The sequence below is a fragment of the Micromonospora sp. AP08 genome, from assembly GCF_008085935.1.
In the GTDB taxonomy this organism is placed as follows: Bacteria; Actinomycetota; Actinomycetes; order Mycobacteriales; family Micromonosporaceae; genus Micromonospora; species Micromonospora chersina.
This window is the reverse complement of record NZ_VSEZ01000002.1, coordinates 1-108,919: the sequence shown is the minus strand read 5'-3', so window position 1 is coordinate 108,919 and position 108,919 is coordinate 1. Positions and strand designations below refer to the sequence as shown.

General features: G+C 74.5%; 121 protein-coding genes, 2 pseudogenes and 2 riboswitches (1 of these 125 cut by a window edge). Of the genes and pseudogenes, 58 read left to right on the top strand and 65 right to left on the bottom strand.

Annotated features, from left to right (window positions below; genetic code table 11):
- On the bottom strand, positions 1-27 hold the 5' end (the start) of the coding sequence (locus FXF50_RS03815; protein WP_148425819.1) for a KamA family radical SAM protein. 1,380 nt of this gene lie to the left of the window's left edge; the window shows 27 of its 1,407 coding nt (coding positions 1-27); it begins with the start codon at positions 25-27; the stop codon falls past the left edge of the window.
- 155 nt (positions 28-182) lie between these two features.
- On the opposite strand from FXF50_RS03815, the gene FXF50_RS03810 reads away from it, so the two are divergent.
- Genes FXF50_RS03810 through FXF50_RS03785 form a run of 6 tightly spaced genes read left to right on the top strand, consistent with a single transcriptional unit; the run spans position 183 to position 6,894 of the window.
- A complete protein-coding gene (locus tag FXF50_RS03810; RefSeq protein WP_187399552.1) occupies positions 183-1,232 on the top strand; it encodes a zinc-binding alcohol dehydrogenase in 1,050 nt (349 codons plus the stop codon).
- A gap of 5 nt (positions 1,233-1,237) precedes the next feature.
- On the top strand, positions 1,238-2,812 hold the full coding sequence (locus FXF50_RS03805) for an amidohydrolase (RefSeq protein WP_148425817.1): 1,575 nt from the start codon (positions 1,238-1,240) through the stop codon (positions 2,810-2,812).
- A complete protein-coding gene (locus FXF50_RS03800; protein WP_148425816.1) occupies positions 2,809-4,368 on the top strand; it encodes a lysine 5,6-aminomutase subunit alpha in 1,560 nt (519 codons plus the stop codon). The genes FXF50_RS03805 and FXF50_RS03800 overlap by 4 nt, the downstream gene beginning before the upstream one ends.
- A gap of 53 nt (positions 4,369-4,421) precedes the next feature.
- Positions 4,422-5,174, top strand: coding sequence for an OAM dimerization domain-containing protein (locus FXF50_RS03795; protein ID WP_148426260.1), 753 nt, complete (start codon positions 4,422-4,424; stop codon positions 5,172-5,174).
- Complete coding sequence (locus tag FXF50_RS03790) at positions 5,171-5,563, top strand: hotdog domain-containing protein (RefSeq protein ID WP_148425815.1); 393 nt, start codon at positions 5,171-5,173, stop codon at positions 5,561-5,563. Before FXF50_RS03795 ends, FXF50_RS03790 begins: the two co-directional genes overlap by 4 nt.
- The gene (locus FXF50_RS03785) at positions 5,560-6,894 is read left to right on the top strand and encodes a glutamate mutase L (protein WP_148425814.1); all 1,335 of its coding nucleotides are present in this window, start codon (positions 5,560-5,562) and stop codon (positions 6,892-6,894) included. The genes FXF50_RS03790 and FXF50_RS03785 overlap by 4 nt, the downstream gene beginning before the upstream one ends.
- A 433-nt stretch (positions 6,895-7,327) precedes the next feature.
- On the opposite strand, the gene FXF50_RS03780 is transcribed toward FXF50_RS03785, so the two are convergent.
- Entirely contained in the window at positions 7,328-8,095 is a 768-nt protein-coding gene (locus FXF50_RS03780; protein ID WP_148425813.1) for a hypothetical protein, read from the bottom strand.
- 131 nt (positions 8,096-8,226) lie between these two features.
- Here FXF50_RS03780 and FXF50_RS03775 point away from each other — a divergent pair, with 131 nt between their 5' ends.
- The 5 genes from FXF50_RS03775 to FXF50_RS03755 all read left to right on the top strand — a co-directional run bounded on the left by FXF50_RS03775 (position 8,227) and on the right by FXF50_RS03755 (position 11,990).
- Entirely contained in the window at positions 8,227-8,535 is a 309-nt protein-coding gene (locus FXF50_RS03775) for a hypothetical protein (protein ID WP_148425812.1), read from the top strand.
- Positions 8,532-8,930 carry a hypothetical protein gene (locus FXF50_RS03770; protein ID WP_148425811.1) on the top strand — a complete coding sequence of 133 codons (399 nt, stop codon included), beginning with the start codon at positions 8,532-8,534 and terminating at the stop codon, positions 8,928-8,930. Before FXF50_RS03775 ends, FXF50_RS03770 begins: the two co-directional genes overlap by 4 nt.
- Before the next feature lie 78 nt (positions 8,931-9,008).
- Entirely contained in the window at positions 9,009-10,604 is a 1,596-nt protein-coding gene (gene lnt, locus FXF50_RS03765; RefSeq protein ID WP_370464083.1) for an apolipoprotein N-acyltransferase, read from the top strand.
- A 26-nt stretch (positions 10,605-10,630) separates the two neighbouring features.
- Entirely contained in the window at positions 10,631-11,419 is a 789-nt protein-coding gene (locus FXF50_RS03760; protein ID WP_148425810.1) for a polyprenol monophosphomannose synthase, read from the top strand.
- Between the two features lie 55 nt (positions 11,420-11,474).
- Positions 11,475-11,990, top strand: coding sequence for an FxsA family protein (locus FXF50_RS03755; RefSeq protein ID WP_148425809.1), 516 nt, complete (start codon positions 11,475-11,477; stop codon positions 11,988-11,990).
- Positions 11,991-12,053: 63 nt separating this feature from the next.
- Here FXF50_RS03755 and FXF50_RS03750 read toward each other — a convergent pair whose 3' ends face one another.
- Entirely contained in the window at positions 12,054-12,395 is a 342-nt protein-coding gene (locus FXF50_RS03750) for an RNA polymerase-binding protein RbpA (protein ID WP_046564157.1), read from the bottom strand.
- A 220-nt stretch (positions 12,396-12,615) separates the two neighbouring features.
- Between FXF50_RS03750 and FXF50_RS03745 the strand changes: the two genes are divergently transcribed.
- Positions 12,616-14,097 (top strand): peptide MFS transporter, encoded by a 1,482-nt coding sequence (locus FXF50_RS03745; protein ID WP_148425808.1) that lies wholly within the window; start codon positions 12,616-12,618, stop codon positions 14,095-14,097.
- Positions 14,098-14,108: 11 nt separating this feature from the next.
- Here the strand turns inward: FXF50_RS03745 and FXF50_RS03740 are convergent, their stop codons facing one another.
- The 3 genes from FXF50_RS03740 to FXF50_RS03730 all read right to left on the bottom strand — a co-directional run bounded on the left by FXF50_RS03740 (position 14,109) and on the right by FXF50_RS03730 (position 16,528).
- Positions 14,109-14,699, bottom strand: a complete 591-nt coding sequence (locus tag FXF50_RS03740; protein WP_148425807.1) for a pyridoxamine 5'-phosphate oxidase family protein — start codon at positions 14,697-14,699, stop codon at positions 14,109-14,111.
- 84 nt (positions 14,700-14,783) lie between these two features.
- On the bottom strand, positions 14,784-15,923 hold the full coding sequence (locus tag FXF50_RS03735) for a hypothetical protein (RefSeq protein WP_148425806.1): 1,140 nt from the start codon (positions 15,921-15,923) through the stop codon (positions 14,784-14,786).
- 26 nt (positions 15,924-15,949) lie between these two features.
- Complete coding sequence (locus FXF50_RS03730) at positions 15,950-16,528, bottom strand: XRE family transcriptional regulator (protein ID WP_148425805.1); 579 nt, start codon at positions 16,526-16,528, stop codon at positions 15,950-15,952.
- A 94-nt stretch (positions 16,529-16,622) separates the two neighbouring features.
- Between FXF50_RS03730 and FXF50_RS03725 the strand changes: the two genes are divergently transcribed.
- Positions 16,623-18,047, top strand: coding sequence for an MFS transporter (locus tag FXF50_RS03725; RefSeq protein ID WP_255509871.1), 1,425 nt, complete (start codon positions 16,623-16,625; stop codon positions 18,045-18,047).
- A 70-nt stretch (positions 18,048-18,117) separates the two neighbouring features.
- Positions 18,118-18,627: an NUDIX domain-containing protein gene (locus FXF50_RS03720; RefSeq protein ID WP_148425803.1), complete on the top strand. Its 510-nt coding sequence runs from the start codon at positions 18,118-18,120 to the stop codon at positions 18,625-18,627.
- An 18-nt stretch (positions 18,628-18,645) separates the two neighbouring features.
- On the opposite strand, the gene FXF50_RS03715 is transcribed toward FXF50_RS03720, so the two are convergent.
- The gene (locus FXF50_RS03715; RefSeq protein WP_148425802.1) at positions 18,646-19,296 is read right to left on the bottom strand and encodes a LysE family translocator; all 651 of its coding nucleotides are present in this window, start codon (positions 19,294-19,296) and stop codon (positions 18,646-18,648) included.
- A gap of 102 nt (positions 19,297-19,398) precedes the next feature.
- Between FXF50_RS03715 and FXF50_RS03710 the strand changes: the two genes are divergently transcribed.
- Complete coding sequence (locus FXF50_RS03710; protein WP_148425801.1) at positions 19,399-19,947, top strand: GNAT family N-acetyltransferase; 549 nt, start codon at positions 19,399-19,401, stop codon at positions 19,945-19,947.
- A gap of 11 nt (positions 19,948-19,958) precedes the next feature.
- Here FXF50_RS03710 and FXF50_RS03705 read toward each other — a convergent pair whose 3' ends face one another.
- Entirely contained in the window at positions 19,959-20,663 is a 705-nt protein-coding gene (locus FXF50_RS03705) for a sulfite exporter TauE/SafE family protein (protein ID WP_255509918.1), read from the bottom strand.
- A gap of 8 nt (positions 20,664-20,671) precedes the next feature.
- Positions 20,672-21,097, bottom strand: coding sequence for a YkvA family protein (locus tag FXF50_RS03700; protein ID WP_148425799.1), 426 nt, complete (start codon positions 21,095-21,097; stop codon positions 20,672-20,674).
- Positions 21,098-21,255: 158 nt separating this feature from the next.
- Between FXF50_RS03700 and FXF50_RS03695 the strand changes: the two genes are divergently transcribed.
- Positions 21,256-21,732, top strand: coding sequence for a DUF1992 domain-containing protein (locus FXF50_RS03695; RefSeq protein ID WP_148425798.1), 477 nt, complete (start codon positions 21,256-21,258; stop codon positions 21,730-21,732).
- Between the two features lie 90 nt (positions 21,733-21,822).
- On the opposite strand, the pseudogene FXF50_RS30205 reads toward FXF50_RS03695, so the two are convergent.
- Both FXF50_RS30205 and FXF50_RS03685 read right to left on the bottom strand, forming a co-directional pair.
- A pseudogene (locus tag FXF50_RS30205) lies at positions 21,823-21,897 on the bottom strand (helix-turn-helix domain-containing protein); the annotation flags it as partial.
- 122 nt (positions 21,898-22,019) lie between these two features.
- Entirely contained in the window at positions 22,020-22,754 is a 735-nt protein-coding gene (locus tag FXF50_RS03685; protein WP_148425797.1) for a TioE family transcriptional regulator, read from the bottom strand.
- A 59-nt stretch (positions 22,755-22,813) separates the two neighbouring features.
- Here FXF50_RS03685 and FXF50_RS03680 point away from each other — a divergent pair, with 59 nt between their 5' ends.
- Entirely contained in the window at positions 22,814-24,016 is a 1,203-nt protein-coding gene (locus tag FXF50_RS03680; RefSeq protein ID WP_148425796.1) for an erythromycin esterase family protein, read from the top strand.
- An 89-nt stretch (positions 24,017-24,105) separates the two neighbouring features.
- Here FXF50_RS03680 and rox read toward each other — a convergent pair whose 3' ends face one another.
- From rox to FXF50_RS03650, 6 genes are all read right to left on the bottom strand, one after another.
- Entirely contained in the window at positions 24,106-25,542 is a 1,437-nt protein-coding gene (rox, locus tag FXF50_RS03675; protein ID WP_255509870.1) for a rifampin monooxygenase, read from the bottom strand.
- Between the two features lie 317 nt (positions 25,543-25,859).
- Positions 25,860-26,318: an HNH endonuclease gene (locus tag FXF50_RS03670; protein WP_148425794.1), complete on the bottom strand. Its 459-nt coding sequence runs from the start codon at positions 26,316-26,318 to the stop codon at positions 25,860-25,862.
- 31 nt (positions 26,319-26,349) lie between these two features.
- The gene (locus FXF50_RS03665; RefSeq protein WP_148425793.1) at positions 26,350-26,835 is read right to left on the bottom strand and encodes a hypothetical protein; all 486 of its coding nucleotides are present in this window, start codon (positions 26,833-26,835) and stop codon (positions 26,350-26,352) included.
- Between the two features lie 263 nt (positions 26,836-27,098).
- Positions 27,099-30,314, bottom strand: coding sequence for a glycosyltransferase (locus FXF50_RS03660; RefSeq protein ID WP_148425792.1), 3,216 nt, complete (start codon positions 30,312-30,314; stop codon positions 27,099-27,101).
- A gap of 759 nt (positions 30,315-31,073) precedes the next feature.
- Complete coding sequence (locus FXF50_RS30200; RefSeq protein WP_370464084.1) at positions 31,074-31,670, bottom strand: hypothetical protein; 597 nt, start codon at positions 31,668-31,670, stop codon at positions 31,074-31,076.
- Positions 31,671-31,710: 40 nt separating this feature from the next.
- Positions 31,711-33,177: a hypothetical protein gene (locus FXF50_RS03650; protein WP_148425791.1), complete on the bottom strand. Its 1,467-nt coding sequence runs from the start codon at positions 33,175-33,177 to the stop codon at positions 31,711-31,713.
- A gap of 229 nt (positions 33,178-33,406) precedes the next feature.
- Between FXF50_RS03650 and FXF50_RS03645 the strand changes: the two genes are divergently transcribed.
- Positions 33,407-34,885, top strand: a complete 1,479-nt coding sequence (locus tag FXF50_RS03645) for a von Willebrand factor type A domain-containing protein (protein WP_148425790.1) — start codon at positions 33,407-33,409, stop codon at positions 34,883-34,885.
- A 39-nt stretch (positions 34,886-34,924) separates the two neighbouring features.
- Here the strand turns inward: FXF50_RS03645 and FXF50_RS03640 are convergent, their stop codons facing one another.
- Positions 34,925-35,743, bottom strand: a complete 819-nt coding sequence (locus FXF50_RS03640) for a TIGR04222 domain-containing membrane protein (RefSeq protein ID WP_148425789.1) — start codon at positions 35,741-35,743, stop codon at positions 34,925-34,927.
- A gap of 54 nt (positions 35,744-35,797) precedes the next feature.
- Positions 35,798-37,345: a glycosyltransferase family 39 protein gene (locus FXF50_RS03635; protein WP_148425788.1), complete on the bottom strand. Its 1,548-nt coding sequence runs from the start codon at positions 37,343-37,345 to the stop codon at positions 35,798-35,800.
- A gap of 98 nt (positions 37,346-37,443) precedes the next feature.
- Between FXF50_RS03635 and FXF50_RS03630 the strand changes: the two genes are divergently transcribed.
- On the top strand, positions 37,444-37,929 hold the full coding sequence (locus FXF50_RS03630; protein ID WP_148425787.1) for a GNAT family N-acetyltransferase: 486 nt from the start codon (positions 37,444-37,446) through the stop codon (positions 37,927-37,929).
- An 86-nt stretch (positions 37,930-38,015) separates the two neighbouring features.
- On the opposite strand, the pseudogene FXF50_RS30195 reads toward FXF50_RS03630, so the two are convergent.
- A pseudogene (locus FXF50_RS30195) lies at positions 38,016-38,090 on the bottom strand (IS200/IS605 family transposase); the annotation flags it as partial.
- A gap of 58 nt (positions 38,091-38,148) precedes the next feature.
- Between FXF50_RS30195 and FXF50_RS03625 the strand changes: the two are divergent.
- Genes FXF50_RS03625 through FXF50_RS03615 form a run of 3 tightly spaced genes read left to right on the top strand, consistent with a single transcriptional unit; the run spans position 38,149 to position 39,975 of the window.
- Positions 38,149-38,451: a DUF5997 family protein gene (locus FXF50_RS03625; protein ID WP_222865986.1), complete on the top strand. Its 303-nt coding sequence runs from the start codon at positions 38,149-38,151 to the stop codon at positions 38,449-38,451.
- Positions 38,448-39,596 (top strand): RNA-guided endonuclease TnpB family protein, encoded by a 1,149-nt coding sequence (locus FXF50_RS03620; protein WP_148425785.1) that lies wholly within the window; start codon positions 38,448-38,450, stop codon positions 39,594-39,596. The genes FXF50_RS03625 and FXF50_RS03620 overlap by 4 nt, the downstream gene beginning before the upstream one ends.
- Before the next feature lie 4 nt (positions 39,597-39,600).
- Positions 39,601-39,975 (top strand): cupin domain-containing protein, encoded by a 375-nt coding sequence (locus tag FXF50_RS03615; protein WP_148425784.1) that lies wholly within the window; start codon positions 39,601-39,603, stop codon positions 39,973-39,975.
- 11 nt (positions 39,976-39,986) lie between these two features.
- Here FXF50_RS03615 and FXF50_RS03610 read toward each other — a convergent pair whose 3' ends face one another.
- Positions 39,987-41,222 carry an MFS transporter gene (locus FXF50_RS03610; protein ID WP_148425783.1) on the bottom strand — a complete coding sequence of 412 codons (1,236 nt, stop codon included), beginning with the start codon at positions 41,220-41,222 and terminating at the stop codon, positions 39,987-39,989.
- A 68-nt stretch (positions 41,223-41,290) separates the two neighbouring features.
- On the opposite strand from FXF50_RS03610, the gene FXF50_RS03605 reads away from it, so the two are divergent.
- The 5 genes from FXF50_RS03605 to FXF50_RS03585 all read left to right on the top strand — a co-directional run bounded on the left by FXF50_RS03605 (position 41,291) and on the right by FXF50_RS03585 (position 44,080).
- Complete coding sequence (locus tag FXF50_RS03605) at positions 41,291-41,794, top strand: MarR family winged helix-turn-helix transcriptional regulator (protein WP_148425782.1); 504 nt, start codon at positions 41,291-41,293, stop codon at positions 41,792-41,794.
- A gap of 71 nt (positions 41,795-41,865) precedes the next feature.
- Positions 41,866-42,432: an isochorismatase family protein gene (locus FXF50_RS03600; protein ID WP_148425781.1), complete on the top strand. Its 567-nt coding sequence runs from the start codon at positions 41,866-41,868 to the stop codon at positions 42,430-42,432.
- A 77-nt stretch (positions 42,433-42,509) separates the two neighbouring features.
- Positions 42,510-43,031, top strand: coding sequence for a DUF2087 domain-containing protein (locus FXF50_RS03595; protein WP_148425780.1), 522 nt, complete (start codon positions 42,510-42,512; stop codon positions 43,029-43,031).
- A 39-nt stretch (positions 43,032-43,070) separates the two neighbouring features.
- On the top strand, positions 43,071-43,580 hold the full coding sequence (locus FXF50_RS03590; RefSeq protein WP_148425779.1) for a GNAT family N-acetyltransferase: 510 nt from the start codon (positions 43,071-43,073) through the stop codon (positions 43,578-43,580).
- A 74-nt stretch (positions 43,581-43,654) separates the two neighbouring features.
- Complete coding sequence (locus tag FXF50_RS03585; RefSeq protein WP_148425778.1) at positions 43,655-44,080, top strand: Hsp20/alpha crystallin family protein; 426 nt, start codon at positions 43,655-43,657, stop codon at positions 44,078-44,080.
- Between the two features lie 6 nt (positions 44,081-44,086).
- Here FXF50_RS03585 and FXF50_RS03580 read toward each other — a convergent pair whose 3' ends face one another.
- Complete coding sequence (locus tag FXF50_RS03580) at positions 44,087-45,121, bottom strand: YafY family protein (protein WP_148425777.1); 1,035 nt, start codon at positions 45,119-45,121, stop codon at positions 44,087-44,089.
- A gap of 61 nt (positions 45,122-45,182) precedes the next feature.
- On the opposite strand from FXF50_RS03580, the gene FXF50_RS03575 reads away from it, so the two are divergent.
- From FXF50_RS03575 to FXF50_RS03565, 3 genes are read left to right on the top strand one after another with little or no spacing between them, the layout of a single operon-like run.
- The gene (locus FXF50_RS03575; RefSeq protein WP_148425776.1) at positions 45,183-45,380 is read left to right on the top strand and encodes a hypothetical protein; all 198 of its coding nucleotides are present in this window, start codon (positions 45,183-45,185) and stop codon (positions 45,378-45,380) included.
- Positions 45,381-45,437: 57 nt separating this feature from the next.
- Positions 45,438-46,430, top strand: a complete 993-nt coding sequence (locus FXF50_RS03570) for a tyrosine-type recombinase/integrase (protein ID WP_148425775.1) — start codon at positions 45,438-45,440, stop codon at positions 46,428-46,430.
- A 35-nt stretch (positions 46,431-46,465) separates the two neighbouring features.
- A complete protein-coding gene (locus FXF50_RS03565) occupies positions 46,466-47,311 on the top strand; it encodes an LLM class flavin-dependent oxidoreductase (RefSeq protein ID WP_148425774.1) in 846 nt (281 codons plus the stop codon).
- A gap of 4 nt (positions 47,312-47,315) precedes the next feature.
- Here the strand turns inward: FXF50_RS03565 and FXF50_RS03560 are convergent, their stop codons facing one another.
- Entirely contained in the window at positions 47,316-47,717 is a 402-nt protein-coding gene (locus FXF50_RS03560) for a helix-turn-helix domain-containing protein (RefSeq protein ID WP_148425773.1), read from the bottom strand.
- Between the two features lie 96 nt (positions 47,718-47,813).
- Here FXF50_RS03560 and FXF50_RS03555 point away from each other — a divergent pair, with 96 nt between their 5' ends.
- Entirely contained in the window at positions 47,814-48,641 is an 828-nt protein-coding gene (locus FXF50_RS03555; RefSeq protein WP_148425772.1) for an SDR family oxidoreductase, read from the top strand.
- 49 nt (positions 48,642-48,690) lie between these two features.
- On the opposite strand, the gene FXF50_RS03550 is transcribed toward FXF50_RS03555, so the two are convergent.
- Entirely contained in the window at positions 48,691-49,062 is a 372-nt protein-coding gene (locus FXF50_RS03550; RefSeq protein WP_148425771.1) for a VOC family protein, read from the bottom strand.
- 109 nt (positions 49,063-49,171) lie between these two features.
- On the opposite strand from FXF50_RS03550, the gene FXF50_RS03545 reads away from it, so the two are divergent.
- The gene (locus FXF50_RS03545; RefSeq protein ID WP_148425770.1) at positions 49,172-49,633 is read left to right on the top strand and encodes a hypothetical protein; all 462 of its coding nucleotides are present in this window, start codon (positions 49,172-49,174) and stop codon (positions 49,631-49,633) included.
- A 16-nt stretch (positions 49,634-49,649) separates the two neighbouring features.
- On the opposite strand, the gene FXF50_RS03540 is transcribed toward FXF50_RS03545, so the two are convergent.
- From FXF50_RS03540 to FXF50_RS03530, 3 genes are all read right to left on the bottom strand, one after another.
- Positions 49,650-50,369, bottom strand: a complete 720-nt coding sequence (locus FXF50_RS03540; protein WP_148425769.1) for a thymidine kinase — start codon at positions 50,367-50,369, stop codon at positions 49,650-49,652.
- Between the two features lie 65 nt (positions 50,370-50,434).
- Complete coding sequence (locus tag FXF50_RS03535; protein WP_148425768.1) at positions 50,435-51,826, bottom strand: MFS transporter; 1,392 nt, start codon at positions 51,824-51,826, stop codon at positions 50,435-50,437.
- A 16-nt stretch (positions 51,827-51,842) separates the two neighbouring features.
- Positions 51,843-52,610, bottom strand: a complete 768-nt coding sequence (locus FXF50_RS03530) for a glycerophosphodiester phosphodiesterase family protein (RefSeq protein ID WP_148425767.1) — start codon at positions 52,608-52,610, stop codon at positions 51,843-51,845.
- Between the two features lie 99 nt (positions 52,611-52,709).
- Between FXF50_RS03530 and FXF50_RS03525 the strand changes: the two genes are divergently transcribed.
- Positions 52,710-53,162 carry a helix-turn-helix domain-containing protein gene (locus FXF50_RS03525; protein ID WP_255509869.1) on the top strand — a complete coding sequence of 151 codons (453 nt, stop codon included), beginning with the start codon at positions 52,710-52,712 and terminating at the stop codon, positions 53,160-53,162.
- On the top strand, positions 53,155-53,523 hold the full coding sequence (locus FXF50_RS03520; protein ID WP_148425766.1) for a DUF4180 domain-containing protein: 369 nt from the start codon (positions 53,155-53,157) through the stop codon (positions 53,521-53,523). The genes FXF50_RS03525 and FXF50_RS03520 overlap by 8 nt, the downstream gene beginning before the upstream one ends.
- A gap of 3 nt (positions 53,524-53,526) precedes the next feature.
- Here the strand turns inward: FXF50_RS03520 and FXF50_RS03515 are convergent, their stop codons facing one another.
- Positions 53,527-54,369 carry an SDR family NAD(P)-dependent oxidoreductase gene (locus FXF50_RS03515; RefSeq protein ID WP_148425765.1) on the bottom strand — a complete coding sequence of 281 codons (843 nt, stop codon included), beginning with the start codon at positions 54,367-54,369 and terminating at the stop codon, positions 53,527-53,529.
- Between the two features lie 360 nt (positions 54,370-54,729).
- A complete protein-coding gene (locus tag FXF50_RS03510) occupies positions 54,730-55,506 on the bottom strand; it encodes a 1-acyl-sn-glycerol-3-phosphate acyltransferase (protein WP_148425764.1) in 777 nt (258 codons plus the stop codon).
- Between the two features lie 177 nt (positions 55,507-55,683).
- Between FXF50_RS03510 and FXF50_RS03505 the strand changes: the two genes are divergently transcribed.
- Complete coding sequence (locus FXF50_RS03505) at positions 55,684-57,096, top strand: cytochrome ubiquinol oxidase subunit I (RefSeq protein ID WP_187399494.1); 1,413 nt, start codon at positions 55,684-55,686, stop codon at positions 57,094-57,096.
- 14 nt (positions 57,097-57,110) lie between these two features.
- Positions 57,111-58,109 (top strand): cytochrome d ubiquinol oxidase subunit II, encoded by a 999-nt coding sequence (gene cydB / locus FXF50_RS03500; RefSeq protein ID WP_091307023.1) that lies wholly within the window; start codon positions 57,111-57,113, stop codon positions 58,107-58,109.
- A 64-nt stretch (positions 58,110-58,173) separates the two neighbouring features.
- Here cydB and FXF50_RS03495 read toward each other — a convergent pair whose 3' ends face one another.
- The 3 genes from FXF50_RS03495 to FXF50_RS03485 all read right to left on the bottom strand — a co-directional run bounded on the left by FXF50_RS03495 (position 58,174) and on the right by FXF50_RS03485 (position 60,375).
- Positions 58,174-58,737 carry a GNAT family N-acetyltransferase gene (locus FXF50_RS03495; RefSeq protein WP_222865985.1) on the bottom strand — a complete coding sequence of 188 codons (564 nt, stop codon included), beginning with the start codon at positions 58,735-58,737 and terminating at the stop codon, positions 58,174-58,176.
- 47 nt (positions 58,738-58,784) lie between these two features.
- Entirely contained in the window at positions 58,785-59,465 is a 681-nt protein-coding gene (locus FXF50_RS03490) for a hypothetical protein (protein ID WP_148425762.1), read from the bottom strand.
- Between the two features lie 67 nt (positions 59,466-59,532).
- Entirely contained in the window at positions 59,533-60,375 is an 843-nt protein-coding gene (locus tag FXF50_RS03485) for a patatin-like phospholipase family protein (RefSeq protein ID WP_148425761.1), read from the bottom strand.
- Positions 60,376-60,453: 78 nt separating this feature from the next.
- On the opposite strand from FXF50_RS03485, the gene FXF50_RS03480 reads away from it, so the two are divergent.
- Positions 60,454-61,182, top strand: coding sequence for an SDR family oxidoreductase (locus tag FXF50_RS03480; protein ID WP_148425760.1), 729 nt, complete (start codon positions 60,454-60,456; stop codon positions 61,180-61,182).
- A 45-nt stretch (positions 61,183-61,227) separates the two neighbouring features.
- Here FXF50_RS03480 and FXF50_RS29670 read toward each other — a convergent pair whose 3' ends face one another.
- Together FXF50_RS29670 and FXF50_RS03475 are read right to left on the bottom strand one after the other, a co-directional pair.
- Positions 61,228-61,353: a hypothetical protein gene (locus tag FXF50_RS29670; RefSeq protein WP_255509868.1), complete on the bottom strand. Its 126-nt coding sequence runs from the start codon at positions 61,351-61,353 to the stop codon at positions 61,228-61,230.
- Positions 61,350-62,768 carry an OFA family MFS transporter gene (locus tag FXF50_RS03475; protein ID WP_148425759.1) on the bottom strand — a complete coding sequence of 473 codons (1,419 nt, stop codon included), beginning with the start codon at positions 62,766-62,768 and terminating at the stop codon, positions 61,350-61,352. The genes FXF50_RS29670 and FXF50_RS03475 overlap by 4 nt, the downstream gene beginning before the upstream one ends.
- Before the next feature lie 180 nt (positions 62,769-62,948).
- On the opposite strand from FXF50_RS03475, the gene FXF50_RS03470 reads away from it, so the two are divergent.
- The 4 genes from FXF50_RS03470 (at position 62,949) to FXF50_RS03455 (ending at position 67,372) form a co-directional block, all read left to right on the top strand.
- The gene (locus FXF50_RS03470; protein ID WP_148425758.1) at positions 62,949-63,521 is read left to right on the top strand and encodes a GNAT family N-acetyltransferase; all 573 of its coding nucleotides are present in this window, start codon (positions 62,949-62,951) and stop codon (positions 63,519-63,521) included.
- Positions 63,522-63,555: 34 nt separating this feature from the next.
- On the top strand, positions 63,556-64,407 hold the full coding sequence (gene pdxY, locus FXF50_RS03465; protein ID WP_148425757.1) for a pyridoxal kinase PdxY: 852 nt from the start codon (positions 63,556-63,558) through the stop codon (positions 64,405-64,407).
- A gap of 83 nt (positions 64,408-64,490) precedes the next feature.
- Positions 64,491-64,937: a helix-turn-helix transcriptional regulator gene (locus FXF50_RS03460; protein ID WP_148425756.1), complete on the top strand. Its 447-nt coding sequence runs from the start codon at positions 64,491-64,493 to the stop codon at positions 64,935-64,937.
- 56 nt (positions 64,938-64,993) lie between these two features.
- Positions 64,994-67,372, top strand: coding sequence for an excinuclease ABC subunit UvrA (locus tag FXF50_RS03455; RefSeq protein WP_148426255.1), 2,379 nt, complete (start codon positions 64,994-64,996; stop codon positions 67,370-67,372).
- 81 nt (positions 67,373-67,453) lie between these two features.
- On the opposite strand, the gene FXF50_RS03450 is transcribed toward FXF50_RS03455, so the two are convergent.
- Positions 67,454-67,939 (bottom strand): carboxymuconolactone decarboxylase family protein, encoded by a 486-nt coding sequence (locus tag FXF50_RS03450; protein WP_148425755.1) that lies wholly within the window; start codon positions 67,937-67,939, stop codon positions 67,454-67,456.
- A gap of 180 nt (positions 67,940-68,119) precedes the next feature.
- Here FXF50_RS03450 and FXF50_RS03445 point away from each other — a divergent pair, with 180 nt between their 5' ends.
- Positions 68,120-69,037, top strand: coding sequence for an RNA polymerase sigma-70 factor (locus tag FXF50_RS03445; protein WP_148425754.1), 918 nt, complete (start codon positions 68,120-68,122; stop codon positions 69,035-69,037).
- Positions 69,038-69,075: 38 nt separating this feature from the next.
- Positions 69,076-69,516, top strand: coding sequence for a nuclear transport factor 2 family protein (locus tag FXF50_RS03440; RefSeq protein ID WP_148425753.1), 441 nt, complete (start codon positions 69,076-69,078; stop codon positions 69,514-69,516).
- A gap of 102 nt (positions 69,517-69,618) precedes the next feature.
- Here the strand turns inward: FXF50_RS03440 and FXF50_RS03435 are convergent, their stop codons facing one another.
- The gene (locus FXF50_RS03435; RefSeq protein WP_222865984.1) at positions 69,619-70,341 is read right to left on the bottom strand and encodes a phosphotransferase; all 723 of its coding nucleotides are present in this window, start codon (positions 70,339-70,341) and stop codon (positions 69,619-69,621) included.
- A gap of 94 nt (positions 70,342-70,435) precedes the next feature.
- Here FXF50_RS03435 and FXF50_RS03430 point away from each other — a divergent pair, with 94 nt between their 5' ends.
- From FXF50_RS03430 to FXF50_RS03420, 3 genes are all read left to right on the top strand, one after another.
- Positions 70,436-71,443: a tyrosine-type recombinase/integrase gene (locus FXF50_RS03430; protein WP_148425752.1), complete on the top strand. Its 1,008-nt coding sequence runs from the start codon at positions 70,436-70,438 to the stop codon at positions 71,441-71,443.
- Positions 71,444-71,462: 19 nt separating this feature from the next.
- On the top strand, positions 71,463-72,488 hold the full coding sequence (locus FXF50_RS03425; RefSeq protein WP_148425751.1) for a hypothetical protein: 1,026 nt from the start codon (positions 71,463-71,465) through the stop codon (positions 72,486-72,488).
- A riboswitch (ZMP/ZTP riboswitch) is annotated at positions 72,488-72,569 on the top strand. Its footprint overlaps the gene before it by 1 nt.
- Positions 72,570-72,582: 13 nt before the next feature.
- A complete protein-coding gene (locus FXF50_RS03420) occupies positions 72,583-73,464 on the top strand; it encodes a bifunctional 5,10-methylenetetrahydrofolate dehydrogenase/5,10-methenyltetrahydrofolate cyclohydrolase (protein ID WP_148425750.1) in 882 nt (293 codons plus the stop codon).
- A 13-nt stretch (positions 73,465-73,477) separates the two neighbouring features.
- Here FXF50_RS03420 and FXF50_RS03415 read toward each other — a convergent pair whose 3' ends face one another.
- A complete protein-coding gene (locus FXF50_RS03415) occupies positions 73,478-74,257 on the bottom strand; it encodes an endonuclease/exonuclease/phosphatase family protein (protein WP_148425749.1) in 780 nt (259 codons plus the stop codon).
- Positions 74,258-74,443: 186 nt separating this feature from the next.
- On the opposite strand from FXF50_RS03415, the gene FXF50_RS03410 reads away from it, so the two are divergent.
- The 3 genes from FXF50_RS03410 (at position 74,444) to FXF50_RS03400 (ending at position 77,757) form a co-directional block, all read left to right on the top strand.
- Complete coding sequence (locus tag FXF50_RS03410; protein WP_148425748.1) at positions 74,444-75,217, top strand: TSUP family transporter; 774 nt, start codon at positions 74,444-74,446, stop codon at positions 75,215-75,217.
- Positions 75,218-75,249: 32 nt separating this feature from the next.
- Positions 75,250-76,023: a GNAT family N-acetyltransferase gene (locus FXF50_RS03405; RefSeq protein ID WP_148425747.1), complete on the top strand. Its 774-nt coding sequence runs from the start codon at positions 75,250-75,252 to the stop codon at positions 76,021-76,023.
- A gap of 159 nt (positions 76,024-76,182) precedes the next feature.
- On the top strand, positions 76,183-77,757 hold the full coding sequence (locus FXF50_RS03400; RefSeq protein WP_148425746.1) for a VWA domain-containing protein: 1,575 nt from the start codon (positions 76,183-76,185) through the stop codon (positions 77,755-77,757).
- 56 nt (positions 77,758-77,813) lie between these two features.
- On the opposite strand, the gene def is transcribed toward FXF50_RS03400, so the two are convergent.
- Positions 77,814-78,323: a peptide deformylase gene (def, locus tag FXF50_RS03395; protein ID WP_148425745.1), complete on the bottom strand. Its 510-nt coding sequence runs from the start codon at positions 78,321-78,323 to the stop codon at positions 77,814-77,816.
- A gap of 10 nt (positions 78,324-78,333) precedes the next feature.
- Positions 78,334-79,122 carry a TetR/AcrR family transcriptional regulator gene (locus FXF50_RS03390; protein WP_148425744.1) on the bottom strand — a complete coding sequence of 263 codons (789 nt, stop codon included), beginning with the start codon at positions 79,120-79,122 and terminating at the stop codon, positions 78,334-78,336.
- A gap of 72 nt (positions 79,123-79,194) precedes the next feature.
- Here FXF50_RS03390 and FXF50_RS03385 point away from each other — a divergent pair, with 72 nt between their 5' ends.
- Both FXF50_RS03385 and FXF50_RS03380 read left to right on the top strand, forming a co-directional pair.
- A complete protein-coding gene (locus tag FXF50_RS03385; protein ID WP_148425743.1) occupies positions 79,195-80,154 on the top strand; it encodes an ATP-binding cassette domain-containing protein in 960 nt (319 codons plus the stop codon).
- Entirely contained in the window at positions 80,151-80,954 is an 804-nt protein-coding gene (locus tag FXF50_RS03380; RefSeq protein ID WP_148425742.1) for an ABC transporter permease, read from the top strand. Before FXF50_RS03385 ends, FXF50_RS03380 begins: the two co-directional genes overlap by 4 nt.
- A gap of 156 nt (positions 80,955-81,110) precedes the next feature.
- Here the strand turns inward: FXF50_RS03380 and FXF50_RS03375 are convergent, their stop codons facing one another.
- The gene (locus tag FXF50_RS03375; protein ID WP_148425741.1) at positions 81,111-81,599 is read right to left on the bottom strand and encodes a MarR family winged helix-turn-helix transcriptional regulator; all 489 of its coding nucleotides are present in this window, start codon (positions 81,597-81,599) and stop codon (positions 81,111-81,113) included.
- A gap of 50 nt (positions 81,600-81,649) precedes the next feature.
- Between FXF50_RS03375 and pip the strand changes: the two genes are divergently transcribed.
- Positions 81,650-82,597: a prolyl aminopeptidase gene (gene pip, locus FXF50_RS03370; protein ID WP_148425740.1), complete on the top strand. Its 948-nt coding sequence runs from the start codon at positions 81,650-81,652 to the stop codon at positions 82,595-82,597.
- A gap of 131 nt (positions 82,598-82,728) precedes the next feature.
- Here the strand turns inward: pip and FXF50_RS03365 are convergent, their stop codons facing one another.
- Complete coding sequence (locus FXF50_RS03365; RefSeq protein ID WP_370464074.1) at positions 82,729-83,955, bottom strand: chorismate-binding protein; 1,227 nt, start codon at positions 83,953-83,955, stop codon at positions 82,729-82,731.
- Between the two features lie 90 nt (positions 83,956-84,045).
- Here FXF50_RS03365 and FXF50_RS03360 point away from each other — a divergent pair, with 90 nt between their 5' ends.
- Positions 84,046-84,246, top strand: coding sequence for a DUF5999 family protein (locus tag FXF50_RS03360; protein ID WP_091306916.1), 201 nt, complete (start codon positions 84,046-84,048; stop codon positions 84,244-84,246).
- Positions 84,247-84,336: 90 nt separating this feature from the next.
- Here the strand turns inward: FXF50_RS03360 and gcvP are convergent, their stop codons facing one another.
- Positions 84,337-87,159, bottom strand: a complete 2,823-nt coding sequence (gene gcvP / locus FXF50_RS03355; RefSeq protein ID WP_148425738.1) for an aminomethyl-transferring glycine dehydrogenase — start codon at positions 87,157-87,159, stop codon at positions 84,337-84,339.
- Between the two features lie 73 nt (positions 87,160-87,232).
- Positions 87,233-87,331, bottom strand: a riboswitch (glycine riboswitch).
- 66 nt (positions 87,332-87,397) lie between these two features.
- On the bottom strand, positions 87,398-88,246 hold the full coding sequence (locus tag FXF50_RS03350) for an NAD-dependent protein deacetylase (protein ID WP_148425737.1): 849 nt from the start codon (positions 88,244-88,246) through the stop codon (positions 87,398-87,400).
- Positions 88,247-88,373: 127 nt separating this feature from the next.
- Here FXF50_RS03350 and FXF50_RS03345 point away from each other — a divergent pair, with 127 nt between their 5' ends.
- Entirely contained in the window at positions 88,374-89,027 is a 654-nt protein-coding gene (locus tag FXF50_RS03345) for an NAD(P)H-binding protein (protein ID WP_148425736.1), read from the top strand.
- A gap of 46 nt (positions 89,028-89,073) precedes the next feature.
- Here FXF50_RS03345 and FXF50_RS03340 read toward each other — a convergent pair whose 3' ends face one another.
- From FXF50_RS03340 to FXF50_RS03270, 15 genes are all read right to left on the bottom strand, one after another.
- Entirely contained in the window at positions 89,074-89,799 is a 726-nt protein-coding gene (locus FXF50_RS03340; protein WP_148425735.1) for a DivIVA domain-containing protein, read from the bottom strand.
- Positions 89,796-90,947, bottom strand: coding sequence for a globin domain-containing protein (locus tag FXF50_RS03335; protein WP_148425734.1), 1,152 nt, complete (start codon positions 90,945-90,947; stop codon positions 89,796-89,798). The genes FXF50_RS03340 and FXF50_RS03335 overlap by 4 nt, the downstream gene beginning before the upstream one ends.
- 2 nt (positions 90,948-90,949) lie before the next feature.
- Positions 90,950-91,339, bottom strand: coding sequence for a group 1 truncated hemoglobin (locus FXF50_RS03330; RefSeq protein WP_148425733.1), 390 nt, complete (start codon positions 91,337-91,339; stop codon positions 90,950-90,952).
- Between the two features lie 476 nt (positions 91,340-91,815).
- On the bottom strand, positions 91,816-92,394 hold the full coding sequence (locus FXF50_RS03325) for a MerR family transcriptional regulator (RefSeq protein WP_148425732.1): 579 nt from the start codon (positions 92,392-92,394) through the stop codon (positions 91,816-91,818).
- 210 nt (positions 92,395-92,604) lie between these two features.
- On the bottom strand, positions 92,605-93,069 hold the full coding sequence (locus FXF50_RS03320; RefSeq protein ID WP_073833177.1) for a bifunctional nuclease family protein: 465 nt from the start codon (positions 93,067-93,069) through the stop codon (positions 92,605-92,607).
- Positions 93,070-93,296: 227 nt separating this feature from the next.
- Entirely contained in the window at positions 93,297-93,998 is a 702-nt protein-coding gene (locus FXF50_RS03315; RefSeq protein WP_187399492.1) for a MerR family transcriptional regulator, read from the bottom strand.
- A 50-nt stretch (positions 93,999-94,048) separates the two neighbouring features.
- Positions 94,049-94,501, bottom strand: a complete 453-nt coding sequence (locus FXF50_RS03310) for an FHA domain-containing protein (RefSeq protein ID WP_007071101.1) — start codon at positions 94,499-94,501, stop codon at positions 94,049-94,051.
- A 217-nt stretch (positions 94,502-94,718) separates the two neighbouring features.
- Positions 94,719-95,099, bottom strand: a complete 381-nt coding sequence (gene gcvH, locus FXF50_RS03305; protein ID WP_148425731.1) for a glycine cleavage system protein GcvH — start codon at positions 95,097-95,099, stop codon at positions 94,719-94,721.
- A 57-nt stretch (positions 95,100-95,156) separates the two neighbouring features.
- Positions 95,157-96,080 (bottom strand): DUF881 domain-containing protein, encoded by a 924-nt coding sequence (locus FXF50_RS03300; RefSeq protein WP_148425730.1) that lies wholly within the window; start codon positions 96,078-96,080, stop codon positions 95,157-95,159.
- Between the two features lie 10 nt (positions 96,081-96,090).
- A complete protein-coding gene (locus FXF50_RS03295; protein WP_007071104.1) occupies positions 96,091-96,423 on the bottom strand; it encodes a small basic family protein in 333 nt (110 codons plus the stop codon).
- Positions 96,420-97,370 (bottom strand): DUF881 domain-containing protein, encoded by a 951-nt coding sequence (locus FXF50_RS03290; RefSeq protein WP_148425729.1) that lies wholly within the window; start codon positions 97,368-97,370, stop codon positions 96,420-96,422. The genes FXF50_RS03295 and FXF50_RS03290 overlap by 4 nt, the downstream gene beginning before the upstream one ends.
- Positions 97,367-98,011: a CDP-alcohol phosphatidyltransferase family protein gene (locus FXF50_RS03285; protein WP_148425728.1), complete on the bottom strand. Its 645-nt coding sequence runs from the start codon at positions 98,009-98,011 to the stop codon at positions 97,367-97,369. The genes FXF50_RS03290 and FXF50_RS03285 overlap by 4 nt, the downstream gene beginning before the upstream one ends.
- A 314-nt stretch (positions 98,012-98,325) precedes the next feature.
- The gene (locus tag FXF50_RS03280) at positions 98,326-98,796 is read right to left on the bottom strand and encodes a MarR family winged helix-turn-helix transcriptional regulator (protein WP_148425727.1); all 471 of its coding nucleotides are present in this window, start codon (positions 98,794-98,796) and stop codon (positions 98,326-98,328) included.
- Between the two features lie 47 nt (positions 98,797-98,843).
- A complete protein-coding gene (locus FXF50_RS03275) occupies positions 98,844-100,031 on the bottom strand; it encodes a PP2C family protein-serine/threonine phosphatase (protein ID WP_148425726.1) in 1,188 nt (395 codons plus the stop codon).
- A gap of 127 nt (positions 100,032-100,158) precedes the next feature.
- A complete protein-coding gene (locus tag FXF50_RS03270; RefSeq protein WP_148425725.1) occupies positions 100,159-100,905 on the bottom strand; it encodes an SAM-dependent methyltransferase in 747 nt (248 codons plus the stop codon).
- Between the two features lie 127 nt (positions 100,906-101,032).
- Here FXF50_RS03270 and FXF50_RS03265 point away from each other — a divergent pair, with 127 nt between their 5' ends.
- The 3 genes from FXF50_RS03265 (at position 101,033) to FXF50_RS03255 (ending at position 102,658) form a co-directional block, all read left to right on the top strand.
- The gene (locus tag FXF50_RS03265; protein ID WP_148425724.1) at positions 101,033-101,914 is read left to right on the top strand and encodes a universal stress protein; all 882 of its coding nucleotides are present in this window, start codon (positions 101,033-101,035) and stop codon (positions 101,912-101,914) included.
- A gap of 64 nt (positions 101,915-101,978) precedes the next feature.
- Positions 101,979-102,188: a phosphatidylethanolamine-binding protein gene (locus FXF50_RS03260; protein WP_091306867.1), complete on the top strand. Its 210-nt coding sequence runs from the start codon at positions 101,979-101,981 to the stop codon at positions 102,186-102,188.
- Complete coding sequence (locus FXF50_RS03255; RefSeq protein WP_148425723.1) at positions 102,185-102,658, top strand: hypothetical protein; 474 nt, start codon at positions 102,185-102,187, stop codon at positions 102,656-102,658. The genes FXF50_RS03260 and FXF50_RS03255 overlap by 4 nt, the downstream gene beginning before the upstream one ends.
- A 1-nt stretch (position 102,659) precedes the next feature.
- On the opposite strand, the gene FXF50_RS03250 is transcribed toward FXF50_RS03255, so the two are convergent.
- Entirely contained in the window at positions 102,660-102,878 is a 219-nt protein-coding gene (locus FXF50_RS03250; protein ID WP_148425722.1) for a hypothetical protein, read from the bottom strand.
- 126 nt (positions 102,879-103,004) lie between these two features.
- On the opposite strand from FXF50_RS03250, the gene FXF50_RS03245 reads away from it, so the two are divergent.
- A complete protein-coding gene (locus FXF50_RS03245) occupies positions 103,005-103,661 on the top strand; it encodes a hypothetical protein (protein WP_148425721.1) in 657 nt (218 codons plus the stop codon).
- 9 nt (positions 103,662-103,670) lie between these two features.
- Here the strand turns inward: FXF50_RS03245 and FXF50_RS03240 are convergent, their stop codons facing one another.
- The 6 genes from FXF50_RS03240 to selA all read right to left on the bottom strand — a co-directional run.
- Positions 103,671-103,856: a hypothetical protein gene (locus FXF50_RS03240; RefSeq protein ID WP_091306855.1), complete on the bottom strand. Its 186-nt coding sequence runs from the start codon at positions 103,854-103,856 to the stop codon at positions 103,671-103,673.
- 69 nt (positions 103,857-103,925) lie between these two features.
- Positions 103,926-105,203 carry a hemolysin family protein gene (locus FXF50_RS03235; RefSeq protein ID WP_148425720.1) on the bottom strand — a complete coding sequence of 426 codons (1,278 nt, stop codon included), beginning with the start codon at positions 105,201-105,203 and terminating at the stop codon, positions 103,926-103,928.
- A complete protein-coding gene (locus tag FXF50_RS03230; RefSeq protein ID WP_148425719.1) occupies positions 105,203-105,400 on the bottom strand; it encodes a hypothetical protein in 198 nt (65 codons plus the stop codon). Before FXF50_RS03230 ends, FXF50_RS03235 begins: the two co-directional genes overlap by 1 nt.
- Before the next feature lie 45 nt (positions 105,401-105,445).
- The gene (locus FXF50_RS03225) at positions 105,446-106,147 is read right to left on the bottom strand and encodes a hypothetical protein (protein WP_148425718.1); all 702 of its coding nucleotides are present in this window, start codon (positions 106,145-106,147) and stop codon (positions 105,446-105,448) included.
- A gap of 29 nt (positions 106,148-106,176) precedes the next feature.
- The gene (gene selB / locus FXF50_RS03220) at positions 106,177-107,940 is read right to left on the bottom strand and encodes a selenocysteine-specific translation elongation factor (RefSeq protein ID WP_148425717.1); all 1,764 of its coding nucleotides are present in this window, start codon (positions 107,938-107,940) and stop codon (positions 106,177-106,179) included.
- A gap of 2 nt (positions 107,941-107,942) precedes the next feature.
- Positions 107,943-108,919 (bottom strand): L-seryl-tRNA(Sec) selenium transferase (gene selA, locus FXF50_RS03215; protein WP_148425716.1); only part of this gene is annotated, 977 nt, incomplete at its 5' end.

The following is a 108,919-nucleotide window of genomic DNA, read 5'->3' as shown; positions in this document are numbered from 1 at the left end:
GGTCTCAACCGGTTGGGTCTGGGTCACGGCCCCTCCTGACATGTGGTGCGGGTGATCAGCGATCCTGAAGGCTACTGGAAAATATCCGGTGAAGAAATTAGTCTGCCGGAAGTTTTCCCGCGACGCGAGCCCTGGTCGGGGGTTCGGGCGGCTGGACATAGGGGGTCGGCGTGACGTCACCGGTGGGTCTGCACCGAGTCGTGGAACCGGCGGGGGTGCTGCCGCAGGCGGCGTGGCGGCTGGACGCCGACCCGCGGATCGCGGCGAACGAGGTGCGCATCCGGGTCGAGCGGCTGAACCTGGACGCGGCGAGCTTCCGGCAGCTGTCGGAGAAGCACGGCGGCGACGGGGAGAAGGTCCGCGCCGAGGTGCTGGAGATCATCTCGACCCGGGGGAAGATGCAGAACCCGGTCACCGGTTCCGGCGGCATGCTGATCGGCACCGTCGAGGAGGCGGGGAAGCGGTCCCCGCTGGGGTTGCGGCCGGGTGACCGGGTGGCGACGCTGGTGTCGCTGACGCTGACCCCGCTGACGATCCTCGACGGGCTGGCCCGCTGGGACGGGCGCAGCGAGCAGGTGCCCTGCGACGGCTACGCGATCCTGTTCGCCCGGTCGATCGCCGCGGTCCTGCCCGGCGACCTGCACCCGGAGCTGTCGCTGGCGGTGCTGGACGTGTGCGGGGCGCCGGCGCTGACCGCCCGGGTGGTGGCCGAGCAGGTGGCGCGGCGGCGCCGCGAGGACGACGGGCGTCCGGTGACCGTGGCGGTGATCGGTGGCGCCGGCAAGAGCGGCTCCCTGTCCCTGGCCGCGGCGCGGCGGGCGGGCGCCGGCCGTACCGTCGGGGTGGTGCCGGTGGCGGCGGAGCGCGACGCCCTCGAAGCGGCCGGCCTGGCCGACGTGGTGGCGTTGGCCGACGCCCGTGACCCGGTGGGGCTCTCCACGGCGGTGACCACGGCGCTGGGCGCGCCGGCGGACGTGACGGTGGTCTGCGTGGACGTGCCGGGCTGCGAGCACGGCGCGGTCCTCGCCACCGAGGACGGCGGCACGGTGATCTTCTTCTCGATGGCGACGAGCTTCGCGGCGGCGGCGCTGGGCGCGGAGGGCCTGGCCGCGGACGTGACGATGCTGGTGGGCAACGGGTACGTGCCGGGGCACGCCGAGCTGGCGCTGGAGCTGCTGCGCGCCGAGCCGGGGGTGCGTCGTCTGTTCGAGGCCCGGTTGGCGGCAGACTGAGCATCATGACGAACCCCTCGACCTTGTACCGCGGCGGAGTGCTGCACTGTCCGGCCGATCCGAGCGCGACGGCGTTGCTGGTGCGTGACGGGCGGATCGCCTGGCTGGGCGCCGACGCCGACGCGCCGGCCGCCGACCGGGTGGTGGACCTGGGCGGGGCGCTGGTGACGCCGGCGTTCGTGGACGCGCACGTGCACGCCACCGACACGGGGCTGGCCCTGTCGGGGCTGGACCTGTCGGCGGTGCGGTCGGCGTCCGGGCTGCTGGAGGCGGTGGGCGCGTTCGCGGCGGCGCTGCCGGCCGACGCGGTGGTGCTGGGGCACGGCTGGGACGAGTCGTCCTGGGCGGAGCCGGCCCTGCCCGACGCGGCGGCGCTGGACCGGGCGGCCGGGGGCCGGAAGGTGTACCTGTCGCAGGCGTCGATCCACTCGGCGCTGGTGTCGACGGCGCTGCTGGCGGCCTGCCCGGACGCGGCGGCCGCGGCCGGATACGACCCGTCGGGTTGGCTGCGCCGGGACGCGCACCACGTGGTGCGGGCGGCGGCGTTCGCGTCGGTGACCCGGGCGCAGCGGGTGGCGGCGCAGCGGCGGGCCCTGGAGCACGCGGCGTCGCTGGGCATCGCCGCGGTGCACGAGTGCGGTGGCCCGGACATCTCCGACGAGGAGGACTTCACCGGGCTGCTGGGCATCTCGGGGGCCGGGGTGCCGGAGGTGTACGGGTACTGGGGTGAGCTGCTGGGCGCGGCGAAGGCGCGGGAGCTGGGTGCGGTGGGCGCCGGTGGTGACCTGTTCGCCGACGGGGCGCTGGGCTCGCGGACGGCGCACGTGTCGGCGGCGTACCTGGACGGGGAGCCGGGGGCGTGCGGGCACGGGTACGTGAGCGCGGAGCAGGTGCGTGACCATCTGCTGGACTGCGCGGCGCACGGCGTGCAGGGCGGTTTCCACGCGATCGGGGACGCGGCGATCGGCACGGTGCTGGAGGGGTTCGCGCAGGCGGCGCGGAAGGTGGGCGTGGACCGGTTGCGGGCGGCCCGGCACCGGATCGAGCACGCGGAGATCATGAGCAAGCGGTTGATCGCCGGGTTCGTGGAGTACGGGATCGTGGCGTCGATGCAGCCGGCGTTCGACCGGTTGTGGGGTGGCGCGGGCCGGATGTACGAGTCGCGGCTGGGTCTGTCCCGGTCGTTGGAGTCGAACCCGATGGGCGCCATGCACGGGGTGGGGGTGGCGTTGGCGTTCGGGTCGGACTCGCCGGTGACGCCGCTGGACCCGTGGGGGTCGGTGCGGGCGGCGGCGGCGCACCACAACCCGGTGCAGCGGATGAGTGTGCGGGCGGCGTTCGCGGCGCACACCCGCGGCGGGTGGCGGGCGGTGCACCTGGACAACGAGGGGGTCCTCGCTCTGGGCGCGCCGGCGACGTTCGCGGTGTGGGACACCCCGGCCGGGGTGGAGCGGGGCCTGCCGGTGTTGCAGGCAGAGGACCCGGAGGCGCGCGGCGCGGACGACCCGACGCCGCTGCCGGTGTGCCGGGCCACGGTGCTGCGCGGTGACGTGATCTATCAGGAAGGCTCTCTCGAGTGACAGGCAAGCTTGGGTTGGATCCGGCGCTTGTGGCGCGGGCGCGGGAGTTGGCGCGCCGGGCCGGGCAGCCGGTGGTGGATCTGGCGCGCAGCCACACCACGGTGTCGGTGGAGCGGGCGGTGCTGCGGCTGGCCGGGGTGACCGGCGCCGACCCGGACGGCATCCCGTGGGTGAACCGCCTCGTGGACGCGGTGGTGGCCGATGTGGGTCTGGGGCACGGGGTGGCGGTGCCGGTGTTCGACGCGCTGGCGCGGGAGCAGATCGGCGACGTGACGTTGCTGGCGCAGAAGGCCGCCGCCGGGTCGGTGCGGTTCACGCTGCCCACGGGCAAGGCCGCGACGGCGGCCCGGCGGGCCGCGCGGAAGGCGGTCGCCGCGGGTGTGCGGCAGATCGACCGGCGGCGGGCCGAGCGGGACCGCCTGGTCAAGCGGTACGGGGATCCGAGGCAGCGGCCGTGGATCTACCTGATCGTGGCGACCGGTGACATCTACGAGGACATCCCGCAGGCGCAGGCGGCGGCGCGGGCGGGCGCGGACATCATCGCGGTGATCCGGTCCACGGGGCAGTCGCTGCTGGACTACGTGCCGGAGGGCGCCACCCGGGAGGGCTTCGCGGGCACGTACGCGACGCAGGAGAACTTCCGGCTGATGCGGGCGGCGCTGGACGAGTCGTCGCGGGAGCTGGGCCGGTACGTGCGGCTGACGAACTACGCGTCGGGCCTGTGCATGCCGGAGATGGCCACCCTGGCGGGCCTGGAACGGCTCGACATGATGTTGAACGACTCGATGTACGGGATCCTGTTCCGCGACATCAACCCGATCCGCACGTTCGTCGACCAGCGGTTCTCGCGGCAGGTGCACGCGCGTGCCGGGATCATCATCAACACCGGTGAGGACAACTACCTGACCACCGCGGACGCGGTGGACGAGGCGCACACGGTGACGGTGTCGCAGCTGCTCAACGAGTACTTCGCGCACGAGGCGGGGCTGGCCGACTGGCAGCTGGGGCTGGGGCACGCGTTCGAGATCAACCCGGACGTGCCGGAGTCGTTCCGGCTGGAGCTGGCGCACGCGCTGCTGGCCCGGGAGCTGTTCCCCGACGCGCCGCTGAAGTGGATGCCGCCGACGAAGCACATGACCGGTGACGTGTTCCGCGGCAACCTGCTCGACGGGTTCTTCAACCTGGTGGGCACCATGACCGGGCAGGGCATCCTGCTGGTCGGCATGATGACCGAGGCGGTGGTCACCCCGTGGCTGTCGGACCGGGACATCGCCCTGCAGAACGTGCGGTACGTGCTGGGCGCCGCCGGCGGGTTGCACGAGGACTTCGTGCCGGCGCCGGGCGGGTTCATCCAGCAGCGCGCCCACCGGGTGCTCGGCGAGGCCGTGGACCTGCTGGACCGCATCGGTGACCAGTCGCTGCTGACGGCGATCGCCGAGGGCACCTTCGGGATCATGAAGCGGCCCGCGGACCGGGGCAAGGGCCTCGACGGCGTCGCGAGGCACGAGGCCGACTACTACAACCCGGCCACGGACATCCTGGAGCAGGCGGCATGAGCGAACGCACCGAGCGAAGCGAGGGCCGTGAGGGCATGCCCGGCCAGCACGGCATGACGGAGAAGAAGATCGTCCGGCCGTACGGGGACACCACCGGCGACGGCATGGTGCAGGTGTCCTTCACGTTGCCGGTGCCGCACGACAAGCGCGCCGAGGGCGCCGCCGTGCAGCTGGCCAACAAGATGGGCATCGACCCGGCGATGCTGGTCCACGCCAAGCAGATGGGCGACGGGTTCACCTTCTTCGTCGTCTACGGGCGGGTGAACCACCTCGTCGACCTCGACAAGGTGCAGGTGGTGGAACGGGACTTCCCGCTGCTGTCGGCCAAGGAGGTCAACACGGTGGTGAAGCAGAGGATGCGGCGCAAGCTGTCCGTGGTGGGCGCCTGCATCGGCACCGACGCGCACACCGTCGGCATCGACGCGATCCTCAACGTGAAGGGCATCGCCGGGGAGAAGGGCCTGGAGTACTACCGGGAGCTGAAGGTCACCAACCTGGGCGCGCAGGTCAGCGTCCCCGAGCTGGTGGAGGCGGCCCGGCGGGAGAAGGCCGACGCCGTGCTCGTCTCCCAGGTCGTGACGCAGCGCGACGCGCACCTGCACAACACCCGGGAGATGTCCGCCGCGTTCCGGGAGGCCATGCCCGCCGGGAAGCGGCCCCTGCTGATCGTCGGCGGGCCCCGCTTCGACGAGACCATGACCGGCGAGCTGGGCGTCGACCGGATCTTCGGTCGCGGCACCACCCCCGGCGAGGTCGCCAGCTACCTGGTGCACGCCCTGATCACCGAGAAGAAGGCGAGAGCATGAGCGACTCCCGGGTCGGCCTGACCGTCACCCACCGCCGGTACGTGCCGTACTCCCACGCCCACTACGCGGGCAATCTGGTCGACGGTGCGTACGCGCTGGGCTTGTTCGGGGACGTCGCCACCGAGGTGTGCATCCGCACCGACGGCGACGAGGGGCTGTTCGCCTCCTACTCCGACGTGCAGTTCAAGGCGCCCATGAAGGCCGGTGACGTGCTGGAGGTGGTCGCCACCGTCACCCGGGTCGGCACGCGCAGCCGCACCATCGACTTCGCCGCCCGGGTGGTGTGCCGGGGCCGCCCCGACAAGTCCGAGTCGGCCGCCGAGGTCCTCGACGAGCCGATAGTGGCGGTCACCGCGACCGGCACGGTGGTCGTCCCCGCGACGGCGTGAACCTCGCCGTCTGCGCCGACGTCGGGTCGACGTACACCAAGGCCGCGGTGGTCGACCTCGACGGCGGCCGCCTGGTCGGCGCGGCGGCCGCCCCGACCACCGTGGGCACCGACGTGCTGCACGGCCTGGACGCCGCCGTCGGCGCCGCCACCGCCGGGCTCACCGCCGGGGACCTGCCCTGGTACGTCTGCTCGTCGGCCGGCGGTGGCCTGCGGCTGGCCGTCATCGGCTACGAGCCCCTCGTGACCGCGCAGGCCGGCCGGCGGGTCGGGTTGTCCGCCGGGGCGAACGTGGTGCACGTGGCCGCCGGGCGCCTCGGCCAGGCGGACCTGACGGCGCTGCGGGCCGCCCGCCCCGACGTGGTGCTGCTCGTCGGCGGCACCGACGGCGGCGACGCGGACACCCTCACCCACAACGCCACCCGGCTGGCGCGGGCGCGCTGGCGGGTGCCGGTGGTCCTCGCCGGCAACGCCGACGTCCGCGACGACCTGCACGCCCTGCTGGCCGCGGCGAAGGTGCCGGTCACCGCCGCCGACAACGTGCTGCCCCGCATCGGGGTGCTCACGCCCGCGCCGGCCCGCGCCGCGATCCGGGAGGTGTTCCTGCGGCACGTCATCGGCGGCAAGAAACTGTCCCGCGGCGGCCGGTTCGCCCGGCTGGTGCGGGCCGCCACCCCCGACGCGGTGCTCACCGGCGTGGAGGTCCTCGCCGACGCCCTCGGCGGGGACCTGGCCGTCGTCGACGTCGGCGGCGCCACCACCGACGTGTACTCGGTGCTCACCCCCGACGAGCGGGACAGCGGCCCCAGCCAGGAGGTCGCCGGCACGCTGTGGCGGGCCCGTACCGTCGAGGGGGACCTCGGCATGCGGTGGAGCGCCCCCGGCGTGGTCCGCGCCGCCGCCGAGGAGCGGCTGCTCGCCGCGGGGGAGGCCGACGACCTGGCCGCCGCGGCGGCCGTGCGGGCCGCCGAGCCCGGGTTCCTGCCCACCGACGACGCCGACCGGGCCGCCGACCGGCGCATCGCCGCGCTCGCCGCGACGGTGGCGCTGCGCCGGCACGCCCGCGGCGCCGCCACCGGCGAACGCGCCGGCCGGGACCTTCGCGACATCAAGGTCATGGTCGGCTCCGGCGGGGTGCTGCGCCACGCCGACCCCGGCGACGCCGCCGCGGTGCTCGCCGCTGTGCTCGCCGACCACGCCGGCGGGTGGCCGCTGCCCCGCGCCGCCCGCGCCGTCGTCGACGTCGACTACGTCCTGGCCGCCGGGGGGCTGCTCGCCGCCGACCACCCCGACGCGGCGGCCACGCTGCTGCGCCGGCACCTCGCCGGCTGAACGCGCCGGGCAGTTCGGCGGCGACGCCTGACGGGGTATCGAGACTCGCCGACGCGACACGCCGTGTCGCAACACACGACAGGCCCGGGTGGGTTGACAGCGGCGGGGGTGCACGCCGTACCGTCTTTGAGTCCTACCACGGGAAGCGGCTGCTGTTCGCTTCGTCCCTTCGTCCGCTGGCCGAGCGACCGGAAGGTTGCGGCGGCCAGGTCCAGCGGGCGGGGGTCGGCGGGGCGGCGCGAACCGGCCGCGGTTACCGGTGTACGGGCAGGGTGAGAGGAACGGCCAGTAGACAACGGCCAGGCGGGGGCAGCCAGTCCACGTCGGGTCGGTCCGAAGGTCGGCGCCGATCGCCCTCGCCCCACCGGCCGGGAAGGGCCTGGGAGCATCGGGGCGCGGCGCGAGCCGCGCCCCGATTTTCGTCGCCCCTCGATCAGCTGTTCAGGACCTCGTAGACGGCGGCCGGGGCGGGATCGATCCGTCCCTCGAACGGCGCGCCGAGATCCGGCTTGAACCCGTGCTGCGAGTAGCTGATCTCCGACGGCTGCTCCGGCTCACCGCCGGCGGGCGGCAGCGTGAACCGGAGGCCGAGCAGCCGTTGCTTGTCGTCCACCGAAGCCTCGAACGCGACGGCCGCCCGCTGCTGCTCGGTGAGCGCGGCGAGGCGTTCCTCGTCCACCAACCCGCTGGTGTCCACGTCCGGCACCCGCCTGAAGTCCAGCGTGCCGCGGTAGCGTCCGGTCCCGGACGGCTCGGCGGAGACGATGCCGACGAACAGGTCGGTCGCGTGCGCCGGGTCGCCGAACTGTTCCAGGCGGGCGCGGGCCGCCGGGTCGACCTTGCGTACGTCGATCCGGGTCCACCGGTCCCCGGTCAGCGGGTTGCTGCGCGCCAGGTGCTCGCCGTCGCGGTGCAGCACCTCGAACGTCAGGCGGGCCTTGCCGGCGTCGCCCCCGACGGCCCGCAACCGCAGCCAGCCGTTGGCGCCGTCCACCGCGCCCACCCCGATGGTGTCGTGGGTGCGGAACTGGAAGCTGTACGGGCCACGGTTCAGCGCCTCGGCGGCGGTTCGCAGCGCCGCCGTGGAGTCCGGCGTCGGTGACGGGTCCGGGCCGCCGCCGGCGAGGTCCCACGCCACGCCGCAACCGGTCAGGGTGAGTTGGAGGGCGAGCATGGTCGCCACCGACAGGCGCAGTCTCACCGGGCACCTCCCTCGGGTCGGCCCGCCCGCCGATGTACCCCCGGCTCAACCAGATAAATCCCTGGATGCGTGTGTGGCCGCCGCCGATCGGCGTCCCCCGCACGCCGGTGCTACCGGTTATGCTTCCTGGTATGACCGGAGCGGTGCGCAAGTTGTCGATCTCGGTCCCGCCGGACGTCGCCGAACGCCTCGAACGGGAACCCAACGCCAGCGCCTTCCTGGTGCACGCCGCGCGGGCACTGATGCGCCGGGAAGCCCTCGACGCCGAGCTTGCCCACCAGGGGATCGCGGTCACCGAGGACGGGATCGCCCGGGCGCGGGCCGCCCGAGCGGCCGTCGACGTCGCCTGGCCGGCCGAGCGCTACCAGGCCATCCGCGAGCGGGTGCGGCACGCCGCAGGAGGCGACGAGGAACCCGCCGGCCGGGTCACCGCCGCGTGAGCCACCCCGACGCCCCGCCCGTGCGGCTGGTCCTCGACCGGTCGGCGCTGCTCGCCTACCTGGCCGGGTCGGTGCACGTGGGGGAGACCCTGCACGAGGTGATCACCGACGGGGTGCGGTTCGGGGTGAGCGCGGTCGCCGCCGCCGAGGCGTACGCGGCCGTGGACGATCCGAAGGACCGCGCGGCGCTGCGGCGGCTGCTCGCCCTCGACGCCTGCGCCGTCCTGGCCACGGCCGGCGGGTCGTGGCAGGAACTGGCGTACTGGCGGGGCTTCACCGGCCGGGTCGACCTGGCCGCCACCGTGCTGGCCTGCCTGGACCACGACGCCCCCATCCTCACCGGCGAGACCCGCTACGGCGACGACGACCTGCCGGTCATCCGGCTGCCGGAGTGATCCGGCCCGGACGGGCCGAGGGGCGTCCCCGCCGGGTAGCCTTCGGCGCGTGATCGTGGTGAGGTGCCGGTGACGACGCTGGACCGGGAAGAGGCGCGTGCCACCGGCGGGGCACGCCCGGGCGACGGCGGGCGTCCCCTGCCGCTGAAACTGGCCGTCCCGGCGGCCCTGCTGGCCGGTCTGGCGCTTCTTGTCGCCTTCCCCCCGTACGGGCTGTGGCCCCTCGCCCCGGTCGGTGTGGCGCTGCTGGCCGCCGCGGCGCACCGGCGGCGGCTGCGCGCCGGCGCCGGGCTGGGCTTCCTCGCCGGGGTGGCGCTGTTCGCGCCGCTGCTGGAGTGGACCAACCTCCACACCGGCTACCTTCCGTGGCTGCTGCTGTCGCTGCTGCAGGCCGGCTACCTGGCGCTGCTCGGCGCCGCCACCGCCTGGGTGTCCCCGCTGGTCGACCGGCAGCGCGCGGCGTGGCCGCTGGTCACCGGGGTGCTGTGGGTGGGCCAGGAGGCGCTGCGCGACCGCACCCCGTTCGGCGGGTTCCCGTGGGGGCGGCTGGCGTTCAGCCAGGACACGTCCCCGCTGCTGCGGCTGGCCGCCCTCGGCGGCGCGCCGCTGGTCACGTTCGCCGTCGCCGTCGCGGGCGGGATCCTGCTCGTCCTGGCGTGGCGGGACTGGCGGAGCCCCGCCGGGCTGTGGCGGCCGGTGGCCGGGCTGGCCGCCGCCCTCGCCGCGGTGCTCGCCGCCGGCACCGCCGTGCCGACCGGGGTACGCGGCGGCGGCGACACCGTCACCGTCGCCATCGTCCAGGGCAACGTGCCCCGCCTCGGGCTGGACTTCAACGCCCAACGGCAGGCGGTGCTGAACAACCACGTCGACGCCACCCTGAAACTGGCCGAACAGGTCGCCGCGGGCACCCAACGCCGCCCCGACCTGGTGGTGTGGCCGGAGAACTCCAGCGACATCGACCCGCTGCGCAACCCCGGCGCCGGCGAGCGCATCTCCCAGGCCGCCGACGCGATCGGCGCGCCGATCCTGGTGGGCGCCGTGCTCCTCGGCCCCGGCGAGGGTCAGGTCCGCAACGCCGGCCTGCTGTGGCGCCCCGGCAGCGGCGCCGACCTGGAGCAGCTCTACACCAAGCGGCACCCCGTGCCGTTCGCCGAGTACGTGCCGCTGCGCGAGATCGCCCGGATGGTCAGCTCCGAGGTCGACCGCGTCCGCTCCGACTTCGTCCCCGGCGGCACCCCCGGCGTGCTGGACACCGGCGTGGCCACCCTCGGCGACGTGATCTGCTTCGAGGTCGCCTACGACGGCATCGTCCGGGACACCGTCACCGGCGGCGCGCAGCTGCTCGTGGTGCAGACCAACAACGCCACCTTCGACGTGGCCGAGGCCCGCCAGCAGCTGGCCATGGTGCGGCTGCGTGCCGTCGAGCACGGTCGCGCCGCGCTGATGGCCTCCACGGTCGGGGTGTCCGGGTTCGTTTCCCCCGACGGGCGGGTAGACGGGGCGACCGGGTTCAACACCGCCGCGGTGGTGGTGCGGCAGATGCGGCTCGGCGACGGGCGTACGCCGGCCACCACGGCGGGGGTGTGGCCCGAGGTGGCCCTCGCGGCGCTGGCCGTCGCGGCCCTGGCCGGCGCGGCCGTGCTGCGCCGCCGCCGGGAGGTCGACCCGGGCTAGGACGACGAGCGGGGAGGCGGTACACGGTGGGCGTGGTAGCCGACAGGCGCACGGTCGGCCATCCCGGGGTGGGACGGGTCCTCGTGGTCATTCCCACCTACAACGAGGCCGACAACGTCGACCGGATCGTCTCCCGGGTACGGGAGGCCGCCCCCGCGGTGGACGTCCTCGTCGCCGACGACAACAGCCCCGACGGCACCGGCGCCATCGCCGACGGGCTGGCCGGCGCCGACCCGCAGGTGCACGTCCTGCACCGTCCCGGCAAGGAAGGCCTCGGCGCGGCCTACCTGGCCGGTTTCGCCTGGGCCCGCCAGCGCGGCTACGACGCCGTGGTGGAGATGGACGCCGACGGCTCGCACGCCCCGGAGGACCTGCCGGCGCTGCTGGACGCCGCCCGCGACGCCGACATGGTGATCGGCTCCCGGTGGACCAGCGGCGCGCGGGTGCTGAACTGGCCGCTGCGGCGGCTGCTGCTGTCCCGGGCCGGGAACCTGTACGCGCGCCTGGCGCTGGGCGTGCCGGTCTCCGACGCCACCGGGGGCTACCGGGTGTACCGGGCGGCCGCGCTGGACGCCATCGACCTGGCCTCGGTGCGCTCCCAGGGTTACGCGTTCCAGGTGGAGCTGTCCCGGCTGGCGCACCGCGCCGGGGTGCGCATGGTCGAGGTGCCGATCACCTTCGCCGAGCGGGAGCACGGCGACAGCAAGATGAGCCCGCTGATCGTGGCCGAGGCGCTGTGGCGGATCACCACGTGGGGGCTGCGGGACCGGCGGGCCGCCGCGCGCCGCCCCGACGCGTTGGCCCGGTGGCCGTGAGCGCGGGCGTGTCATGCTGGAGGGGCGTGATGACACCGCCTGCGGATGAGGTGAGATGCGCCGAGGACTGAAGTACGTACCACCGGCTGTGCTGCTGCTCGCGCTGCTGGAGCTGACCGTGTTCGTCCTGGTGGGCCGGGGCGTCGGGTTCGGGTTCGCGGTGCTGCTGGTGTTCGCGGCGTCGCTGCTGGGCCTGGTGCTGCTGCGCCGGGAGGGCATGCGGGCGTGGCGCGGTTTCCGGGCCGCCGTGGAGTCCGGGCAGCCGCCGGGGCGGCAGGTCACCGACGGTCTCGTGGGGCTGCTGGGTGCGCTGCTGCTGGCGCTGCCCGGCCTGGTCAGCGGGGTGGTGGGGCTGCTGTTGCTGGTGCCGCCTGTGCGGCGGCTGGCCGGCGCGGGGGTGCGCCGGGCCACCGAGCGCCGGGTGTCGTCGATGGTCGCCGGTGACCTGTTCGGGCCGCGGCGGGTGCGGGTGCGCCGGGGCGCGCCGCAGCCCACGCCGGCCCCGCAGCAGCCGCCGGTGACCGAGCCGGGCCGGGCCATCGAGGGGGAGATCGTCGAACCCGGCCGGTAGGGGACAGACATGACGAAACGCCCCCGGGGTGATCCCCGGGGGCGTTTTCGTCGTTGCGGATGCTCAGGCGCGACCGCGGCGGGTGCGGACCTCCTGGAGCCGCTCGGCGAGGATGTCCTCCAGCTCGGCGATCGAGCGGCGCTCCAGCAGCATGTCCCAGTGGGTACGCGGCGGCTTGGCCTTCTTCTGCTCGGGCTCGCTGCCGTCGACCAGGCGGGCGACGCTGCCGTCGAACTTGCACTCCCAGGTCGTCGGGACCTCGGCGTCGACGGCGAACGGCACCTCGAACTGGTGCCCCTTCGCGCAGAGGTACTCGCGGGTCTGCCGCGGCGCGAGCTCCGTGTTGCGGTCGGATTCGTAGCTGACTGCGCCCAGCCGGCTACCGCGCAGCATACGCTCGCCCATGATCGACTTCCCCTCGTTCGTGGTGCTGGTCTTCAGGTGTAACGGCCCGTCACCGCCGCCCCATTCCCGGCCACGCCGACGGCCCGGCGGGGGTCGGGGTCCTCAAGGGTAGCCGGTCATGACGGCTGCCCGGCGGGGTCGTCCCCGGCCGGGCCGAATCGGTGGAGTGTTTCGCCTGTCAACGGGGATGTTAGCCGCCTCCAGGTGTGCGGAGGTGACGATGACCAGTGACGCGCCGGTCGAGGCCCGGCCCCCCGGCGGGAAGACCTTCTTCGGTCACCCCCGGGCGCTGTCCACGCTGTTCCTCACCGAGATGTGGGAGCGGTTCAGCTTCTACGGCATGCGGGCCATCCTGGTGCTGTACCTGACCGCGTCGGTCGCCGACGAGGGCCTGGGCATCGGGGAGTCCACCGCCAACGCCGTCTACGGCACCTACAACGCCATGGTCTACCTCATGGCGCTGCCCGGCGGCTGGGTGGCCGACCGGCTGATCGGGGCGCGGCGCAGCGTGCTGTGGGGCGGCGTGGTGATCGCCGCCGGGCACTACGTGATGGCCGTCCCGGCCCGGTGGAGCGTGTTCGCCGGCATGACGCTGATCGTGCTCGGCACCGGCCTGCTCAAACCCAACATCTCCACCATGGTCGGCGACCTCTACGACCGGGACTCCCCACGCCGCGACGCCGGGTTCTCGATCTTCTACATGGGCATCAACCTGGGGGCGTTCATCGCCCCGCTGATCACGGGCTTCCTCGGCGAGAAGATCAACTGGCATCTGGGCTTCGGCGCCGCCGCGATCGGCATGACCTTCGGCGTGATCCAGTACGTGCTCGGCCGGCGCAACCTCGGCGACGCCGGCGCCCGGCCGGCCGACCCCCTGCTCGGCGCGGACCGGCGGCGGGCGCTGACCCGCATCGCCGTGGTCACCGTGGCGGTGCTCGTCGTGCTGGCCGTGCTCGCCCTCATCGGGCTGTTCACCGTCGACACCGTGGTCAACCTGCTCACCGTGGTCACCGTGCTGGTCACCATCGTGTACTTCGCGCGGATCCTGACCGACCGGGAGATCAGCGCCACCGAACGCAGCCGGATGAAGGCGTACGTGTGGCTGTTCGTCTTCGCCGCCGCGTTCTGGCTGATCTACGACCAGGCCGGGTCGGTGCTGAACATCTTCGCCGAGGACCAGACCGACCGGAACGTGGGCGGCTTCACCTTCCCGGCGTCCTGGCTCCAGTCGGTGAACCCCATCCTGATCATCATCGGCGCGCCGCTGGCCGCCGCGCTGTGGCTGAAGCTCGGCCACCGGGTCTCCACGCCGACGAAGTTCGCCGTCGGCCTGGTGCTCAACGGCCTGTCGTTCGTGCTGATGGCCGCCGCCGCGCAGGCCGCCGTCGGCGGCGACCTGGTCTCGCCGTGGTGGCTGGTCGCCGTGTACGCCATCCAGGTCGCCGGCGAGCTGGCGCTGAGCCCGGTCGGCCTGTCGGCCACCACCAAACTCGCCCCGGTCAAGTACGCCAGCCAGATGCTGGGCCTGTGGTTCCTCGCCACCGCCGTCGGCGACGCGATCGGTGGCCAGGTGGCCCGGCTGGCCGAGAGCTGGTCCGAGCCGGCGTACTTCCTGACCTTCGGCCTGGCCTCGGTGGTGCTGGGGCTTGCCGCCGTGATGTTCACCCGGCAGATCCGGGGACTGATGGCCGGCATCCACTGACCGGCCTCACGTCACCGGGCCGGGGTCGGTGGCAGCGGCAGCGGCAGGCCGGGCAGCCCGTCGATGCTGGTGGCCACGTGTTCCTTGCCGGCGAAGTACGCGCTCAGCGACGCGTCGTCCTCCCGGGCGAACCGCCGCCCGTGCAGGTCGCGGTCGGCCTCGTAGGTCATCAGCGGCACGGCGTAGCCGCAGGTGTCGCGGATCAGCTCGGCGTGGACCACCACGACGGCCCGCAGGCCGTGCGGGCCCGGGTCGATGTCGGGGAAGTGGCCCAGCAGCTCCGGCCAGCGGGGATCGTCGCGGAACACCGGCTCGCCCCGACCGTGCACCCGGACGATGTTCGGCGGGCCGTCGAACGCGCACCACATCAGGGTGATGCGGCCGTTCTCCCGCAGGTGCGCGACGGTCTCGGCGTTGCTCCCGGCGAAGTCCAGGTAGGCGACGGTCTGCTCGTCGAGCACCGCGAAGGAGCCGCGCAGGCCCTTGGGGGAGAGGTTGATGGTGCCGTCGCCAGCGAGGGGGGCGGTGGCCGTGAAGAACATCGGCTGCGCCTCGATGAAGGTCCGCAGCCGGCCGTCGATGCGCTCGTACGTCTTTCCCACGCCCTGATCATCCTCGCCGGCCGCCATCTACCGCTGCCCCGTCCCAGCTCGTGGCCGATGAGGGCCGGCGGCCCGACGCCGGTGTCAGGCGGTGCGGGAGCCGAGCCGGGCCAGGGCGGTCGCCAGGTCGCTGACCTGGTCGGCGAGCTGACCGGCCCGCCGCTGGGCGGCGTCGCGGTCGGTCTCGGCGGCGGCGAGCCGTACCGTCAGCTCGGCAAGCCGGCCCTCGACGGCGGCGGCAGCCTGCCGCGCTGTGGCCAGGTCGACGGCGAGGGCGTCCCGCTCGGCGGCCCGTGCCGCCAGCTCCTCCCGGGCGGCCGCGGCCTGCGCGGCGGCCTCCGCCCGGGCGGTCTCGGCCCGGTCCCGGGCGACCTGCGCCTCCTGCGCGACCCGTCGCGCCTCGGCGACCTCCGCGCGGGCCTGGTCGGCCTCGGCCTGCACGGTCCGTCGTGCCTCGGCCGCCTCGGCGCGGGCCTGGTCGGCCGCGCCACGGGCCGTCTCGGCCTCGGCGCGCAGCCGCTCGGCCCGCTCCAGCGCCTCGCCGGCCGAGCGGGTGGCCCGCTCGGCGTCGACCCGGGCGGCGTCCCGCTCGGCGGTCAGGTCGGTGACCCGCCGGCGCTCGGCGTCGCGTTCGGCCCGCACGGTACGCAGCTCGTGGCGGGCGGCGTCGCGGTCCCGTTCGGCCTGCACGCGCAGCGCCTGCGCCGCACCGGCCTCGCCGCGGGCCTCGTCCCGGGCCGCCTCGGCGTGCCGGGCCCGGTCGGTGGCCGCCGCGGCGCGGTCGGCCCGCTCCCGGGCGGCGTCGCGTTCGGCGAGCGCCGCCTGGGCGTCCTGGCGGGCCCGGGCGGCGGCCGCGGCGGCGTCCTCGGCGTCGCGGCGGGCCTCGTCGCGTTCGGTGTGCGCCGCCGCCACCTGGGCGGCCGTCTCGGCGCGGACCTCGGCGAGCTGCCGCTCCACACCGGCGGGGGACAGCTCGGCGTGCAGCGCGTCGGTGAGGGTCTCGACGATCTGGTCGAGCCGGTCCACCGCCTCCCAGGTGCGGGCCACCTGCCCGGGCAGCCCAGGAGAGTTGCGGTGGCGCATCCGGGAGTTGCGCGAGGCGCGCTGGCAGGCGCCGTCGTTGTCCCGGCAGTAGCGGAACGGCCGGCCCGCGCCGGCGCGCTGCGGCACCTCCCGTCCACAGTGGGCGCAGGGACGGGTCTCGGGGGCGGGCTGGGCGTCCATCGGCGGCGAAGTCTAGTTGCCGCGGGTCACGACGGTGTCGACGGCCCGGTGCGCACGACGGCCTGGTCGCCGTGCGGTCCGAACAGGTGCAGGATTTCGACGGTGTCCGTGTCGGCCGGGCCGAACCAGTGCGGTTCGCCGGTGTCGAACTCGGCCACCTCGCCGGGGCGCAGGAGGAACTCGCGGTCGCCGAGGACGAGGCGGAGCCGGCCGGCGAGGACGTAGAGCCACTCGTAGCCGGCGTGGGTGACGAGCGCCGGCTCCCGGGGCGCGAGGACCTGCTTGAAGACCTGGACCCGCCCCGGGTACTGGGTCAGGGGCACCACCACGCCGCCGCGCCGTCGCGGGTGCGGCCGCAGGTGGACGCGGGGGTCGCCGGTGGCCGGCGCCGCCACCAGCTGGTCCAGCGCGACGCGGTGGGCGCGGGCCAGCGGGATGAGCAGCTCCAGGGTGGGGCGCCGCTTGCCCGATTCCAGGCGGGACAGCTTGGTCACCGAGATGCGGGTCTGCGCCGCGAGGGTCTCCAGGGTCAGGCCGCGGTCGCGGCGCAGCGCGCGCAGCCGCGGCCCGATGCCGTCGAGGAGTTCCGCGAGGTCGTCTTCCACACCGGCCATTTTGCGGTTTCCGCAAGAATGCTGGGCTCCGGGGGTCGCCCGGTCCGAGCATGGCGGGCATGTTCCCCGACCTGGAGGTGAGCGCGTGGCCGCGACATCCCTGACCGTGCGACCCGAGCTCAGCACGCGCCGGCGGTGGGCGGTGCTGGCGATCTGCGCGCTCAGCATGCTGCTCGTCGGGCTGGACACCACCATCGTCAACGTGGGCCTGCCCGCCATCGGGCACGGCCTCGGCGTGGGCACCCGGAGCCTGGAATGGGTCCCGGACGCCTACACCGTGATCCTGGCCAGCCTGCTGATCTCCGCGGGCGCGCTGGCCGACCGGCTGGGCCGCCGCCGGGTCTTCCGGTGGGGGCTGGTCGTCTTCGGCGTCGCGTCCGTGGCCTGCGCGGTGGCCCCGTCGCTGGGCGCGCTCGTCGCGGCGCGGGCCGTCCAGGGGATCGGCGCGTCGATGCTCAACCCCGTGGCCCTGGCCATCGTGGTGAACGCGATGCCCGACCCGCGGGAACGGGCCCAGGCCATCGGGATCTGGGCCTCGGTCTTCGGGCTCAGCATGGCGGCCGGGCCGGTCGCCGGGGGCGCGCTCATCGCCGCGTTCGGCTGGCGGTCGGTGTTCTGGATCAACGTCCCGGTGATCGTCGCCGCGCTCGTGCTGACCGCGCGGTTCGTGCCGGAGTCCCGCGCGCCGCGGGCCCGGCGGCTCGACCTGCCCGGCCAGGTGCTCCTCACCGTCGTGGTGAGCCTCTGCGTCGCCGTGCTCATCGAGGGCCCACGGATCGGCTGGGCGTCGCCGCCGGCCTGGGCCGCGTACGTGGTCGCCGCCGCGGCCGCCGGGGGGTTCGTGGCGGTCGAGCGGCGTCGCCGCGAACCCCTCATGGAGCTGGGGCTGTTCCGGCGGCCGGCCTTCGCCACGGCGGTGCTGGGCGCGGTGGCCGTGTTCGTCGCGCTGACCGTCAGCCTGCTGCTCACCACGCTGTACCTCCAGCACGGGCACGGCTGGACCCCGCTCGCCGCGGGGACCGCGACCCTGCCCCTGGCACTGGGCGCGGCCGTCTGCGCGCCGCTGTCCGGCCGGCTGGCGGGGCGGTACGGGGCGCGGCGGCCGCTCCTGCTCGCCGGCGCGTTCCTCACCGTCGGCGGGTTCAGCCTGGTCGACCTGCGTCCGGACCCGGATCTCCGGCAGCTCCTGCCGGCCTACCTGCTCATCGGCATCGGCTTCGGCTTCGCCAACGCGCCGATCACCAACACGGCGGTGAGCGGCCTGCCGCCGGCGCGGGCCGGCGTCGCCGGGGCGATCACCTCCACGGCCCGGCAGCTCGGCTCGGCCGTCGGCATCGCGGTCGCCGGGGGCCTCGTCGCCGAGGTCGGCCCGGCGGGCCTGGCCCGCGCGTCCCGCCCGGGCTGGTTGCTGGTCGCGGCCTGCGGCCTGTTCCTCTTCGTCGTCGCGCACGCCGCCCGTCAGGCGGCGCCGTCGCGGCCCGCGTCCGTGCGGGCGGATCGCCGCCGGTGACCTGGACGCAGCCCCGCTGGCCGCCGGCATGCTCCGGCGGCACCGGGAGTACCGCCGGTAGGGTGCCGCCATGCCTGTCTCGCCCTACATCGCGCGCATGCGCCGGCACATCGGCTCCGACCTGCTGATGCTGTACGGCGTCAGCGGGGTGGTGACCGACGAGGCCGGGCGGGTGCTGCTGGCCCGCCGCGGCGACAACGGTCGCTGGTCGGTGCCGGCCGGCACGGTCGACCCGGGCGAGCAGCCCGCCGACGCGCTGGTCCGCGAGGTCCGCGAGGAGACCGGCATCGAGGTCGAGATCGAGCGGATCGGCGGGGTGGCCACCCATCCGGTCGTCTACCCCAACGGGGACACCTGCGAGTTCCTCAACGTCTGGTTCCGCTGCCGGGCCGTCGGCGGCACCGCCACCGCCGACGGCGACGAATCCCTCGCGGTCGGCTGGTTCGCCCCCGACGAGCTGCCCGACCTGGACGACTGGTCGCACCTGCGGATCGCCACCGCGCTGCGCGAGGACACCGACCCCTGGTACGCCGCGCCCGGCGAACGCCACCCGGCGCTCACCCGGCCCGACAACCTCTGACCGCGCCGGCCGTGCCAGTCAGGGGGTGGCCACGGCGGCCCGCGAGCGGTCCGCGGCGATGCGGACCGCGAGACCGGCCAGCACGGTGCCCATCACGTAGCGCTGGACCCGCGCCCAGGCCGGCCGGCGGGTGAGGAACGCCGACACCGTGCCGGCGGTGAGCACGATGAGCCCGTTCACGGTCAGCGCGATGCCGATCTGGGTCAGCCCCAGCAGCAGGCTCTGCACCGCCACGTGCCCGCGCGCCGGGTCGACGAACTGCGGCAGCAGCGACACGTAGAGGATGGCGATCTTCGGGTTCAGCAGGTTGGTGACCAGGCCCATGGTGAACAGCCGCCGCGGCCGGTCCGGCGGCAGCGCGGCCGGGGTGAACGCCGACCGGCCGCCCGGGCGAAGGGTCCGCCAGGCCAGCCACAGCAGGTAGGCCGCGCCGCCCAGCTTCACCGCCGTGTACAGGGGCGGGACCAGCGCGAAGACAGTGGCGATGCCGGCCACCGCGGCGGCCAGGTAGACCAGGAAGCCGACGGCCACGCCGAGCAGCGACACCAGCCCGGCCCGTCGGCCCTGGGTGACCGACCGGGACACCAGGTAGACCATGTTCGGGCCGGGTGTGAGCACCAGACCCAACGCCACCAGGGCGATACCCACCAGCGCGCCGACCGTGACCACGTCGCCTCCCCGCCCGTCGGTCCTGCCCGGACCCTACGCCCGCGCTCCGGCGCCGTGGGGGCGGGCTCGCCGGGCGGGGGCGTGACGGGCGACACTACCGGGATGTCGATCGTGCTCCGCGCCGCCGCCACCCCCTCCGCCCCCGGCCTGCTGCTGCGCCCCTGGCGCGACGAGGACGCCGAGGCGCTGCTGGCCGCGTACCGGGATCCGGTGCTGCGCTCCTGGACCCGGCTCCCGGTGACCACCCGGGCCGAGGCCCGCGCGTTCCTGCGCCGCAGCCGGCAGGGCTGGGCGGCCGACCGCCGGTTCAGCTTCGCCGTGCTGGAGCCCACGGACGAGGGGGAGCGGCTGGTGGCCAACGTGGTGCTCAAGGAGGTCACCCCCGGGCGGCCGGCCGCCGAGGTGGGCTACTGGACGGCCGCGCCGGCCCGGGGCCGCGGGGTCGCGCCGCGGGCCGTGGCGGCGGTCACCGACTGGGCGTTCGCCCGGTTCGCCGCCGGCGGCCTGACCCGCCTGGAGCTGCTGCACCAGGTGGACAACCGGGCCTCCTGCCGGGTGGCGGAGAAGAGCGGGTACGCCTTCGCGGAGGTGCTGCCGGCCCGGCCGCCGTTCCCGCGCGACGGTCACCGGCACGTCCGTCACCGGCCCTGAGCCGGTGATCGTCAGCGGCCGGCCAGGAAGAGCAGGGCGGCCGCGACCAGTCCCGCCTCCACCAGGGCGACGAAGGTGCGGTCACTGATCCGGCCGACGATCCGCCGCCCCACCCACGCGCCGGCCAGGGTGGCCGGGGTGAGCGCCGCCCCGAGCAGCAGCACCGGCCGGCCGAGCAGCCCGGCCCCGGCGTACCCGGCGGTCTTGGCCAGGTGCAGGGTGAGCGCGGCGGCCGCCTCGGTGCCCACGTACGCGGCCCGGGTCAGCCCGTAGGCCAGGAAGAACGGCGCGGTGAGCGGGCCGACCGAGCCGAGCAGCGCCGACCCGAGCCCGGAGGCGGCGCCGACCGCCACGAACGTCCGCGCGCCGGGCCGCCCCGGCGGCCGGCCGAGGCGACGCCACGCCACCACGCCCAGCAGGAACACCCCGAGCAGCCGCTTCAGGGCGGCCAGCGGCGCGTGCGCCAGCAGCAGCGCCCCGGCCAGGGCGAACGGCACCGCGCCCAGCGCGAACCGGCGGGCGAGGGCCGCGTCCAGCTCCCGCCGGTTGAGCCAGACCCGGGCGGCGTTGCTGGCGAGCTGGGTGAGGGTGAGCACGGGCACCGCGACGCGCAGCCCGAACAGCGCGCTGAAGACCGGCAGCAACAGCACACCGCCGCCGAAACCGGTCACCGCGGACAGCACGGCCAGCAGGAACGCCGCCGCCGAGGCGGCCAGCAGCGTGCTCAGCGCGCGGACTCCTCGACGCCCGGCCCGGCCGCCGGCGCCGGGCCGAGCAGGCGCAGCAGCAGCCGCGGCTCGCCCGGCCAGGCGTCCAGCAGCACCTGCCGGGGCACCTGCCGGCCGGCGTAGCGCAGCGCCAGCGCGACCACCACGATGTCGTCGAGCGGCCCGATGACCGGCAGGAACTCCGGGATCAGGTCGATGGGGCTGGCCAGCCAGAGCCCGGCGAACACGATCGCGACCTTGGCCCGGCGCGGCACCCGGGGGTCACGGCGCAGCCGGCGCACGGTGGTCAGGCAGTCCGGGATGAAGGCGGCCAGGTCGCGCAGGATGCCCGGCGGCAGCCGCCGGGCCAGCAGCACCAGCAGCGCCCAGCTGGCCAGCAGGCAGGCCACCGCGACGCCGAGGCCGATGAGCCAGTCACGCACGCCGGTGGTCCCTCCCGCCCGGGGGTACGGGCCGCCGCCGGCCCACCAGGAATGTACGCCGCGCCGCCGCCGGCCGCCGGACGGGAACAGCCCGGTCCCGGGCGGCGCTGAACACGGTCGGTGACCCGCGGATACGGTGAAGACGGGAGGTGACGGCGGTGACGACAGGCTGGGAGGCCGCGGTCGAGGCGCAGATCCGCTCGGCCCAGGAGCGCGGCGAGTTCGACAACCTGCCGGGCGCCGGCAAGCCGATCCCGGGCCGGGACCTGCCCTACGACGAGGGCTGGTGGATCCGCAGCTTCCTGGAGCGCGAACAGCTTCCCGGTGACCTGCTCCTGCCCACCCCGCTGCAACTGCGCCGCCGCATCGAGAAGCTCCCCGACGAGGTGCGCGACCTGCCCACCGAGGAGTCGGTACGGGCGTACGTGGCCGCCCTCAACACCGAGGTGGTGGCGTGGCTGCGGACACCCACCGGGCCGCGCGTGGTGGTCCGGCCGGTCAACGCCGACGACGTGGTGCGCGACTGGCGGGCCGCCCGGGAGCGGGCCGCAGCCGAGCGGCTGGCGGCCGACCCCGCGCCCGTCCCGCTTCCCGCCCGCCCGCGCCGCCGGTGGTGGCCCCGGCGGCGCCACTGACCGGCCCGGCGCGGCGCCGGGGAGACCCCGGGTGCCGCCGGTGTGCTGGTTCAGCGGCCGGGAACCGGACTCGTCGATGACGGCCGCGTAGAGCCCTTCCCTGCTGCCGAAGTGGTGGTAGATCATGCGCTCGTTGACGCCGGCGCGCCGGACCACCGCCTGCACGCGGGTGCCGTGCAGGCGGTGGTCCGGCGCGGGCGAACTCCTCCGCCGCGGCGTCGAGCAGGGCGGCCCGGCTGCCACTCACGCAGTAGGTATTTACCGACTGCGTGCGTGAACCCCGGGGATCACCCCGCCGCACCGTCCGCTGGAGCCGCCCGGCATTCGAGGTAGGCGTCCAGCGCCCCGGCGCCGCTCAGCATGGCGCGGCTGCGGGCCGCGAGACGGGCGTGCCAGTCGCGCAGCGTCGATTCGAGGGGTGCGACGCCCCCGGCCGAGCGGACCTGAGCGATCAGCGGGGCGATCTGCTCCAGCAGGTGGCCGCCCCGCCTGAGCTGGTGGACCAGCAGGGTGTCGCGGACGTCGGCGGCGCTGTAGACCCGGTAGCCCGTTTGCGGGTCGCGGCGCGGCTGGACCACGCCGGCGCGTTCCCACTTGCGCAGGGTGGCCGGGCGGATGCCCAGCCTTCGCGACAGCGGGCCCACGAACGTGTCGCCGCGTTCGGGCGGCACGGGCTCGAGGTCGCGCAGCGCGGCCTCGACGGCCTGGAGGGTGCGGCGGTCGTCCAGAAGCTGGGCGTGGCTCTCGTCGATGAGCCGGAGGGCTTCTGCGGTCGCGTCCCGGTTCACCGCCCGCATGATCGACGTGGCCGTCGCATGCCCGTGGCCGCGCACGAGGGCCAGGAACGCGTTCAGCGCGCTCGCGTGCAGCGGCGTGTAGGTGCGGTAGCCGTGGGGGGTGCGTCTGGCCTCAGGAAGTACCCCGGCCGCCTCGTAGTTCCGGATCGCCTGCGTGGACAGACCGTGCCGGCGTGCCAGGTCGATCGGCCTCAGCCGACCACCGTCTAGAGGGTTCTTCCGCACTGTCCCGCCCAAGTTCGCGGAGAAGTTTCAACCGACGGTTCAACGATAGCGTTGAGGGCATGACTGCTGGTATGACCGACACCACCCATGCCGTCGACGCCGCTGTCGTCATGGGGCTGCTCCCGGCCCCGCCGCGGCTCCTCGCCCTGGGCGAGCCCACCCACGGCGAGGAGGTTCTCCTCGACCTGCGCAACGATCTCTTCCGGCAACTCGTCGAGCGGGAGGGCTACCGGACGATCGCCATCGAGAGCGACTGCCTGATGGGCCTCCTGGTGGACGACCACGTCACGTCGGGCGCCGGCGACCTCGACGAGGTCATGGAGCGCGGCTTCAGCCACGAGTGGGGCGCCTTCCCGGGCAACCGCGACCTGGTGCGCTGGATGTGGGCGTACAACGAGGGCCGGCCCGCGTCCGAGCGGGTCCGGTTCGCCGGTTTCGACGGCCCGCTGGAGATCACCGCCGCCGCGAGCCCCCGGCAGGCCCTCACCGCTCTGCACGGCTACCTCGCGGCCCGGGTCGACGCCGGCCTGCTTCCCTGCACCGCGGAGACGCTCGACCGCCTGCTCGGCGCCGACGACCGGTGGACCGAACCGGCCGCCATGATGGACCCGACCCGGTCGGTGGGCCGGACGCTCGAGGCCAGGGAACTGCGTCTGGTGACCGACGACCTGGTGGCCCTGCTCGACGCGCAGACGCCACACCTGATCGCGACGTCCACACCCGACGAGTGGGACCGGGCGCGCCTGTACGCGCGTACCGCCGCCGGTCTGCTGCGCTACCACTCCTCGATGGCCGACACGTCACCCAGCCGGATGGCGCGGCTGCTCGGCGTGCGGGACTCCATGATGGCGGCCAACCTGCTCGCCCTCGCCGAACGGGGTCCGACGCTGGTGCACGCCCACAACAGCCACCTGCAGCGGCCGAAGAGCACGATGCGGATGGGCGGCCTGCCGGTGGAGTGGTGGAGCGCCGGCGCGCTCGTCAGCCCCCACCTGGGCGAGGAGTACGCCTTCCTGGCCACGGCCCTCGGCACGATCCGCCACCACGGCGTGGAGACCCCGCCCCCGGACACCCTCGAAGGGCACCTGTACGCGCTCCCGCAGGACCGGTACGTCGTCGACCCCCACCGGCTGGCCGCGGTCCTCGGCGAAGCGGCGCCCGCTCCGCGCGTGTCCCCCTGGTTCGGCTACGCCCCCCTCGATCCGGCACACCTGGCCGGCATCGACGGGCTCGTGTTCGTGAAGGACGCCGTGCGGAGCTAGATGTCCCGGTCGTGGCGCGGGGGCTGCCGCGCGCTGGCCTGCCATTTCCGCCAGGCCAGCGGGCGGTGGGTGTGCCGACCACCCCAACGTCAGTTGGTGGGCATGCCGAACCAGCGGGAGAGGTGCTCGTCCAGGTCCCGCTGCTCGTCGCCGACCCAGGCGACGTGCCCGTCGGGGCGTAGCAGGACGCACGGCGCATCCAGCGCCGCGGTGGGATCCGCGAGGTGATCGACCCGGTCGGACCAGCCGCCGACGGTCAGGCGTTCGGTGCGGTCGAGCAGCAGGCCGCGGCCGCGATGCAGCAGACCGTAGAGGTGGCCCTGCTTCAGGTCGATGTCGGGCAGCCGGCGGCCGAGCAGGTCGGGGCCGTCACCGAAGTCGTAGCGGATGCCGATCGCGGTGATCTTCCCGACCAGATGGCGGTTCACCTCCTCGAAGTCCATCAGTTCCGTGAGCAGCCTGCGCACGGCCCGCGGGCCCGGCTCGGTGGACAGCAGTTCCATCTGTGCCCGGGTGTTGTCCAGCACGTCCTCCGCGACCGGATGACGTTCGGCGTGGTAGGTGTCCAGCAGTGTCTCCGGCGCCCAGCCGCGGACCTGTGCGGCCAGTTTCCAGCCGAGGTTGACCGCGTCCTGGACGCCCAGGTTGAGGCCCTGTCCGCCGATGGGTGGGTGGACGTGTGCCGCGTCGCCGGCCAGCAGCACCCGCCCGACCCGGTACCGTTCGGCCAGGCGCGTGGCGTCGCCGAAGCGGGACAACCAGCGCGGGGAGTGCACCCCGAAGTCGGTCCCGGCGATGGCGCGCAGCTGTCGTCGGAAATCCTCGAGGGTGGGCGGCGCCGCACGATCGCTGACTCCCGCGGTGGGGACCACCACGCGGTAGACCCCGACGCCCGCGGGCGCGAGGCTGAATCGCCTGTCGGTCTCGCGGAGTTCGGACACCCTGGCGGCGATCTCCTCCTGCGGCGCGCCCACTTCCATCTCGCCCATCAGCGTCTCGGTCCGCGAGGGCTCGCCGGGGAAGGCGACGCCGAGCAGTTTGCGCACCGTGCTGCGCCCGCCGTCACAGCCGACGAGGTAACGCGAACGCAGCCGTTCCCCGCCGGCCAGCTCGACGGTCACGCCGTCGTCGTCCTGCTCGACGCCGACCACCGCGCAACCGTGGCGGACCTGCGCACCCAGTTCCATCGCATGTTCTTCGAGCAGGTGGACGATGACCGGCTGCGGGATGCCCAGCAGGTAGGCGTGCGCGGAGTTCAGGCCCTCGGGCGCGGGCTTGTCGATGGCGGCGAAGTAGGCGCCGGCCGGACGCCGTCGACCACGTTCGAGGACGCGCTCCAGCAGCCCGCGCATCGCCATCAGCTCGATGCTGCGGATGTGCAGGCCGACGATGCGGACGAACGACGCGGGCTCGGTTTCCTTCTCCAGGACGAGGACCCGCACATCGTGCAGCCGTAGTTCGGCGGCCAGCATGGCGCCGGTCGGCCCGCAGCCGGCAATGATCACGTCGAATTGCGGAGAGTGCACAGGTGTGGCCTTTCGGGAGTGCCGTCGAGGCGCTCCCGGCGACACCTACGTCGATCGCCCGGCCGTGACGGGCAGGGGGAGCACCCACATCGATACAGCGTTCATGGGTCTCACCTCCTCGGGCGGTGTCACGGGCACCTGCAAGCTACAAGCCGGGCACGAGCCCGTCCAGCTCTTATCCACGGACAGCGAGGCTCCCATTAGCGGATTAACGGTTACAGCAATCCAGTAATTCATCCGGACAAAGGGGACATAAGCCCGGTGCATCATAATGACAGTTCCTGTGCGTAAGGCTTTACGCTGGTGTATCCGCCGATCTAAGGCCGGTAGCTGGCCCGGGCCTCGGCCACCTCGGCGGCCCGGCGCTCCCGCCAGCGCTTCTGCGCCTCGCTGTTGCAGCGCCGACAGACCTTCCGGAAGCGGCCGGTGGCGGCGTCGACCTCCCGGTCGTGCCCGTTGCGGCACCGGGGCTGCTGCCTGCGCTGCCGACAGTTCTCGGCGTGGCTGAGCTGGCGGAGGTGGGTCGGCTCGATGCAGTCGGCGACGTCGCAGACGTGGTGCACGTCCAGGTCGGGCCGGTAGCCACCGACGAAGACCGCGTAGGCGGCGACGTGGGCCCACGCCCGCCCGGCGACCTTCTGGTGAACCCCACGCCGGCTGCCGTAGCCGCGCACGATGAGGCAGCCGGTCGGCACCCGCTCCGACCGCGCGAGCAGGTACGCCTTCAGGGACTCCTCGGTGAAGTGCCGGGAGAGGCCGGTCACCTGCGACAGCATCCCGCGAGCATAGAAAGGGGTGCCGACGGGTTCACTGGCCCAGGCGGCAGTGCGGGAGCGAGTTGGACGGCGCGCGCGGGGCGCGGTCGCCGTTGTCGGCCAGCGCGACGTCGAGGAACGCGCCGACTCCGACCTGCGTGGCGTCGGCGAGCCGGGCGATGAGCAGCAGGCGTCGCCGCAGCGCCTCGGGCTCGCCAACCTCGGGCGCCGCGGCCCGCCGGCCGGCCGGATGCAGCGACGCCGGGCGCCGCCGCGGCGTCCGGTGGGCCGGGTCCTCGTCGTCGAGCTGGGCTGCCAGCAGCGGCCAGACGTCCTGCCCATCGGGGTCGAGTTCCTCGATGAGCAGCCCGGCGGTGTCGCCGAGGACGTGGTACGCCCACGGGTGGGGCAGCCGCGACAGCCGGTCGACCGCGGCGTCGACGCCCGCCAGGTCCGACTCGTCGGCGGCCCGCACGCCGGCCACCACCGCGTTCCACAGTTCCTGCTCCGCCGGGGTCGGCGGGTGCCACATCGCCATCTGCGCTCCGCTTCTGACCTGCGAGGGATTCAGGCATTGAGAGTTCGGGTCGGGGGTGGCCGGCACGGGCCCGTAGGAGGGCGAGACCCGCGCCGGCCGCGGTGATCACCCCAATCACCGCCTTCGCGCCACCGCGGGCGGCCGCCCGCCATGGCGTCGTCTCCGAGGTGGGCGGCCCGGTCCGGGTACCGCCCGCCAACGTGAGTCAAGTGTGCGACATATTTACCCGGTTATGACGATTTGAACGTTCGTGTCGCACGTGTTCACGTCCTCACGGCAGTGGGTTCGCGTTCCGCCGTGGCGGGACGTGCCACGGGGAGCCGCGCGGCGGCGCGCCGGGGCCAGGGCAGCAGTCGGGGTGGCCGCCGGGCGCTGAGGTCCTCGATCCAGCCGAGGGCGAGCACCAGACCGGTGAGCAGCACGAGGGCCACCGCCAGGTAGCCGACCTGGCCGACCCGCCAGACACCGATCAGGTCACCCACCGCGAAGCAGACCGCGATGGCGGCGTTGTGCCAGAGGTAGATGGTCAGCGCGCGGCTGTTCAGCGCGGTCACCAGCCGGTCCAGCGGACGGATGCGGGCCAGCCAGCCCATCGGCGGCGCGACGCGCAGCAGCACCAGCACGAACCCGAGCGACCAGAACGCCTGCGCCACCGGGACGTCGTTGAGGTCGCGGCCCGCCTCCGGGTGGGTCACCAGCCAGCCGACCGCGACCCCCAGGCAGAGCGCCGCCAGGCCGAGCAGCGCCGGCAGCGAGAGCCGCCGCAACCGGCGGTCCTGGTGCGCGTAGCCCACCAGCCAGCAGGCGGTGAACATGGCCAGGTCGGTCAGCACCGACTCCACCGGCCCGTCGAACCCGGGCGCCGCGGTCTGCAACAGCACCACGCCGGCCAGCGGCACGAGCACCGACCACACCGGCCACCGCCGGTGCAGCGCCAGCATCGCGGGGGAGAGCAGCACCAGCCAGACGTACGTCACCAGGTACCAGAGCACCCCGGTCACGTCCGCGGCCCACGCGTCGCCGGGCGGCTGCACCAGCGGCACCACCCAGCTCAGCAGCGCCGGCCAGGCGGGCCGGTCGGACCAGCCGTGCCAGAGCATCAGCGGCACCAGCACGAGGCCGAGGGCCCACAGCCCGGGGAGGAGCCGGCGCAGCCGGCCGCTGACCGCCCGCTCGGGCGTACGGTCCAGTGAGCGGGCCATCAGCGCGCCGCCGAGGGCGAACATCACCCCCATAGCGGGGAAGACGAGGCTCAGCCAGGCGGCGCCGAACATGTGGTACGCGATGACCCGGCCCAGCGCGAGCGCCCGCAGGGTGTCGAACCAACGGTCCCGACCCGGCGGCGCCGCGGGGTCCGGCGTGACGGGCGTTCCCGCGACCGGCTCGCCGGCCCGTTTCACCCGGCGCCAGCCCAGCCGGGCGCCGGTCAACGCGGTCACCATGGAGCGGGCCAGCACCAGGTACATCAGCTGGCGGTAGGCGAACTGCTGGATCGGCAGGGTGAGCAGCGGGCGCAGCGGCTCCCGGTCGAGTTTGAAGGCCACCGCCGCGGTGAGCAGTTGCACCGCCAGCATTACCAGCCAGGCCACCGCCGTCTTCGTGGTGTCCAGGAAGAACAGTCCGTAGACGGCCAGCAGGTCGAGCACCGGCCCCAGCAGGGGGAGCAGCACGCCGAACAGGGCGAGCATCGGCAGCCCGAAGCGGCCGAACCGGGCGCCGGCACCCCGGTCGCGGACGGCGCCGCGGTGCTTCCACATCGACTGGAGGGTGCCGTAGCTCCAGCGGTAGCGCTGCCGCCACAGGTCGCCCACCGAGGCGGGCGCCTCCGTCCACGCGCGGGCCCGGTCCTGGTACACCACCCGCCAGCCGGCCCGCAGCACCGCCATGGTGACGTCGGTGTCCTCGGCCAGGGTGTCGCCGCTCATCCCGCCGACCATGGTCAGGGCGCGGCGCCGGAAGGCGCCGATCGCGCCGGGCACCGTCGGGATGCAGCCGAGCTTCTCGTAGAACCGCCGGTCCAGGCTGAAGCCGATGACGTACTCGATGTGCTGCCACTGGCCGAGCAGGCGGTGCCGGTTGGCGACCTTGACGTTCCCGGCGACCGCGCCGATCCCGGGATCGGTGAACGGCTCGACGAGCCGCCGGATCGCGTCCGGCTCGAAGACGGTGTCCGCGTCGGCGGTGACGATGATGTCGTGCGAGGCGTACAGGAGTCCGGTGTTGAGGGCTGTCGCCTTGCCGCCGTTGGGTTTGCGGATGACCCGGACGCCGGGCAGGCCGAGGGAGTCGACGAGGTCGGCGGTGCCGTCGGTCGAGCCGTCGTCGACCACGATCACCTCGATCCCGGGGTGGTCGTTGGCCACCAGGGACCGGACGGTGGCCACGATGCCGGCCCGCTCGTTGTAGGCGGGCACGATGACCGAGACCGGCGCGGTCGTCACCCCCCACGGCCAGCGCTGGGCCTGGCGGCGGCGGGCCAGCCGGCGGGCCAGCAGGAGCAGCATCACGGTGCGGACCAGCATGAGCAGGCCGACCACCACGAAGATCAGGGCGAGGCTGCGCAGGACACCGTCGGCCAGCCGGATCGCCCAGCAGACCGGGGCGGCCCGCCAGCGGTCGCCGGTGGACGCCGCGACGTTGCCGGCGTATGCGGGCGCGTCCGGCCGGGCGCGGTTGATCCCGCCGCTGACGGTGGTGAACGTGTAGCCGCGGGCGCGCATCAGCGGGATGAACCGGTCCAGGGCCGCGAGGGTCTGCGAACGGTCCCCACCGGCGTCGTGCAGCAGCACCACGGCGCCCGCGTCGCCGGCCGGCGTCAGGTTCCGCACGATGGTGTCCATCCCGGGCCGGGCCCAGTCCTCGCCGTCGAGGTCGTTGACCACGGTCAGGTAGCCCTGCCCGGCGGCCCGCCGGATCACCGGCCAGTTGGCGTCGTCGACGGCGCTGGGCACCGAGGAGTACGGGAAGCGCAGCAGGCTCGTGCGGACTCCCGCGGCGTGCACGATCGCCATCTGGGTCTGCGCGTACTCCATCCGTTGCCGCCAGGCGGGCAGCAGGCTGGCGTCGGGGTGGGTGAAGGTGTGCACGCCGAGCTCGTGCCCCTCGGCCGCGGCGCGCCGGGCCAGGTCCGGGTGGCGGGCCACCTGCGAGCCGATCACGAAGAAGGTGGCCGGGGTGTGGTGCCGGCGCAGGACGTCGAGGACCCGTGGGGTCCAGGTCGGGTCGGGCCCGTCGTCGAAGGTGAGGGCGATGGTCCGCGCGGGCAGTCGGTAGGTGCGGGGCTGGTCGCCGCGGGCGTCGAGCACGGGACCGCCGCTCAGGATCTGCGTGGGCACGGTGACCTGGTCCTCGGCGTCGCGGACGTGGTCGGGGCGGAAGCGGGCGTTCGCGTACGCCTCGACCAGCAGCACGGACCCGACCACCAGGGCGAGGGACGCGACGACGAACCGTCCGGCGGTGCGCCGGCTCGGCAGGCTCATCCGACGATCTCCGCATCGGGCCCGGGCGGGGTGGGCAGGCTGGTGCCGGGCTCCGTGGGGGCGGGGGGTGTCGCGGCGGCGGGCGGCGACTGGTCCTGTGACGACGGAGTCGGCGACGGTGCCGGGGGCCTGTCACCCACCGGTGCGGGGTTTGCCCGTCGTGGCGCCGGTTCCCCGTCGCGGGCGGGGCGTGGCGCGGCGGCCCGCGCCGGTGGCGCGCCCACGGCGGCCGTCGGCCGTGGCGCCGGGCGCGGCCCGGTGGGCGCGGGCGAGGACGCGACGAGGGGTGCGTGGCTGGTTCCGCCGCTCGGGGCGCCGCCGACCGAGACCGGGCCGGGCAGCAACGGTGTCGCGGGGCCGGGAAGCAGGGCGCTCGCGGCCATCGGCAGGTAGCTCAGCGAGGCCACCGCGACGAGGACGCCCGCCCGCCGGATCCGTTGCCGGCGGGTGCCGGTGGCGTCCACGAAGACCGGTCGGGCGGGCCGGGGCAGGAGGGCTGCCGTCGGAGGGTGCGGACTGCCGGGGAGCGGGTCGAACGAAATGCGAGAAGCCACCGGATGAGGCTATTGGGGAGCTTGTGAGTGTATGTCCCGATTCGAAGGCGAGGAGATGGGCGGTTGTTTCACCATTCGCATATCCGGAATAGCAGGCACAGTCGCCCCAGACGGAACGACAGGGCCTTGAGCGGCGAAACAGGATTATCATCCACAATGTTCCGCGAGCCATCCCCGGTCGGGGTGGCTCGCGGCGTCGGTCCGGTCAGGACTCGGTCCGGTCGTCGATCTCGGTGCCGGACTCTCCGGGCCGGGCGCCGATCGCCTCCTCGGCGGCCCGCCCGCCGGTGCTCTCGTCACCCAGGGTCAAGCTGCTGCGGGGCAGCCCGGACAGCCCGGCCGGATCCCGGATCTCGCCCTGGACGCCCCGGCTGTCCTGGGCGCCCCGGCTGTCCTGGGCGCGGTCGTCGATCTGACTCTCCCCGGGGCGCGCGCCGATCGCCTCCTCGGCGGCCCGCCCGCCGGTGCTCTCGTCACCCAGGGTGAGGCTGCTGCGGGGCAGCCCGGACAGGTGGGCCGGGTCCTGGGTGGGCTGGTCCGGCCAGCCGGCGGTCTCGGCGCCCGCGCCGCCGACCGACTCCCGCCGCCCGACGCCCTGCCCGTGGTAGAAACCGGGCACGCCGGGATCACCCGGATCGGCCAGGCTGGTGTCGACCGGCCGGCCGTCCGGGTCGGCCAGCCCCGCCCGGCGCAACATGTCGACCAACTCGTCGTGCGGCATGCGCTCGGTGTCCGTTATTCCGGCCCCGCGCGCGATGGACCGCAGGGTCGTCAGGTCCTGGTCTGCGAAGGTCTCGGCCATGCCGGAGCCTTCCCGGCGCCCGAGAGAAGGAAACCTGTGCTCAGGCGCGTGCGCCACCCAGTCCCAGCAGCACGGCGAGGCCGAGCGCGCTGCGCGGCGCGTACGGCACCCGCCACAGGCCGCCGTGCGCCGCCGCGTACGCCTCGTTCCGCCACGGGTGCTCCTGCGCGGGACCGCCGCCGGTGCGCAGGTCGTGCACGAGTAGCGCGGCCATCAGGGTGTTGCTGGTGGCCGGCTCGAACACCTCGATGCCGAACCGGTGCGCCCCGGCGTACGCGGCCGCGAGGGCGCGGTTGCGCAGCACCGAGCGGGTCCGGGTGGGCGGGGCCACGGTGAACGACACGGTGGCGCCGGCGTCCCGGGCCACCGCCGCCCGCCAGCGTTGCAGCCGCTTCGCCAGGGCGTAGTTCGGTCCCTGCTGCGGCACCAGGCTGTCGTTGATCCCCGGGTCGGCCCCGGGCGGGTAGTTGCGGTGCAGCAGCCGGCCGCCGGAGAGCAGCCGCAGCGCCCGGCGCGCCGGACCTCGGGCGGCGTACCCGCGTTCGGCGTGGGCGACCGCCTCGGCGGGCACGGCGTACACGTCGGTGGGGGTGGCAAGGAAGGCCAGCGCGGCGTCCGGACGGTGCTGTCCCAGGTGGGCGGTCAGGGCGTCGACCGCGGTGGCGACCCGGACGTTTGTCGCGCCGTCGGCGTACACGTAGTTGCCGAGCACGAGGCGGCCGTCCAGGCCGCGCAGCCACCGCGCGGCCTGCGGCAGGCGGTGCAGCAGGTCGGCGCCCGCCCCGGCGGCGAGAGCCGCGTCGTCGGCGGCGGTGCCGGGCCGCACCGGCAGGTGCAGCCGGCCGCCGTACCGGTGGGCGGTGCGCAGCAGGCGGCGCCAGATCTCCGGGCGGGGCAGGTCGACCGCGACCACCGCGCCACCCCAGCGCAGCACGGACGGCAGCGGGCCCATCTCGGCGCCCGCGCCGAGCACCACGATCCGCTGGTCGCTCAGGTCCAGCCAGTCCGGGTTGGCCTGCACCGCGCGGACCGCCTCGGCGCAGCTCGGCTCGACGACGCCCGCGTCCACCCAGGCGTCGAGGCGCCGGCGCAGGTCGTCGCCGCGCAGGCGCTGTCCCCGGTACGGCAGGGACAGCTCGCGCTCCACGTCGCCGGCCCCGGTCACCGTGGCGGTCTCCAGCGGCGGCTCCCCGTCCGGCAGCGCGAACACCTCGTCCAGCGCGACCTCGGCGCCGTCGGCCGGGACGTAGCGCATCCGGGCGTGCAGGGCGGCGAGGCCGTCCCGGGCGACGGTGAGCGCGGCCTCCCGGGACAGCAGGCCCGCCTCGACGAGCCGGCGGAAGTGCCCCAGGTAGCCGTGCCGCCAGTCGGTCTCGTGCTCGGCCGAGCGGGCGCCGACCGGGTCCACCGCCCGCAGGGCGTCGGCCACCACCGCCCGCCCCAGCACGGTCGTGCTGCGCCGGCCGTCGCCGGTCGCGGGAAACACCACCCCGGTCGGGCCGTCCACGGCTCACCTCCTGCTCGTCCCGGCCGCCGCCGGCCGTGGGCCCACTCTGCCCCATCGGCCTCGCCGACGCCCGCCGAGGGGGCCGCCGCGCGGCCCGCTCAGGTCACGCCCCGCGCACGGTTCGGTCACGACGGTCGCGCTTGGGTATCGGTCCGGCCACGGCGGGATCCGCCGCGACGCCGGTCTGCGTCAATGACCATGACCCGTCCCCGGCCCCTCGGAGGAAGCCATGGCCCACATCAGACGATCGGCGCTGCTGCTGGTGGCGATCGCCACCGCCATGGCGGTCAGCGCCTGCGGCTCCGACGGCGGCGCGCGGCGCACCGACGCCGCCCCCGGGCCGGTCCGCCCGAACGGCGGCATCCCCTGGTCCGGTGACGAGACCCGGACCTCGGACGACCCGCTGTCCACCTTCGCCGTGGACGTCGACACCGCGTCGTACGGCTACGCCCGCCGGCTCATCATGGACGGCCGCCTGCCGGAGCCCGGCACCGTGCGGCCGGAGGAGTTCGTCAACTCGTTCCGCCAGGACTACCCGCAGCCCGCGGGCGACGGCTTCGCCGTGCACGTCGACGGCGCCCGCCTGCCACGGACCCACGACGCCGGCGGCGACGAGCGGCTGCTGCGGGTCGGCCTGCAGACCCGGGCCGAGGACGAGGAGCGCCGCCCGGACGCGGCACTCACCTTCGTCATCGACGTCTCCGGGTCGATGGGCGAGCCCGGCCGGCTGGACCTGGTGCGCGACGCCCTGCACACGCTGGTGGACCAGCTGCGCCCCACCGACTCCATCGCCGTGGTCGAGTTCAGCGACAAGGCCCGGGTGGCCCGGGAGATGACGCCGGTGGCCGACGCCCGGCCGCTGCACGCGGCGATCGACTCGCTGCACACCCGCAGCAGCACCAACCTGGAGGCCGGCCTGGTGCTCGGCTACCGGGTCGCCCGGGACGGCTTCCGCCCCGGCCGGACGAACCGGGTGATCGTGCTCTCCGACGGGCTGGCGAACGTCGGCAGCACCGACGCCGAGCCGATCCTGCGCCGGGTACGCGCCGAGGCGGAGAAGCAGATCGCCCTGCTCGGCGTGGGCGTGGGCAGCGACTACGGCGACGAGCTGATGGAGCAGCTGGCCGACCGGGGCGACGGCTTCGCGGTCTACGTCAGCGAGCGGGAGCAGGCCCGCAAGGTGTTCGTACGGCAGTTGCCGGCGACGCTGAGCGTGCGGGCGCTGGACGCCAAGGTGCAGGTGACGTTCGCGCCGCAGGCGGTGCGCTCCTACCGGCTGGTGGGCTACGACAACCGGGCGGTGGCCGACGAGGACTTCCGCGACGACCGGGTCGACGGCGGCGAGGTGGGCCCGGGGCACAGCGTCACGGCGCTGTACGCGGTCCGGCTCGCCGAGGACGTGTCCCCGTCGGCCCGGATCGCGCAGGTGCAGGTGCGCTGGACCGACCCGGCGGCCCGTACGCCGGCCGAGACGTACGGGTCGGTGACCGTCGCCGAGGTGGACGGCACCTTCACGGCGGCGTCGCCTCGGTTGCGGGCCTGCTACGCGGCGGCCTGGTTCGCCGAGACGCTGCGGGACGGCCGGTCCGACGGGCAGGTCCGGCTGACCGATCTGGCCACCATCGCCGACGGGGCGGCCGCCGCCACCGAGGACGCCGAGGTGCGGGACCTCGCCCGGGTGATCCGCTCCGCCGACGAGCTGCGGTGACCGGCCGGGCCGGCGCCGGCCGCTCCGGCCCGCGGTCGGTCAGCGGCGGGCGGGTTTCGGTTCCGGCCTCGGGCGGCCGCGCTCCGGGTCGACGCCGACCTGCACGGCGAGGCCCGGGTCGACGGCGAGCAGCGGGCGCGGTCCGAACAGCGCCATGGCGGTGAGCAGCTGGTCGATGCTCCGCTCGCGCCAGGCCGGCCGCCGCTGCGGGTCCAGCTCGGCGTGCTCCCGGCGCTGCCGGCGCAGGAGGCGGCGGGCGGCCGCGCCGGTCTCCGGCACCTCGCACAGCCACCAGCCACCCAGGGCGGTGGCCAGGCAGCACAGCAGCAGGCCCACCACGGAGGCCGGGCCGCCGGCGTCGCGCCCCTCGACGGCGCTCTCCACGAGCCGGGTCACCCCGACCACGGCGACCGCGAACAACGGCAGGGTGCCCAGGGCGATGCGCCGCCGCTGCGCCGGGGTGAGCAGCCAGCCGTCCCGGACGAGCCGGCCGACCAGCCGGCGCAGCGCCCGGCCGACGCCGGGGTCGGCGAGCACGGCGGCCCAGGTCTGCGGCCGGCGCAGCGCGGCGTGCAGGGCGCGGACCAGCGCGGGCGACCGGGGTGGCGGCGGGCCGTCCACCGACAGGGTGGCCAGCTCGCCGCGCTGCACCACGCCGGCGCGGTGCAGCGCGGCCATGCCCACCTGGCAGGCCAGCAGGGCCCGGTCGGTGAGGTAGGCCAGCTCGACGGGGTCCGGGGCCGGGCCCCGCGCCCGGCGGCCGGTCAGCTCGCGCGCGGCCAGCGCCACGGCGAGGGCCACGGCGACCGCCCCCAGGTAGTCGAGGAGGAAGAGCGGTCCGCTGACACCCCAGAGCATGGCGACAAGTATGGCCCGGCCGCGCGGGTCGCCCGACCGCCGTGTGGCCGCCGGTCAGGAGGCGTGGCTCACCTCACTGTCCCAGATCTGCGACCAGGGGCGGCGCAGCCCGCGGCAGACGAAGATCGGCCCGCCGTTCTCGTCGTTGTCGACGTCGACCCGCTGGTCGACCCGGCCGGCCTCGGTGACCTCGGTGAACCAGGCGCGCAGCCGGTCGGGGCGCTCCCAGCCGACGGCGATCACCACGTCGGCGTCGTCGGGCGGGCGACCGAACCGGGCCATGCTGTTGTGCCCGGAGTAGGCCCGGGGCAGGTCCCGGGCCGGGCCGTAGCGGGCCAGCGCGCCGGCCTCGCCGTAGTTGCCGGTGAGCACGACCGCCCGAGCGCGCTCCTCCGGCCGCAGGCCCCGGTGCACGGCGGCGACCGAGTCGGCGAACGCGGGCCAGCCGATGGTCTCGCCCGCGTCGTAGTTGACCTCGACCACGAAGCCGGGCAGCCGGTCGGCCGGCAGGGTGGGCAGCAGCAGGACCACGCTGCTGGCCACCATGAGCGCGGCGGCGGCGCCGAGCAGCGCCTGCCGGGCCCGGGCCGCGCCACGCCGGGCCCAGTCGACGGTGACCACCGCGCCGGCCGCGGTGAGCACCAGCAGCAGCGGCGCGTCGTAGTAGCCCTTGCCGCCGGCGAGCAGGACGATCGCGAACACCACGAGCCAGGCCCAGCCGACCGCCCGGTACGCCGCCCAGGCCGGCCGGCGCAGCAGCGCGACGAGGCCGGCGAGCCAGACCGGGGTGGCGAACGGGCTGATGATGATCAGTTGCAGCACGACCGCGTCCAGCCGGCCGCTGTAGGAGCTGTCGCCGTCGGCGATCGACGAGGCCACCGAGAGCTGGGGGAAGCCGTGCGCGGCCTGCCAGGCCACGTACGGCACGGCGAGCAGCGCGGCGATGCCGGCGCCGGCCAGCACCCACCGGTCGCGCAGCAGCCGGCGGGGCCCGGCGATCAGCACACCGGCCAGCAGCCCGACGCCGAGCAGCGCGGGCAGCAGCTTGTTGAGCATGCCCACGCCGAGCGCCAGCCCGATGCCGAGCGCCCAGCGGCTGTCGCCGGTGCGCAGCATCCGCACCGCGCACCAGGCGGCGGCGAGCCAGACCAGCATGTCGACGGTGGTGGTGCTGAGCAGGTGACCGGCGGCGAGCACCACCCCGGCCGCGGCGGCGAGCACGGCGGCGGCCACCTGCGCGGCACGTCCCGCGCCGAACTCCCGGGCGAGCGCCGCGACCAGCACCACCGACGCGCCCCCGATCAGCGCCGACGGGGTGCGCAGCAGCACCAGGTTGCCGGGCGCGACGGTGTCGGCCAGCCGGGCGAGGGCGGGCACGAGCGGGCCCTGGTCGACGTAGCCCCAGTCGAGGTGCCGGCCGCAGAGCAGGAAGTAGAGCTCGTCGCGGTGGTAGCCGTAGCGGCCGGCGAGCAGCAGCAGCACGGCGGTGACGGCCCCGCCGACCACCCAGGGCGCGGCGGTGCGCGGCCCGGGTGGCGGGGTCGCCGGCGCGGTGGGCGCCCCGGCGTCGGGACGGTCCAGGTCGGTGACGGGTTCGGCCACGCGCCCATGATGGTCCCGCCACGCCACCCCACGCTGCCCCGTGCGGCCCGGGCGGAAATCGGTATCCGGCCGGCGACCGCACCGCTAGCGTGCCCGGGATGCGCATCCGGGACTACACGCCTGCCGACTGGGCCCAGGTCTGGCCGATCGTCGAGGACGTCGTCGTCGCCCAGGAGACGTTTCCCTACGACCCGGCGTGGCCGGCCGAGGTGGCCCGCGAGGTGTGGGTGGAACGGCCGCCGGGCCGCACCGTGGTCGCCGAGGAGGACGGGACGGTGCTCGGCACCGCCAAGATGGGTGCCAACCGGCCGGGTCCGGGCGCGCACGTGGCCACGGCCAGCTTCATGGTGGCCGCCGCGGCCCGCGGTCGCGGCGTCGGCCGGGCCCTGTGCGAGGACGCCCTGGACTGGGCCCGCCGACAGGGCTTCGCCGCGATGCAGTTCAACGCCGTGGTGGAGACCAACACGGCGGCCGTGGAGCTGTACCGGCGGCTCGGCTTCACGGTGATCGGCACCGTGCCGGAGTCGTTCGCGCACCCCGCGCTCGGGCGGGTGGGGCTGCACGTCATGCACCGTCCCCTGTGAGCGGCGCGGCTGCGCGAGGATGGGCCGATGAAGCCTGAGCCGATCGAGCTGGCGGCTTCAGGGCCGGGAGAAATCGCGTCACGGACTGGGACATTCTGGTCGGCGATGTACTGCTTGATCATTGCGAGGGGCGCTCCGCCGCACGAGCCGGCGAAGTACGAACGTCCGGATCAGGAACCCGACTTGGGTGACAGAGACAAGACCGTAGCATCGTGCACTATGGACCACATGACCACCAAGGCGGCCAAGCCCGCCGATGTCCACCCTCGCGAGGTGGCGAAACGGCTGGGAGTGAGCCGGGGAACGCTGCGACGTTGCGGACAGGACTTCAGCCGGACTGTCGAGGAGATCGCCGATCTACTCAGCGACAAGCCGCAGTGGCTGATCGACGGGCAAGCAGCAACCGCCGCCAGGAAGCAGCAGCAGCGTGACGCCGCCGTCCTGCGCGAGAGGCACGACCAGCAGGAGTCGGACCGCGCCCAGCGGATGCTTTGGGCATACAAGGACGGCTACGCCGGGTGAAGATTGTCGTGCAGGTCAGGTTGTTCCCCGACGCCGCCCAACAGGCGGCGTTACGGGCCACCCTAGATCTGTGCAACGCCGCCGCCGACCTGGCCTCGGCCGAGGCGTTCCAGCGGCGGGTGTTCGCCAAGCAGTCGTTGCAGCGGCTGACCTACGGCCGGTTGAAGAACATGGGGTTGTCGGCGCAGCCGGCGATCCACGTGGCCCGCAAGGTCGCCGGGGCGTACGCCACCCTGAAGGCGAACATCCGGGCCGGGAACCTCGGCAAGCCCGGCTCGAAACGGCGAGTGAAGGCCGAGAGCAAACCGATCACATTCCGCCGGGACGCGGCGCAGCCGTTCGACGACCGCTGCCTGTCCTGGCAGCTCACCAACCACACCGTGTCGATCTGGGCTGTCGGCGGCCGGCTGAACAAGGTCCCGTTCGCATGCTCCGACGCCCAGCTCGCCACCCTGACCGTGCACCGCAAGGGCGAGTCCGACCTGGTGTGCCGGGACGGCAAGTGGTACCTGTACGCCACCTGCGACATCCCCGACGTCGAAACCAAGGAACCGGACGGATTCCTCGGCGTCGACCTGGGCATCGCCAACATCGCCACCACCGACGACGGCACCCGGTTCTGCGGCAAAGGGCTGAACCGGGTCCGGCACCGCAACCAGCGCCTGCGCGCCAAGCTCCAGAAGATCGGCACCAAGTCCGCCAAACGGCTGCTGAAGAAGCGATCCCGCAAGGAAGCCGGGTTCGCCGCCAACACCAATCACACCATCGCCAAACGCATCGTGACCGAGGCCGAACGCACCGGCCGCGGCATCGCCCTGGAAGACCTGGGCGGCATCCGCGACCGGGTACGGCTCCGACGGCCCCAGCGGGTCACGCTGCACTCGTGGACGTTCCGCCAGCTCGGCACGTTCGTCGCCTACAAGGCGGCCCGCGCCGGCGTGGCCACCGTCTACGTCGACCCGGCGTACACCTCGCAGGGCTGCTCTCACTGCGACCACATCGCCAAAGCCAACCGGCCCCACCAATCCACCTTCCGGTGCACGTCGTGCGGCTTCGCTGAGCACGCCGACGTGAACGCAGCCCGCAACATCGCCAAGCGCGGCGTTGCCAGCTGGGCAGCAGTCAGCCTGCCGAACGCGGCGTGATCTCGTGCTCATCACCACAAGCCATCACGATCCGCAAGCTCGGTCCGTTAGGGCCGAGAAGCTGACCGACTACGACGTCCGGATCGCCAAGGTGGCCGGCGAGCACGTCTGGCACGCCCACGACCACACCGACGAGTCCTTCCTGGTGCTCGACGGCGACTTGCGGATCGCCCTGCGCGACGGCGCGGACGGCGCGGAACGCGAGGTGGTGCTGCCGCGCGGCGCGGTGTTCGTGGTGCCGCGCGGGGTGGAGCACCGGCCGTCCGCGCCGGAGGGCGCGTCGATCCTCATGTTCGAGCCGTCCGGCACGTCCAGCGTCGGGGAGCGGCACGACGAGGTGCCCGGGCATGTGGACGCCACCACCGGGCACCGCCTCTGACCCGGGCCGCCTCAGCGCCCGGCCGGCGCCGGCTCCGCGGCGGCCGCCGGGGTCGGGACGGGCCAGCCCAGCCGGCGTACGCCGGGGACGGCGGCCGTCCCGACGCAGGCGAGCAGGACCAGCACCCCGGCCACCGCGAGCGGGGCCGACGCACCCCAGGCTCCGGCGGCGAGCGGGGCGAGGGCGTACCCGAGCGGCATGGCGCCCAGCGACATCAACCAGTCGTACGAGGTGACCCGGGCGAGCACCTCGGGCGGGAACTGGCCCTGCACCACGGTCTCCCAGACCGGGTTGAGGAAGCCCAGGGCGACCAGGGCGAGGCAGTAGGCGGCGACGGTCACCGGGGCGGGCGCGGCGGCGGCGAGCAGCAGCAGCGGCGCCGCGTACGCCGCGAGGGCCAGGTTGCCCAGCAGCACCGGCCGGCGGGGGCGGGCCCGGGCGGCGAGCAGGGACCCGGCCAGCAGGCCGACCGCGCCGGCCTGCTGGAGCAGCACCCAGACGCCCTCGCCGCCGAGCCGGTCGACCGCGATCACCGGGCCGAGGGTGAGCAGCACCGCGGCGGCGCCGTTCCAGACGCCGTGGGCGAGCAGGCTGCTCCAGTACCAGTCGCGGGACCGCACCTCCCGCCACCCGAGGACCAGGTCGGCGCGGAGCGAGCGGTGCGGGACCGGCACGTGCCGTACCTGGATGACGGCCAGCAGCGCGGCGCTGACCGCGAACGAGGCCGCGTCCAGCACGAACGCCCAGCCCGGCCCGACGGTCCAGATCAGCAGCCCGGCCAGGGCGGGGCCGGCCAGGCGGCTGGCGTTGGCGGTGGCGCCCAGGAGGGCGTTGGCCCGCTGCCGGCCGTTGCCGTCGACGGTGCCGGCCACCAGCGGGGAGGCCGTGGGGATGGCGAACGCCGAGGCCACGCCGCCGACGGCGGAGGCCACCGCGAGGTGGGTCAGCGCGGGGGCGCCGCCGAGCAGTTCCACGCCGACGGCCAGTTGGGCGGCGCAGCGCACCAGGTCGGTGCCGAGGGCGACGCGGCGGGCGGCGAACCGGTCGGCGACCACGCCGCCGAGGGGGAGCAGCAGCAGCCGGGGCACCATCGCGCAGGCGAGGACCATGGCGAGCGCGGCGGTCGACCCGGTCGCCCGCAGCACGGCCAGGGCCAGCGCGGTGGGCACCACGGCGTCGCCGACCGCGGAGACGGTACGGCCGAGGAACAGCAGTCGGAACGGCCGGAGCCGGAGAGGATGCGTCACTCCGGCAGGCTACTTCGATGTCGAATATTTCGACAGCGAATATTTCGTCGTCGGCGTACCGTGGTCGGGTGACCGACCGCGACCCCGTCGACCAGCACGTCGAACGCTGGCTGCCCGTGGTGCCCGACCTGGACCCCGACGTGGAGGGTGCCGTCGTCCGGATGTCGCTGCTCACCCGGCACCTGCGCGCCGTGAAGGACCGGGCGCTGGGCGAGCTGGACCTCCAGGAGAAGGAGTACGGCACCCTGCACGCCCTGGCCGGCCGGGGCGGCCGGGCCGCGCCCTCGGAGATCGCCGGTGACCTGCGGATGGCGCCCGCCTCGATCACCGCCCGGGTCGACGCGCTGGTCCGGCGGGGCTTCGTCCGGCGGATCCCGTCCGAGGTGGACCGCCGCCGGGTCGACGTCGCCCTCACCGACGCCGGCCGGGCGGCGTGGCAGCGCGCCATGCGGGTGGTCGGCGACGAGGAGCACCGCGTCCTCGGCGCGCTGACGCCGGAGGAAAGACGGGTCCTGTCCGACCTGCTCCGCCGGGTCGCCCTGGCCGCGCAGCCGCCGGCGGGCCGGATCTGAACGGCCGGAATGTCGGTGGCCGGGGCTAGGTTGCCGTCGACCAGCCGACGCCCGTTCCAGGGAGGCCCCACATGAGCACGCTCGTCGACCGACCGCACACCGCCCTGCTCGTCATCGACGTGCAGAACGGCGTGGTCCAGCACGCCTACGACCGGGACCGGGTGGTGGGCAACATCGCCGCCCTCGTCGACCGGGCGCGGGCGGCCGGGGTGGAGGTGGTCTGGGTGCAGCACCGCAGCGAGGAGCTGCCCACCGGCAGCGAGCAGTGGCAATATGTGCCCGAGCTGACGCGCCGCGACGACGAGGCGCTGGTCCACAAGGCCTACGGCGACTCGTTCGAGGACACCGACCTGGAGTCCGTCCTCGCCACGCGGGGCGTGGGCCGGCTCGTCGTCACCGGCGCGCAGACCGACGCGTGCATCCGCTCGACGCTGCACGGCGCGATCACCCGGGGCTACGACGCGACGCTGGTCGCCGACGCCCACACCACCGAGGACCTCTCCGCCTACGGCGCGCCCGCGCCCGAGCAGGTGATCGCCCACACCAACCTCTACTGGCAGTTCCACTCCGCGCCCGGCCGCACCGCCGGCACCGTCGACACCGCCGACGTCGACTTCGCCGCCCCGGTCGCCGCCTGAGCCGAGCCGCCGAGGCGGCCACGGGCGCCGCGGAAAACCCGTGGCCGCCCGGGGTGGGCGCTGGCAGGCTGCCGGTCATGAGCTCACAGGCCCTGGCGGGGGCGCTCGCCGACGAGCGCCGCCGCGTCGTGTTCGCCGCGATCGTCCTCGGCGCCGGGGACCTCCCCGCCGTGGTCTCCCGGACGGGGCTGTCGGCCCGGGACGCCGCCACCGCGGTCCGCCGGCTCACCGACGTCGGCGTGCTGACCGACGACGGGAGCGGACTGCGGGTCGACGGTGAGCGGCTGCGCGACCTGGCGCGTGCCGGCGGGCCGACCGTGGCGTCCCCGCCCGCGGACCCCCGCGAGACGATCCTGCGCACCTTCCTCCGGAACGGGACGCTGACCCGGCTGCCCGCCCAGCGGGGCCGTCGCCGGGTGCTGCTGGAGCACATCACCGAGCGCTCCTTCACCCCCGGCGTGCGGTATCCGGAACGGGCCGTGGACGACGCGCTGCGCCGCTGGTGCGAGGGCGGCGAGGCCGACCACGTCACGCTGCGCCGCTACCTGATCGACGACCGGCTGCTCGCCCGCGACCACGGCGTCTACTGGCGACCCTGAGCCGGGAAAAGCCGTTGACCGGCCGGTGAGGATCGGGCGGTGACGACCTGGAGCATCCACCCCACCGCCCCCGACGCCCCCGACGCCGGGGCGGTGCTGCACGAGTACATGGCCGAGATGGTCCGCCGCTGGCACGGCCGGCCCGAGCGGCCGGGCGAGGTGAGCGCCGCCCTGGCCGAGTCGCCGAGCGACGACCTCGCCGCGCCCACCGGGCTGTTTCTGCTGGCCCGCCGCGACGGGCGCCTGGCCGGCTGCGCAGGGCTGCGCTGGCGGCCGGGCTGGGCGGAGCTGACCCGGGTCTACGTCCGTCCGGCACACCGCGGCGCCGGTGGCGGGGCGGCCCTGCTCGCCGCCGTCGAGACGTACGCGCGCGGCGCCGGGGCGGACCGGATCCGGCTGGACACCCGCACCGACCTGGTCGAGGCGCGCGCCCTGTACGCCCGTCACGGCTACCGGGAGATCCCCGCCTTCAACGCCGGCCGCTACGCCCAGCACTGGTTCGAGAAGACGCTGCCGGCCCGGGTTGACGACGCCGCCGTGCCGCGCTAAAACAGGAATCGAGAACTTGAGTCACCCTGACTCAACTTGACACCTTCGGCCAGGAGAACCGAGGAGGCACGGCCATGTTGATGCGTACCGACCCCTTCCGCGAGATCGACCGGCTCGCCGAGCAGTTCTTCGGCACCACGGCTCGGCCGGCGGTCATGCACCTCGACGCCTACCGCGACGGCGACTACTTCTACGCCGCCTTCGACCTGCCCGGCGTCGACCCGGACAGCATCGACTGCACGGTGGAGCGCAACGTGCTGACCGTCCGCGCGGAGCGGCGCCTGGCGGCCGGCGACAACGTCGAGCTGGTCGCCGCCGAGCGGCCGATGGGCACCTTCACTCGTCAGCTCTTCCTGGGCGACACCCTCGACACCGACAAGCTGGAGGCCGGCTACGAGAACGGGGTGCTGACCCTGCGCATCCCGATCTCCGAGCGGGCCAAGCCGCGCCGGATCGCGGTCACCGCGACCGGTAACGGCCGGCGCGAGATCAGCGCCTGAGCCAGGTCACGGCGACGTGACGGTGGGGGTGACCGGCGTGCCGGCCACCCCCGCCGGCGTGTCGGGGGCGACCGGATAGAGGCGCGCCAGGGCGTGCGCCGTGGCGGTGAGGCGGTCCCGCAGCTCGGCCGGCTCCAGCACCTCCACCTCCGCGCCCAGCTTGAGCAGTTCGGTGTGGGCGTGCTTCACCGACTCGATCGGCACGGTGGTCTCCAGCCAGCCGTCCGGGCCGGGCTCGCCGGCCGCAGCCCGGGCCGCCCGGCTCATCTCCGGCGGGAAGACGTACGGCATGAACTCCAGCGCGGCCACGGTCAGCCGGATCCGGGCCCGGCCGCGGTAGACGTCGCGCTCGTAGCGCTCGGTCCACTCCCGCCAGTAGTCGGCCAGGTCGAAGTCGGCGGGCCGCTCGTAGCGCTCGTCGGAGACCACGGCGTCGAGGACCGCGCCGACCCGGTAGGTGCGCAGCTGCCCGTCGCAGCGCGCCACGAGATACCACCGGCCGGCCTTGAGCACCACACCCAGCGGGGCGACCACCCGGGTCACCTCGCGCGGTGCGCGCCAGCGGCGGTAGCTCATCTCGACCAGCCGGTCCTCCCACACGGCCCGGGCCAGCGCGGCCAGGTGCGGGGTGGCTTCGGGGTGCCGGAACCAGCCCGGCGCGTCCAGGTGGAACCGCTGCCGGGCCCGGCCGCCCCGGTCGGCCAGCTCGTCGGGGAGCGCGGCGAGCAGCTTCAGCTCGGCGGCCGCCACCACCGGCCCGAGGCCCAGGTCGGCGGCCGGGCCGGGCATGCCGGCCAGGAACAGCGCCTCGGCCTCCGGCGCGGTCAAGCCGGTCAGCCTGGTCCGGTAGCCCTCCAGCAGCCGGTAGCCGCCGGCCGGGCCGCGGTCGGCGTACACCGGGACGCCGGCGGCGCCGAGCGACTCGACGTCCCGGTAGACGGTCCGGACCGACACCTCCAGGGCGTCGGCGAGCTCCTGGGCGGTCATCCGGCCCCGGGTCTGCAGGAGCAGCAGCAGGGAGACCAGGCGGCTGGCACGCACGCCGTGACGGTAACCCGCGCCGTAAACCGGTGGCAGGCCGGTCGGGCCGCTGGCCGGGTCGGTGGCGTCAGCGCCGCCGCCCCAGCAGGAGCCGACGAACTACCTGGACTTCGACTCCCTGGAGGTGGTCGAGGCGGCGCCGCGCGAGTTCCGCGGCACGGTGGTGATGGTCAGCCACGACACGTGGTCCGCCGAGGCGGTGGGTGTCGACCGGCGGTGGCGGCTCGGTGACGGCCGGTTGGTGGAGGAGGCGGGGTGAGATCTCCTCGGGCGCGCCTCGTCGCGAATCAGCCGGCCGGCTGAGAGCCTTTCTCACATGCTGCGTCCCGAGGTGCTGCCCCGCGGGTCGGCCGCCGCCGCCCTGCCCGGCGGGCCGACCGACTTCACCGAGGCGTGGCTGCGCAACCGCCGGCTGTCCGAGCACACGCGCGACGCGTACCGGCGGGACGTCACCGGCTGGCTGAGCTGGTGCGCGGCCCGGGACCTCGACCCGCTGCGGGCCAGCTTCCTCGACGTCAACGCCTACGGCCGCGAGCTGGAGGCCACGCCGTGCGGGCGCGGCGGCCGGCCGCTCACCCCGGCCACCGTGGCCCGCCGCCTGTCCGCCCTGTCCAGCTGGTACGACTTCCTGGTCAAGCTGCGCGCGATCGACGCCAACCCGGTCGCCGCGGCGGACCGCCCCCGGGTCGACCGGGACCATTCGGCCACGGTGGGGCTCACCCCGGACGAGGTCGACGCCCTGCTCGCGGCCGCCGACGCGGACACCGCCGCGACCGCCGCCCGCAACCGGGCCGCCATCGCCCTCCTGGCCGACCTGGGGCTGCGGGTCGGCGAACTGGTCTCGCTGGACCTCGCCGACCTGGGCGCCGAGCGCGGGCACCGCAGCATCCGGTTCGTCGGCAAGGGCGGCAAGGTCCGCCGGCGGGCGCTCACGCCCGGCACCGCGTACGCGATCGACGCCTACCTGGCGGCGCGGGCCGCCGCCCAGGGGGTGACGGTGCCGGAGCTGACCGGTCCGCTGCTGGTGACCGCGACCGGGGGGCGGCTGGACCGGCACGCGGTGTTCCGCCTGGTGCGCCGGCTCGCCCAGGCCGCCGGCATCCCCGCGTGGGCGAGGCTGTCCCCGCACTCGCTGCGGCACGCGTTCGCCACCACGGCGCGGGCCGAGGGGGTGCCGCTGGAGGACGTGCAGGACGCCATGGGGCACGCCGACCCGCGGACCACCCGCCGCTACGACCGGGACCGGCACAACCTGGACCGCGACCCGGCGTACGCCATCTGGGCGGCCCGGGCGCGCCGCCGCGGATGACCGCCACCGTCGTACCGCCGCCGTAGCGTGCCGGCATGCGGCACGGGCTGGAGATCTGCTGCGGGGGCGCCTCGGTGACGGTGTCCGACCTGGTCGCGCTCGGCGAACTGGCCGAGCGGGCCGGCTGGGACGGGGTGTTCCTGGAGGACTACCTCATCCACCACGCCGGGGACGACCCGCCGACCTGGGACCCCTGGCTGGTGCTGGCGGCGGTGGCCGGCCGCACCGACCGGATCCGGCTGGGCACCACGGTGACCGCGCTGCCCCGGCGTCGCCCCGCCAAGCTGGCCCGCGAGGTGCTCACCCTCGACCACCTCTCCGGCGGGCGGGCCGGGGTGGCGGTGGGCGTCGGTGACCCGGCCGACCGGGGGCTGGCCGCCTTCGGTGAGCCGACCGACCTGAGGACCCGCGCCGCGATGCTCGACGAGGGTCTCGACCTGCTGGTCGGGCTGCTCGGCGGCGAGCGGGTCACGCACCGGGGCGCCCACTACCGGGCCGACGGGGTGGCGCTGCGGCCCGCGCCGGTGCAGTCGCCCCGGGTGCCGGTCTGGGTCGGCGGCAGCACGCAGGCCAAAGCGGTGCTGCGGCGGGCCGCCCGCGCGGACGGCATCGTGCCCTACAAGCTGACCGACACCGCCGGCTGGTCCGACTTCACCCCGGATGAGGTGCACGACCTGGTCGCCGCGTTGCCGGCGACCCGCGCGGACGGGCAGCCGTTCGACGTGGCGGTCGGCGGCCGGCGGCGGCGCGCCGACGAGCGGGTCGAGCGGGCCTACCTGGCGGACCTGGCGGCGGCCGGCGCGACCTGGTGGCTGGAGTACGTCCCGGCCGGCGACCCGGCCGAGATGCGGGCCGCCGTCGCCCGGGGCCCGCTGCGCTGACAGTTCAGCGCCCGCGCGCCGGGCGCTGGCGGGCGTCGTAGGCCTGGCGGGCCTGCTCGACCCGGTCGAGGTTGCCGGCCGACCACTGCGCCAGGTGGGCGAAGAGCGGCGCGAGGCTGCTCCCCAGCTCGGTGATCTCGTATTCCACCCGGGGCGGGACCTCGGCGTGGTAGGTGCGCCGTACGAGGCCGTCGCGTTCGAGTTGCCGCAGCCGCTGGGTGAGCACCTTCGGGGTGATGGTGGCGAGCCGCCGTTCCAGCTCGACGAAGCGCTGCCGGCCGTATTCGTGCAGGGCCCACAGGATCGGCGTGGTCCAGCGGCTGAACACGAGGTCGACCACCGGGGCGATCGGGCAGGCCTGTTCCGGGTCACCGTCCACCCCGGAGCGCCAGGTGGTGCTGCTCACAAAGCCTCCCGATGCCGTTACTTTCCTCTAGGTACCTACTATACGCAGGCGATTACCGTGCTCGGTGTCCACAACGCACATCGAGAGGGGCACGTCATGATCGTGGTTACCGGCGCGACGGGGAACGTGGGACGACCGCTGGTCCGGGCGCTGGCCGGGGCGGGTGAACCGGTGACGGCCGTGTCCCGGCGCGTCTCGCCGACCGACCTGCCGCCGGGCGTACGGGCGGTCCGCGCCGACCTGGCCGACCCGACCGCACTGAAGGCGGCGTTCGACGGCGCCGAGGCGCTGTTCCTGCTGTTCACCGGCGAGCAGTTGGCCGGCGGCGCGGACCCGGAGGCCATCCTCGACACCGCGCGGCAGGCCGGCGTACGTCGGGTGGTCCTGCTGTCCTCGCAGGGCGTGGCGACGAAGCGCCATTCGCCGGGGCAGGAGGAGGCGGTCCGCGCGTCCGGGCTGGAGTGGACGGTGCTGCGGCCGGCCGGCTTCCACTCCAACGCCCTCGCCTGGGCGCCCGGGGTACGCGCGGGGCGGGTCGTGCACGCGCCGTTCGGCGACGTGGCGCTGCCGAGCGTCGACCCGGCCGACATCGCCGAGGTGGCGGCGCTCGCGCTAAGCGACGGCGCCCACGCCGGCGGCACGTACGAGCTGACCGGGCCGGCGGCGGTCTCGCCGCGGCAGCAGGCGGCGGCGCTCGCGGCGGCGCTCGGCGAGCCCGTCCGGTTCGTCGAGCAGACCCCGCAGCAGGCGCGGGAGCGGATGCTGGCGTTCATGCCGGAGCCGGTGGTGGCGGCGACCCTGAGCATCCTGGGCACGCCGTCGCCGGCCGAGCAGCGGGTCAGCCCGGACGTCGCCCGGCTGCTCGGCCGGGCGCCGCGCGGCTTCGCCGACTGGGCGGCGCGGCACGTCGCGGACTTCCGCTGACCGGTCCCGCCGACCCGCCGGGCAACCCCCGGCGGGCCGGCGGCGGTGCTCAGCCCTGCGGCCGGGGGCAGAGGCAGAACGGCTGGCCGATCGGGTCGAGCAGCACGGTCCACCGCTCGCCGCCCGGCTGGAACTCCGGGCGCGTCGCGCCGGCCGCGACGAGGTCCTTCTCGGCGACGGTCACGTCGTCGACGTAGAGGTCGAGGTGGTAGCGCTTGCCGGCGGTCTCGTCCGGCCAGGCCGGCGGCGCGTATCCGGGCACCAGGCCGAAACCGACCGACGTCCCGTCCTTGCTGATCATGGCGTATTCGGCCTGGCTGTGGGTGACCTCCCAGCCGAGGGCGCGCGAGTAGAACGTGGCGTGGGCGACCGGGTCGGAGCTGTCGAGGTTGACCATCGCGAGGTCGGCGTGCACTGTCATGCCGGCAGTCTGCCGAAGGTACCTGCCATCTTCTGTCAGGATCAGCCGGCGCATCGCAGCGGCACAAGTTCCTGCGGGCCGGCCCGCCAGTCTCCTACCGTCGGTGGTGATGGGCAGGGAACAGGCGGGGAGCCGGCCGGCCCGGCGCCGCCGCCGGCCGGTACGCGCCGGCGTGCTGGTCGCCGCCCTCGGGCTGGGCACCTGCCTGGTCGGTGTGGCCGGGCTCGGGGTCTGGAACGTGCAGGTGGTGCTCCAGGCCAACGGCCCGGTCCGCGACACCGCCGACGCGTTCTTCCGCGAGGTGGCCGCCGGGGAGACCGACCAGGCGTACGACAAGCTGTGCCGAGAGGCGCGCGGGAAGTGGAGCCAGGTCGGCTTCGGCAGCTGGGTGCGCACCCCGCCGCAGGTCAGCGGCTACGAGATCGTCGACGTGTCGGTGCAGACCCGGGGCGGCCGGCCACGCGGCACGGTGACGGTGCGGCTCACCCGCGACGGCGGCGGCAGCGAGGATCGGGAGCTGCCGATCGTGCAGGAGGACGGGAAGTGGCGGGTCTGCGGGGATCCGTTCTGACCGCGGACCGTGCGAATCAGGCGCGCGGGCCGAGGTCGCCGGAGCGGTAGTGGCGCCGGCACAGCACCTGGTAGCGCACGTCGGCGGTGTCCACGGTGTCGCCGATGACGACCTGCTCGCCCTCGCGCACCACCCGGCCCTCGACGACCCGGGCGTTGAGCCGCCCCTCCCGGCCGCACCAGCACAGCACCTCGACCTGGATGCGGGCCACCTCGTCGGCGAGTTCGAACAGCCGCTGCGCGGCCGGGAACAGGCAGGAGCGGAAGTCGGTGGCGAGGCCGAAGGCGTACACGTCGACGTCGAAGTTGTCGACCAGGTCGGCCATCTGCTCGATGTGCGCCAGGTTGTAGAAGGACGCCTCGTCGCAGATCAGGTAGTCGACGCGGACCCCCTCGGCCCACGCGTCGCGCACCAGGTCGCGCAGGTCCAGCTCGTCGGTCACCTCGACGGCGGAGTGGGCCAGCCCGATGCGGGTGGTGACCTGCGGGCCGAGCGAGCGGTCGATGCGGGTGGTGACCAGGCCGCGGCGGCCCTGCCGGGCGTGGTTGTAGTTCATCTGGAGGGCCATGGTGGACTTGCCGCAGTCCATCGGCCCCCAGAAGAACTTCAGCGCGGCGGCGTGCAGCGGCCGGCCGTCGACGGCGCGGGCGGCGGCGCAGCCGCCGGCACGGTCGTCGTCCGGGCCCGGGAGCGGGCGGGCCAGGCAGATCGGGGCGGCAGCGGCGTCGTCGGTCACGTCGCGGCAGCCTAGCCCATCGACGCGGAAGGATCTTGCCCGCGCGGGGTCCGCGCGGGCACGCCTCACAGCACCCGGGGCGGGGTGTTGCCGGCGGCGACGATGGCCCGGCGGATCGGCACGGCCGCCAGCAGCGCGAAGCCGACCACGAAGAAGATCAGCAGGGAGACCAGGCCCACCCGGTACGAGGAGGTGAGCTGGAACACGAGGCCGAAGGCGAGCGGCCCGAGCCAGCTGGTGCCCTTGTCGCTGATCTCGTAGAAGCCGTAGTACTCGCCCTCCTTGCCGGCGGGGATGAGCTGGCTGAACAGCGACCGGCTCAGCGCCTGGCTGCCGCCGAGCACCAGGCCGATGCACCCGCCGAGGACCATGAACGGCAGCGGCGCCTCGGCGGGCAGCCGGAACGCGGCGATGATCACGCCGGTCCAGAGCACCAGGGACAGCAGCACGGTCTTCCAGGCGCCGATGCGCCGGGCCAGGGCGCCGAGGGCGAGCGCGCCGCCGAAGGCCAGGAACTGCACCAGCAGGATCGTCACGATCAGGGTGCTCTGCTCCAGCCGCAGCTCCTCGGTGCCGTACTGGCTGGCCAGGGTGATGACGGTCTGGATGCCGTCGTTGAAGACCAGGAAGGCGAGCAGGAAGAACAGCGTCAGCGGGTACGCCTTGATCTCGCGCAGGGTGTGGCCGAGCTGCCGGAACCCGTCGGTGAGCACGTTGCCGCCGCCGTGCAGCGCCGCGGCGGTGGGGTGCTCGCGCAGCCAGCGCAGCGGCAGCAGGGTGAACGCCGCCCACCAGACGCCGGCCGAGACGATCGACCAGCGGGCCAGGTCGAGCGTGCGCTGCGGGTTGCCCTCCTCGCTGAGCATGGTGACCGCGACCAGGTTCAGCGCGAGCAGCAGCCCGCCGCCGAGGTAGCCGATGGCCCAGCCGCGGCTGGAGATGGCGTCCCGGTCGTCGGGGCCGCCGAGCTGCGGCAGGAACGAGTTGTAGACGACCACGGCGGCGCCGAAGGAGATGTTGGCGACCAGGAACAGCGCCCCGCCGAGCAGGTAGCGCTCGCCGGTGACGAACGCGAACGCGATGGTCGCGCCGGCGCCGGTGAACGCCGCCGCGGCGAGCAGGCGCTTCTTGTGCGCCGACCGGTCGGCGATCGCCCCGACGACGGGCAGCACGAACACGGTGAGGAACACCGACAGCGAGATCAGGTACGGGTAGTAGGAGCCGGCCGCGATCCGGATGCCCAGCGGGTGCACGGCTCCGTCGCAGCTGTCGGCGCCCAGTTCGCAGCCGGCGGCCAGCTCGGTGACGGTGGTGAGGAACGGGCCGAGGAAGACCGTGATCACCGTGGTCTGGAAGGCGGAGTTCGCCCAGTCGTAGAAGTACCAGCCGGTGCGTTCGCGGCGGGTGCTGCCCGGGCGGGCGGGCTCGGCGACGGCGGGGGCGACCGTTTCGGCCATCGGGGTCCTCGGAGGTTCAGGCGGCCCAGTGGCCGCGGCTGCGGTAGACGTCGCGCAGCACGCCGACGTGATCGGTCATGATGCCATCCACACCAAGATCAAGTAAGTCGTGCATTTCGGTGGGTTCGTCGATCGTCCAGACATGCACCTGCAACCCGAGCCGGTGGCAGTAGTCGAGGAACCGCCGGTCGACCACGGGCACCCGGCCGTACCGGACCGGGACCTGGGCGGCGACCACCGACGGGGGCAGCCGCATCGGCCGCCCGTGCAGGGACGCCATCCGCAGCCGGGCCACCCCGCGCATGCCCAGGCTGGTGGCGACCTTCGCCCCGGCCAGGGCCCGCAGCCGGGCCAGCCGGGCGTCGCTGAACGAGGCGAGCAGCACCCGGTCGCCGGCGCCGGCCCGGGTGACCGTGTCGACGGTCGGGACGACGCCCCCGTCGGCCTTGACGTCGACGTTGAACCGGACCTCCGGCCACGCGCCGAGGACCTCGTCGAGGCGGGGCACCACGGCGGCGCCGCCGACGCGTACCGAGGCCAGGTCGGCCCAGCGCAGGTCGGCGATGCGGCCGCGTTCGCCGGTGACCCGGTGCAGGGTGGCGTCGTGGAAGATCACCGGCACGCCGTCGGCGGTGGCGTGTACGTCGGTCTCCACGTACCGGTAGCCCAGGGCGACGGCGCGGGCGAACGCGGCGGCGGTGTTCTCGTCGCCCTCGGCCGCGCCGCCGCGGTGGGCGAACGCGAGGGGTGCGGGGGCGTCGAGGTAGCCGTGTCGGGGCTGCACGCCGGAAGTATGCCGGGCCCGCGTGACGTCCGGGTGACCGGCCGGCGTCGCCGCAACCAACTTCCCTATCGTTCCCTGTTGTCGCTACCATGGGGCGCGATGGGTAACGACATGTACTCGGTGGAGCAGGTGGCGGAGCTGCTCGGGCTGCACGTGCGCACCGTGCGCGGCTACATCCGCACCGGTCGGCTGCGCGCGGTGCGGATCGGCAAGCAGTACCGGATCGCCCGCGCCGACCTCGACGCGCTGACCGGCCGGCCCGCGCCCGCCGCCGGCGTGCCGGCGGCGGAGGTGTCGAGCATCGTGCAGGTCGACGGCGTCGACCGGGCGGCGGCCGACCGCCTCGCCACGCTCGTGCTGGCCGGCGTCAACACCCACCACGACCCCGCGCGCCCCCTGCGCGTGCAGACCGTCCACGACGAGGAACGCCACCGCATGAAGATCGTGATCCTGGGCGACGCCGCCGCCACCGCCGACCTGCTGCGCCTGGTCGACGCCGTGCTGGCCGGCGACAACGGCCTGCTCACCGGGAAGGAGACCGACGATGCCTGACGTGCTGGAGGAGCGGGCCGGGGTGCCGGTGCTGGTCTGCGACCCGGCCGGCCCGCCGGTGGCCACCACCGAGGCGGCCCTCGATCTGATCGGCGCGGCCTTCGGCGGCGCCGAGGTGGTCGCGGTGCCCGCCGGGCGGCTCGACCCGAGCTTCTTCTCGCTGGGCACCCGCTTCGCCGGGGAGGTCATGCAGAAGTTCGTCAACTACCGGCTGCGGCTGGTCGTCGTCGGCGACATCTCCGCGCACCTGGCCGAGAGCGGCGCGCTGCGCGCGCTGGTGGCCGAGTCCAACCGGCACGACCACATCTGGTTCGTGCCCGACCTGGCCGCGCTGGACGCCCGGCTGGCCGCCGCCGGCTGAGCCTCAGCGCACCCAGCCCGCGGTCAACGCGGTCACCCCGAGACCGTCGGGGTCGGCCAGCTTGACGCCGACGAACTGCCGGGCGGCGGGGGAGGTCTGCACCCGGGGCGCGGGCTCCGGGTCGACAAGCGTCGCCACCACGGCCGCCGCGGCGTCGGCCGGCGACTGCGCGGTGGCGAACGCGGCGGCGCTCCGGTTCAGGTACGCGCGCAGCGCCGGCCCGTACACCCCGGCGGCGGCGATCGCGGCCTCCGGGTCGAGGCCGACGTTCGCGACGAACTCGCTGGCCACCGCGCCCGGCTCGACGACGGCGACGCTGACCCCGACGGTGGCGGCGACCGGGGCGAGGCTCTCCATGAACCCCTCGACGGCGAACTTCGCCGCGCAGTACGCCTCGTTGAACGGCTGCCCGACCACCCCGCCGACGCTGGTCACGGTGATCAGCCGCCCCCGGGTGGCGCGCAGGTGCGGCAGGGCGGCGCGGGTGACGTGCAGGACGCCGAAGAAGTTGACCTCCATGACGGCCCGGACGTCCTCGACGGTTTCCTGTTCGAGGGTGCCGACGTGCCCGGCGCCGGCGTTGTTGACCACCGCGTCGAGCCGGCCGTGGCGGGCCACGACGTCGGCCACGCAGGCGGCCACCTCGGCCTGGTCGACGACGTCGAGCAGGCGTACGTCGAGCAGGTCGGCGACCCCGGCGGCGTCGGCGGCGGCGCGCAGCCGGTCGGCGCGGGCGAGGTCGCGCAGGGTGGCCACGGTCCGCCAGCCGGCGCGGGCCGCGCCCACGGCGGTCTCCAGGCCGATCCCGGTGGATGTGCCGGTGATCAGGACCGTTGGTGCGCTCATCCCCGCCTCCGCCGTCCGCTGCCTGCCCGCGTTCCGCTCGCAGGGTCGCACCGGGCGGCGGGTCGGCGCAGCGGAACGGCGCGACGTGGGCGGGTCAGCCCGGCTGCGGGCTCGGGCCGACGCCGGCGTCGCGGGTCTGCGGCGGCGGGTACGGCTGCTCGGCCAGCAGCCGCGCCAGGTGCGCGCTGTTGGGGGCCAGCGCCGTGGTGGTGCGGCCCGTGGTGTCCGGTTTGGGGCGGGCGGCTTCAGCGTGCAGTTGAGCACCAGGGCCCGGATGGACGCCACGGTCGTTTCCTCTCGGCCGGCCGGCGGCGGCGGCCCTGGCATACCCCCGGTCGGTGGCCGGCGATGCCTGACGGGTCAGCTCGCCGGCCGGCGGCGGTGCGACCGGGTGGTCTCGGTGGGGCGGCCGGGGTCGACGTGGCGGGGCCGGTCGGGCTCGTCGGGGCGCAGCGGCGCCAGGTCGTCGGTGATCGCGTCGATGATCCGGTCGGTGGCCCGCCGGGCCGCGCCGGGCGTGCCGGGGTGCAGGTCGCGCAGCAGCACCGGGGTGCCGAACCGCACCCGGATGACGGGCCGGCGCCACACCGCCCGGGCCAGGGCGGGCAGCATGCCCTGGGGCGCCCGGTAGGGCAGCACCTCGTGGGATCCCCACTGGGCGACCGGGAGGACGGGGGCGCCGCTGGCGAAGGCGAGCCGGGCGGCGCCGGTCTTGCCCCGCTCGGGCCACATGCCGGGGTCGAGCCCGATGCGACCTTCGGGGTAGACCAGCACCACCGAGCCGCCGGCCACCGCGCCGGCGGCCATCTCCAGCGAGTGGCGCACCGAGCTGGTGCCGCGGTCGACGCGGATGTGCCCGGCGCGGCGCATCAGCGGGCCGATCACCGGGGCGCGGAACAGCCCGCCGGTGGCCATGATCCGCGGGTGGATCCCGCGGACCTGGCAGGCGGCGGCGAGCACCACGGGGTCGAAGGGGCTGATGTGGTTGGCGGCCAGGACCAGCGGCCCGCGGCGCAGCTCGTCCGGCACGTCGCCGCTGACCTCGAGCCGGCCGACCAGGGCGACGAGGCCGCGGGCGGCCAGTTGCACGGCGCGCCAGAGCAGGGGCGCCCGCCAGTGGGTGATCGGGGTGTCCATCAGTGCTGGATGGTCGCACGCGCGCGGGTGAGCCCGGGACCCGATCCCGGGCCGACCGGCAGAGGTGATCAGGGTCATTGGTCCCGGGCCGCTTCGGGCCGTGCGGCCCTGCCCATTCTTCTACGACGCCGAGTAGTATTTACTACGTCTCGTAGTATGCACAGCTGGGGGTTTCAGGTGGACGCGTTGGACGTCGCCCGCTGGCAGTTCGGTGTCACCACCGTCTACCACTTTCTCTTCGTGCCCTTGACCATCGGCCTGTCCGTGCTGGTGGCCATCCTCCAGACGATGTGGCACCGCACCGGCAAGGAGCGGTACCTCAAGCTGACGAAGTTCTACGGCAAGCTCTTCCTCATCAACTTCGCGATGGGCGTGGTCACCGGCATCGTGCAGGAGTTCCAGTTCGGCATGAACTGGTCGGACTACTCGCGCTTCGTCGGCGACATCTTCGGCGCGCCGCTGGCCATCGAGGCCCTGGTCGCGTTCTTCCTGGAGTCGACCTTCATCGGCCTGTGGATCTTCGGCTGGGACCGGCTGCCCAAGCGCCTGCACCTGGCCGCCATCTGGGCCGCGGCGATCGGCACGAACCTGTCCGCGTACTTCATCCTCGCCGCGAACTCGTTCATGCAGAACCCGGTCGGCTTCCGGATCAACCCGGAGACCGGCCGCGCCGAGCTGACCGACTTCGTCGCCGTGCTCACCAACAAGGTCGCCCTGGTCACCTTCCCGCACACCCTCTCCGGCGCGTTCCTCGTCGCCGGGTCGCTGATCGTCGCCGTCGGGCTGTGGCACGTCATCCGCAACCGCGACAGCGCCGACACCGACGCGTACCGCTTCGCCACGAAGTTCGGCTCCTGGGTGGTCCTGGTCTCCTCGGCGCTGGTGCTGTTCACCGGCGACATCCAGGGCAAGATCATGACCGAGGTGCAGCCGATGAAGATGGCCGCCGCCGAGGGCCTCTACACCACCGAGAGCCCCGCCTCGTTCTCCGTACTCACCGTCGGCAGCCTCGACGGCAGCCGCGAGGTCTTCGCCCTCAAGATCCCGTACCTGCTGTCGTTCCTTGGCACCGGCGACCCGAACGGCACCGTGCAGGGCATCAACGACCTCCAGGCCCAGTACGCCAGCCAGTACGGCGCCGGCAGCTACACCCCGATCATCCCGGTCACCTACTGGAGCTTCCGCTTCATGATCGGCCTCGGGCTGGCCGCCGCCGCGATCGCCCTGATCGTGCTCTGGACCCAGCGCAAGGGCCGCACCCCGTCGAGCCGCTGGCTGCTGCGCGCCGGCCTGGTCATGCCGGCCCTGCCGCTCCTGGCCAACTCCTTCGGCTGGATCTTCACCGAGATGGGCCGCCAGCCGTGGATCGTCTTCGGCGAGATGCTCACCCGCGACGGCGTCTCCCGCAGCGTCTCGCTGACCGAGGTCCTCACCTCGTTCACCGCCTTCACCCTGATCTACGCCACCCTCGCGGTGGTCGAGTTCAAGCTGCTGGTCCGCTACGCCAAGGCCGGCGTGCCCGACGTGACTCCGGCCCCCGAACCCGCCGACACCGACGACGCCGACCGCCCGCTGGCGTTCGCCTACTGACCCCGGAGCCCACCGTGGAACTGACGACCGTCTGGTTTCTCCTCGTCGCCGTGCTCTTCACCGGCTACTTCATCCTCGAAGGCTTCGACTTCGGCGTCGGCATGCTGCTGCCCGTGCTGGGCCGCGACGACCGGGAACGCCGCGTCCTCATCAACACCATCGGCCCGGTCTGGGACGGCAACGAGGTCTGGCTGATCACCGCCGGCGGTGCCATGTTCGCCGCCTTCCCCGAGTGGTACGCCACCCTCTTCTCCGGCTTCTACCTGCCGCTGCTGCTGATCCTGCTCGCCCTGATCGCCCGCGGGGTGGCCTTCGAGTACCGGCACAAGCGCACCGAGGCGACCTGGAAGCGCCGCTGGGACCAGGCCATCTTCTGGGGTTCGGCCGTGCCGGCGGTGCTGTGGGGCGTCGCCTTCGCCAACATCCTCCGGGGCGTGCCGCTGTCGGCCGACCACGAGTACGCCGGCGGCCTGTTCGACCTGCTCAACCCGTACGCCCTGCTCGGCGGGGTGACCACCCTGGGCCTGTTCCTGACCCACGGCGCGGTGTTCGTCGCCCTGAAGACCAGCGGCGACATCCGGGAACGGGCCGGCGCGCTGGCCGTCAAGCTCGGTGTCGGCACCGCCGTGGTGGCGGTGGCCTTCCTGTCCTGGACCCTGACCATCCGCTCCAGCGCGGCCGCCGTCGTGCTCGCCGTGGGCGCCGCCCTCGCCCTGCTCGGCGGTCTCGCCGCCGCCCGGGTACGCCGGGAGGGCTGGGCGTTCGCCGGCACCGCCGTGGCCATCGCCCTGGCCGTGGCGACCCTGTTCGCCGCGCTGTTCCCGAACGTGCTGCCGTCCACCCTCGACGCCGCCGGCACGCTGACAGCGACCAACGCCGCCTCCACCCCCTACACCCTGAAGATCATGACCTGGGTGGCCGTGGTGTTCACCCCGATCGTCCTGGCCTACCAGGGTTGGACCTACTGGGTGTTCCGCAAGCGGATCGGGGTACAGAACATCCCGCAACACTGACGAGCCTGCGGGCGCGGGTGACGCGGGGCCGGTGCGAGGGGGTCGCACCGGCCCCGCGGGGCGTTCACACCAGGTCGATCCGTTCCCACTCGACCGGGTAGCCGGCCCGGGCGAAGGTGGCCGCCATCGGGGCGTTGCCCTGGTCGGTGGCGGCCACGATCTCCTCGGCTCCCGCCTCGACCAGCAGGTGGGTGCCCTCGACGAGCAGGTCGTAGGCGTAGCCGTGGCCGCGCTGTTCCGGCAGCATGCCGACGAACCCCACGACGTGGTCGGTGGGGTTGCGGGCCGGCACGACCAGGCCGACGGGCTCGCCGCCGGGGGTGAACGCCATCCGCCACCGGTCCCGCGGGCTGGGCATCCAGCGCAGCAGGTCCAGGTCCTCCCGCGCCGCCGCGAGCGGGCCGTGGGCGGCGGCCGCGGCCCGGAAGTGGGCGTCCAGGCTGCCCTCGCCGATGCGGCACAGCGCGTCCAGGACCACCGCGTCGTCGGGCTCGGGCCGGAACTGCAGCCGCCCCGGCCGGGCCGGCAGGCCGCACCCGGGCGTCCAGCGGTAGCAGTACCGCTCGACCAGCACCCGCATGCCGGCCGCCGTCGCGGCGTCGATGCGGGCCTGCGCCTGGGCGCGCACCGCGGGCCCGGCCGAGGCGATTTTCGGCCGGGGCGCGGCGGCACGGCTCAGCGGGCCTCGCGCAGCTCCGCCAGCCGGGCCTCGATCTCGGCCAGCTCGGCGCGCAGCTTCTCCGCCTGCTGTTCGGCCTCGGCCCGCTCCGCGGCCAGGATCTGCTCCACCGCCTCCTGCACCCCGGGCACGTCGACCAGCGCCACCATCCGCAGCGCCTCGGCCGGCTTCACGACATACGGCCTGGCGAGGGCCTTGGCGCCCTGCTGCGCCGCCACCGTCCACTCGCCGTCGGCGTAGGCCAGCGTCACGGTCAGCCCGGCCGGGCCCTTCGGCTTCACGGCCTTCACCGCCCGCCGCGCCGGCTTCGGCTCCGCCTGCTGCGCCACCCTCGGCTCCTCCCGCCGCGGCGCCGGCACCGCCGGCGTGTCCAACACGAACTCCGGCTCCGCCGGCGCCGCCTCGACCGGGGGTTCCGGCTTCGGCTCCGCCGGCCGCCGCCCGGCGCCCTTCGGGGCGATCGCCACGTCGGTGGGGGAGAAGGGCAGCTCGTCGCGGCCGAAGCGGACCACCACGAACTCCTCGGACACCTCCGGGTCGGTCAGCTCCACCACCTGCCCGAGCTGGCCCGCCATCTGCCCGGCCGCCGTCGTGAACACCACCTTGGGCTTGCGGCCGGCCGCCAACGCCTCCCGGATGCCCTGTACCTCGTCAGTGGACAAACCCTGGCCCGCCATCACAGCCCTCTTCCGTACACGTGTCTGATGCCTGCCTTGATACCAGCCGGCACCGACACGCGAAAGATCAACCCCCGGTGCTCCAGACGGCCGCCACCTCGTCGGCCACCGCGGCCGCCTGCGCGAACCCGGCCCGCGCCGACGCGGCCCGCCGCGCCGGATCCAGCACGTTGCGCCCGATGGCGGCCCGCGCCGCCCGGTCCGGCGACACCACCGCCACCCGCGCACCCGCCGACCGCAACTCCGCCACCTGCGCGGACAGCCGCGGCATCGGCCCGAACCCGGCGCGCGTCGGCGCCAGGACCACCACCCGCCGCGCGCCCCGCGCCAGGTCCGCGTTCACCGCCGAGCGCACCCCGCCGTCGACGTAGCGCCGGCCGCCGATGGTGACCGGCGGCCACACCCCCGGCACCGCGCAGCTGGCCCCCACCGCGTCCACCAGCGGCACCTGCGCGCCGGCGTCGAAGACGACGAACTCACCCGAGGCCGCGTCGACCGCCGTCACGAGCAGCCGCCGCGCCGGCCACCCGTGCACCGGCAACCTCGCCGCGATGACCGCCCGCCGCGACTGCTCCGACGGGGTACGCGCCGCCAGGGCCATCGCGCCGACCCGGGCCCGCGCCCGCACCGCGTCCCGGCCCCGGGTGCCCGCCCACGCCCAGCGCGCCAGCACCCCCACCCCCAGCCGGGCCGCCACCTCGGTGCCCGCCGGGCGCAACTGCGCCGCGTACAGGTCCTCGACCGCCGTGCCGGAGCACACCTGCGCGCCCACCACCGAACCGGCGGAGGTGCCCACCACCAGCTCCGCCCCGGTCAGGTCGACCCCCCGTGCGGCCAGCCCGGCCAGCAGCCCCAACTCCCACGCCACCCCGGTCACCCCACCGCCACCCAGCACCAGCGCCCGCGTCATGTGTGACCGTCCTCTCCGTCCGGGTCCCGCGCCGATCACGGTAACGTCAGCGCCACCAGCAGGGCAGGGGAGAACACATTGACCTCCGTCACCATCGTCACGGGTGGGGGGCGCGGGATCGGCGCGGCCACCGCCCGCCGGCTCGCCGCCGCCGGCCACGACGTCGTCGTCGGCTACCGCAGCGACCACGCCGCCGCCGAGGCGGTCCTCGCCGACGTGCGCGCGGCCGGCCGCCGCGGTGTCGCCGTCCCCGCCGACACCGCCGACCCCGACCAGGTCCAGCGACTCTTCGACGCGGCCGCCGAGCTGGGCCCGCTGACCGGCCTGGTCAACAACGCCGGCATCACCAGCCCGATCGGCCCCTTCGCCGACCTGCGCGTGGACGACCTGCGCCGGGTCGTGGACGTCAACCTCGTCGGCTACGTCCTGTGCGCCCAGCAGGCCGCCCGCCGGATGGCCCGCGGCGGCGCCATCGTCAACGTGTCCTCGGCGGCCGCCACCCTCGGCAGCCCCGGCGAGTACATCCACTACGCGGCCGTGAAGGCCGCCACCGACACCCTCACCGTCGGCCTCGCCAAGGAACTCGCCCCGCAAGGCATCCGGGTCAACGCGGTCGCCCCCGGCATCATCCGCACCGACATCCACGCCCTGTCCGGCGCGCCCGACCGCCCGGACACCGCGGCCGGGCGCATCCCGCTGGGCCGCGCCGGTGAACCCGACGAGGTCGCCGGTGCCATCGCGTTCCTCCTCGGGCCCGACGCCTCGTACACCACCGGGGCCGTCCTGCGCATCGCCGGCGGCCTCTGACCCGGCAGCGGCCCGGGGCGACGTCGCCCCGGGCCGCCCTCGCCTCTAGTGGGTGAACAGCTTCGCCGCCGTGATCAGCGTCTGCACCACCCCGTACCCCAGCAGCGCCGACACCACCACCCACGACACCACCAGGCGGACCCGCTGCCCGCCACCGACCCGCTCGTTCACGACCCGCTCCTCTCCGCCGTCACCGGCTGCGCATCCTCGACACCGTCCCGGCCCGACACCGGCTCGTGGAACCGCTCCGGCACCGGCCGGATCAGCAGGTTCGCCACGAAACCGACCGCCAGCACCCCGACCATCGTGAACAGCGCCGGCCGGTACGCCGCCGCCGTCAACGTGCCCGGCTTGCCCTGCGCGTCCAGGAACGCATTCACGATCAGCGGACCGGCCACCCCGGCCGCCGACCACGCCGTCAGCAGCCGGCCGTGGATCGCGCCCACCTCGTACGTGCCGAACAGGTCCCGCAGGTACGCCGGCACCGTGGCGAACCCGCCGCCGTAGAACGACAGGATCACGCACGCCAGCAGCACGAACAGCGCCGTCGCCGTCTGCCCGAACAGGGCCAGCAGGATGTACAGCACCATCCCGACACCCAGGTACAGCAGGTAGATGGGCTTGCGGCCGATCACGTCGGACGTCGAGGACCACACGAACCGGCCCGCCATGTTGAACAGCGACAACAGCCCCACGAACCCGCCGGCCGCCGCCACCGACACCGCCGAGGTCCCGTTGTCCCGGAAGAAGTCCTGGATCATCGGGCTGGCCTGCTCCAGGATCCCGATGCCCGCCGTCACGTTGCAGAACAACACCACCCACAGCAGCCAGAACGAGCGGGTCTTCACCGCGTTGGCCGCCGACACGTTCGCCGTGGTCACCAGCGGCTTCGCCGCCACCCGCGCCGGGTCGAAGCCCGCCGGCCGCCAGTCGGCCGCCGGCACCCGCACGTTGAACACCCCGAACATCATGATCACGAAGTAGCCGACGCCCAACGTCAGGAACAGCCACACCAGGGCGCTGCCCGACGCCGTCGAGCCCGCGTTCGCCGGGTCGTACCCGGGGTCGTAGAACGACAGCAGCTGCCGGGACAGGGGAGAGGCCACCATGGCCCCACCACCGAAGCCCATGATCGCCAACCCGGTCGCCAGGCCCGGCCGGTCCGGGAACCACTTGATCAACGTGGAGACGGGGGAGATGTACCCGATCCCCAGCCCGATCCCGCCGAGCACCCCGTACCCCAGGTACAGCAGCCACAGCTGCTTCGTGGCGATGCCCAGCGCGCCGACCAGGAAGCCCGCCGCCCAGAAGCACGCCGAGACGAGCATCGCCTTCCGCGGCCCGTTCGCCTCCACCCACGTGCCCGCCACCGCGGCCGACAACCCCAGCATCACGATGGCGATGCTGAAGATCACCCCGATCGCCGTCTGTCCCGTGTCGAAGTGCGCGATCAGGGAGTTCTTGTACACGCTGGTCGCGTAGACCTGCCCGATGCAGAGATGGATGGCCAGCGCCGCCGGTGGGATCAGCCACCGGCTGTAGCCCGGCGGCGCGACGGTGTGCCGACGATCGAGTGCGGAAAGCATGCCTGCTTCCTCTCCGGAGAATGGCGAAAAACCCACCCGTTCATGCCCCCAACGCACACTGGGCCGAAACCCACCCCGCGCCGGACGGTCGAAACCCTGAGCCGAACGGTCCGCGCCGCTCGCGGCCCCGCACCCGGCGTCGCCCCGCCGTCACCGCCCGTCGTGGCGGATCATGGGCGCATGCCGCTGCTCACCACCCCGGCCCTGCGCCCCGGCGCCCTCGCCCGCCACCCCCAACCCGACCTCGACGCCGGCGACCTGCGCCTGCGGCCCTGGCGACCCGAGGACCGGCCCGCCGTCCTCGCCGCGTACGCCGACCCCGCCATCCGCCGCTGGCACTGCCGCACCATGACCGACGACGAGGCCCGCGACTGGATCGACTCCTGGCCGCGACGATGGCACCAGGAGACGGACGCCAGCTGGGCCGTCACCGACCACGCCGGTGTGCTCGGTCAGATCGGCCTGCGCGCGGTCGACCTCTACGAGGCCGAGGCCGCGGTGTCGTACTGGGTGTTGCCCACCGCCCGCGGCCGGCGCGTGGCCGCCCGCGCCCTGGCCGCGCTCACCGCCTGGAGCCTCGACGAACTCGGCCTGCACCGCCTCGGGCTGCGTCACTCCACGGCCAACACCGCCTCCTGCCAGGTGGCGCAGCGCGCCGGCTTCCCCCTCGAGGGCACCAACCGCAGCGCCGCCCGGCACGCCGACGGCTGGCACGACATGCACGTGCACGCCCGGCTGCGCACCGACACCTGACCAGGGCTCCGCCGGCGGATGCGACGATGAGCAGGTGAAGATCCTGTCCATCCAGTCCTCGGTCGCCTACGGCCACGTCGGCAACTCCGCCGCCGTGTTCCCGCTGCAACGGCTCCGGCACGAGGTCTGGCCGGTGCTGACCGTGCACTTCTCCAACCACACCGGCTACGGCGCCTGGCGCGGCCCGCTGCTGCCCCCGGCCGACGTCGCCGAGGTGATCGCCGGGATCGAGGACCGCGGCGTGCTCGGCACCGCCGACGCCGTGCTCTCCGGCTACCAGGGCGACCCGGCCATGGGCGCGGTCATCCTCGACGCGGTCGCCCGGGTGAAGGCCGCCAACCCGGACGCGGTGTACTGCTGCGACCCGGTGATGGGCGACGTCGGCCGCGGCATGTTCGTCCGGCCCGGCATCCCCGAGTACCTGCGCGACACCGTCGTGCCCCGCGCCGACATCGTCACCCCGAACCAGTTCGAACTGGAGTTCCTGGCCGGCCGCCGCACCGACACCCTGGACGACCTGCTCGCCGCCGTCGACGTCGTCCGCGACACCGGACCCCGGCACGTGCTGGTCACCAGCGTCCTGCACGGCGACGTGCCGGCCGGGTCGCTGGAGGTCGTCGCCGTCTCCGACGCCGGCGCCTGGGCGGTCACCACCCCGCTGCTGCCGATCAGCCCCAACGGCGGCGGCGACGTCACCGCCGCGCTCTACCTGGCCCACCTCGCCACGACCGGGTCGCCCGAGACGGCGCTGGAACGCACCACCAACTCCATCTTCGCCGTCCTCGAGGCGACCCTCGCCGCGGGCACCCGGGAGCTGCAGATCGTCGCCGCCCAGGACGCCATCGCCGACCCGCCCACCCGCTTCGGCGCCCGCCGGCTGCGCTGAGACGACCACCGCCGCACCGGACCGCCCCGGACCGGTGCGGCGGTGCTGGGCAACCCCCGCGGCGACATGGCACGATCGGGCAGGTGACCAGCAGTAGCGCCGCCGCGCAGCACCTGCGCGACCTCGCCCGGCTGCGCCGCGTCCGAGACCGGATCGACCGGGACTACACGCAGCCGCTGGACGTCGAGGCGCTCGCACGCGGGGTGAACATGTCGGCCGGGCACCTCAGCCGCCAGTTCCGGCTCGCCTACGGCGAGTCCCCGTACTCCTACCTCATGACCCGCCGCATCGAACGCGCCATGGCCCTGCTGCGCCGCGGCGACCTCAGCGTCACCGACGTCTGTTTCGCGGTCGGCTGCTCCTCGCTGGGCACCTTCAGCACCCGCTTCACCGAGCTCGTCGGTGTGCCGCCCAGCACCTACCGCGCCCAGGCGGCCGGCGGCGCCGAGCCGCCCCCGTGCCTCGCGAAGCAGGTCACCAGGCCGGTCAGAAATCGAGAAGCGAAGGCCACGGGGCCGCAACTAGCGTGACCGCCATGGCCGTCACCCACCACCACGCGTCCCTCCCGCACACCGACGGAGACACGATGAGGACGGACACCCCGTCGCCCGCGCCGCACGCCGCCGACACCCACGACATGATCCGCGTGCAGGGCGCCCGCGAGAACAACCTCAAGGACGTCAGCGTCGAGATCCCGAAGCGCCGCCTGACGGTGTTCACCGGCGTCTCCGGCTCCGGCAAGAGCTCCCTGGTGTTCGGCACCATCGCCGCGGAGTCGCAGCGCCTGATCAACGAGACCTACAGCACCTTCGTGCAGGGCTTCATGCCGACCCTGGCCCGCCCCGAGGTCGACGTGCTCGACGGGCTGACCACCGCGATCATCGTCGACCAGGAGCGGATGGGCGGCAACCCCCGCTCCACCGTCGGCACCGCCACCGACGCCAACGCGATGCTGCGCATCCTCTTCAGCCGCCTCGGCCAGCCGCACATCGGCTCCGCCCAGGCCTTCTCCTTCAACGTCGCCTCGATCAGCGGGGCCGGCGCGGTCACCATCGAACGCGGCGGCCAGGCCGTCAAGGAACGGCGCGAGTTCAGCATCAACGGCGGCATGTGCCCGCGCTGCGAGGGGACAGGCTCGGTCACCGACTTCGACCTGACCCAGCTGTACGACGACAGCAGGTCGCTCAACGAGGGCGCGCTCACCATCCCCGGCTACAGCATGGACGGCTGGTACGGGCGCATCTTCAGCGGCTGCGGCTTCTTCGATCCCGACAAGCCGATCCGCGAGTTCACCAAGAGGGAATTGCACGACCTGCTCTACAAGGAGCCGGTCAAGATCAAGGTCGAGGGCATCAACCTCACCTACGAGGGCCTCATCCCCAAGATCCAGAAGTCGATGTTGGCCAAGGACGTCGACTCGATGCAGCCCCACATCCGCGCCTTCGTGGAACGGGTCGTCACCTTCACCACCTGCCCCGACTGCGAGGGCACGCGGCTCAACGAGGCCGCCCGCTCGTCGAAGATCGCCGGGATCAGCATCGCCGACGCCTGCGCCATGCAGATCAGCGACCTCGCCGCGTGGGTACGCGACCTCGACGAACCGTCGGTGGCGCCGCTGCTCGCGAAGCTCCAGCACACCCTCGACTCGTTCGTGAAGATCGGGCTCGGCTACCTCTCCCTCAACCGGCCCTCCGGCACCCTGTCCGGCGGCGAGGCACAGCGCACCAAGATGATCCGCCACCTCGGCTCCTCGCTCACCGACGTGACCTACGTCTTCGACGAACCCACCATCGGCCTGCACCCCCACGACATCCAGCGCATGAACGAACTCCTGCTCCAACTGCGCAACAAGGGCAACACCGTGCTCGTCGTGGAACACAAACCCGAAACCATCGCCATCGCCGACCACGTCGTCGACCTCGGCCCCGGCGCCGGCACCGCCGGCGGCGAGGTCGTCTTCGAGGGCACCGTCGACGGCCTACGGGCCAGCGGCACCCGCACCGGCCGGCACCTCGACGACCGCGCCCGCCTGAAGCCGTCGGTCCGCACCCCCTCCGGCCAACTGGAGGTACGCGGCGCCGACACCCACAACCTCCAGAACGTCGACGTCGACATCCCGCTCGGAGTGCTCACCGTCGTCACCGGCGTGGCCGGCTCCGGCAAGAGCTCACTCATCCACGGCTCGGTGTCCGGACGCGACGGCGTCGTGACCGTCGACCAGGGCGCCATCCGCGGCTCCCGCCGCAGCAACCCCGCCACGTACACCGGACTGCTCGACCCCATCCGCAAGGCCTTCGCCAAGGCCAACGGCGTGAAGCCCGCCCTGTTCAGCGCCAACTCCGAGGGCGCCTGCCCCGCCTGCAACGGCGCCGGCGTCATCTACACCGACCTCGCCATGATGGCCGGCGTCGCCACCACCTGCGAGGAGTGCGAAGGCAAGCGGTTCCAGGCCTCCGTCCTGGAATACCACCTCGGCGGCCGCGACATCAGCGAGGTGCTCGCCATGTCCGTCGACGAGGCCGAGGAGTTCTTCGGCGCCGGCGAGGCACGCACCCCGGCCGCCCACAAGATCCTCGACCGGCTCGCCGACGTCGGGCTCGGCTACCTCACCCTCGGCCAGCCGCTCACCACGCTGTCCGGCGGCGAACGGCAGCGGCTCAAGCTGGCCACCCAGATGGCCACCAGCGGCGGCGTCTACGTCCTCGACGAACCGACCACCGGCCTGCACCTCGCCGACGTCGAGCATCTCCTCGCCCTGCTCGACCGGCTCGTCGACTCCGGCAAGTCGGTCATCGTCATCGAGCACCACCAGGCGGTCATGGCACACGCCGACTGGATCATCGACCTCGGCCCCGGCGCCGGCCACGACGGCGGCCGCATCGTCTTCGAGGGCACCCCCGCCGACCTCGTCGCCGCCCGCTCCACCCTCACCGGCGAACACCTCGCCGCCTACGTCGGCGCCTGAGCGGGCGTCATCCTGAGGCAGGGGAACGCCGCCGAGCGCCCGGCCCGGACCGGAACGGTCCGGGCCGGGCCCGCCGACCGGTCAGCCCAACGCGGCCGCGAACATGCCCGGCTCGTAGGAACCGCCCCGCTGGTGCACGATCACGGCCATCCGGTTCGCCGCGTTGATCAGCGCGACCAGGGCCACCAACGCCGCGATCTGGTCGTCGTCGTAGTGCTTGCGCACCGCCGCCCAGGTCTCGTCCGACACCCCCTCGTGGGCGTCGGCGAGCCGGGTGCCCTCCTCCGCGAGCGCCAGCGCCGCCTGCTCGGCCTCGCTGAAAACGGTCGACTCCCGCCAGGCGGCGACCAGGTTCAGCCGGACCGGCGTCTCCCCGGCCGCCGCGGCCTCCTTGGTGTGCATGTCGATGCACCAGCCGCACCCGTTGATCTGGCTCGCGCGCAGCGACACCAACTCCTGCGTGGACCTCGGCAACGACGACTGGTGGATGACCAGGCCGGCGTTGGCGAACCGCTTGGCGAACTTGACGGCGATCTCGTTGCCGAGCATGTCGAATCGAGCATCCATGGCTCGTCCCTCCTCGATTTTGTCGCACCGGACGACCACGAGATGCCGCCGACCCCGAACCCCGTGACACCACGACCACGTGACGACCGCCACAACCGTCCGTACGCCCGTCGGTGTCACACGACGGCCCGCACCGGCATCTCATGGACGACACCGTCGAGAACCGAACAGGAGCCACCCATGGCCGGCACGGCGCAGACCGCACGCGACGACCGCCCGGACGCCGCCACCGAGGCGTTCCTCGCCCACCGCAAGCTGCTGTTCACCGTCGCCTACGAGATGCTCGGCTCGGCCGCCGACGCCGAGGACGTCCTCCAGGAGACCTGGCTGCGCTGGGTACGCGTCGACCTCGCCACGGTGCGGGAACAGCGGGCGTACCTGGTCCGCATCACCACCCGCCAGGCCCTCGCCCGGCTGCGCACGCTCGGCCGCCGCAAGGAGTCCTACGTCGGCCCCTGGCTGCCCGAACCGCTGCTGACCGCACCCGACGTGGCCGAGGACGTCGAGCTGGCCGACAGCGTCTCGATGGCCATGCTGCTCGTGCTGGAAACCCTCACGCCGACCGAGCGGGCGGTGTTCGTCCTGCGCGAGGTGTTCGACCTGCCCTACGACGAGATCGCCGAGGCCGTCGACAAGAACGAGGCCGCGGTCCGCCAGATCGCCCACCGGGCCCGCGGCCACGTCGCGGCACGCCGGCCCCGCGGGGTCACGTCCGCCGCCCAGACCCGGGACGCCCTCGAGGCGTTCCGGAAGGCGACCGAGACGGGCGACCTTCAGGGCCTGCTCGACATCCTCGCACCGGACGTCGTCTTCCTGGGCGACGGCGGGGGAGTCCGGCAGGCCGTTCCGCGCCCCGTCGTGGGCGCCGAGAAGGTGGGCCGCCTGCTGGCCGCCGGCGTGGGCCGGATCGCCGCCGCCCTCATGTCGCTGCGCCCGGCCCAGGTCAACGGCTACCCGGCGCTGATCCTCCAGCAGGGCGACGAGGTCGACACCGTCCTGGCGGTGCGCATCGACGACGGGCTCGTCACCGGCCTGTACGCCGTGCGCAACCCGCACAAGCTGTCGCACATGGAGCACGAGATCAGCCTGAGCCGCTGAGCTGTCAAGATCCCAACGCGGGGGAGAGGTACGGAAACATGCCCAGTCAGCGTGACGCGGACGAAGCCGCGATCCGCCAGCAGATCGACAAGATCATCGAAGGGCTCCGGGACAAGGATCTCGACAGCCTGAGACAGCGCTACACGGCGAACGTGGTGTCCTTCGACGTCGAGCCGCCGCTACAGCACGTCGGGATCGACGCGAAGCTCAGGAACTGGGCGAACGTGTTCGCGGTCTTCGAGACGGTGGCCTACGAGGTCCGGGACCTGACCCTCACCGTGGGCGAGGACGTGGCGTTCGGACACGCGTTCGGCCGGCTCAGCGGCACCCTGAAGGACGGGACGGCCACGGACGGCATGTGGGTGCGGGTCACCTACGGCTTCCAGAAGACCGGCGACACGTGGCTGATCGCGCACGACCACGTTTCCGTGCCGCTCGACGTCCCCAGCGGCAAGGGAATGACCCACCTCCAGCCCTGACCGGTCGCCGTCCGCCTAGCGTCGATAATGCACATTATGTCAAGTAAGCAGGTTCCGGCCCTCCCCGGCCTCAGTCCACGACGGGGTCGGTGAGGACCGCATTCAGGGTCCTCGCCTGCTCCTCGTTCCGGTCGTCGCCTGCGAGGGTGATGAGCGCCTTCCACAGCGCCCAGCCGCGGGCACGCCGCCAGGCGTCGTCGGGCAGGCCGGCCGACTCCCGGAACAGCCGGCGCTCCGGAGCGGCGAACCAGGTCCACGCCGCCACCAGGTCGCAGGCGGGATCCCCCGACGCCACACGTGCCGAAGTCGATGACCGCCGACAGTGTCCACCCGGCCGCCCAGCACCGCGAGGGCCTGTTCGACCTCGTCGTCGTAGGCGCTCGGGTGGCAGCCCCGGAAGCAGGAATGCCGCCCGGCCGCCGGACCTCCCGTGGTGGGCGCGCGGCGCAGCGCGGTCAGGAACGCACCCAGGTCGCGCGCCACGGCCGGCCGGTCGACCTCCGCGGTGGCCGCGAGGGTGTCGCCGGGCAGCCAGCGCCGCACCGACCTGGGGTACGGGTGGCCGGCGCCGGGTGCTCCGGTGGCCACCGGTTCGGGTACGGGCAGCGGCAGGTGTCGGGCCAGCGCGGGCAGGCAGCCGTCCTCCTTGGCGACGCCGGGCACGTAGCCCTCGGCGCTGGGCAGCCGCACGACGAGGTGCTCGCCGAGGCGGAAGGTCCGGTTGTCCCACCCCTGCCGGGCCACGGCGGCGACCGGCAGGTGCGCCCACCGCGGGAACTGTTCGGTGACGAGCCGGCGTACGAGTTCCTCGTCGATGTCCACCACGCACCCAGTCTGGGCGCCGCGACAAGTGGATTGCCGCGTCGCTCCCCCACATCGACCGCTGGCGGGAACGCGAAAATCATGCATAATATGCCTTATGCATGACAAACCGGACGAACCGGTAGGGCGGTTGATCGAGGAGTTCCTGACCGCCCGGGCCACCCGCAAGCCCTCCCCCCACACCCTGGCGGCCTACCGGCGGGACCTCACCACGGTGGCGGGCCTGGTGGCGGCGGGCGACGGCAGCACTCCCCTCCCCCTCGACCGGCTTCCGGTCTCCGCCCTGTCCCCCCGGGTCATGCGCGCGGCGTTCGCCCGCTTCGCCGCGCCCCGCGCCGCCGCCTCGGTCCACCGTGCCTGGTCGACGTGGAACAGCTTCTTCACGTTCCTGGTCGCCGAGGGTGTCGTGCCCGGGAATCCGATGCCGGCGGTGGGGCGGCCCCGCACCCCGCTCCCCCAGCCCAAGCCGTTGCGCGGCGAGGACACCCCGGAGGAACTGCTGGCCGCGGTGGCCCGGGAGGACGGCCGGCAGCGCGACCCGTGGCCGGAGCGGGACCTGGCCGTGCTGGCGTTGGCGTTGTGCGCGGGGTTGCGCCTGTCGGAGCTGCTGGCGCTGCGGGTGGCGTCGGTGGCCGGCCGGGCCGGCGAGCGGCGGGTCGACGTGGCGGGCAAGGGTGGGCGGCCGCGGACGGTGCCGATCGAGGCGGGTGTGGACCGGGTGCTGGCGGACTACCTGGACAGTCGGCGGCGGCGGTTCGGGTCGCGCAGTGTCCGGCCGGACTCGCCGCTGCTGGTGGACCGGCGGGGTGAGCCGCTGCGGCGGGGTGGCCTGCAGTATCTGGTGGAGTCGTGTTACCGGCGGGCGGGGATCGGTGACCGGGTGCCGCGGGGGGCGCGGCTGCACGCGTTGCGGCATACGTTCGCGACCCGCTTGGCCGAGGACGGGGCGAGCGCGGCGGAGATCATGCGGTTGCTGGGGCACGCGTCGTTGGCGTCGTCGCAGACGTACATCGAGGTGACGGCGGGTCAGCAGCGCGCGGCGGTGGCGTCGAACCGTACGAACCGTGCGCTGGCGGGTCTGGTGGGTCAGCGGGAGGTGCGCTGAGCGGGGCAGCATGGTCGGGGTGCGGGTGGGTGTGGCGCGGGCGGTGGCGGTCGGGTGGGTACGCGAGGAGATGCGCCGGGACCCGTCGGTCGGGGGTGCGTTCTTCAGCGGGTCGACGGTGGGTCTGCCGGACGAGGCGGTTCTGCCGGCGTGGTCGGACGTGGACGTGCTGCTGGTGCGGGACGGGCCGGCGCCGAAGGTGGGCAAGTTCGTTCACCGTGGGGTGCTGTTGGAGGTCTCGGCGCTGACCTGGGCGGAGCTGGGGTCGCCTGCGGACGTGCTGGGGTCGTGGGTGTTCGCGCCGATGTTCCGGGCGGGCGCGGTGATCGCGGATCCGTCGGGTCGGCTGGCGGCGATCCGGGACCGGGTGGCGGCGGGATTCGCGGATCCGGTGTGGGTGCGGCGGCGGTGTGCCGGGGTGCGGCGGCGGATCGAGGACGGGTTGGCGCGGCTGGACGAGCGGGCGTCGCTGGCGGAGCAGGTGCTGGGGTGGGTGTTCCCGACGTCGCTGCTGGCGGTGTGGCCGGCGGTGGCGGGGTTGCGGGATCCGACGGTGCGGCGGCGGTACGTGCGGGCGCGGGAGGTGCTGGCCGCGCACGGGTTCGCTGACCGGTACGAGGAGTTGCTGGCGTCGTTGGACGGTGGCGGGGTGGGGCCGGATCGGGTGCGGGAGCACCTGGCGGGGTTGGCGGTGACGTTCGACGAGGCGGCGCGGGTGGCGCGTACCCGGTTTCCGTTCGTGGCGGACCTGTCGGCGGCGGGGCGGCCGGTGGTGCTGGACGGGAGCGCGGAGCTGGTGGCGGCGGGCGCGCACCGGGAGGCGATGTTCTGGGTGGTGGTGACGTTCGCGCGGTGTCACGCGGTGCTGGCGGTGGACGCGCCGGGGCGGGAGCGGGTGTTGCGGCCGGCGTTCGAGGCGGCGGTGGCGGATCTTCGGGTGGTGTCGGCGGTGGACCGGCGGCGGCGGGCGGCGGAGCTGCTGGGGTCGTTGCCGCGGTGGCAGGCGGTGGTGGATGCGGTCGCGGAGCGCCCTGTGGCAGGCTGAGGGGTGAACGCGACTGGCGGCACGGGGATGGGTCAACCATCGGGGAGCTCGTCGCGGGGGTCGACCGCCTGGGCCTCCGCGGGCGGGGTGCGGCATGTCTTCTTCGGGAACGACGACGGCGCGGCTGCTGCCGGGTGCGCCGGTGGCGGAGCAGGTGCTGGCGGAGGTCGCCGGGTCGGTGGTGGCGTTGCGGGCGGCGGGGGTCACGCCGGCGTTGGCGACGGTGCTGGTGGGCGACGACGACGCGAGCGCGGGTTACATCCGGATCAAGCAGCGGCAGGCGGCGGAGCTGGGTTTCGTGTCGCCGCACGTGCATCTGCCGGCGTCGGCGTCGCAGGCGGATCTGCACGCGGTGTTGGCGGATTTCAACGCGGACAAGGCTGTGCACGGGGTGCTGGTGCAGTATCCGATCCCGGGGCACCTGGACTACGACCGGGCCCTGGCGGAGTTGGACCCGGACAAGGACGTGGACGGGATGCATCCGGTGAACATGGGCCGGTTGGCGTTGGGGTTGCCGGGTCCGTTGCCGTGTACGCCGGCGGGGATCGAGGCGTTGCTGGCGTTCCACGGGGTGCCGGTGGCGGGCCGGGAGGTGGTGATCCTGGGTCGGGGCGCCACGTTGGGTCGGCCGTTGGCGATGCTGCTGGCGCAGAAGCGGCCGACGGCGAACGCGGCGGTGACGGTGGTGCACACGGGGGTGCCGGACTGGGCGCGGTACACGCGGCGGGCGGAGATTCTGGTGGCGGCGGCCGGGGTGCCGGGGATCATCCAGCCGGAGCATGTGCGTCCGGGTGGTGTGGTGGTCGGCGGCGGGGTGCGTTACCAGGGGCGGCGGCTGCTGCCGGACGTGGACGAGTCGTGTGCCGAGGTGGCGGGGGCGATCACGCCGCGGGTCGGTGGGGTGGGTCCGACGACGGTGGCGATGTTGTTCCGCAACGCGGTGCGGGCGGCGCAGCGGGCCTCGGGGCTGGGCTGAGGCGCTCCGGTGGTCAGCCGAGGTCGACCAGGAGCGGCCGGTGGTCGGAGATGGTGGACAGCGGGGTGTCGACGGCGGTGACCGGGGGCAGCCGGTCCAGGCCGCGCCGGTCGGCGAGGATGTGGTCGAGCTGCACGCGGGGTTGCCCGGCCGGGTAGGTGGGGCGGCGGCCGAGGGGTCGCCAGCGGGACAGCAGCGCGGCGGGTCCGGCGGGCAGGTTGAGGTCGCCGAGGAGGATCCGGGGTGCGGGCAGCGTGCGCAGGGCGCGGACGACGCGGCGCAGTTGCAGGATGTTCCAGCCGGGCACGAAGGACAGGTGGGTGGCGGCGACGGTGAGCGGCCCGTGCGGGGTGTCGAGGACGGCGGCGAGCACGACGCGGGGTTCGTCGCGGAGCAGGACGACCCCGCCGCCGGTGCCGGGGACGTAGATGGGTGACCGGACGGGGGCGGGCCGCAGCCGGGTGACCTGCCAGGAGCGGACGGGGTATCGGCTGACCAGGCCGATGCCGTAGAGGGGTTCGCCGTGGCCGTCGTCGTCGTGGGTGAGGGGGCGGAACTGTTCTCCGGGGGTGCCCACCACGGCGGCGGCGAAGCGGTGTTCGGGGGCGTCGAGGGCGCGCGCGGCGATGGCGGTGAGATCGAGGTTGCCGCTGCGGGACTGGTCGCGGTCGACCTCCTGCAGGGCGAGGACGTCGGCGTCGAGCGCGGTGACGGCGGCGGCGAGCCGGTCGGGGTCGACGAGCCCGTCGGTGAGGGACCGCCCGTGCAGCAGGTTGAAGGTGGCCAGGCGCACCAGCACACCCTACGTCCGCGTGGCAGGCTTACCGGGTGCTGAGGGCGTTGCTGTGTTCGATGCTGGTGTTCGTGGCGGTGGCGTCGGTGGGGTTGTGGTTGCGGCGGCGCCGGGGGCGCTGAGCTGCGGTGAGGCTGGCCACAGGCGGTCTCGTCGGGGCGGTGGGGCTGGGCAGAATGCGGCTTCGTGGATCCTCTGTCGCTGACGACCCTGTTGAGCGCGGCCGCCCTGGCGGGCTGGGTGGACGCCGTGGTGGGCGGCGGTGGCCTGTTGCTGTTGCCGGCGTTGCTGCTGGGCGCGCCGGGGGTGCCGGTGGCGACGGCGTTGGGCACGAACAAGCTGGCGGCGATCTTCGGCACGTCGACGGCGGCGGTGACGTACGCGCGGCGGACGAAGTTGGACTGGGCGGTGGCGGGTCCGGCGGCGGGGTTGGCGGTGCTGACGGCCGGGTTGGGCGCGGCCCTGGCGGGGGCGGTGCCGGCGGGCGCGTACCGGCCGGTGGTGCTGGTGGTGCTGGTGTCGGTGGCGGTGTTCGTGCTGACGCGGCCGCAGTTGGGTGTGGTGTCGCATCCGGAGCGGCGTACGCCGACGCGGATGGTGGTGGCCGTGGCGGTGGCGGGGCTGGGCATCGCCCTGTACGACGGGTTGATCGGTCCGGGCACCGGCACGTTCCTGGTGTTGGCGTTCACCGCGCTGCTGGGGTCGGATTTCGTGCACGCCTCGGCGATGGCGAAGGTGGTCAACGCGGGCACGAACCTGGGGGCGCTGGTGGTGTTCGCGGCGACCGGGCACGTGTGGTGGCTGCTGGGTGCGGCCATGGCGGTGTGCAACATCGTGGGGGCGGCGGTGGGCGCGCGGATGGCGTTGCGCCGCGGTGCGGGTTTCGTGCGGGTGGTGCTGCTGGTCGTGGTGCTGGCGCTGGTGGGCAAGCTGGGTTACGACCAGTGGATGGCGGCGTGAGGGGTTGACCGCCGTCGTGTGATCATCGGCGGGTGGCTGTCCGCGCCGAACACGACCGTGCCGTCCTCGCCGAGCTGCTGGGTCGGGATCCGGTGCTGCACGCGTACCAGTTGGGTGACCTGGACGACTTCTTCTGGCCGTACACTTCCTGGTTTCGTCGGGGCGACGAGGTGGTGCTGCTCTACCACGGTGTCGAGCTGCCCACCCTGCTGGCGTTCGCGCCGCCGGAGCGCGCCGGGGACCTGGCGGCGCTGCTGGCCGAGGCGGCGCCGGTGTTGCCGGCCCGGTTGTGGGCGCACCTCTCCCCCGGCCTGGAGGCCACGATGGCCCGCTGGTACGCCGTGTCGGACGCCGCCGTGCACCACCGGATGGCGTTGACCGATCCGGCGCGGCTGGCCGCGGTGTCCCCGGCCGGGGAGCCGCTGGGCCGCGGCGACCTGCCGGAGCTGCTCGACCTGTACGCGGCCGCGTACCCGGGGAACTGGTTCGACCCGCGGATGCTGGACACCGGCCGGTACGTGGGGGTGCGGGAGTCCGGCCGGCTGGTCGCGGTGGCCGGGGTGCACGTGTGGTCGCCGACGTGGCGGGTGGCCGCCCTGGGCAACGTGACCACCCACCCGGACGTGCGGGGCCGGGGTCTGGCCGGGGCGGCCGTGGCGGCGCTGTGCGCCGGGATGCGGGGCGTCGTCGACCACGTGACGCTCAACGTCAAGGCCGACAACGTCCCCGCGGTACGCCTCTACGAGCGGCTGGGGTTCACCCGGGTGGCCGACTTCACCGAGTGCGCGCTGCACCGCCTTTCGTGACCGCCTGACCGGTCAGTCTGTCGTGTCCAGCCACCACGCTGGGTCAACAACCCGACCCTGACCTGGGCTGGTGTCTGACCGGCGCGGCGCGGCCCAGCCCCTAGCGTCTGCTGTCGAGGCCGCGCCCGGGGCGGGCGCGGCGGAGCTGAAGGAGACACGATGGGTTTCACAGCAGTGCCCGCGGGGCGAAGAACGGCGGTGACGGTGGCCGCCGCCGTGACCGCGGTGCTGACCGCGCTGGCCACGCCCGCCTGGGCGGCGCCCGGGGTCGACCCGGCCACCGTGGACCGGTCCGCGGACCCCGGCGCCACCATTCCGATCAGCAAGGTCGTCTCGACGCCGCCGATCCCGCCGAACCCGGACGTGGTGCTGCTGGTCGACACGACCGGCAGCATGGGCGCGGCGATCGCCAACGTCCGCACCAACCTGCAACAGGTGATCACCAACGTGCGCGGGGCGCAGCCCAGCGCCCAGTTCGCGGTGGCCTCCTACCGGGACGAGGGCGACGGCGCGGAGCTGTTCCGGGTCCGGCAGAACCTGACCGGTGACGCCACGGCGTTGCAGAACGCGGTCGACGGGCTGGCCGCCGGGGGCGGCGGCGACGTCCCGGAGGCGTGGGTGAACGGGCTGTTCCAGGTCTCCGACGGGGGCATCGCCTACCGGGCGGGCAGCAGCCGGATCGTGGTGCTGGTCGGTGACGCGCCCAGCCACGACCCGAGCGCCGGGCACACCCTGGCGCAGGCCACCGCCGCGCTGCAGGCCGACGACGCCCGCGTGCTCGCGGTCGACGTCACCGGCGGGGGCGGCGGCCTGGACGCGCTCGGCCAGGCCACCACCGTGGCCGCCGCCACCGGCGGTCAGGTGGTCGGCAGCGCCCCGGACACCGTCACCGCGGCGATCCTGTCCGGGCTGCGCGACCTCGACGTGACCGTCACCCCGCAGGTGGTCTGCGACCCGGGCCTGTCGGTGAGCTTCGACGCGCCGTCGAAGACCCAGCAGAGCGGCACCGACGTGCCGTTCGCCGAGACCATCACGGTCGCCGGCGACGCCCCGCAGGGCGCCACCCTGCACTGCACGGTGGACTTCCTGCTCAACGGCCTCTCCGGCGGGCCGGCGTTCGTCGAGCACATCTCGGTGACGGTCAACGACGTGACGCCGCCGACCGTGGTCGTGGACGACCGGACTGTGGAGGCCACCAGCCCCGCCGGCGCGGTGATCAACTATCCGGCGAGCGCCACCGACAACGTCGACGGTCCGCTCACCCCGACCTGCGCGCCGCCGCCCGGCAGCACCTTCCCGCTGGGCGCCACCACGGTCACCTGCACCGCCACCGACGCCGCCGGCAACGCCGGCAGCGACACCGCGGTGATGCGGGTGGTCGACACCACCGCGCCGGACACCCGGTGTGTGCCGACCAACAACCCGAGCGGCGACAACACCCCCGGCTCGTACAACCCGGACGGCTTCTACCAGCTGACCTCGACCGACATCGTCGACACGGCGGTCCAGGTGTACATCTCCGACGCCGCCGACCCGTCGGTGCGGTTCGGCCCGTTCCCGGCCGGCACGAAGATCAAGCTGGTGCAGGCGCCGGGCGCGCAGTCCCGGGTGAAGGACGGCACCGGCGACATCGACTACAAGGTGACGCTGCGCGGCGACGCGATCATCACCGGCGTCGACGACTCCGGTAACGCCTCCACCGCGACCTGCCTGGTGGCTCCGCCGCCGAAGTGACCCGTCGCGACCGACCGTGCGGGGGTGGCCGTCGTGCCACCCCCGCACCGCGGGGGTCAGCGGCCCCGGCTGGGCGAGTCGAACCGGCCGGCGCGGATCTCCCGCAGCGCCCGCCGGCGGGTGTCACCGCGCAGGGTGTCCACGTACAGGCGGCCGTGCAGGTGGTCGGTCTCGTGCTGCAACGCGCGGGCCAGGAACCCGCTGGCGCTGATGGTCAGCGGCTGGCCGTGCTGGTCGACGCCGTGCGCCGTGGCGTGCATGGCCCGCGGCGTCGGGAAGTACAGCCCGGGGATCGACAGGCAGCCCTCGTCGTCGTCCTGCAGCTCCTCGGACAGCTCCAGCGTCGGGTTGATGAGGTGGCCGCGGTGCCCGTCGGCGTCGTAGACGAACACCTGCGCGTTCACGCCAATCTGCGGCGCCGCCACCCCGGCGCGGCCGGGCGCGCCGAGCAGCGTGTCCATGAGGTCCTGCACGAGCGCGCGCAGCTCGGCGTCGAAACTGGTCACCGGCTCGGACGGGGTGCGCAGCACGGGGTCGCCGATGATCCGGATCGGGCGCATAGTCATGCCGGGAAGGCTAGCCGCCCGTTACCCCGGCCGGCGCCGCACCCGCCCGGTCGCGGACCAGGACCTCGATGCCGTCGAGCAGGCGGGCCAGCCCGAACTCGAACGCGCGGCCCGGGTCCCCGGCGGCCTGGTACTCCTGCCCGGCCGTGGTGCCCACCCGGGCGGCGAGCGGGAACCGCCCCGGGTCGAGGACCTTCTCCAGGTACGGCGCGTGCGCGTGCCACCACTGCTGCTCGGTCATCCCGGTGTCCCGGCTGGCCTGGGCCGTCTCCACGGCGGGGCGGGCCGCGCCGTGGACGTAGCCGGTGACGAGGGTGACCACGGCGTCCATCTCCAGGTCGGTCAGGCCGATCCCGTCGACGGCGCGCAGCTCGTACTCGTACTTGGCGATCACGTTCGGGCCCAGCGGCGGCCGGGTGGTGGCTACCTGCAGCAGCCACGGGTGGCGCAGGTAGAGGGCGAAGTTCTCCCGGGCGATCTGCGCCAGCCGGCCCCGCCAGCCGCCGGGCACCTCGTCGGGGCGGGCGGTCTCGCCGTAGACGGTGTCGAGCATGACGTCGAGCAGCTCACCCTTGCCGGGCACGTGCGTGTAGAGGGTCATGGTGCCCACCCCGAGCCGCTCGGCGACCCGGCGCATGGACAGCGCGCCCAACCCCTCGGCGTCGGCGACCTCGATGGCCGCCCGCACGATCCGCTCCACGGACAGGTCGCCGCCCTTGCGGCTGACCTTCTCCCGGGTACGCCAGAGCAGGGCGAGGCTGCGCGCCGGGTCCCCGGTGCCGCTGTACTCGGTGGTCACCCGCCGACTGTACCGACCCCCCTTGTCGTATGGTGTACGGTACGCCGTACCGGAACGATGATCGGAGGGGTCATGGGACGGAACGGACCGGCGATCGAGGCGGAGGGCCTACGCAAGCGCTACGGCGACCTGGTCGCCCTGGACGGGATCGACCTGGCCGTGCCGCCCGGCACGGTCTGCGCCGTGCTCGGCGTGAACGGGGCCGGCAAGAGCACCCTGGTGCGCATCCTGACCACCCTGCTGCGCGCCGACGCCGGCGTGGCCCGGGTCGCCGGCTTCGACGTACGCCGACAGGCCGACCGGGCCCGCGCGCGCCTGGGCCTGGTCGGCCAGCACGCGGCGGTCGACGAGATCCTCGGCGGCCGGCAGAACCTGGTGCTCTTCGGCCGGCTGCACCACCTCTCCCCGGCCCGGGCGGCGGCCCGCGCCGACGAGCTGCTCGACCGATTCGACCTGCGCGGGGCCGCGGACCGGCCGGTGGCCACCTGGTCCGGCGGGATGCGCCGCCGGCTGGACCTGGCCGCCGCGCTGATCGTCGACCCGCCGGTGCTGTTTCTCGACGAACCCACCACCGGCCTGGACCCCCGCGCCCGCAGCGACGTCTGGGACGCCGTCCGCGACCTGGTCGACGCCGGCGCCACCGTCCTGCTGACCACGCAGTACCTGGAGGAGGCCGACCGGCTCGCCGACACCGTGCGGGTGCTCGACCACGGCCGCGTCACCGCGGCCGGCACCCCGGAGGAACTGAAGTCCACCCTCGGCGGCGACCGCGTCGACGTGGTGCTGCACCACCCCGACGACCTGACCCCGGCCGCGGCCGCGATCACCGCCGCCACCGGCGTCGCGCCCACCGTCGACCGCGCCGCGCTGCGGCTCAGCGTCCCGGTCACCGACCGGGTCGCCGCCCTGGCCGCGGTGCTGCGCGCCGTCGACGCCGCCGGCCTGCGCGCCGGCGACGTGGCGGTCCGCCGCCCCACCCTCGACGAGGTGTTCCTGCACCTCACCGGCTCCCGCACGGAGGTGCCCGCGTGACCGTCCTGCCACTGAAGGCCCGCTGGGCCGTCACCGACACCGCCACCCTGACCGGCCGCACCCTCGCCCACTGGGCGCGCCGACCCGGCGAGGTGCTGGTGGGGCTGCTCTTCCCCGTCCTGCTGCTGCTGATGTTCGGCTACCTGTTCGGCGGCGCCATGGCCGTCCCCGACGGCGCCGACTACCGGGAGTTCCTGCTGCCCGGCATGGTGGCCATGACGATGCTCTTCGGCGTGGAGACCACCTACACGGCGGTGGCCCTGGACACCGCGCGCGGCGTGACCGACCGGTTCCGGTCGCTGCCGATGAGCCGCGCCGCGGTGGTCACCGGCCGGGCCCTGGCCGACCTGCTGCACTCCGCGGCCGCCCTGGCCGTGGTGCTCGGCTGCGGCGTCCTGGTCGGCTGGCAGCCGCACCGCGGCCCGCTGCGCGCCCTGGCCGCCGTGGCGCTGCTGCTGCTCCTGCGCTTCGCGATGATCTGGCTCGGGGTGTACCTGGCGCTGCTGCTGCGCCGCCCCGAGACCGTGGCCGCGCTCCAGATCCTGGTGTGGCCGCTGGGCTTCGCCTCCAACGCGTTCGTCGCCCCGGCCACCATGCCGGACTGGCTCGCCGCGGTCGCCGCCTGGAACCCGCTGTCGGCCACCGTCGCCGCCGGCCGGGAGCTGTTCGGCAACCCCGGCTGGGGCGCGGACTCCTGGGCCGCCGAGCACGCCGTGGCCCTGGCGGTGGCCTGGCCGCTGCTGCTGGTCGCCGTGTTCCTGCCGCTGTCCGTGCTGCGCTGGCAACGGCTGGGCCGCTGACGACCGGCCGCGCCCGGCCCGCGCGGAGCAGGCCGGGCGCGGCCCGAACCGGGACACCGGCCAGGCCGAGCCGCGGGGTGGAACGGCGGCGGAAGCGGGTCGGGGTCGGTCCCGGCTCGGGCGGGACCCGCGCTGTCGAGCGGAGGCGAGCGCGCGTCAGGCCGGCCGGGTGGGCGCCAGGCCGGTGTCGGCGATCCGGTCGCGCAGCGGGCGGCGGCGCAGCGCGGCGAGCACCGCGTACAGCTCGTCGGCCAGGGGTACGGGCAGTTCGGCGTCGAGCCGGCGCATGGCTGTGGTGGTGGCCGCCCACTCGGCCTCGATCACCGGCAGCAGGGCGCGCGCCCGGTCGGTGAGGCTGACGATGCGCTGCCGCGCGTCCGCGCCGGGGGCAAGCGCGACGAGTCCGGCGCGGGCCATCTGGGCGACGGTCTGGCTGGCCGCGGAGTGGGTGACACCGACCCGGGCGGCCAGGTCCCGGATCGCGAGCGGCCCGTGGGCGACGAGGACCCGCACCAGGGGTGTGTAGCGGGGCCGGTAGTCGGCGAGGTCCAGGTCGGCGTAGACGGCGGCGACGTCGCCGTCGAGCACCTCCAGGACGTGGCGCAGGAGGGTGCCGAGGGCCTCGCGCTCCGGGGTCACGGTCACGTCCGCTAATGTAACAGCGCTGTTGTATCCGGGCCGTGGAAGGGCACCCGATGTATCCACCGATCGAGCCGTACGCGCAGGGCCGGCTCGACGTCGGCGACGGCCAGCGGATCCACTGGGAGACCAGCGGCAACCCCGACGGCCGGCCCGCCCTCGTGGTGCACGGCGGCCCCGGTTCCGGCGCCGGCCCCTCCTGGCGGCAGCTGTTCGACCCGGCCGCCTACCGGATCATCCTGTTCGACCAGCGCGGCTGCGGCCGCAGCACCCCGCCCGCCAGCGACCCGGCCACCGACCTGTCGGTCAACACCACCGCCCACCTGCTGGCCGACATGGAACGGCTGCGCGCCCACCTCGGCGTCGACCGGTGGCTGCTCTGCGGCGCGTCCTGGGGCTCGTCGCTGTCCCTCGCCTACGCCCAGCGCCACCCGCAGCGGGTCACCGCGCTGGTGCTGTTCAGCGTGGTCGCCAACACCCGCCGGGAGATCGACTGGGTGACCCGCGACATGGGCCGGATCTTCCCGCAGGAGTGGGCGCGGTTCCGGGACGGCGTGCCCGCGGCCGAGCGCGACGGCGACCTGTCCGCCGCGTACGCCCGGCTGGTCAACGACCCGGACCCGCGGGTGCGCGACCAGGCCGCCCGGGACTGGTGCGCCTGGGAGGACGTGCACGTCTCCCTGGCCGGCGGCTACCAGGCCAGCTCCCGCTACGCCGACCCGGTGTTCCGGGCCGGCTTCACCCGGCTGGTCACCCACTACTTCAGCAACCTGGGGTTCCTGCCCGACGGGCAGCTGCTGCGCGACGCCGGCAAGCTCGCCGGCATCCCCGGCGTGCTGGTGCAGGGCCGCCTGGACGTCAGCGGCCCGCCGGACATCGCCTGGCAGCTCGCCCAGGCGTGGCCCGACGCCCGCCTGGAGATCGTCGAGTCCGGCGGCCACGGCAGCGGCCACGGCGTGGGCGAGCGGGTGGTTGCCGCCCTGGACGCCTTCGCCCGCGCCTGACCGGCACCGTCGACCTGACCTCCCACCGCCCGCGCGGCGACCACGGCGCGGCCCGGAGCGGACCCGGCGGCGAGCAGGGCGCGGCCGATCGGAGCGATCCGGCGGCGAGCAGAGGGGCGGACGGAGGCGGGTCAGGCGGCGAGCAGCGCGCGGACCGGGGCGGCCTTCGCGGCGGCCTCGGCGACCTCGGCGGCCGGGTCGCTGCCCCAGGTGATGCCGCCGCCGGCCCACAGGTGCAGCCGTTCGGCGTCCGCCGCGGCGGTGCGGATGGTCAACCCCAGGTCGACGCGGCCCGGCCCGACCCAACCGAGCGCGCCCATGCTCGCGCCGCGGCCCACCGGCTCCAGGGCGGCGATCTGGTGCAGCGCCGCGAGCTTCGGGGCGCCGGTGACCGAGCCGCCGGGGCAGACCGCGCGCAGCAGGTCGGCCAGGCCGAGCCCGTCGGCGGGCGCCGCGGACACCGTCGACTCGGCCTGCCACAGGTCGCACCACCGGCGTACGGCGAACAGCTCGTCCACCCGCACCGAGCCGGTGCGGGCCACCCGGGCCAGGTCGTTGCGTTCCAGGTCGACGATCATCACGTGCTCGGCGCGTTCCTTGGCGGAGGCGAGCAGTTCCCGCCGGCCGGCCGGGGTGGCCGGGCGGGTGCCCTTGATCGGCCGGGTGACCAGGCGGCCGTGTTCGACCGCGATCAGGGTCTCCGGGGAGGCGCAGCCGATCGCCCAGCCGAGCCCGGACAGGGTGCCGCCGTAGCGGGCGCCGGGCAGCGCGGCCAGCCGCGCGAGGGCGGGCAGGGGGTCCCCGGCGTAGCCGGCGGCGGCGTGGCCGACCAGGTTGACCTGGTAGACGTCGCCGCGCCCGATGGCCGCGCGGACCGCCGTCACGGCGTGGGCGTGCGCGGCGGTGCTCCAGCTGTCGCGCCACGGCCCGAGCCACCAGCCGTCGGCCCGCGCGGCGGGCGGCGGCGGGGCGGGCCGGGCGGCGTGTCCGTAGACCACCACCACGAGGTCCGGCAGGGCCGGCGCCGGGGTGGGCGCGCCCGCCGGGCCGCCGGCGGCCCGGGCCCCGGCCGCGGCGGACAGGAACAGGGCGGCGCCGCACGTCCCGTGCGGGTCGTGGGCGGCGGGCCGGGCCAGGTCGGACAGGGCGACGCCGTGCGCGGCCAGGAAGTCCTCGGCGAGCGCGGCGGGATCGCCGCCGTCGGCGAGCCACCATTCGAGGCGGGCCCGTTCGACGAGCCGGTCCCGGCACTCGGGCGGGGAGCCGGGCGCGTCGACCCCCATCATTGGGAGCGCTTCCACGCCGTCCGGTCCGTTCACACTCATCCGTTCAGCCGATTTCGGGTGAACAAGCCGCATCCTTGCTCGATAGCGCGCGCTCGCGCTTGGTACTGTGCGTCACTGGTCATGTGAACCATGACACAGTGCCCCCACAGTCCGGAGAACCCGATGTGCCAGCACCTACCCACCTGCCCCTCCGCCGAGGCGACGGACCGCGAAGCCGCACGCGTCCTCGCCTGCTTCCCTGAGCAGGGCTGGAGCCTGCTCTGCAACGGTGTCATCGTCTTCGAGGACACCGGTGAGCTGCTCCCCGACGGCAGCACCATCGCCCCGCACCGCGGCCCCGCCCGGCACGCCCTCGTCGCCTAGACGATCACGCTCCGTCAGGGAGCCTACGCGTCAACCACCGGTCGACGCGCCGGCCGGGGCGGCGGCACCGCACCGCCCCGGCGTACCGCGTCAGTCCTCGAACGCCTCCGGCGCGGGGCACGAGCAGACCAGGTTCCGGTCTCCGTACGCGCCGTCGATCCGCCGCACCGGCGGCCAGTACTTCCCGGCCCGATCCACCCCGGCCGGGTACGCGCCCACCGACCGCGGGTACGGGTGCGGCCACTCGTCACCCGACACCATGGCCGCGGTGTGCGGCGCGTTGGCCAGGGGGTTGTCCCCCGCCGGCCACTCCCCCGAGCCGACCTTGTCGATCTCCTCGCGGATGGCGATCATCGCCTCGCAGAACCGGTCCAGCTCGGCCAGGTCCTCGCTCTCGGTCGGCTCCACCATGAGCGTCCCCGCCACGGGGAACGACATCGTCGGCGCGTGGAAGCCGTAGTCGATCAGCCGCTTCGCCACGTCGTCGACGGTCACGCCGGTCGCCTTCGTCAGCGGCCGCAGGTCCAGGATGCACTCGTGCGCCACGAGGCCCTTGTTGCCGGAGTACAGCACCGGGAAGTGGTGCCGCAGCCGCGCGGCCACGTAGTTCGCCGCGAGGACCGCCACGCCGGTGGCCCGGGCCAGCCCCTCGGCGCCCATCATCCGCAGGTACGCCCACGGGATCGGCAGGATCCCCGCCGACCCGTGGTTGGCCGCGGAGATCGCCGGCCGCCCGTCGTCGTGCGCGGCCAGCGGGTCGCCGGGCAGGAACGGCGCCAGGTGCGCCCGCACCGCCACCGGGCCCACGCCGGGGCCGCCGCCGCCGTGCGGGATGCAGAACGTCTTGTGCAGGTTCAGGTGCGACACGTCCGCCCCGAACCGGCCCGGCTTGGCGAAGCCGACCAGGGCGTTGAGGTTCGCCCCGTCGACGTACACCTGCCCGCCGGCGTCGTGCACCTTCGCGCACAGCTGCGCGATGCCCGTCTCGTACACCCCGTGGGTGGACGGGTAGGTCACCATGATCGCGGCGAGCGCGTCCCGGTGCTTGTCGATCTTCGCGTCGAGGTCGACGAGGTCGACGTTGCCGTCGGCGTCGCAGCCGACCACCACGACCCGCATGCCGGCCATCACCGCGGAGGCGGCGTTGGTGCCGTGCGCCGACGACGGGATCAGGCACACGTCGCGGTGGCCCTCGCCGCGCTGCCGGTGGTAGGCCCGGATGGCCAGCAGACCGGCCAGCTCGCCCTGCGACCCGGCGTTGGGCTGCACGCTGACCGCGTCGTAGCCGGTGACCTCGGCCAGCCAGCCCTCCAGCTGGGCGATCAGCTCCCGGTAGCCGGCGGTCTGCTCGGCCGGGGCGAACGGGTGCAGGTGCGCGAACTCCGGCCAGGTGACCGGCTCCATCTCGGTGGTGGCGTTCAGCTTCATGGTGCACGACCCCAGCGGGATCATGCCCCGGTCCAGGGCGTAGTCGAAGTCCGACAGCCGGCGCAGGTAGCGCAGCATCGCCGTCTCCGAGTGGTGGGTGCGGAACACCGGGTGGGTGAGGAAGTCGCTGGTGCGCCGGAACTGCGCCGGCAGGTCCGCGTCCACCTCGCCGTCGACCCCGGCCACCCCGAACGCCGCCCACACGGCCGCCAGGTGCGCGGCCGTGGTGGTCTCGTCGCAGGAGACGCCGACGCGGTCGGCGTCGACCAGCCGCAGGTTCACGTTGCGCCGCGCGGCGGCGGCCACCACCTCGGCGGCCCGCCCCGGCACGGTGGCGGTGACGGTGTCGAAGAACGCGACGTCCGCGACCTGCACGCCCCCGGCGCGCAGCCCGGCCGCGAGCCGCGCCGCCGCCTCGTGGGTACGCGCGGCGGTGGCCCGCAGCCCGTCCGGGCCGTGGTAGACGGCGTACATGCCGGCCATCACGGCCAACAGCACCTGGGCGGTGCAGATGTTGCTGGTCGCCTTCTCCCGGCGGATGTGCTGCTCGCGGGTCTGCAACGCCAGCCGGTACGCGGGGTTGCCGTCGGCGTCCTTGGACACCCCGACGAGGCGGCCGGGCAGCATCCGCTCCAGGCCGGAGCGGACGGCCAGGTAGCCGGCGTGCGGGCCGCCGAAGCCCATGGGCACGCCGAAGCGCTGGGTGGTGCCGGCGGCGATGTCGGCGCCGATCTCGCCGGGCGGGCGCAGCAGCGTCAACGCCAGCAGGTCCGCGGCGACCGTGACGAGGGCGCCGGCGGCGTGCGCGGCCTCCACGAGCCCGCTGTGGTCGCGGACCGCCCCGGACGCCCCCGGGTACTGCAGGTGCAGGCCGAAGAACTCGCCCGGCAGCTCGTCGCGCTCGACGTCGAGCACCCGCACGTCGATACCGAGCGGCTCGGCGCGGCTGGTGATCACGGCGATGGTCTGCGGCAGGGTGTCGGCGTCGACCACGTACACCGGGCTCTTGCTTTTGCTCGCGCGGCGCGCGAGGGTCATGGCCTCGGCCGCGGCGGTGCCCTCGTCGAGCATGGAGGCGTTGGCGGTGGCCAGCCCGGTCAGGTCGGTGACCATCGTCTGGAAGTTCAGCAGCGCCTCGAGGCGGCCCTGGCTGATCTCCGGCTGGTACGGCGTGTACGCGGTGTACCAGGCGGGGTTCTCCAGCACGTTACGGCGGATCACCGCCGGGGTGTGCGTGCCGTGGTAGCCCAGCCCGATCATCGACACGGCGACGGTGTTGCGGGCGGCCAGGGCGCGCAGCTCGGCGATGGCCTCCCGCTCACTGGCCGGGGCGGGCAGGTCCAGGGCGCCGTGCCAGCGGATCACCTCGGGGATCGCGGCGTCCATCAGCTCGTCGATGGAGCTGTGACCGACGGTCTCCAGCATCCGGCGCTCGTCGTCCGGGCCGGGGCCGATGTGCCGGTCGGCGAACTGCTCTGCGGTCATGCGCTGCGCTCCTTGTGGGGGCGAGGTCGACGGGTCGGCCTCCCCCTGAGTCGCGCTGACGCGCTCCACAGCGCCTGCCCACGTGGTCCTTTTGCCTGAGAGGTTCCGGGGAGAATCTGCCCCTTCGGCGCCGTCCGGGTGGTTCCCGGGCGGTCTCTCCCACGTGGGTGGTACCGGCATGGTCAACGCTACCAGCGACCATGTTTCCGGCTCATGTCCTACCCCGCCGCGGGGCCGGTCACACGGCGGCGGGCACCGTTTCGGCGGCGACCCGGTCGGCCAGGGCGGTCAGCGTCGCGCCCAGCGGCGCGTCGAGGGTCAGCGAGGCGTACCCGTCGCCGCGGGTGGGGCCCTGGTTGACGATGGCCACGGGAATGCCCAGCTTCGCCGCGCGCAGCACGAACCGGCGCCCCGACATGACCGTCAGGGACGAGCCGAGCACCAGCAGCGCCCGGGCCCGCTCGACGTGGGCGAAGCAGTCGGCGACCCGGGGCGCGGGCACCGTCTCACCGAAGAACACCACGTCGGGTTTCAGCATGCCGGCGCCGCAGATGCCGCAGTCCACGGTGCGGAACCCGGCCACCGCCTCGTCGGGCAGGTCCACGTCGCCGTCGGGGTTGACGTGCGCGACGCGCGCGTCGAAACCCGGATTCGCCTCGGTGAGCCGCCGGTGCAGCTCGTCGCGGGAGGTCAGGTTCCCGCAGTCCAGGCAGGCCACCTCGTCGAGACGGCCGTGCAACTCGATGACCCCGGTGGCGCCGGCGGCGGTGTGCAGGCCGTCGACGTTCTGGGTGATGATCCCGCCGAGCAGGCCGGCGCGTTGCAGCCGGGCCACCGCCCGGTGCCCGTCGTTCGGGGCGGCCCGGGCGATCAGCCGCCAGCCCAGGTGGCTGCGCGCCCAGTACCGCCGCCGCGCGTGCGGGTCGCGGGTGAACGCCTGGTAGGTCATCGGGGTGTGCCGGCGGGCCGCGCCGGAGGGTCCCCGGTAGTCCGGGATGCCGGACTCGGTGGACAGGCCGGCGCCGCTGAGCACCACCACGTCCCCGGCGCCCACCAGCCGGGTCAACGCGTCGAACGTCTCGGTCACGGTGTCCATGCTGCCTCGCCCGTCGCCGCGCGGCGACCACCACCACCGGCGGTGACCGCCGTCACCGCACCGGGCGGGTCCCCGCCGGGCCCCGGCGGGCGGCCCGCCGCGCCACTAGGTTGAGGGCATGCGCGTCGTCATCGCCGGAGGCCACGGGAAGATCGCCAAACTGCTGGAGCGGGAACTCGCCGGCCGCGGCGACACCGCCGTCGGGTTGATCCGCAACCCCGACCACGCGGCCGCGCTGCGCGCCGCCGGCGCGCAGCCCGTCGTCTGCGACCTGGAGCACACCGACGTCGACACCGTCGCCGGGCACCTGACCGGCGCCGACGCCGTCGTCTTCGCCGCCGGGGCGGGCCCGGGCAGCGGCGCCGCCCGCAAGGACACCGTCGACCGGGCCGCGGCCGTGCTGCTCGCCGACGCCGCGCAACGCGCCGGCATCCGCCGCTACCTGCTGGTCTCCTCCATGGGCGTGGACCGGCCCCCGAGGGCGGGCACCGACGAGGTGTGGGCGGCCTACCTGCGGGCGAAGAAGGCCGCCGAGGACGACGTCACCGCCCGGGACCTCGACGTCACCGTGCTGCGCCCCGGCCGGCTCACCGACGACGCGGCGGTCGGCCGGATCACCCTGGCCCGGCACGTCGACCCCGGCGCGGTCACCCGCGCCGACGTGGCCCGGGTCCTGCTGGCCCTGCTGTCCGCCCCGGCCACCGCCGGGCTCACCCTGGAACTGGTCGGTGGGGAAACCCCGATCGGCGAGGCGGTCCGCGCCCTCACCTGAGCCCGCCGGCCCCGGCCGGCCCGTGGGTGGGCCGGCCGGGGGGAATTCACCGCTGCTGGTGACGGGGGGCCACGGCCACCTCCCGCACCCGACCGCCGTCCATCCGGGGACCACCGCCGCGCGGCCCGGCGCCGCCGGTGGCCTCCACGGCGAGGCGCTGCATCGTCCGCGACAGCTGTTCGCTGCCGTCGTCGAGGTGCCGGGCCGCCGCCTGCATGTGCGAGATCATCATCTCGCCGAAGATCCGCAGCGCCTCCCGGGTCGCCACCGAGTCGTCGAAGTTCACCCCGGCGGTGCTGCGGTACTCCGTCACGGCCCGCTCGGCCTCCTGCTTCGCCTCCTCCGCCGCGGCCCGCATGTAGCTCTCGTACTGCATCCGGGCGTACTCGGCGACCCGGCGGGCGTAGTCGTGGGCCTGCGCGATGATCTGCTCGGCCTCCCGCTGCGCCGCCGACAGCAGGTTCACCTCCTTCGCCGCGGGCACCGCCGCCGCGTTGTCGGCGCTCGGGATCACCCCGTGCCGGTGCAGCTCCAGGTGGTCGTTGAGCCGCTCGTTCTCCGCCCGCAGGTTCGCCAGCTGGGTGGCCAGCAGATCCAGCTCGTCGGCCACCTGCACCCGGAACCGGTCCACGTCGGCGTGGTCGTAGCCGCGGCGGGTGAACGACGCCGACCCGAACTCCCACCGGCGCACCCGGTCCGCGGTGAGACGCACCTGCACCCCACCGCCGGTCACCTGACCCGCCTCGTACCTGCTGATCGGGGTCGCACTCATTGAGTCACCTCCGTCGCCGTCCGCCAGGCCGGCCCGTACCAGTGCTTGCCGAAACCCTCGTGGTGCAGCTGACCCGGCTGGTAGCCGGCCCCGGTCAGCGCGGCCACCGAATGGCTCACCATCTCGTCGGAGCCGCACACGAACACGTGCCGGGACCGCCAGTCCCCGTCGGCGAGGACCTGGTCGGCGACCTGCACGAACTCACCCGGCCGGCGCGGATCCGACCCGGCCACGTACGTCACCCGCAGCCACGGGTACGAGGCGGCGAACTTGTCGATCGCCTCGCTGTCGTAGAACTCCGTCCGGGACCGGGCCCCCACGTACAGATCCACCCGGCGGCCCACACCCTCCGCCGCGACCTGCTCCAGCAGGGACTTCACCGGCGCCCAGCCGGTGCCACCGGCCAGCAGCAGCAGATCCGACGACCCGGCCTGCCACAACGTCAACCGATCACCCACCGGCGCGGCCAGGTGCAGCTGGTCACCGACCGCGCACCCGTACACCAGCCGCGACGACACCGCGCCACCCGGCGCGGCCCGCACATGCAGCTCCAACGTCCCGTCCGGGCGGGGCGCGTTCGCCGGGGAGTAGTACCGCCACGACCGCACCGCCGGGTGGGACACCCCGATCGACTGGCCCGGGTTGAACGGCAGCAGGTACTGCGGCCGCACCGTCAACACCGCCACGTCGAACGTGCGCCGCTCGTGCGCGAGGATCTCCGCCACCCACCACGGCGGCGACTTCGCCTCCGCCTCCTGCGCCGCGTCCATCATCACCTGCGCGACCAACCCGTACGCGGCCGCCCAGTCGGCCGCCAGCTCCTCGGTCCACGCCTCACCGCAGAAGTGCCGCAGCGTCGCCAGCAGCGCCTCACCGACCGCCGGGTAGTGCTCGGCGCGCACCGCGAACTTACGGTGATCCGCGCCGAGGTCCTGGAGGAACCCGACGAGCCGGTCCACCTGGTCCACGTGGGACACGATGTGCCCCAGCGCGTTCACCAGGCGGTCCCGCTGCCCCGCCATGTTCGTGGGGAACATCTGCCGGGTCTCCGGGTGCGCCAGGAACAGCGTCGAATAGAAGTAGAGCGGCACCTGGTCGCCGTGCGCGGCGACCAGTGACCAGCTCTGCTTGAGCCGTGCCGCGTCCACGCTCAGGCGTTCCCCGCGGACACGACCTGGTCCTGCACCTGGCCCAGCACCACGTGCACGTCGGCGATCACATCGACCGGCACGCCCAGCTCCACCAGCGTCGCCGTCAGGTGCTCACCGACCTTCACGTAGTGCGCCACCGGGATGTTCAGCGGCTGGTGCGCCTCGGCCAGCCCCCGACCGGCGTACTCGTTCGGGCCGCCCAGCACCACCGCCAGCATCAGCGCCAGGTGCCGCCGCTGCTCCGGCATGTTCACGTCGGTGAAGTAGCCGGCCAGGTCCGGGTCGGCCAGCACCTTGTCGTAGAACAGCTCCACCGCGGCCTTCACCGCGGCCGCGCCGCCGATGCGCTCGTAGTGGGAGATCGGGGTGGTCTCTTCGGTCACCGTCATGGTGATTGGTTCCTTCCGAACAGGGGGGTCACGCGGGCAGCGCCGCGGAGGGGCATCCGGAAGCCCGCGCGCGTCGCACCCGCTCCACCGATCGGCCACGCGCAGACGACCGTGTCGGACCATAGCGTGCCCGCCGGAACGGGTCATCCCTGCCCTATCCGATTCCCGACAACTGTCGATCACGGACAGTCAGCAACCCCGCCCGCGCCGCTCGCGTCCCGCGACCACACCGCCACGCACGGTGGACAGCCACACCCGGCCGCGCCGCCGACGGTCCCTTTCGGACACGGCCGGCCCACCATCCACCGGACCGACGTTTCCGCAAGTCACCACCGCCCCACCCGACCGACGGCAACTTCCACCCCGGGCCGCCCACCGCCCCACCGGCCCGCCGACACGCGCAGTGAACAAAAAAAAAAGGGGACCGCGCCATGCCCGTTCTGGGCGTGGCGCGGCCCGAAGCAGTGACCGGGCGGTCAGCCCGCCCGACGGCGCGCCCGCCGCGCCGCCAACTCGTCCCCCACCGACTCGGACTCCGACTCCACCGGCGGGGCGGCCGGCTCCGGCTGCCCACCCACCGGCTCCGCCGGCAGATGCGACAGCGAACCCTGGATCTCCTTGAACGCGCCGCCGATCGCGATGCCGAACACCCCCTGGCCGCCCTGCAACAGGTCGACGACCTCCTCCGGGGACCGGCACTCGTACACCGTCGTCCCGTCCGAGATCAACGTGATGCCCGCCAGGTCCTCCACCCCGCGCGACCGCAACGCGTCGATGGCCTTCCGGATGTTCTGCAACGACACCCCGGCGTCCAACAACCGCTTCACAACCTTCAACACCACCAGGTCGCGGAAGGAGTACAACCTCGACGTCCCCGACCCGGACGCGTCCCGCACGCTCGGCACCACCAGACCCGTCCGGGCCCAGTAGTCCAACTGCCGGTAGCTGATGCCCACCGCGGGACACGCGGTCACACCCCGGTAGCCCACCTCGCCGTCAACGACCGGGTCAGGCTGCTGCTCCGTACTCGGACCAGGATCACGCGGCTCGTGCATCCGGACAACCTCCCCGCCCGTGCGGTGACACGCCGTCTCCCCGTGCGCGCACCCCTCGACACCGCAACCCTAGCGCCGACACCGGGAGTCGACCCGCAGGACACATCGCGACACGCCGCACCGCCACCCGGAAGATCACCGACGGCGGCCAGTCGTCACCCACCGTGACCACCGCCGCCGCCCCGCCGACCGACCCACCGGCCGGCCACCTCAACCCGCGAAGTCCTCCGGACGCACCTGCTCCAGGAACTCCCGGAACTTCTCCACCTCGTCCTCCTGCTCGTCCGGGATCACGATCCCCGCCTCGGAGAGGACCTGCTCGGCACAACGAATCGGAGCCCCGACCCGCAACGCCAACGCGATCGAATCGCTCGGCCGCGCCGACACCCGAACGCCGTCACCGATCAACAGATCGGCGTAGAAGACGTTCTCCTTCAACTCGGTGATCTCCACCGCCCGCAACGGCGCCTGCAACGCCGCCAGCACGTCCCGCAGCAGATCGTGCGTCAACGGACGCGCCGGCTTGACCCCCTGCTGCTCGTAGGCGATCGCCGTCGCCTCGACCGCACCGATCCAGATCGGCAGATAGCGGTCCCCCTCGACCTCCCGCAGCAGGACGATCGGCTGGTTGCTGGGCAGCTCCACCCGAACTCCGACCACGCTCAGCTCGCGCACCGCCGCCTCCGTGTCGTTGTCACCTACGCCCGCACCGCGCCCTTCCCTGCACGGTACACGGACCGCGACACGGGAGTCCCATGCGCTACGTGCACCACGCCTCGCCGGAAAGGGTTACCCCGGCAAGCCTACGACACGCTTCCCGGCCCAGATCTTTCGCGCGCCACCCACGACCCCCACCCACGGCGAAGGCCGGGCGCCCCCACGACACCCGGCCCCCACCAACCTCACCGACCCAACGTCGACCGCAGCCCCACCCGCACCAACGCCGCGTGCAACTGCTGCGACAACGCCACCAACTCCCGCGCCGTCTCCGCCGCCCGGGCCCGCGCCGCCGGATCCGACTGCCGCGCCAACGGCGCCACCAACTGCGCGAACAGACCAACCTCCCGGTCCGCCGCCGTCCGGTACGCCCGCAGGTGCCGCGGCTCCAACCCGTACGCCGCCAGCCCCGCCACCGCCCGCGCGATGATCAACGCATCCGCGTCGTACCAGCCCGGCGGATCCGGCACCAGCACACCGAGCCGCTCCAACTCCGCCAACGTCGACTCGTCGACCCCACTGCGGGAGATCAGCTCCGCACGGCCCAGCCGCACCTCCGACGGCTCGGCGGACTCCGCCACCTCCCGGCCCGGCACCTCACCACCCGGACCGACCGCCACCAGATTCGGCCGCTGCCGCCCCGGCGCCGCACCCGAGGAGTCCCACTCCGCCAACTGGTCCCGGATCACCCGCAACGGCAGGTACTGGTCCCGCTGCGCGGTCAACACGAACCGCAACCGCGCCACATCGTCCCAGCTGTACTTCCGGTACCCCGCCGGCGTCCGCTCCGGCTCCACCAGGCCCTCGGCCTCCAGGAACCGCAACTTCGAGATCGTGACGTCCGGAAACTCCACCCGCAACTGCGCCAACACCTCGCCGATGCTCATCAGCGCAGGCCCACGCGCCTCCCCGGGCGGCGTCGAAGCCGCAGGCCCGTTCACCCCCGGCCGGCCTCCTCCTCCGGACGCGGACCAGCGATGAACACCACCCGGAACTTACCGATCTGCACCTCGTCGCCGTTGCTCAGCGTCGCCGCCTCGACCCGCTCCCGGTTCACGTACGTGCCGTTCAGGCTGCCCACGTCCCGCACCGTGAACGTGCCGCCATCCCGATGGAACTCGGCGTGCCGCCGCGACACCGTCACGTCGTCGAGGAAAATGTCACTGTCCGGGTGCCGGCCGCTCGTCGTCACATCGTGGTCCAACAGGAACCGGGCGCCCGCGTTCGGACCCCGGCGAACCACCAGCAGCGCCATCCCCGGCGGCAACGAGCCGGACATCCGGCTCGGCACCACATCGGTGTCCGGGCCCTCCAGCACTTCGTCGAGCGAACCGAGATTGAGCGTCGAAGTGACGTCGAGTGGGGGGAACTCGTCGTCTGGGCGCGTCATGGGGACCACCTCACGGATCTGTTTCGGTCGGCGTCGGGCAATGGCGGGAATGGCCGCCGGGCAGACACACACCCGGCGGCTGGCTCCCCGTGCCGGGAAGGCGCATTCCGCAACGCTCAAACTATTGGGTCTCGGTCAACTGGGCGAGCCTAGCCAGCGCCGAAAAACAGGGCAACCGGACGCGCGGAGACGACCCCGCCGCCCGGAACGGACGAACTCAGCTCTCGGTGAGCTCGCGGTACGCACCAGCGGTCAACAAACCCTCGACCGCCGCCGGATCATCCGGAGTGATCTCCACCAACCAACCCGCACCGTACGGATCCGTGTTGATCACCTCAGGGGTGTCGGCCAACGCCTCGTTGCGCGCCGCCACCGTGCCGCTCAACGGCGCGTAGATCTCCGACACGCTCTTCGTCGACTCGATCTCACCCAGCGACTCACCCGCCGCCACCACCGCGCCCTCGTCCGGCAACTGGACGAACACGATGTCACCCAGGGCATCCTGCGCGAAGTGCGTGATACCGACCCGGACGGCACCGCCGTCCCCACCGGCCACCCACTCGTGCTCGGCGGTGTACCGCAGATCCTCAGGAATCACCAGCTGCGTCCTTCGTCATCAGTGCACCGGGGGGAAACCGGCGCCGGCCGCGACCGGTCAGGAGACCGGCCGGGCGTGTTCCAGCTTGATCGGCGCGTGCAGCTGCGAAACCTCCACAGCCTCACTGTCCACCGGCGTCACGTTACCGCCGGCCTCCTCCACCGATGCGACCACCCCGCCGGGAATGTTCAAGGCCGTACGCAGCGTCGCCGGATCACCGATCACCGAGATCACGTACGGGCCGGTCAACCGCCGCCCGTCCACCACCAGGCCACCACCCGGCGCGTCCACGAAATACGTCGACGCGATGATCCGCACCGCCGTCCCGTCCGCGCCCGCGATCTGCATCGCCTCCGCGCCCGCGCCCCGCAACTCCTGCACCGCGTCCAGGATCCGCTCCGCCTCGACAGCCTTGGCCGGACCCTCGAACCGCACCGACAGACCCGGCCCCACCGCCGGCAACGTGCCCGCCAGGATGCCCAGCTCGTCCGCCCGCCGCGTCGCCTCCTCCAGCGCCGCCTGCCGGCCCTGCTCACCCGAACGCAGCTGCCGCTGGCTCTCCTCCAGCGCCTCGATGTCCTGCCGCAGCCGCCGCTCCCGCGAATCCAGATCCGACGAGATCCGGACCAGGTCCTCCTCCCGCGTCGCGCCGAGAGTCGGATCCGTCGACGTCGTCTTCAACTGCACCACCAGCGTGAACCCCAGCAACGCCAGCAACACCGCGATCATCGCGCCCGCCGACGTCAACCGCCGCGACACCGGCGCCGGCTTCGCCCCGGCCGCGGACGCCCCCGGCTCCTCCGCCGGCTCCGGCACGTCCTCCTGCTCGGGCGCCGCCGGCTCGACCGGCGCCAACGGGCTCAACTCATCCGGATCGGGCGCGTCCGGGCGCGGATCCGGCTCACCGGCCGGACCCGACGGCCGCCCCGGTTCCGCCGGCTGCGGCCACCCCGTGCCCGTCTCCCTGTGCTCCTCGCTCATCGCCACAAACCTACGCCCGGAACAGGTGCCGGCGGATCGCCGCCACGTTTCCGAAGATGCGCACCCCCAGCACGACCACCACACCGGTGGACAACTGACCGCCCACACCCAACTGGTCACCCAGATACACGATCAGACCCGCCACCAGCACGTTCGAGATGAACGACACCACGAACTGCTTGTCGTCGAAGATCCGGTCCAGCTTCGCCCGCACCCCGCCGAACACGGCGTCGAGCGCCGCCACCACGGCGATCGGCAGGTACGGCTGCAACGCCGCGGGCACCGTGGGATCCAGATACACCCCGAGCACCACACCGGCGAGCAACGCCAGCACCGCGATCATCGGCCACCTCCGGAGGGGCTGGAAGAGGACCCCGGACCGGACGGCCCGGGACTTGTCGAACCGGCGACACCCGAACCCGAGGGGCTCGGACTCACCGAAGGCTCGGCGTAGCGTAGCCGTGGCTCCGGAGCCGCCGGCAGGGTGAGGTTGTCCGCCTCCTTCACCCCGAACGCCAACCCGTTCGTCCGGGCCACGTAACGCATCAGCTCCGCCGCCTCACTGGCGTCGAACCGCTTCCGCATCGACCCCGGCCCGATCGCCGCCACCTCGTACGGACCCGTCACCGGCCGGTAGTCCACCAGGATCGCCTCGCCCGCCTGGCGGATCGTCGATGTCGCCGTCAACCGCTGCCCGTTGACGGCCACCGCCTCCGCGCCCGCCGCCCACAGCGCGTTCGCCACCTTCTGCAGGTCGGAGTACAACACCCGCGACGGCCCCGCGTCCGCACCGGTCACCGCGTCCTGATCCCGCGGCGCGTCCGCCAGGCGCACCACCACACCGTCACCGCGCACCCGGCCCAGGCCCGTGCCCGCCTCCAGGTTGCGCAGCCGCGACGCCTGCGACCCGCTCAACGCCGCGTCCCGCTGCCGGCTGACCTCCTCGCGCAGCTGATCCGCCCGCGCGGTCAACCGGTCGGTCTCCGCCTCGCGCTGCTTGATCTCGGCGACCAGCCCGGCCCGCGCCTTCGCCCGGCCCGGCTCCTCCGCCACCGTCTCCCGGTACGCCACCGCGAACAGGAACCCGATCACCAGCAGCACCACCAGGCCCACCGGCCGGGCCAGCACCCGCCGCGCCCGCGACGGCGGCGCCACCGCCCGGCGGGCCGCCGCGTCGGCGTACCCCGGATCCAGGGGGTTGCGGAACAGCTCGGTCAGGAAGTCCGGCGCGTACACCCGCGCCGACGGGTCGCGGCCCTTGTCCCTGTCCCGAGGGGGCGTCGCGGTCACGCCGCCGCTCCCGCTCCCGCGCGCCGCGCCCGCATCGCCCGGACCAGGCGGCCGGCCTGCACCACGTACATGGCCCCGGCCACCCAGTAGAGCACCAGACCCCACCAGGCCAGGCCCCAGCCGATCGCGCCGGCCGCGGTGGCCACGCGCGGGGCGGCGGCCGCCAGCAGCAGGATCGGGAACGCGGCCAGCAGCAGGAACGTGGCGGTCTTGCCGACGTAGTGCACCGGCGGCGGACCGTAGCCGTAGCGGCGCAGCACCGCGAGCGACCCGAGCAGCAGCAGCTCGCGGGCCAGCAGCGCCCCGGTGAACTGCCACGGCACCACCTCACGGGCGGTGAACGCCAGCAGGGTGGCCAGGATGTAGAGCCGGTCGGCCAGCGGGTCGAGCAGCTCGCCCAGCCGGCTGACCTGCTGGAGGCGGCGGGCGATCCAGCCGTCCACCCAGTCGCTGGTGCCGCCGACGGCCAGCACCACGATGGCGGCCACGTCGGCCTTGACCACGAGGAACAGGTAGAGGAAGAGCGGCACACCGACGAGCCGGACGAAGCTGATCATGTTCGGCAGGGTGAGGACGCGATCCCCCACGACCGCCGCACCGCCGGGAGCCGGGTGCTCCGATGGAGCGGGCCGACGCGACACCGAACCCTCCCTCCGCAGCACGGTCCGGCGGCCGACTGATCGACCGCCACGGGCACGTGCGCGTTGCCGGCCGGTCAGACGCCGGCGCCCTCTGCGATCCCGGGCTGGGACCTCCCCGTTGCGGCCCGCGATCGTGTCGATCACGGGCCGGTGAGTTGCGCTGCCACTATATCGGGCTCCCCCGGCCCCTCCCGGACCCAGCGCTGCGTGGGTGCTCAGCTTTGGCCCCTGTGCCGGGCGGCACCACCCGTAAGGCATCCTAGGACACTAGTTGAGTGGCGGCGACGTGGCGAGGCGCCGGTCGGGCGGGCAGATCAGGCGGTACGGGCGGTGGAGTCGGCCGTGGCCTGCGAGACGTTCGCCGACGCGGCCTGGCCGAACGCCAGCAGCGCCAGCAGCAGTTCGTGCTGCACGCGGTTGGGCATCCGGTCCAGCACCGCCTGGACCGCCTGGTGCCGCCGCTCGGTCAGCTCACGCAGCAGGGTCTCCGCCGCGGCCGTGGGGATCAGCCGCACCTCGCGCCGGTCGCGGGGGTCGGCCGCCCGGCGCAGCAGCCCGACCGCCTCCAGCCGGTCACAGAGCCGGCTCGCCGACGAGGGGACCACGTCGAGCAGCTCGGCCAGCCGGTTCACGTTGGTGTGCGGGTGGGCCATGATCAGCGACAGCACCCGCAGCTGGGTCGGCGAGACGCTGACGTTGTGCCGGGAGGTGGCGGAGTCGAGCACACCGATGAGCGCCTCGGCCGCCGCATCGATGGCCGCGGCAAGATTCGGAGGTCGCTCCACCCGCTGTCCCCTGCGATCGTCCCGCTCGTGTTCGTTCCGCCGGTCCGTCACCGCCCGCCGACGTCGTCCGGAGGGCTGGAACCGCGCCAGTCCAGGCAGACGACGACCGCGTCGTCGCGGAGATCCGCGTCGGCGTGGTACGCGTGCAGTTCGCGCATCACCGTACCAACTGCCTCGGTCGCCGGTTGCAGCCGAGTGGACCGCATCGCGCGCGCCATGGCCCGGTCACCGTACGGCTCCTGCCCGGCCGGCTCGGCCGCGTACACGCCGTCGCTGACGACGAAGAGCCGGTCGCCCGGCTGCACGGTGAACTCCTGCACGTCGTAGCGGGTCTCGGCGAACATGCCCAGCGGCAGTTGCTGCTCCAGCGCGATCGCGGTGACCGTGCCGCCGCGCAGCCGCAGCACGTGCGGCGAGCCCGCGTCCACGGCGCGTACCACGCCCCGCCGGGTGTCCAGCTCCAGCAACAGCGTGGCCACGTGCCGGCTCCCCCGGTGCTGGTAGAAGATGGTGTCCGAGGCCAGCTCGGCCTGCTCCACCAGGCTGCCGCCGGAGCGCCGCGCGTTGCGCATGGCGTTGACGGTCACGGCGGTCAGCAGCGAGGCGGCCAGGCCGTTGCCGGTGCCGTTGAGCACCGTGAGGGTGAGCCGGTCGCCGTCGACCGACCAGTCGAAGTGGTCACCGCCCACCGTGTACGCCGGCTCGAGCTGCCCCGCCAGCACGAAGTCGCCGTGCGCGACGCTGCGCCCGGGCAGCAGGTCCCACTGCATCTCCGCGGCCATGCTGAGCCGTTCCCGGCGGCGCGCCCGCCGGTAGCGGTCGGTCTCCCGGTCGGCCGCCCGCAGCGCCACCGCCAGGTCGCCCGCGACGTCCCGGGCCGTCGCCACGGTCGCCGGGTCCGGCCCGTCCGGCAGCTCGACCATCAGCACGCCGAGCCGCTCCCCCCACGCCGACAGCGGCAGGTAGGCCCGGCAGCGCCCGTCCTCGGCGGCGTCCAGCACCGGCTGCTGGCTGCGGAAGCAGCGCTGCGCGACGCCCTGGCAGGCGAGGAATCCGCCCTCGGGAAGGTCCGCGTCCAGCACCGGCCAGAGCCCCGCGAACCGGTAGTCGGCGACGAACACCTCGGTCCGCGACGCCCCGAGCACCCGGCGGACCACCGCGTCGGCGGCCTCCACCAACTGGTCGGGGGGCGCGGCGCGCAGGGCGCGCGACACCACTCCGGACACGTCCGGCATGCTGACATCCTCCGATGACGACTATTGCTGTAGAGCAAACATCATACGGAGGGCCGCGGGCATCGGCGCGCCCCGGCTCCCGCCCACGCCGCGGCGGCGCCGGTCCCCGGTGGACGACCCGGGGTGGTCAGTCGGCCGGCTTGGTGGCCAGCCCGCCGTAGAACGCGTCCGGCACCGGCTCCGGCGTGCCGGCCGGCCGCCACCGCGCCACCGGAACGATGCCGTCCGCCGTCGGCTGCCAGCGGCCCAGCAGCGGCGCGAACCGCGCGGGCGCCCGCATCCGGAACGCCGGCCCCATCATGGCCAGCGCCTCCGGGTACGCGGCCAGCTCCTCGCTGTCGAAGTCGATCGCCAGGAAGCTGCCCGGCGCGACCGCCTCGTACAGCTCGTCGAGGGTGCGGGCCAGGGTGTCGTCGTCCAGGAACGCGGCCAGCCCGAGGAAGACCACCCCGACCGGCCTCCTCCCCCACCCCGGCACGAACCGGTGCAGCTGGGCCCGGTCGACGGTGCCGATGTCGGTGGCGTCGCCGTAGCCGTAGCCGGCCCGGTCGCTGTCGGCGAGCAGGCGCTGGCCCAGCCGGACCGTCACCGGGTCGACGTCGGTGTAGAGCACGGTGGCGTCCGGGGCCACCTCGTGCACGTTGCCCCGGGTGGGCACGCCCGCCCCGAACACCAGGAAGCCGTCCACCCCGGCGTCGGCGATCGACCGGACCGCCCGGCCCAGGAAGTCGCGCAGCGCGCGGAAGATCGCCGCGCAGGGCCCGTACGCGCCCTCGAAGGCGCCGGCCGCGGCCACGTCGACCGGGTAGTGGTGCTCGCCGCCGAGCCAGTAGTCGATCATGCGGGCGGTGCTCGGCTGATCGGGCTCGGCCATCGACGAGGCTCCCTCTCTCACGCGATGGTCGCCAGCGTACCCAGGGGTCGGCTCACGCGGTATCGCCCCGGCGGCCACCCACCTGCCGCGATACTGGCCGCGGCGGCCGACGGCGAGGAGGTACGGCGTGAACTCGGCGAACGGCGCGGCCGTGGTGGTCGGGGTGGACGGCTCCGAGCCCGCCCTGGCGGCGGTGCGCCTGGCGGCGCAGGAGGCGGCCCGGCGGCAGCGGCCGCTGCGGGTGGTGCACGGGTTCATCTGGCCGCTGCTGCGCGTACCGCTGTCACCCTCCGCCGAGGGGCCACCCGGCGGGGGCCTGCGGCACCAGGCCGAGGAGCTGGTCGCCACGGCGGTCGCCGAGGCGGAGGCGGCCGCGCCCGGGCTGCGGGTCTCCGGCGAGATCATCGACGGGGAGGCCGCGGCGGTGCTGCTCGGCGAGTCCCCGACCGCCGCGCTGATCGTGCTGGGCGACCGGGGCCTCGGCGGGTTCGCCGCCCTGGTGGTCGGCTCGGTGGCGATCCAGGTCGCCTCGTACGCCGACTGCCCGGTGCTGGTCGCCCGCGGCACGCCGCGGCCGGCCGGCCCGGTGGTGGTCGGGGTGGACGGCTCGGGGCTGTCCCGCGCCGCGGTCGAGTTCGCCGCCGACGAGGCCGCGGTCCGCGGCGCCCGGCTGCACGCCGTGCTCGCCTACACCCACCCGGCCTCCACCGGCCCCGGCGACATGCAACCCCTGGTGTACGAGGAGAGCCAGCTGCGCGGCGAGGAGGACCGGGTGCTGGCCGACGCGCTCAGCGGGCTGGCCGAGCGCCGGCCGGAGGTGCCGGTCACCCGGCAGGCGGTGCACGGCCGGCCGGTCGCGGCGCTCACCGAGGCGTCCCGCGAGGCCCAGCTGCTGGTCGTCGGCCGGCGGGGCCGGGGCGAGCTGACCGGCCTGCTGCTCGGCTCGGTGAGCCAGGGGGTGCTGCACCGCGCCGACTGCCCGGTGGCCGTGGTCCGCGCCGCCGAGTGAACGGTTGGCCCCGCCCCCGACGGGTAGACGGTACGGACATCCACAGCGACCGGAGGAGGCAGCGATGCCAGGACCACGGCCGGGCAGCAACGCGTACGACAAGGAGCGGGCGCGGCTGCGGGATCTGATCGAACAGTCCGGGCGGGCCGCCGACCAGGAGGCGAACCAGGTCGCGAACCGGATTCTCCAGGACGACCGCGGCCAGCGGGGCGTGGTGCGGGGCGAACGGACGTTCGGCCCCAAGGGTGAGCGCGAACCGGGCGACCCGAAGTGAGGGCGGCACCCGCGGTCGACGGCGCCATCGCGGGCGCCGTCGGCAGCGCCGCGTTGAACGTTGTCAGCTACCTCGACATAGCGCTGCGGGGCCGGCCGGCGAGCAGCACCCCCGAGCAGACCGCCGGGAAGCTCGCCGACGCGGCGCATGTGGACCTCGGGCCCGAGGCGAAGGCGGCGAACCGCCGCTCCGGCCTCGGGCCGATCATCGGCTACGGCACGGGCATCGCCGCCGGCGCGCTGTTCGGGCTCCTGGCCGCCCGTCGCCGGGTCCCGCTGCCGCTGGCCGTGGGCGTGCTCGGCGGCGGGGTGATGGCGACCTCCGACGGTTCGCTGGCCGCCCTGCGCATCAGCGACCCCCGGACGTGGAGCGCCAAGGACTGGGTCTCCGACGTCGTGCCGCACCTGGCGTACGGAGCGGCGGCCGCAGCCACCTGGCGGAGGCTGCGGCCGCCGTCGCGGCGGGGCTGACTCAGCCCCGCCGGTCGCTCTCGTCGTCGCTCACCGGCGCGCCGGCCGGCCCGTACGGCGAGACCTGCCCCTTCGGGACCGGCCGCCCGGTGTCCGCGTTCGAGGTGCCGCCCTTGCCGTGGGGCCCCCTGCTCCCGGCCTGGGGAATCAGTTCCCGGCTGTCCTGGCTGGTCGCGCCCTTGTCGTTGCGGCGCAGTTCCTCCTGCTGCGGCTTGACCACAGGTCTCTCCTTCCGGTGGCGGCGCACGGCGTGGGCCGCGCACGTGGTTCGGGTACCCGCCGCCGCCGGGCGCATTCCGGCCCGGCCCGGGCGTCTGGTCCGGCGTCGGGCGGGTACCCGAACCGGATGCCAGACGATCGGAACGTGGCGCGGGCGCTGGTGGACCGGCAGTCCCGCACCTACGCGGAGGAGGCCGGGATCACCATCGCCGACCGGCCGGGGCCGCTCTACCAGTTGCTGGTGCTCACCACGCTGCTGAGCACCCGGATCCGGGCCTGCGTGGCGGTCGCCGCGGCACGCGAACTCTTCACGGCCGGCTGGCGCACCCCGCAGGCCATGGAGGCGGCGAGCTGGCAGGAGCGGGTCGACGCGCTCGGCCGGGGCCACTACCGGCGCTACGACGAGCGGACCGCCACCATGCTCGGCACCGGGGCCCGGCTCTGCCTGGACCGGTGGCACGGGGACCTGCGCCGGATGCACAAGGAGGCCGACGGCGACCGGGCCGTGCTGCGCCGGTTGCTCACCGAGTTCCCCGGCATCGGCCCGACCGGGGCGGACATCTTCCTGCGCGAGGTGCAGGCGGTCTGGCCCGACGTGCGCCCGTACGCCGACCGCCGGACCCTGGCCGGTGCGCGCCGGCTGGGCCTGCCCGCGAACCCGGGCGGCCTGGCCGGGCTGGTCGGCGAGGCCGACTTCGGGCGGCTGGCGTCGGCGCTGGTGCGGGTGGCGCTCGGCGAGGAGTCGGCCGGCGAGGTCAGCCGCACCGCTGCGGCGGCCCGCTGAGCCGGGGCGTCACTTGGCCGGGCCGGGCTTGGTCAGGTTCCAGGCCAGCGCCGAGGCGAGCAGGGCCAGCAGCACCACGCCGCCGGAGATGCCCTCGCCCTCCCCGCCGCTGCTGCGATGCCCGGTGGCGCCGAAATAGATCACGGCCAGCCCGGCGAGCACGGTGACGAACGTTCGCAGTCCTCGGTCCTTCACAGTCCGGACGGTACGGCCGCCGGGCGCCGCGAAAGGCCGGTTCCGCCCGCTTGTCCCCCGGTCGGGGGGTCACTCCGCCCGGCAGCCGGCGGCCGGACCGCGCAGCCGTACCCGGCGGATCGCCCGGCCCTCGACCTCGAGCACCTCGACGGTGAGCCCGGGCAACCGGATCCGCTCCCCCGGCCCGGCCGGCAGGTGCCCCAGCCCGGCCAGGACCAGCCCGGCGACCGTGGTGTACTCCCGGGTCAGCGGGAAGGTCAGCTGCACGCCGGCGTCGGGCAGGTCGTGCAGCGGGAAGTCGCCCGGGAGCAGCAGCGCGCCGTCCGGCTCCCGGACCGCCTCGCACACGTCCCGGTCGGTCTCGTCGTACAGCTCCCCGACGACCTCCTCGAGCAGGTCCTCCATGGTGACCAGGCCGTCCACGCCGCCGTACTCGTCGATCACCAGGGCGAGCTGCTCGTGGCGCTGGCGCAGCTGCCGCATGGCGTCGGCGACCGGCAGCGTGCCGGGCAGCAGCACCGGGGGGCGGACCCGCTGCCCGACGCTCTGCCCGTCGGCGTCGACCAGGTCGCGGATGTGCACCACGCCGCACACGTCGTCCAGCCCGCCGGGGCCGGTCACCGGCGCCCGCGAGCGGCCCGTGGCGGCCAGCCGGCGCATGGCCTCCGCCGCGGTCAGCTCCGCCGACAGGAACGTCACGTCCCGGCGGGCCACCAGGATCTCCCGCAGGGTACGGCCGGCGATGTCGAACGCCCCGGCCAGGATCTCCCGCTGCTGCGCGGACAGCCCCCGCTGGCTGACCAGCATCTCGCGCAGCTCCTCCTCGGTCACCTCCTGCCGGTTGGCCCGCGGGTCGCCGCCGGCCAGCCGGACCAGCAGGTCGGTGGCCCGGCCGAGCAGCCACACCGCGGGGCGGGACACCCGGGCGAGCAGGTCCAGCGGCGCGGCGCTGAGCAGGGCCCAGCGTTCCGCCGACTGCATGGCCAGCCGCTTCGGGGCCAGCTCGCCCACGACCAGCGTCACGAAGGTCAGCACCACGGTCACGAGCACCACGGCCACCGGGCGGGCGGCCCGGCCGAGGACGCCCAGCGGGCCCACCAGCGGCTCCGCCAGCGACACGGCGGCGGCCGCCGAGGCGAGGAACCCGGCCAGGGTGATGCCGAGCTGGATGGTGGCCAGGTAGCGGTTCGGCTCCCGGGCCAGCCGGGTCAGCCGCGCCCCGGTCCGCCCCGACCGGCCCAGCCGGCGCAGCTGCCCCTCACGCAGGGTCACCATGGCCATTTCGCTGCCCGACAGCGCCGCGTTGATCAGCACCAGGACCGCCACCAGGACGAGCTGGCCGGCCATCAGTCGGCCTCCAGGTCGTCGAGGGAGATCGCGTGGGTCATCAGCCACCGGGCCAGCGCGGCCATCCCGAACAGCCACAGCGGCGCCGACTCGGTGGTGCCGTTCGTGGCGAAGATGGCGAACCGCAGGTCCGGCGCCCGGTACGCCTCGATCCGCCACCGGTGGTTCCGGTCCCGCCAGACCGCGGAAGGGTCCATGGCGTCACCGTAGGTGACCGGGTGCGGCTCCCGGTGCCGCTTGCCTCAGCCGCCGGGGACCACGTACCCGCCGAACAGGGCGGCGAGGACGGTCACCGCGACCGACACGAGGATCCCGCCGAGCAGCAGGCCGCCCAGGCCGGACCAACCCGAGCGGCGCGGCCGGGCCGCCGGCAGGTCGCCCCGCCAGCGTTCCCGGTGCAGCCAGGCCAGCACGCCCAGACCGAACGGGAGCAGGCCGATCCAGAACCAGAACCAGCGGGTGCCGGCCACCGGCGGCGGCCCGGCCACCAGCATGAGCAGCCAGCCGACGCCGATGGCCAGGGCCAGCAGGCCGGCCGCGTTGGCGAGCGCGTCGGCCAGGGTGTCGCCGTAGTGGGTGGTCGCGTCCCGGGCACGCGGGTCGGTCAGCAGGTCGGGCCCGGTCTCCGGGTCCTCGACGGGCACGTCGGCGTAGCGGATCTGGCCGTCCGGGCGGGTCCACACGAGCATCGAGGCGCGCTCGCCGTAGCGGGGCTCGGGGCGCCGGCCCCACGTGCCGCCGGTCTGCCACCCGTCGGCCCGCGCCATGGTGACGACCCGGCCGGCGGCGAGGTCGCGCTCCAGTTCCGCCTCGCCGGCGGCGCGGGGCGCCGTCCACCAGGCCAGGGCGGCCCAGACCAGCCAGCACAGCGCCACGGCGAGAGGCAGGGCGCGGCGGCGCAGCCACGCCCGGTCCAGGAGGGCGGCACGCGGCGGGTCGATCATGCGGTCAGCCTCGCATCCCGGCGCAACGCTCAGCCGGGCGGGAGGACCACCTCACGGGCGTCGTCCGGCAGCCGCCGGGTGGCGCCGCGCCGGTCGAGCAGCTCCAGCAACGGCACCGCCACCCGGCGGGTGGTGTCCAGCGCCTGGCGGGCGGCGCTGAGCGTGAACGGCTGCGGCAGCCCGGCGAGGACCCGCACCGCGTCGTCCAGGGCGCCGGGCAGCAGCACCACGTTGTCGGCGAGCTTCAGCAGGGCGCCGGCGCGCACGGCCGCCCCGATCTCCCGGGGGCCGAGGCCGAGGTCGGCGAGACGGTGGGCCTCGGGTGCCTGGAACGGGCGGTCGCCGTACTCGGCGCGGACCCGGGCCACCGCCCGGGCCACCGGTTCGGGCAGCGTGTCGGCCGGCGCGGCGGTGACCCGGCCGGCGCGCAGCCGCAGCGGCGGGCGCAGCAGCGCCTCCACGAGCGCCCGGTCGGGCAGGTCGAGGCGGTGGCGCAGCACGTCGACCGGCACACCGGCCTCCAGGGGGTGCTCGCGGGCGTGCCGGGCGACCTCCTCGGCGAGCCGGCGGCCCAGGTCCCGCCAGTGGTCGGGGTCGGCCAGCCAGTCCCCCGCGACCGGGGCGGCGGTGACCGGCACGCCCATCCGGGTCAGCTCGCCGGCCCGGGCCAGGCGCCGGCGGCGCAGCTCCCCGGCCAGGTCGGGCCGGCCGTCCAGCCCGGCCAGCACGCCGGCCCGGGCGGCGGCCGCGCCCCGGCGGCGCAGCGGCGGCGGGTCCACGTCCAGCACGGTCACCCCGCCGGCCACGTGGTGCCGGCCGGGGTCGCGCAGCAGCGCCCGGTCGCCGATCAGCAGCGGCAGCGGGCGGGCCAGCCGGAGCCGGACGGTGTCCGGGCCCAGGGGTCGGACCCGGACGGGCACCGCGGCCGAGCCGACGTGCAGGGTGAGGGTGGCCGGCAGGTCGGCGGCCGGGTCACCGGCGAGCCGCACGTCGAGCAGGTCGGTGCGGTGGAACCGGCCCGGGCTGAGCAGGGCGTCGCCGCGGGCCACCCGGTCCCGCGACACCCCGCGCAGGTTCACCGCCACCCGGGCCACCGCGTCGACCTCGTCGTGGGCGGTGTTCAGCGCGTGCAGGCCGCGGACCCGGACCGGCTCCCCGGTGCCGGCGAGTTCGAGCTGGTCACCGACGCGCAGCCGGCCGCCGCCGAGGGTGCCGGTGACCACCGTGCCGCTGCCCCGGATGGTGAACGAGCGGTCCACCCAGAGCCGGACCGGGACGTCGCGGGCCGGGTCGGGCAGCCGGGCGACCAGCCGGCCCAGCGCGGCCCGCAGCTCGGGCAGGCCGGCGCCGGTGACCGCGCTGACGGGCACCGCCTCCACCGCGCCGAGCGAGGTCGCGGCGATCTCCCTGCGCGCCCGGGCCAGCGCCGGCCCCGGGTCGGCCAGGTCGGCGCGGGTCACCGCCAGCAGCCCGTACGACACCCCCAGCGCGTCCAGGGCGGCCAGGTGCTCCGCGGACTGCGGCATCCAACCCTCGTCGGCGCCGACCACGACGAGCGCGGCCGGGACCGGCCCGACGCCGGCGAGCATGTTCGGCACGAACCGCTCGTGCCCGGGCACGTCGACGAAGGCGATGGTGCCGCCGGAGGGCAGTGTGGTCCAGGCGAAGCCCAGGTCGATGGTCATGCCCCGGCGGCGTTCCTCCGCCCACCGGTCCGGTTCCATCCCGGTCAGCGCCCGGACCAGGGTGGACTTGCCGTGGTCGACGTGTCCGGCGGTGGCCACCACCCGCACGGTCAGGCCCCGACCCGCAGGATGGCGGCCCGCACGTCCGGGTCCGCGTCGGCGGGCACGCACCGCAGGTCGAGCAGGAGCCGGCCGTGCAGCACCCGGCCGAGGATCGGCGGCGCGCCGGTGCGCAGCGGCTCGGCGTACCGCTCGGGCAGGCTCAGCGCCCACGAGTCGAGTTCGACCCCGGGGGCACCGCCGCCGCCGACCACCGCGGCGCTCGGCACCACCTCGGCCTTGCAGCCGTCCTCGCCGAGCCGGTCGCGGAGCCGTTCGGTGCGGGCGCGCAGCGCGCCCGGCTCGGCGTGCAGGGCCTCCCGGGTCGGGGTGGTCGCCGCGTGCAGGGTGGCGGCGAGCGCGGCCAGGGTCAGCTTGTCGACCCGCAGCGCCCGGGCCAGGGGGTGCCGGCGCAGCCGCTCGACCAGGTCGGCCGCGCCGAGCAGCAGGCCGGCCTGCGGCCCGCCGAGCAGCTTGTCGCCGCTGGCGGTCACCAGGTGCGCGCCGGCGCGCAGCGTGGTGGCGGCGTCCGGCTCGTCGGGCAGCAGCGGGTCGGGGGCGAGCAGCCCGGAGCCGATGTCGGCCACCACCGGCACGCCGAGGGTGGCGAGGTCAGCGACGGGCACGGCCGAGGTGAAGCCGGTGACCCGGAAGTTCGACGGGTGCACCTTGAGCACGAACCCGGTGCGCGGGCCGACGGCGGCGGCGTAGTCGGCGAGGGCGGTCCGGTTGGTGGTGCCGACCTCGCGGAGCCGGGCGCCGGTGCTCTCCAGCAGGTCGGGCAGGCGGAACCCGTCGCCGATCTCGACGAGTTCGCCGCGGCTCACCACGATCTCCCGGTCCGCGGCGAGCGCGGTGGCGGCGAGGACGAGGGCGGCGGCGCCGTTGTTGACCAGGTGAACGGCCGGCGCGTCGGGCACGGCGGCGGCGAGCGCGTCGAGCGCCTCCCGGCCGCGCCGGGCCCGCCGCCCGGTGCGCAGGTCCAGTT

Excerpts from the sequence above, each read along its gene's own strand:
- FXF50_RS03805 (WP_148425817.1), top strand. The coding sequence starts at position 1,238 with ATGACGAACCCCTCGACCTTGTACCGCGGCGGAGTGCTGCACTGTCCG.
- FXF50_RS03795 (WP_148426260.1), top strand. The coding sequence starts at position 4,422 with ATGACGGAGAAGAAGATCGTCCGGCCGTACGGGGACACCACCGGCGAC.
- FXF50_RS03790 (WP_148425815.1), top strand. The coding sequence starts at position 5,171 with ATGAGCGACTCCCGGGTCGGCCTGACCGTCACCCACCGCCGGTACGTG.
- FXF50_RS03775 (WP_148425812.1), top strand. The coding sequence starts at position 8,227 with ATGACCGGAGCGGTGCGCAAGTTGTCGATCTCGGTCCCGCCGGACGTC.
- FXF50_RS03755 (WP_148425809.1), top strand. The coding sequence starts at position 11,475 with ATGCGCCGAGGACTGAAGTACGTACCACCGGCTGTGCTGCTGCTCGCG.
- FXF50_RS03750 (WP_046564157.1), bottom strand. The coding sequence starts at position 12,395 with ATGGGCGAGCGTATGCTGCGCGGTAGCCGGCTGGGCGCAGTCAGCTAC.
- FXF50_RS03745 (WP_148425808.1), top strand. The coding sequence starts at position 12,616 with ATGACCAGTGACGCGCCGGTCGAGGCCCGGCCCCCCGGCGGGAAGACC.
- FXF50_RS03735 (WP_148425806.1), bottom strand. The coding sequence starts at position 15,923 with ATGGACGCCCAGCCCGCCCCCGAGACCCGTCCCTGCGCCCACTGTGGA.
- FXF50_RS03720 (WP_148425803.1), top strand. The coding sequence starts at position 18,118 with ATGCCTGTCTCGCCCTACATCGCGCGCATGCGCCGGCACATCGGCTCC.
- FXF50_RS03710 (WP_148425801.1), top strand. The coding sequence starts at position 19,399 with ATGTCGATCGTGCTCCGCGCCGCCGCCACCCCCTCCGCCCCCGGCCTG.
- FXF50_RS03680 (WP_148425796.1), top strand. The coding sequence starts at position 22,814 with ATGACTGCTGGTATGACCGACACCACCCATGCCGTCGACGCCGCTGTC.
- FXF50_RS03670 (WP_148425794.1), bottom strand. The coding sequence starts at position 26,318 with ATGCTGTCGCAGGTGACCGGCCTCTCCCGGCACTTCACCGAGGAGTCC.
- FXF50_RS03665 (WP_148425793.1), bottom strand. The coding sequence starts at position 26,835 with ATGGCGATGTGGCACCCGCCGACCCCGGCGGAGCAGGAACTGTGGAAC.
- FXF50_RS03660 (WP_148425792.1), bottom strand. The coding sequence starts at position 30,314 with ATGAGCCTGCCGAGCCGGCGCACCGCCGGACGGTTCGTCGTCGCGTCC.
- FXF50_RS30200 (WP_370464084.1), bottom strand. The coding sequence starts at position 31,670 with ATGGCCGAGACCTTCGCAGACCAGGACCTGACGACCCTGCGGTCCATC.
- FXF50_RS03645 (WP_148425790.1), top strand. The coding sequence starts at position 33,407 with ATGGCCCACATCAGACGATCGGCGCTGCTGCTGGTGGCGATCGCCACC.
- FXF50_RS03640 (WP_148425789.1), bottom strand. The coding sequence starts at position 35,743 with ATGCTCTGGGGTGTCAGCGGACCGCTCTTCCTCCTCGACTACCTGGGG.
- FXF50_RS03630 (WP_148425787.1), top strand. The coding sequence starts at position 37,444 with ATGCGCATCCGGGACTACACGCCTGCCGACTGGGCCCAGGTCTGGCCG.
- FXF50_RS03625 (WP_222865986.1), top strand. The coding sequence starts at position 38,149 with ATGGACCACATGACCACCAAGGCGGCCAAGCCCGCCGATGTCCACCCT.
- FXF50_RS03600 (WP_148425781.1), top strand. The coding sequence starts at position 41,866 with ATGAGCACGCTCGTCGACCGACCGCACACCGCCCTGCTCGTCATCGAC.
- FXF50_RS03595 (WP_148425780.1), top strand. The coding sequence starts at position 42,510 with ATGAGCTCACAGGCCCTGGCGGGGGCGCTCGCCGACGAGCGCCGCCGC.
- FXF50_RS03585 (WP_148425778.1), top strand. The coding sequence starts at position 43,655 with ATGTTGATGCGTACCGACCCCTTCCGCGAGATCGACCGGCTCGCCGAG.
- FXF50_RS03570 (WP_148425775.1), top strand. The coding sequence starts at position 45,438 with ATGCTGCGTCCCGAGGTGCTGCCCCGCGGGTCGGCCGCCGCCGCCCTG.
- FXF50_RS03565 (WP_148425774.1), top strand. The coding sequence starts at position 46,466 with ATGCGGCACGGGCTGGAGATCTGCTGCGGGGGCGCCTCGGTGACGGTG.
- FXF50_RS03555 (WP_148425772.1), top strand. The coding sequence starts at position 47,814 with ATGATCGTGGTTACCGGCGCGACGGGGAACGTGGGACGACCGCTGGTC.
- FXF50_RS03550 (WP_148425771.1), bottom strand. The coding sequence starts at position 49,062 with ATGACAGTGCACGCCGACCTCGCGATGGTCAACCTCGACAGCTCCGAC.
- FXF50_RS03545 (WP_148425770.1), top strand. The coding sequence starts at position 49,172 with ATGGGCAGGGAACAGGCGGGGAGCCGGCCGGCCCGGCGCCGCCGCCGG.
- FXF50_RS03535 (WP_148425768.1), bottom strand. The coding sequence starts at position 51,826 with ATGGCCGAAACGGTCGCCCCCGCCGTCGCCGAGCCCGCCCGCCCGGGC.
- FXF50_RS03525 (WP_255509869.1), top strand. The coding sequence starts at position 52,710 with ATGGGTAACGACATGTACTCGGTGGAGCAGGTGGCGGAGCTGCTCGGG.
- FXF50_RS03520 (WP_148425766.1), top strand. The coding sequence starts at position 53,155 with ATGCCTGACGTGCTGGAGGAGCGGGCCGGGGTGCCGGTGCTGGTCTGC.
- FXF50_RS03515 (WP_148425765.1), bottom strand. The coding sequence starts at position 54,369 with ATGAGCGCACCAACGGTCCTGATCACCGGCACATCCACCGGGATCGGC.
- FXF50_RS03510 (WP_148425764.1), bottom strand. The coding sequence starts at position 55,506 with ATGGACACCCCGATCACCCACTGGCGGGCGCCCCTGCTCTGGCGCGCC.
- FXF50_RS03490 (WP_148425762.1), bottom strand. The coding sequence starts at position 59,465 with ATGGCGGGCCAGGGTTTGTCCACTGACGAGGTACAGGGCATCCGGGAG.
- FXF50_RS03485 (WP_148425761.1), bottom strand. The coding sequence starts at position 60,375 with ATGACGCGGGCGCTGGTGCTGGGTGGCGGTGGGGTGACCGGGGTGGCG.
- FXF50_RS03475 (WP_148425759.1), bottom strand. The coding sequence starts at position 62,768 with ATGCTTTCCGCACTCGATCGTCGGCACACCGTCGCGCCGCCGGGCTAC.
- FXF50_RS03470 (WP_148425758.1), top strand. The coding sequence starts at position 62,949 with ATGCCGCTGCTCACCACCCCGGCCCTGCGCCCCGGCGCCCTCGCCCGC.
- FXF50_RS03455 (WP_148426255.1), top strand. The coding sequence starts at position 64,994 with ATGAGGACGGACACCCCGTCGCCCGCGCCGCACGCCGCCGACACCCAC.
- FXF50_RS03450 (WP_148425755.1), bottom strand. The coding sequence starts at position 67,939 with ATGGATGCTCGATTCGACATGCTCGGCAACGAGATCGCCGTCAAGTTC.
- FXF50_RS03445 (WP_148425754.1), top strand. The coding sequence starts at position 68,120 with ATGGCCGGCACGGCGCAGACCGCACGCGACGACCGCCCGGACGCCGCC.
- FXF50_RS03440 (WP_148425753.1), top strand. The coding sequence starts at position 69,076 with ATGCCCAGTCAGCGTGACGCGGACGAAGCCGCGATCCGCCAGCAGATC.
- FXF50_RS03430 (WP_148425752.1), top strand. The coding sequence starts at position 70,436 with ATGCATGACAAACCGGACGAACCGGTAGGGCGGTTGATCGAGGAGTTC.
- FXF50_RS03420 (WP_148425750.1), top strand. The coding sequence starts at position 72,583 with ATGTCTTCTTCGGGAACGACGACGGCGCGGCTGCTGCCGGGTGCGCCG.
- FXF50_RS03400 (WP_148425746.1), top strand. The coding sequence starts at position 76,183 with ATGGGTTTCACAGCAGTGCCCGCGGGGCGAAGAACGGCGGTGACGGTG.
- def (WP_148425745.1), bottom strand. The coding sequence starts at position 78,323 with ATGACTATGCGCCCGATCCGGATCATCGGCGACCCCGTGCTGCGCACC.
- FXF50_RS03385 (WP_148425743.1), top strand. The coding sequence starts at position 79,195 with ATGGGACGGAACGGACCGGCGATCGAGGCGGAGGGCCTACGCAAGCGC.
- pip (WP_148425740.1), top strand. The coding sequence starts at position 81,650 with ATGTATCCACCGATCGAGCCGTACGCGCAGGGCCGGCTCGACGTCGGC.
- FXF50_RS03365 (WP_370464074.1), bottom strand. The coding sequence starts at position 83,955 with ATGCGGCTTGTTCACCCGAAATCGGCTGAACGGATGAGTGTGAACGGA.
- FXF50_RS03360 (WP_091306916.1), top strand. The coding sequence starts at position 84,046 with ATGTGCCAGCACCTACCCACCTGCCCCTCCGCCGAGGCGACGGACCGC.
- gcvP (WP_148425738.1), bottom strand. The coding sequence starts at position 87,159 with ATGACCGCAGAGCAGTTCGCCGACCGGCACATCGGCCCCGGCCCGGAC.
- FXF50_RS03345 (WP_148425736.1), top strand. The coding sequence starts at position 88,374 with ATGCGCGTCGTCATCGCCGGAGGCCACGGGAAGATCGCCAAACTGCTG.
- FXF50_RS03340 (WP_148425735.1), bottom strand. The coding sequence starts at position 89,799 with ATGAGTGCGACCCCGATCAGCAGGTACGAGGCGGGTCAGGTGACCGGC.
- FXF50_RS03330 (WP_148425733.1), bottom strand. The coding sequence starts at position 91,339 with ATGACGGTGACCGAAGAGACCACCCCGATCTCCCACTACGAGCGCATC.
- FXF50_RS03325 (WP_148425732.1), bottom strand. The coding sequence starts at position 92,394 with ATGCACGAGCCGCGTGATCCTGGTCCGAGTACGGAGCAGCAGCCTGAC.
- FXF50_RS03315 (WP_187399492.1), bottom strand. The coding sequence starts at position 93,998 with ATGAGCATCGGCGAGGTGTTGGCGCAGTTGCGGGTGGAGTTTCCGGAC.
- FXF50_RS03310 (WP_007071101.1), bottom strand. The coding sequence starts at position 94,501 with ATGACGCGCCCAGACGACGAGTTCCCCCCACTCGACGTCACTTCGACG.
- FXF50_RS03300 (WP_148425730.1), bottom strand. The coding sequence starts at position 96,080 with ATGAGCGAGGAGCACAGGGAGACGGGCACGGGGTGGCCGCAGCCGGCG.
- FXF50_RS03295 (WP_007071104.1), bottom strand. The coding sequence starts at position 96,423 with ATGATCGCGGTGCTGGCGTTGCTCGCCGGTGTGGTGCTCGGGGTGTAT.
- FXF50_RS03275 (WP_148425726.1), bottom strand. The coding sequence starts at position 100,031 with ATGCCGGACGTGTCCGGAGTGGTGTCGCGCGCCCTGCGCGCCGCGCCC.
- FXF50_RS03270 (WP_148425725.1), bottom strand. The coding sequence starts at position 100,905 with ATGGCCGAGCCCGATCAGCCGAGCACCGCCCGCATGATCGACTACTGG.
- FXF50_RS03260 (WP_091306867.1), top strand. The coding sequence starts at position 101,979 with ATGCCAGGACCACGGCCGGGCAGCAACGCGTACGACAAGGAGCGGGCG.
- FXF50_RS03245 (WP_148425721.1), top strand. The coding sequence starts at position 103,005 with ATGCCAGACGATCGGAACGTGGCGCGGGCGCTGGTGGACCGGCAGTCC.
- FXF50_RS03235 (WP_148425720.1), bottom strand. The coding sequence starts at position 105,203 with ATGGCCGGCCAGCTCGTCCTGGTGGCGGTCCTGGTGCTGATCAACGCG.
- FXF50_RS03230 (WP_148425719.1), bottom strand. The coding sequence starts at position 105,400 with ATGGACCCTTCCGCGGTCTGGCGGGACCGGAACCACCGGTGGCGGATC.
- FXF50_RS03225 (WP_148425718.1), bottom strand. The coding sequence starts at position 106,147 with ATGATCGACCCGCCGCGTGCCGCCCTCCTGGACCGGGCGTGGCTGCGC.